The organism is Arthrobacter sp. NPDC097144 (assembly GCF_044762205.1).
In the GTDB taxonomy this organism is placed as follows: domain Bacteria; phylum Actinomycetota; class Actinomycetes; order Actinomycetales; family Micrococcaceae; genus Arthrobacter_B.
Genome location: NZ_JBIWDW010000003.1, coordinates 108,080 through 221,380 on the forward strand (window position 1 = coordinate 108,080; position 113,301 = coordinate 221,380).

Consider the following 113,301-nt stretch of genomic DNA (forward strand, 5'->3'; position numbering starts at 1 on the left):
TGCAGCGGGTTGACGAACACGGACGCAACAACCACATTATTCTGTGCCCGGGCGGTGTCCAGCAGGGACCGGTGCCCCGAATGGAGGGCCCCCATAGTGGGAACCAAACCAAGACTTTGCACCGCATTCCCGCCGTGCCCGCTGCCGGCGGCAAGGGCTTCAGCGATGGCGTCTTTCAATTCAGCTGCGGTGCGCAGCACGCGGGGAGCGTTCACCGCGGTCCTTCCGCGTCGAGGGTCAGGGCATCGATGACGGCCTGGCCGCGCGCCTCGCTGAGCAGTCCCCGGTCCATGGCGCGCCGTGCAGTGGCCAAGGACAGGGCACGGTAGGTGTCCTGCAGATCGGCACTGTCCTGGCGGCCCAGCTCCTGCAGGTGTGCCGCCACAGTGCCGGCGTCGCCGCGGGCCACCGGACCGGTCAGTGCATGTTCGCCGGAGGCCAGGGCATTTTCCAGCGAGGCCCGCATCAGGGGACCCAGGAGCCGGTCGGGGTTCTCCACGCCAATATCCTTGAGCAGCTGGACTGACTGGGCCGTGATGGTGACGAGGTGGTTGGACGCGTGGGCCAGTGCCAGGTGGTAATTGACCCGGTCCGCCTCGTCGATGACCACCGGCTCGGCCCCCATTTCCACCACCAGCGCCTGGGCAATGGGCAGCACAGCGGTGGGGGCAGTTACCCCAAACGAGCAGTCGGCGAGCCTGGTCAGGTCGAGGCTCATACCGGTGAAGGTCATGGCTGGATGCAGTGCCAGCGGAATGGCGCCGGCGCGGCGGGCGGGTTCGAGGATGTCCGTGCCGAACCGTCCCGAGGTGTGGGCCACCAGCTGGCCGGCCTGCCAGGCATTGGTTTTCGCCAGCCCTGCCACGAGGGGACCCAGGGCGTCATCGGGCACCGCCAGCAGTACCAGTTCCGAGCGCTCCACGATTTCCGGAATGTCCAGGACCGGTACACCGGGCAGCAGGTTCGCTGCGCGCTCACGGCTTTCCTCGCTGACTGCCGAGACGCCAACGACGGCGTGCTCCGCGGCCCGCAGAGCCGCGCCGAGTACGGCGCCCACCCGTCCGGCACCAATCACGCCGATTCCCAGCCGGCCGCGCCTTCGCTTGTCGGCCGTGCTCGTCTCAGCGCTGTTCATGGGGAATCTCCTTGGAAAACGGATCAGTGGAGGTGGTTGGTGCGGGCGAGTTCCAGGAGCCGGTACGGTCCCGGCGCCGGGCCTCGCGTGCCCGGGCAGCCTGTTCCCGGAACAGGCGGCGGGCGGCGTCGTCGTCCATTTTGCGGACCCGCGGCCGCACCGGGCCGGGAGTGGAGTGCAGAACCAGGTCGCTGGTGGCGAAACGCCGGCGCAGCGGCCCCTGTTCCAGCGCCATTGACTGGGTGCGTTCATGCGGCACCACGGACAGCACCCGCCAGAGCGCGCCGCTGCGGATCAGCAGGGCTGTGTCCGTGAGGAGGAATCCGTTCCGGCGCCAGGCCAGCGGTGCGATCCAGCGGGCACGGCGGGGCGTGGTGGCAAAGCCGGCCGCGTTGTCCCGCCCGGTAATGCCGGCCGTGAACACGTCGATCGGACGGTCGGTGCCCGGCTCCGGCAGGACCAGGGCGAGGATGTCAAAGACTTCGGAAAGGGTTCCTGCCGGCAGGAGCTTGGTGCGGGCCTGCCCTGCGTTGTTGCTGCCGATCCCGTAACCGGCCACGTTCACGGATATCCGGTACCAGCCGGTGAGCCGCCACAGGGGCGGCTGCGTCACGGACACTGCCTGGATCCGGCCGGGGGGGACCGTCTGCGTGCGGGTGTCCAACAGTCCGTACCGGATCCGGATTCCGTCCCGGGACACCGAGGCGCGGAAGTTGAAGGAGGTGGAGAATTCGGTCCACATGCCGCCCCCTGCGCCGAACAGGAGGGGCAGCAGGATGGTCAGGCTGAGGGGTGCGCCGGTGACAACCGTGAGGATAATGACGGCTGCAACCCCGGCAATGAGGAACATCATGGTTCCGGAAAGCAGCGTGGCTGCAATAACCCTTCCGGGGGTCAGCGCCAGGATGGGCTGCTCGGGGGCTTCGGCAACACCCGGAGCTGGTCCGGTTTCTGCGCCGGGATCTGCTGTTTCGGCAGCTGCTGTCCCTGCGTCCCCCGTGGCGGAATCCGCCGTGGAGGTGAGGGCACCGGAAGCACGTCCCAGGATGAGGGCCCGCAGGGTCCTGGCGTCGTCGACTTTCAGATAAGCCAAGTGGACGGCGGATTCGCCGGCGTCGGCAACTTCGAACCGCAACTCGGCCAGCCCGAAGATCCGTGCCAGCAGCGGCTGGACGATGTCGATGGCCTGGACCCGGTCCAGGCGTGCCTGGCGCTGCTGGCGGAAGATCACTCCGGAGTGGACCCGGACGTGGTCCCCGGTGACCTGATAGCGGGTGAACCACCAGGACAGAAAGAACAGGAAGGCAAGGATCAGCAGGATTCCGGCGAGGACGGCCGCGGCGATCAACAAGGTGGTGCCGTCCGGCGGGCGGGCGGGGGCGCCGCCGTCGTCGCTGCCGGCGAAATCCTCCACCCAGTTCCGGCCGAGGATGAAGGCGAACGCGGCGAGCGCAATCCAGCCGCGTACCAGGGGTGAAACGGGGTGGACGCGGGTCCATTCCCCGCTGGGCGGGGTGCTCACAACCCTGCCAGCTGCGTTTCGCCGCGTTCGGAGAGGTGCTCCCTCAGCCGGGCGCCCTCTGATGCCGGCAGGCCGGGAACTGATGCGTTGGTACCGGGGGCGGCGGTGTGGAGTTTGAGGGAGCACAGTCCGAAGGCCCGCTCCAGCGGCCCAACCGTGACATCCACATACTGCATCCGGCCGTAGGGCACCACCAGGGTGCGCTGGAAAAAGATGCCGCGGCGCAGCAGGAAGTCCTCGTTGCGTTCGGCATAGCAGACCGCGCGCACCTGGCGCGGCAGCAGCACTCCCCGCCACAGGTAAGCGGCCGCTGCGACGGCGGGCAGTCCCCAGGCCAGCCAGGAGGGGATCCAGGCCCAGTCGGCGGCGCCGAGCATTATCAGCGGAAGGCAGCAGAGGGCCACGATCACCACCGCTTCCACTGCCCAGCCGATGAGGCGGACGGTCAGGTATTTGGGCGAGACGTGCTCCCAGGACAGACCGTCCGGGTCGATCGCTTTACTAGGCATATTCTCCGTCTCCCGGTTCTTCCCTGGTCTCCGGACGGGCTGCCGTTCCGCCGTGTCCGTTGGAGTCGTCCGGCGGCAGGCGGCAAAAACGTTCCACCAGGAGGCCGACGGAGATCATGAGGACTCCTCCGGCGATCATAGCCACTGATCCCCAGGTGGCGGCATGCCCCGGGCGCAGCGACCACAGCGGCAGCAGTTCAATGAAAATCCCGGCGTGCCAGCCGAGGAGCAGGGCGCCGGCATAAGCGGCGGCCTGGGCCAGGACCAGTGTGCGTGCCGCGGCGATCGGGTCCAGCTCGCGGGTTCGGTTGCCCTGCTGCCAGCGCCGCACGCGCAGGCCGAGGATCAGGGTGGCCCCGGATATCAGCAGCACGGTCAGGAGCCCGACGATGCTCAGGACGGGAGCGGGCAGGGAATTGCGGGCGGCCCAGTTATTGACCAGCCAGCCGGCCACACCGGATCCGGCGGCGATGAGGGCCAGCCAGCGGTAGCGGATGCTCCCCATGGCGGGTTAGTCCCCCTCGAAGATTTCCAGGCCGGGAAGGTCCTCTGCCCGGGCTGCGAGCTCGGCAACGGGAGTTCCCGAAAGGACGGCGTCCGGATCCATCCACGCCCAGGGCTGCAGCACAAAGGCACGGGTGTGCGCACGCGGATGCGGCAGGGTGAGGGTTTCATCCTCCATCCGGGTGTCCCCGTAGGTGATGATGTCGACGTCGAGCGTCCGCGGCCCCCAGCGCACCTCACGCGTGCGGTGATGGAGGGTTTCCACTGCCTGGCAGTGGGCCAGCAGCTCATGCGGAGCGAGGTCCGTCTCCACCGAAATCACCAGGTTCAGGTAATCGGGCTGATCCGGACCGCCCACCGGCCGGGTCCGCACCACGGGGGAAACCGCCTGCAGCCGCACGCCGGGATGGTCCGCCAGCTCAGCAACGGCACGCGAGAGGGTGTCCCGGCTTTCGCCGAGGTTGCTGCCCAGGGCCAGGACGGCGGTAACCGCACCCGGGGCGGTCATGAGCGGTCCCGGCGGATGGTGACTGATACGTCTCCGAACGGCACCGTGATGGGTGCCTGCGGCTTGTGCACAGTGACCTCCACGGCATCGACGCCGGCATAACCGGCGAGGACGGCGCCGGCAATGCGTTCCGCCAGGGCTTCGATCAGGTTCAGCGGTTCGCCTGCAATGATGGCGGCCACCTGCTCGGCAAGTTCGCCGTAGTGGGCTGTCTGCGCCAGGTCGTCACTGAGTCCGGCGGGGCGGAGGTCGGCATGCAGCACAACGTCCACCACGAACGGTTGCCCGTTGCGCCGCTCGTCTTCAAAGACGCCGTGGAATCCCTGCGCGGTGATGCCGGTCAGGGTAATGGTGTCGCGCAGGGGGCTGCGGGCGGGAGCCTCAGTGTTCAGGGTGTTCGCCCCTCCGGATGTGGTCATGGGTTAGCCCTTCCAGGCAGCAGTGGTTTTGACGGCAGCCGCGCTGGGGCTGACGTTGTGTACGCGAACGCACCAGGCATTGGAGAACGCGGCCAGGGCCGTGACCGCCGTTGTGGCGTCATCACGTTCCCGGGGCGGAACCGGGCGGCCTTCCGTGGCCAGCAGGGTGCCCAGGAAACGCTTCCGGGAGGCGCCGACCAATACCCGGTGGCCCAGTCCGTTGAGTTGATCCAGGGAGCGCAGCAGCTCCCAGTTGGCTTCCCCGTCCTTGGAAAACCCCAGGCCGGGATCGATAATGATCTGCTCGGGCGAGACCCCGGCGGCGTAGAACCCCTCCCGGATCCGGCTCAGTTCGGAGATGACCTCGTCCACCACGGATTCGTAGGATGCCTTCGGGTCCCTGCTGCGGACCGCGCCGCGGCTGTGCATCAGCACGTAGTGGACCCCCGTGCGGGCTATCAGTTCCGGCATCTGCGGATCCACGTCCATGCCGGACACATCGTTGATCAGGACGGCACCGGCAGCAATGGCTTTTTCCGCCGTGGAAGCGTTCATGGTGTCCACACTGACCAGGACCCCGGCCTTCACCAGCGCGCGGACCACGGGCAGGATTCGGGCTTGTTCCTCTTCGGGGCTCACCCGGACGGAGTCGGGACGAGTGGATTCGCCGCCCACATCGATGATGTCGGCGCCTTCGTAGTGCATCTTCAGCCCGGCGTCGACGGCGGCTCCGGTTTCTTCGAAACTGCCGCCGTCGCTAAAGGAATCGGGCGTCACGTTGAGGATTCCCATGACGAGCGTGCGGCCGTCCGGGAGTTCCTCGAACCGGCGGGGCGCCCGGACGGACCGCACCAGCCGAAGCGGCGAGGTGGCGGGGCCGGTTCCGGGAGCGGCGGCGAGTGAATCCATGGTGGTCAGGCTTCCTAACGTCCGAGTATCAGGCTCATTGCTTCCGCACGGGTGGCCGTCTCGCGGAGCTGTCCGCGGACCGCCGAGGTGACCGTTTTGGCTCCGGGCTTGCGCACGCCGCGCATGGACATGCACAGATGTTCGCACTCCAGAACAACTATGGCACCGCGCGGATCCAGGTTCTCCATGAGCGCTTCAACAATCTGGGTTGTGAGCCGCTCCTGGACCTGGGGGCGCCTGGCGTAGACCTCCACCAGCCGGGCCAGCTTGCTCAGGCCGGTGACCTTGCCGTCTTTGGAGGGAATGTAGCCGATGTGGGCGGTGCCGTGGAACGGAACCAGATGGTGTTCGCACGTGGAGAAGAATGCAATGTCCTTCACCAGCACCATTTCTTCATGCTCAATGGCAAAGGTGGTGGCCAGCAGGTCCGCCGGGTCCTGGTGGAGGCCGGCAAAGATCTCCGCATAGGACTTAGCCACCCGTTTGGGTGTGTCCTGCAGGCCTTCCCTGTCCGGATCCTCCCCGATGGCCAGGAGGATCTCGCGGACCGCCTTTTCGATTCGGGGCTGGTCCACGGGAGCCAGGGATGCGGAGAGATCCTCCGCGGTCAATTCATCGTCGAAATCCGTCACTGGTTGATCCTACCGTGGCTGGCCCCAACGACGGCGGCCCGGCACTTTCGTGCCGGGCCGCCGTTTGCGGTTACGGGTTGTTCTGTTCGGGGTTCTCCGTGCCGTCGGCACGGTTGGCTGTTCCGCCGGAACCGGGGTGCGACGGCCCGCTGCCTTCGGCCTGCGGCAGACCGTTGCTGGACACATCGAAGTCCTGCGGCAGGTCCGCGTCCGCAATCTGGTCCTGCGGTGACACAGTGTCCGGATCAGGCTGGCCGCCGGCCACTGCTTCCCGGCGTTCCTTGGCGGACACCACAGGCGGCAGGCTGTGCACCGGGCGGGTGGGCTTGGAAAGCCACACTTCGCGGACATCGCGTTTGCGGACGTCAGCAAACACCTCGGCGATTTCGGCCTGGTTGAGCGTTTCGCGTTCAAGCAGTTCCAGGGCCAGCCGGTCCAGGACGTCCCGGTTTTCGGTCAGGATCTGATAGGCCTCGTCATGGGCGTTGTCCAGCAGGCGCCGGACTTCCTCATCCACCACGTACGCAACCTGGTCGGAGTAGTTCCGCTCCTGGCTCATGTCCCGGCCGAGGAACGGCTCACCGCCGCCGGAGCCGAGCTTCACAGAGCCAATCCGCTCGCTCATGCCGTACTGGGTAACCATCTTCCGGGCCGTGGAGGTGGCCTTTTCGATGTCATTGGAGGCACCGGTCGAGGGATCGTGGAACACGATTTCCTCAGCCACGCGTCCGCCCATGGCGTAGGCCAGCTGGTCCAGCAGCTCATTGCGCGTGATGGAGTACTTGTCATCCTGGGGCAGCACCATGGTGTAACCCAGGGCCCGGCCGCGCGGCAGGATGGTCACCTTGGTCACCGGATCGGTATTGCGCAGTGCAGCCGCCACCAGGGCGTGGCCGCCTTCGTGGTACGCGGTGATCTTGCGCTCGAGCTCCTTCATGACGCGGCTGCGCTTCTGCGGGCCTGCGATGACGCGGTCAATGGCTTCGTCCAGGGCACGGTCGTCGATGAGCTGGGCATTGGAGCGCGCGGTCAGCAGAGCTGCCTCGTTCAGGACGTTGGCCAGATCCGCACCGGTGAAGCCCGGGGTCTTGCGGGCCACGGTCTCGAGGTCGACGCCGTCGGCCATCGGCTTGCCCTTGGCGTGGACCTTGAGGATCTGCAGGCGTCCCTGCATGTCGGGAGCCTCGACGCCGATCTGGCGGTCGAAGCGGCCCGGGCGCAGCAGTGCGGGGTCCAGTACGTCGGGGCGGTTGGTGGCGGCGATCAGGATGACATTGGTGTTGCCGTCAAAGCCGTCCATCTCCACCAGCAGCTGGTTCAGCGTCTGCTCGCGTTCGTCGTTTCCGCCGCCAACACCGGCACCGCGGTGGCGTCCAACGGCGTCGATCTCGTCCACGAAGATGATGGCCGGGGAGTTGGCCTTCGCCTGCTCGAACAGGTCGCGGACGCGGGAGGCACCCACACCAACGAACATTTCCACGAAGTCGGAACCGGAGATGGAGTAGAACGGCACTCCGGCCTCGCCTGCAACAGCACGGGCCAGCAGGGTCTTACCGGTGCCGGGAGGGCCGTACAGCAGCACACCCTTGGGGATCTTGGCCCCAACGGCCTGGAACTTGGCCGGGTCCTGCAGGAACTCCTTGATTTCGTGGAGCTCCTCCACCGCTTCGTCAGCTCCGGCAACGTCCGCAAAGGTTACCTGCGGCATGTCCTTGTTGGTCAGCTTGGCCTTGGACTTGCCGAACTTCATGACCTGGGATCCGCCGCCCTGCATGCGGGAGAGCAGGAACCAGAAGATCACGCCAAGAATGATGAAGGGCAGGAACAATCCGAGGAAGCTGGTAAACCAGTTGGTCTGCACCGGCTGATCGGTGAATCCGTTTGCGCCGGAGTCATTAACGGCGTCAACAATGTCCTCGCCGCGGGCAGAGCCGAAGTAGAACTCCACATTCTTGGCCGGCTTCGGGTCATCGCCGCGCAGCGTCAGGTCAACGCGCTGCTCACCGTCGTAAATCTTGGCCTGTTCCACTTGGCCGGATTTGAGCAGGTTCAGGCCTTCGCTCGTGTCCACCTTTGTTGCCCCGCTCGGGGAAAGGGTGGGAAGAATGAGCACAAGAAGGGCCAGTGCCAGGATTATCCAAATGCCCGGGCCCTTGAAGAAGTTCTTAGATTTCATTCGTCGTCAGGGCTGACGCCCCGTCCCTCCTGATCAACAACGCTGATAATGCGCGGAAATATACTCGAACAAGCTATACACCGTCCTCCGAAGGAACACGTCCGGAATACCGGGAAAGTTCCCTCAGGGCGTAGCAGCCGGCGTGATGCTGATCGCAGATGCGGCACCGGACGGCAGCCCGCTGGCCGCCGTCCGGTGCCGCATGGTGCGGATGGAGTCTACTCGTAGACGTGCGGCGCAAGGGTTCCGATGAAGTCCAGGTTGCGGTAGCGCTCCGCGAAGTCCAGGCCGTAGCCGACGACAAATTCGTTGGGAATCTCGTAGCCGACGTACTTGACGTCGATTTCAACCTTCGCCGCGGTGGGCTTGCGGAGCAGGGTGCAGATCTCGACGCTGGCCGGTCCGCGGGACTGCAGGTTGGTGCGCAGCCAGGACAAGGTCAGGCCCGAGTCGATGATGTCTTCGACGATCAGCACGTGCTTGCCCAGGAGATCAGTTTCGAGGTCCTTCAGGATGCGCACCACGCCGGAGGACTGCGTGCCGGAGCCGTAGGAGGAAACAGCCATCCAGTCCATGGTGACGTGGCTGTGCAGGGCGCGGGAAAGATCGGCCATGACCATCACAGCACCCTTGAGCACGCCTACCAGCAGGACATCACGCCCTGCGTAGTCACGGTCAATCTCGGCTGCGAGTTCGGCAACCCGTGTTTGGATCTGCTCTTTGGTGTAGAGAACGTGCTTGAGGTCTGACTGGACGTCGTGTGAATCCACGAATGGCTCCCGGGTGCGAGATGTTGCAGCTGGATTTTAGGTGCTGCTCTTTTTCCTAAAGACAAGATTGCCATAGCCGGAGGGGCCTTGGGGAACGGGCTGACCGCGCACCTGCCGGTACACGCTGACTTTTCCAACCAGTTCCACCGGCCCGGCCGAGCCGGTGCGGCGCAGCAGGGCTTCCACTGAACGAAGCCGCTCATAGCTGGGCTGGGCTCCGCCGAGTTCCACGGCGGCGAGCGCCAGCACGCGCTGGCGCACGGCGGGAGCCAGCTCACGCAACGGCTCTTCGGGCAGCAGGATGGTGTCCCCTTCCGCAGCGGACGCGTTCTCGGCGGCAGCCGGAGCAGTGCGCAGCCGGGCAAAGGTCTCCGCGCTGACGGCGTCCAGATAATCGGCGTCGTTGGCGAGGATACGTGAGGAACGGAACAACGCCTCGGCAATGCCCGGGCCCAGTTTTTCCTCCAGGAACGGCAGGACCTCGACTCGGACCCGTGAGCGGGCAAAGGCCGGATCCGTGTTGCTGGGGTCGTGCCACGGGTCCAGGCCGAGGCTTTCACAGATTTCCTCAGTCTCGCTCCGGCGCAGTCCCAGCAGTGGACGCAGGTACGCTCCGCGGACCGGCCGCATGCCGGCCAGGGACCGGGTTCCGGATCCGCGCGCGAGCCCGAGCAGTACCTGTTCAGCCTGGTCGTCGAGGGTGTGGCCCAGCAGGACGGCGTGGGCTCCGGTCTCCTCCACGGCAGCGTCCAGGGCCGTATAACGCACGGTCCGGGCTGCTGCCTCGGGACCCATCCCGGAGGCCGGCACCGACACGGTGCGGACCTGGACCGGTTCCAGTCCCATGCGGCCGAGTTTGGCTGCCGCCTCGGCGGCGACTTCGGCTGAGCCCGCCTGCAGGCCATGGTCCACGACGACGGCGCCCACCCGGTAGTCTCCGCGCCGGGCGAAAAAGGACGCGGCTTCGGCCAGGGCCAGGGAATCGGGTCCGCCGCTGCAGGCCACCAGCAGCAGGGGAGGCGGTGAAGATGCGGTTCCGCGGGGCTCCAGCCCGGCATCCCGGAGGGCGTCGCGCAGCATGTTGCGGGCCTTGCCCAGAGTCGGGTTCAGGCGCTTGCGCAGCCGGCCCGCCGGAGCGGGCTCGGAGCGTGGAACAGAGGTTTTCGAATCAGCTTGCTTAGGCACGTGCGGTTAAAGTCCCATCCGGGTCATCCACAGGGATGGATTATGGATTTCAGCTTCAGTGGGCAGGTTGTCCGGGCCCTCCCAGACCCGGTTGAATCCTTCCATTCCGGCCCGGTCAACTACGGAGCGGACAAATTTCGAGCCGTCCTTGTACTGGCGCATCTTTGCGTCCAGGCCCAGGATCTGCCGGAAGAAGCGGTCCAGCCAGCCGTGGCTCTTGCCGCGGGCATTGAACCGCTGGCGGATGGTCTTGACGCTGGGAACGATACTGGCATCCACGGCATCCATCACCACGTTGGCGTGTCCCTCCAGCAGCGACATCACTGCTGTCAGATGGGACATCCGGGCCTTGTCTTCGGGGTCCTGCAGCAGGGACATGAGGTCCAGCGGGCGCCGCGGCACGCCGTCGTCGTTATTCCGGCCGGTCAGGGCCTCACGGCCCTGGGCGGAAGCAAGGGTCTTGGCGGCAGAGCTCAGGCGCTCCGACAGCGTTTGGGCCTTGTCCATCAGGCCGTTCGTCAGCTGGCCCATCTGTTCCACCATGTGTCCGCGCAGCCAGGGGGCGGCGGCGAACTGCACCCGGTGGGTCTGTTCGTGCAGGCATACCCAGAGCCGGAAATCAGCCGGATCCACATTCAGCTCACGTTCCAGAGTGATGATGTTGGGTGCCACCAGCAGCAGCCGGCCGCCGGAGGGCCCGCCGGGGGTTTGGGCGGCGAAGGGATCATACTGTCCCAGCACCTTGGAGGAGAGGAAGGCCAGGACCGCACCGAGCTGGGCACCGGTCAGGGTGCCGCTGACGGCGGCGTTGGCGCCTTTCAGCTCCTCCGGATGCGTGCGGGCAAGGGTTTCCAGGGCCGGGTTCATCAGCGCGGCGAAACTGCGCGAATTGGCTTTTGCCCAGGACGCGCGGTCCACCACGAGCACCTCCGAGTCACGCAGGTCCCGAGCTGCCTCCAGCCCGGTGATCCGATGGACGTGGGTGACGGCTTCGTCAGCGCGGGCCCGCAGGTCAGCCACTGCTGCACGGATTTCGCGGGCCGGCATCTTGGGTCCCGGCGACACCAGGGTTGCAGCCGTTCCGGCGGCCAGGTCCCAATTCACCAAGTCGGCGGCGGCCGGGGGACGATGCTGCTCATAGCTCTCCATTGGTCCATCAGACCACACAGGTTCTCCAATTTCAGGAGGGTTCGCTGTACGCCGAACGCGTTTAGCTGCACCCGCATGCGGCCAGCGCCGCCGCAGCTGCATCCACCGCCGCGCGTGCTTCACCGGTGTTGGCCTCCAGGCCGTTGGCTACGAAGGCGAAGGCCAGCAGCCTGCCGTCCGCGTCAGTCACGAAGCCGCTGAGGGAGGTGGCGGCAAACAGGGTTCCGGTTTTGGCGCGGATGAGTCCGGCGGGCGGCGCCTGGCCTTCGGTTCCGGCCGCGGACCCGGCGCCGGTGAACCGGGATGCGAGGGTTCCGCTGAGGCCGGCGACGGGCAGCGAATAGGGCAGGTCCCTGACGCTTTTGTCAGCAGATGTCAGTGCCGCCTGGACGGTTCCGGCCAGCTGCCGGGCGCTGATGGCTGTTCCGCCGCCCAGCCCGGACACATCGGCCGGGTCCAGGCCCGCGGTGTCCACTCCCAGCTCGGAGACGGCGGAGACGACGGCGGCTGCGGCACCGTCAAAGGAGGCCTCGCCGCCGCGGGCGAGGGCAGTCATCCTGCCCAGTGCTTCGGCCAGATAGTTGTCCGAAGCCAGCAGCATCTGCTGCACCTGTTCCGACACCGGGGCCGAGGATGCGGACGCCAGGAGGCCGGCGGCGTCGTCGGCCGTTCCGCGCCGCACCCCGGGAGCCACGCCAAAGCCGTATTCCGCCGCGGCGGCTGCCAGGTGCCGGGCGAACGCTTCCCCGGCAGCAAGCGCCGCGTCACCGGCCCGGGGACCGGACTGCTGCCCCTCAACGGCCCACGCCGAATTGAGGGCCAGCGGATACAGGGGTGCGGCTTCTCCTGCTGCCACGTCCTCGGGGTTCCAGGACGGGGAGAGGGCGGGGCCGGTGAACAGGGTGTCATCGACGCGGACACTGACCGTGGTTCCGCGGCTGATGGGAGCCAGGGCCGCGGCGGTTTCTTCGGCCAGCGTCTGCAGCCCCGCGCGCCCCACCGTGGAATCCGGATCCGACGTCCCCGAGCCCAGGAGGACGTCTCCCCCGCCGGCGAGCACTACGGTGCCCGGCTCGGTGCCTTCGTGCACCGTGGTTTGGAACCGGGTGTCGGAGCCGAGGACGGAGAGCGCGGCGGCGGCAGTGAGAATTTTCAGGCTGGACGCGGGGGTCACGGGGGCGCCGCCGTCGAGGTCATAGAGGACCTCGCCTGTCAGCCCGTCCAGAACGGTGCCGGAGAAGGTTCCGCTGCCCGAAAGCACCAGCTCGGCGTCAAGCACGCCTGCCAGCTTGGCCGGATCCGGCGGAACCGAGCCCGGTCCGGCCGGGACGGGGAACTCGGTGCCGTCCGAAGTGAGGCGGGCGGGGGGCTGCTGATGCGCGGGAACCACCACCTGCCGGCGGGGCTGCTCGTGCCCCAGAGCCGCCAGCACCGGAGGTCCGGCATAAAAGCACAGGGGGACCACCAGGACTGCCAGTGCCAGGGTCAGCAGGAGGCCGAAAAATGTCCGTCCCATGGCCTCACCAATGCTTTCCACTAGCCGCTTTTCACTGCGGCAAAACAGTGATTACGGACCAAGACATATATGTTTAAGACTAGACCGGCGCCGCTGCCCGCACCGACGCGGACAAAGATGCGGATGTTGGCGCTTTATCAGCCTAGGTTTTCGGCACCGTTTTTGCAGACACCGCCGCGGCCTGTTCCGTTTTGTGGTGCCCTGCACCACACCCCAGAGGAGTATCCATGAAGCTCGACGTCACCATCGAGATCCCCAAGGGATCCCGGGTCAAGTACGAAATTGACCATGAAACCCATCGCCTGCGCCTGGACCGCATTCTTTTCACGTCCATGGCCTACCCCACCCACTACGGTTACTTCGAGAACACCCTGGGTGAAGACGGCGATCCCCTGGACGCCCTGGTGATGCTGCAGGACTTCGACCTGATGCCGGGCGTGCTGGTTGAGTCCCGCCCCATCGGTGTCTTCAACATGGTGGACGACGGCGGCGGAGACGCCAAGGTCCTCTGCGTTCCGGTCGATCCGCGCTTTGACCACATCCAGGACATCTCGGACGTTTCCGACTTCCTGCTGGATGAAATCAAGCACTTCTTCACCAAGTACAAGGACCTGGAGCCGGGCAAGTGGGTTGAAGCTGCAGACTGGGCCGGCCGTGAAGCAGCCGAGACCGAGGTTGAAGCCTCCCTGGAGCGTTTCAAGGCCATCGGCGAAGGCAGCGAAGAGGACGAGCCCCAGGGCCGCGACGTGGACGCCGATCCCAAGAACAACTAGCAGCATCCCCGGACTCCCCGCGGGTCCTGGTTGTGCAGCGCCGACGGCGGCTGTCCCCTGGGTGGGGGCGGCCGCCGTCGTCGTTTCCTCCGCGTGCCGCAACCGCAATTGGTTGTTTTAGCGAACAGGTCTGGCATGCTGATGCCATGCAGTTTGTGCTGACCATCAACCAGCGGGATTCCCGCGAATCGGGGGACCTGGTTCCGGAGCTCATCCGGTCGCTCCGCCATCTGCCCGCCGCCGTTCCCTTTCAGCGCTCGGTGGGCGATGAAGCGCAGGGCGTGCTGGCCGACGCTTCCACCGCAGTGGAGGCCGCGCTGGCCGCCGTCCGGCAGCGGCGCTGGAACGTGGGAATCGGCGTAGGCGAACTGCGCCTGCCGCTGAGTCAGGGCGTGCTGGACAACGACGGTTACGGACTGGTGTATGCCCGCCGCGCAGTGGAGCGGGCGCGGAAAGCCGGTGAACGCATTCCGCTCGCGGTGGACGGCCCCGACCCGGGCATTGCTGCCGAAGCGCAGGCCGTACTGCGGCTGCTGGGACAAATCGTGGCCAGCCGCACCGACGCCGAATGGAAGGTCCTGGACCTCATGACGCCGGGAGCGCGCGGGCAGCAAAAGTATGTGGCGGAGATTCTGGGCATCACCTCCCAAGCCGTCAGCAAGGCGGTGGTGCGATCCCACTGGCAGGAAGAATGGGCCACCCGGCCGGCCGCAGCACGCCTGCTGTCCCTGTGTGCCGGACCCGCGGCACCTGCGCCTGCCGTCCCGTCACCTGCACGTGCATCTGAACCGGCCATGCAGGATGCCTGAGCGCTACCCGGCGGCGAGGCTGCGCAGCACCGTGGCGGCGCCGTCTTCATAGACGGTTCCCGTCACTTCCGTGGCCGCTTCCAGCACTTCCTGCGGAGCCTGCCCCATAGCCACGCCGCGGGCGGCCCAGCCGAGCATTTCAATGTCATTGCGGCCGTCGCCCATGGCAACCGTGTATTTCCGGTCAATGCCGAGGCTGCTGCGCACCTTTTCCAGGGCGCTGGCCTTGGTGACGCCCTCGGCGGCGATGTCCAGCCAAGCCGTCCATCCTACGGAGTAGGTCACGCCGTGCAGGCCGATTGCCCGGACCGCTTCGCCGAACTCTTCGGCGGTGGAGTCGACGCTGAAGACCACCACGCGCACAGCCTCGGCGCTGCGCAGCCGTTCAAAGTCCACTGCCTGAGCCTCCACACCGAAGCTGGCGTCCTGGAAGCGCTCGGTGGAAAGGAAGTTTCCGGAGGAATCTTCGAGCGCGAACTTGGCGGTGGGCAGCTTGATCCGCAGCGCGTCAAGTGCCGGCTTGGGATCAAAAACCACTCGGTCCAGCACTTCGTAACCGTCGGGCAGCGAGGTGTCTACGCGCAGGGTGACGCCGCCGTTGGAGGCCACGCAGTACCCCTTGGTGATGCCCAGGCGCTCCAGGACGGGAAGTGCCGCGCCGTAGGACCGGCCGGTGGCAATCACCAGCTGGTGCCCGGCGGCAATTGCCGCCTCTGCGGATTCGCGGACACCCGGGGACATGTGTCCGTCGTGGTCCACCAGGGTGCCGTCCACATCCAGTGCCACGAGGTGAACGTTTCGGTCAGGATTCTGCCGGTCTTCGATGCCGGTGCTCGTCAAAATAGTCATCGCCTCATTTAAACAGATGGCCGCAGATCCGGAAAGGACGCGGCTCACATATGTGTACAGGTGTGGAGCAAAAGCAGGCCCTGTTCCGACTTTCAGGAACAGGGCCTGCCCGGCACCGGCGGCTTACAGGACGGGAAGAACTTCAAGACCGCCGAGGTAGGGCCGCAGCGCAGCCGGAACGTTGACGGAGCCGTCCGGGTTCTGGTGATGCTCAAGGATGGCAACAATCCACCGGGTGGTGGCCAGGGTGCCGTTGAGGGTGGCGACGGCACGGGTGCCTTTGCCCTCACCCTCCTGACGTTCGCGGATGTTCAGGCGCCGGGCCTGGAACGTGGTGCAGTTGGAGGTGGAGGTGAGCTCGCGGTAAGCGTTCTGGGTGGGAACCCAGGCTTCGCAGTCGAACTTCCGGGCGGCGGACATGCCCAGATCGCCGGCAGCGGTGTCAATCACCCGGTATGGCAGCTCCACCTTCGCCAGCATTTCCTCTTCCCAGGCCAGCAGGCGCTGATGCTCGGCAGCAGCATCTTCGGGCTTGGTGTAGATGAACATTTCCACTTTGTTGAACTGGTGGACGCGGATGATTCCGCGGGTGTCCTTGCCGTGTGAACCGGCTTCACGGCGGTAGCAGGATGACCAGCCGGCGTAGCGGACCGGCCCGCCGTTCAGGTCCAGGATCTCGTCGGCATGGTAGCCGGCCAGCGGCACCTCGGAGGTGCCCACCAGATACAGGTCATCCTCGGCCAGACGGTAGATCTCGGCGTCGTGCGCCACGTCAAAGCCGGTGCCCTGCATCGTTTCGGGGCGGACCAGCGTGGGAGTAATCATGGGCACAAACCCGGCCTGGACAGCCTGGTCCATCGCCATGTTCAGCAGGGCCAGCTCCAGGCGGGCACCCACGCCGCGCAGGAAGTAGAACCGTGAGCCGGAAACCTTGGCGCCGCGTTCCATGTCGATGGCGCCGAGGAGCTCACCGATTTCCAGGTGGTCGCGGGGAGTGAAGCCTTCGGCCTCGAAGTTCCGCGGCGTGCCGACTGTCTTGACGACCTCGAAGTCATCTTCTCCGCCGGCGGGAACACCGTCGGAAATCAGATTGGGGATCCGGCGCAGCAGCGCATCGGATTCGGCCTGGGCAGCATCGGCCTCTGCACCGGCTGCCTTCACGGCACCGGCGAGTTCCTTGACCTCGGCCAGGAGTGCCTGCTTTTCCTCACCCTTGGCTTTGGCGACGCGCTTGCCGAAGGCGTTCTGCTCGGCGCGCAGGTTTTCAAACCTGGTGCGTGCATCACGGCGCGCAGCGTCGGCAGCAATGATCGCATCCACCAGGGACTCGTCCGCCTGACGGGCGCGCTGGGAGGCTCGGAATTTATTCGGGTTTTCGCGGAGCTCATTTACATCGATCACGATTCAAGAGTACCCAAAAGCCGGACAGGGGCAGGCACCGGCCGGGGTTAGGCTGGGAACCACTATGTCTACGCCCCTGATCATCCTTCTGGCACTGCTGGCCGCGGCCCTGGTTGCCCTGTCAGTTTGGGCCTGGCTGCAGCGGCGCCGGCGTCTTGCCGCCGGGCGCGTCATCGTCAAGACACTTGCCCCCGGACACCAGCGGGTGGCCATGGTGATCAACCCCGTCAAGGTGCAGGCACCGGCAGCGCGCGCACTGCTCGCCGAGGCGTGTGAAATGGCGGGGTGGGATCCGCCCCTAATTCTGGAGACCACCCGCCGGTCCCCCGGTTACGAACAGGCGCGGCTGGCAGTGGAGCAGGGAGCCGACGTCGTACTGGCCGGCGGCGGCGACGGAACCGTCCGTGAGGTGGCACGTGCCCTGGCCAACACTGAGGCGGCGCTCGGACTGCTGCCGCTGGGAACGGGAAACCTCCTTGCGCGCAACCTGGGGCTGCCGGTGGCTGACCTTCCGGCGTCAATCCGCACGGCGCTGCACGGAGACCAGCGGCGCATCGACATGGGCACCATCAGTTTTGATAACTCGGTCAGCGGCGAGCACAGCAGCAGTGCGTTTCTGGTGATGGGCGGAATCGGCCTTGATGCCGAGGTTATTGCCGCCACCCGGGATGATTTGAAGAAGCGGGTGGGCTGGCTGGCCTACAGCGAAGCGGGTGTGCGGCTGCTGCCCGGGCGCCGGACCCGCATGAGTATTTCAGTGGACGGCGAACCGCCGGTGTTCCGCAAGGTCCGCAGCGTCCTGTTCGCGAATCTTGGCCGACTGCCTGCCGGGATCGATTTCATCCCGGAAGCCAAGATGGACGACGGACTGCTGGACGTGGTGGTCATGTCACCGCGGAGTCTGGCCGGATGGCTCTGGGTGGCCGGCAAGGTGGTCACCAAGAATCCCCGGAAGATCCCGGTGATCGATTACCGCCGGGCCCGGACGGTGGAGATCCGCGTCGCGCAGCCTACGCAGACCCAGCTGGACGGAGACCTGACCGGAGCCGCCACCACGGTGCGGGTGCAGGTGGATCCCCTGGCGCTGCTGGTCCGGGCACCTTCACCGGACCAGCAGCGGCCCCGGCCGCAGTTTGCGCACAGCAGTGCGCGTTCTCCGGGGCGGGCGAGCGGACGAAACTAGTCCTGGGTGCCCTCGGCGTCCGTGTAGCCGCCCTCGCTCTGGGAGGGCTTGACGCCGTCGGTGTCGTCGCGGTCCGTGTACTCACCCTCAGGCTGGGAGGGCTTGGCGGCGTCGGTGTCGTCGCGGTCCGTGTACTCGCCCTCAGGCTGGGAAGCCGGGACACTTTCCGCATCGTCACGGTCCGTGTACTCGCCGTCATTGTTGTGATCCAGCGAGGCGGGGGAAGCCTGTTCGCGGATCAAAGCCTCTTCTTCGGCAAACCTGATGTCGTTGCCCTGGTCGCCGGCATCTCCGCGCAGGTTGTCATCGCCGGTGGACTGGCCGCTGGGCTTCGGGTCGGTCAGCTGTTCTTCCTCATTAGGGTATTCAGACATTCGCTTTGCCTTCCTGAACATTGAGACAGGACCAGCTTTCAGTCCTGCACCTTGTGTACGGACAATCTCCGCACCTCTTCCATCAGCATACTGATGAATCCCGGAACCGGAAAAGTGCCTCCACCCACGGAAGGCCCGTGACCACAAAGCCGGCTCACTCGGTCAGCATCAGTCGAACAGCGGTTTCCGATGCTGAGAATCCTGCAACTTCTATGACTTCACCGTCGAAGAACCGGTCCACTACGCGTGGATCAATATAGGACTTCTTGGCGACGGCAGGCGTGTTTCCCAAATGCTCAGCCACCTTCCGGGCGGTGGCGGCCGCAGCTTTTTGCTTGTCCCGCTTTGTGGAAGCCAGGGGAAAGGCCCTGGCCAGGTGCATCGCGGCTACGACTGTTGCCTGCCAGGTCCGGAAATCCTTGGCAGTGAAGTCGCCGCCGGTCACTTCCTTGAGGAAGGAGTTCAGGGAAGATCCGGAAATGCTGTGCCAGCTGCCGTCTTCACCCTGATAAGCCAGCGCCGTATCGGGATTGGGGCGGTCCAGCATGGGCCTCAGGGCGGCCACCAGGTCCGGGTCCTTGATGAGAGTGTGCCATTCCTGTCCGCTCTTGCCCGGAAAGTCGAAGCGCACCTCGTCGCCCTGGATTGAGACGTGTTCAATCCGCAGGGTGGTGGTGCCATAGGAGCCGTTCACCGCCGCGTAGCGCTCTCCGCCGATACGCAGCGCACCGGCATCAACAACCCGCAGGGCAGCGGCATAGGCGCGCTGCGGCCCCGTCCCCTCCGCGCGCAGGTGCTTGGTGATCAGCCGCCGGGCAGCCGGCAGGGACTGGGCAAAGGCCAGGGACCGGTCAAACTTTTCCCGGTCCTTGAGCTCCCGCCAGTACGGATGGTAGATGTACTGCCGCCGCCCGGCACCGTCCGTGCCCGTGGCCTGGATGTGGCCGTTGGGATAGGGGCTGATCCATACGTCGGTCCAAGCCGGCGGAATCGCGAGCGACCGGATCCGGTCCAGGGCGGCACGGTCCGTCAGGACGTCCCCGCGCTGGCCGCGGTAGCTGAAGCCGCGGCCCCACTTCCGCCGGGAATACCCCGGATGCTCACAGTTACTGCGCCGCAACCGCACCATGCGTGTCTCTTTTCCGGTAGTGGCTTGTGCCGGTCATCCCTGGACGACCCCTGCGCAGAGATTAACCCCTGGTGAGCCCGGCAAGCCAGAGGTCGGCGGCCCGGAATGCTTCGTCCGTGTTGTGCCGCGGAACCACAGGTTCGCGCCGGTCCGCCCGAGGATAGGAGCCCAGGAACCTTAGGTCCGGGCTAATCCGGTGCAGTCCTTTCAGCGCATCCGCCATCCGCGCATCCTCGATGTGCCCTTCGGCATCGATGCTGAAGAAGTAATCCCCCAGGAACAATCCGGTGGGCCGGGACTCAATTCGGCTCAGGTTGACTCCGCGGGCGGAAAACTGGTCCAGGATTTCCATCAGCGCCCCCGGATGATCCTCCGGCAGCGGCACCACCAGGGTGGTCTTGTCAGCGCCCGTGGCTGCGGGCAGCGACGTGGGCAGGCTCAGCAGCACAAAACGGGTCACGGCATCGGCCACGTCACCGATGTTCTCCGCCACCACGGACAGGCCCAGCCGCTGGGCCACCAAAGGCGAGCAAATGGCGGCGTCGTAGGCCTGGTCCGGATCCTGCAGACCAACGGCAGCGGCCGCGGTGGAGGACGCCGGAAGATATTCCGCCTGCGGAATATGTGCATCCGCCCAGCCCCGGCACTGCGCCCACGCATGCGAGTGCGTGGAAACCGCACCGATGTCCGCCAGTTCCAGTCCCGGCCGGGCCGCCAGGACAAAGGTGATGGGCACCAGGATCTCGCGCAGGATGCGCAGCTGCTCCCCGGCGGAGATGGCATCAAGAGTGGCGCTTACCCCGCCCTCCACCGAGTTCTCGATGGGTACGACGGCGGCGTCGGCCCGTCCGCTGCGCACCATCTCCAATGCCGCATTGACGCTGGTGGCAGGAATCCGCGCGGCCCTGTCCGCGCCGGGAACCTGCAGCAGTGCGGCTTCAGTGAAGGTGCCTTCGGGGCCGAGGTAGGTGTACGTCATCTCCCCGGCGTTGGAGCTTCCGGCCGCCGGCATCCCGGCACTCATACGACGGTGGGCTCCTGCCCGTTGTCCGAAACCATCGGCTTTCCCGCTTCCAGCCAGGCTCCCATGCCTCCGTTCACGTTCACGGCCGTGTAGCCGTGGGACTCCAGCCACGCCGTGGCCCGGGCGCTGCGGCCTCCCGTGCGGCAGATGACGGCCAGGTCCTGGTCCGGGTCCAGATCATCAAGGCGCTCAGGGAGAGCGTCCAGGGGGATGTGGACGGCGCCGTCCACATGGCCCGCCTCCCATTCATAGTCTTCGCGCACATCCAGGATCTTGGCGTCCTTGCTGATGGCGTCTACAGATACACTTTCCATTTCCGGTTCCTGTCCCTTCGTCCGGGGTTCCGATTCAGTGCCCCGTGGTCAACTTCATCCCAGCCTATAGTGGGAGCCCTGACCGGAAAATAAACACCCGTCCCGGAGGTCACATGTCAGTCCAGCCGCAGTCCGCCCCGAGCCCGGATCTGCATGAAATGACTGCCCTTCAGCTGCGCAACCGGCTGGCCTCCGGAGAAATCAGCGCCCGTGAGGTCACGGCACATTTCCTGGGCCGCATCGAGGAGCTGAATCCGGCCCTGGGCGCGTTCCTGCTGGTGACTCCCGAAACTGCGCTGTTGGAAGCTGCAGCCGCGGATGATCGCTTTGCCCGCGGAGAAGCACTGGAGCTGCTGCATGGCATGCCGCTGGCACACAAGGACCTGGCAGACGTTGCCGGTGTTCCCACCACGCTCGGAACCGCGGCGCTGCCGCCGTACACCCCGGAGACCGACGGACCGCTTCCCGCCGTCCTGCGCCGGGCCGGCGCCATCAGCCTGGGCAAGACCCAGGTCCCCGAGTTTGGGCTCAGCAGCTACAGCGAGAACCTGGCGGGGCCGCCTGCCCGGAATCCCCTGAACCCGGACCTCAGCCCGGGCGGCTCCAGCGGCGGCAGTGCCGCCGCTGTGGCGGCAGGCATGCTGCCCTTCGCTCCGGGCACCGACGGCGGCGGGTCAGTGCGCATCCCGGCGGCAGCCACCGGTCTTGTGGGCCTCAAGCCGAACCGCGGCCGGGTGCCTTCGGGATCCGGGCAAACCGACCTGGGCCAGTTTGTGGTGGCCGGTCCTCTGGCCCGCACGGCTGCCGATGCCGCGCTGCTGCTGGACGCCATGGTGGCGGAACCCAACTGGCATGCCACCTCCGCCGCACCTGCACAGGGGAGTTTCCTGTCCGCCGCCCAGCGGGCCGAAGGCCGGTTCCGGATTGGCGTGAGCACCCTCTCGCCGTTTTCCTCCCGGATGGAGATCACCCTGGCACCGGAAGCCGTCCAGGCGCTGGAGGCCGGGGTGCAGGCCCTTCTGGGCGCCGGCCACGACGTTGTGCAGGCGCAGCTGGCCTATGACGAGCGGTACCCCGAAGCGTTCCAGACCGTGTGGACTGCCGGCCTGTCCACCCTGGAGTTGCCGGACGGCGGCGAAGAGCGGCTCGTTCCCCTCACGGCGGCTGTCCGCCGGCGCGCCCAGCGGCGTACCACGGCAGATCTGGTCACGGCAATGGAGATTCTCCGCCGATTCGAGGAAGACACCATCCGCGCCTACAGCGCCTATGACATGATCCTGACGCCGGTGCTGGGCATGACGCCCCGCCCCATCGGGTGGTACTGGGAGGAGAGCCTGGATGAAGATGCGCGCGGGATGGAAGACTATGAGCGGCAGTGCCGGTACTCGCCGTTCACTTCCATGGTGAATGTGTGCGGGCTTCCCGCCATTACCTTCCCCACCGCCCTCACCGAAGGCGGACTGCCCATGGGAATCCAGCTGATCGGGCGCCCCGGCGCCGAAGCACAGCTGCTCGCCGTCGCCGCCCAGCTGGGAAAGTGACCGCACAGTCTAACGCACCACGACCCGATGTTCCCGGCCGCTGCCCGTAACAGTGCGGGCCCCGGCCGAAACGCTAGTGACATTTAACACGGTCACTTCACGGCGTTCCGCCTAATTGCGCGAAAACTAACCTGCTGCCACTTCAACGCACACATATTCCGGTGGGAACATGCAATTGTGAGTTCTAATCCCAGCACCTCAGCCGCTCCGCCGGCCCGAAAGTCCTTCTTTGGCCATCCGCGCATGCTCGCGAACCTCTTCAGCGTCGAGCTGTGGGAACGGTTCTCGTTCTACGGCATGCAGGGCATCCTGCTGTACTACATGTACTACTCGGTCACCGACGGCGGCCTCGGCATCGACATTGCCGTTGCGACGTCGCTGGTTGGCGCGTACGGCGGTGGCGTGTACCTGTCCACGATCATTGGTGCGTGGCTCGCAGACCGGGTCCTCGGGTCCGAGCGCGTGCTCTTCTACTCCGCCGCGATCGTGGTTCTCGGACACATCTCCCTGGCCGTTCTCCCGGGCGCCGTGGGACTGGCCGCCGGCCTGATCCTGATTGCCCTCGGCTCAGGCGGCGTCAAGGCAAATGCCACGTCCCTGGTGGGAACCCTGTACTCGGAGAAAGACGAACGGCGCGACGCCGGGTTCTCGCTCTTCTACATGGGCATCAACCTCGGCGCCCTGGTTGGCCCCCTCCTCACCGGCCTCCTCCAGGTCCGCCTGGGCTTCCATTACGGCTTCGGCCTGGCCGCCATCGGCATGGCCATCGGCCTGGTCCAGTACGGCCTGACCCGCAAGTACCTGCCCGAGGCAGCCCACGAGGTGACCAACCCGCTGCCGCGCAGCAAGTACACCCTCATGGGCGGCGTTACCGCCGGCGCCGTGATCATCATTGCCCTGGCTGTGGTGTTCGGCCTGCTCAAGGCAGAGAACCTCGCCGTCGTCATGGCCACCGTGGCCATCGTCGCCTCGATCGCCTACTTCGTGATTATCCTGCGCAGCCCGAAGGTCAACCGGGTTGAGCGCCGGCGCGTGTACTCCTTCATGCCGCTGTTCATCGCCAGCGCTGCCTTCTGGGCCCTGTTCCAGCAGCAGTTCACCGTGGTGGCCCTGTACGCCGACACCTCCCTGGACCGCCGCATCTTCGGCTGGGAAATGCCGCCGAGCTGGGTGCAGTCGATCAACCCGATCTTCATCATCATTTTTGCGGCCGTCTTCGCGACCGTCTGGACCAAGATGGGCGACCGGCAGCCGTCCTCGCCGTTGAAGTTCTCCCTGGGCCTTGCCGTCATGGGCCTGGCCTTCCTGGCGTTCATTCCGTTCTCCGGCGGCGGCCCCAACAGCACCCCGCTGCTGGCGATCGTCGGCATCCTGCTCCTGTTCACCTTCGCGGAGCTGTTCATCTCACCGATCGGCCTGTCCGTGGCAACCAAGCTGGCGCCGGAAATTTTCCGGACCCAGATGGTGGCGCTGTTCTTCCTGTCGGTTTCGCTGGGCACCACGCTTGCCGGCTGGCTGGCACAGTTCTACGACCCCGAGACCGAGGTCAGCTACTTCCTGTTCAGCGGCATCACGGCCATTGTCATTGGCGTTGCCCTGGCCGCCGGCACCCCGGCCATCAAGAAGCTCATGGGCGGCGTGCGCTAAGCATCCGCTCCCCCTCGCGGGGATACGACGACGACGGCGGTTTTCCGCCGTCGTCGTCCTTTGTTAAAGGCCGCTGCGGCACTTCAATTGGCGGCCTTCTGCCGCCGCTTCTGCCGCGGCACGCATTTATTTGGCATGCTTAGGGGTATGTCTAACCGTGCCGGCACAGTTGCCCAACCCTCCGACCTTGTTGATCTGACCGCCCTCCTGGATGCCTATTACGACATCTCGCCGGACATGAACAACCCTGCCCAGCGCGTGGTTTTCGGGACATCGGGACACCGCGGATCCTCGCTCAACGGTGCGTTCAATGAGCCCCATATCGCAGCGATCACGCAGGCAATCGTGGAATACCGCAACGGCCAGGGAATCGCCGGTCCGCTGTTCATGGGCAAGGACACCCACGCGCTGTCCGAGCCCGCGCAGAACACCGCGCTGGAAGTGCTCGCCGGCAACGGAGTCAACGTTCTCATCGACTCCCGCAACGGCTTCACCCCCACACCGGCCCTGAGCCACGCCATCCTGAAGTACAACTCCGGCCGCACCGAGGAGTCCGACGGCATCATCATTACGCCCTCGCACAATCCCCCGGCCGACGGCGGCTTCAAGTACAACCCGCCCACAGGCGGGCCTGCCGGTTCCGAGGCGACCAACTGGATTGCCAACCGTGCCAATGAACTGCTGGAAAACGGCCTGCGGGGCGTCAAGCGCATTCCGCTCGGCGAGGCCCGGCTGGCCGACTCCGTGGGGACCTACGACTTCCTGCAGAACTACGTGGAGGACCTCCCCTCGGTCCTGAACCTGGACGCCATCCGCGAATCCGGCCTGCACATCGGCGCCGACCCGCTGGGCGGAGCCTCGGTGGATTACTGGGGCGCCATCGCCGAGCGGCACCAGCTGAACCTGACCGTGGTCAACCCCAACGTTGATCCGCAGTGGGCCTTCATGACGCTGGACTGGGATGAGAAGATCCGCATGGACTGCTCCTCCCCCTACGCCATGGCCTCGCTGATCGCGCGCGCCCACGAGTATGACATTGCCACCGGCAACGATGCCGACGCCGACCGCCACGGGATTGTCACGCCCGACGCGGGCCTGATGAACCCGAACCATTACCTCGCCGTCGCCATCGACTACCTGTACCGGAACCGGTCGGGCTGGCCGAAGGATGCCATGGTGGGCAAGACCCTGGTCTCCTCGTCCATGATCGACCGGGTCACCGGGGAACTGGGCCGCACCCTGATGGAGGTCCCGGTGGGCTTCAAGTGGTTTGTCCCGGGACTGCTCTCCGGGGACGCGGCCTTTGGCGGAGAAGAATCCGCCGGTGCGTCCTTCCTCCGCCTGGACGGCAAGCCCTGGACCACGGATAAGGACGGCATCCTGCTGGCCCTGCTGGCCTCGGAAATCACCGCTGTTACGGGGAAGACTCCGTCCCAGCGCTACCGCGAGCTGACCTCCCAGTTCGGTGATCCGGAGTACGCCCGCGTGGACGCCCCCGCAACCCGCGAGCAGAAGGCGGCGCTGGCCAAGCTCTCGCCTTCGGACGTCACTGCCACCACCCTGGCCGGCGAAGACATCACGGCGCGGCTGACCGAGGCGCCCGGCAACGGCGCACCCGTCGGCGGCCTGAAGGTGACCACGGAGAACGCCTGGTTTGCCGCGCGGCCTTCCGGCACCGAGGACGTGTACAAGATTTACGCGGAGTCCTTCAAGGGCCTGGAGCACCTGAAGCAGGTACAGGCCGAGGCCAAGGCCATTGTGGACGGCGTCATTTCCTAGCCTCCACCCCCTCGAAATAGCAGAAGCGGCAGTTCCCAGGGCTGGGAAGTGCCGCTTCTGCCATTTCGCGCGCCGGTGGGGGGACGGGTCAGAGCAGGCGGCGCAAGAGCCGGCGTTTGAGACCGTTGTACGGCGGGTACGCCACCTTCAGGGTGTCCAGGGCGGTGCCCTTGGTGAACACCGGCCGCAGCTGGCTGAACGTGTCGAACGTGTACCTGCCGTGATAGGCGCCGGTGCCGCTGGCTCCGGCCCCGCCGAACGGAAGGCCCGGAACAGCCAGCTGCACGGTGCTCACATTGTGGTTTACGCTGCCGGCCCGGACGCTGCGTTCAAAGGTCTTCCGGGCAGCAGCGGACTGGGTGTAGAGATAGGACGCCAGCGGCACGGGGCGGGCGTTGATGAAGGAAATGGCCTCGTCCAGGTCCTTCACGGTCAGCACCGGCAGGATCGGCCCGAAGATTTCCTCCTGCATCACGGGTGAATCCGGCGATACATCGGTGAGAATGGTCGGCTCCAGATAGAGCGAGTTCCGGTCCCCGCGGCCGCCGGCCAGGACGGTTCCGCTGTCCAGCAGGCCGTGCAGCCGGTCCCAGTGCTGTGTATTGATGATCCGGCCCAGGTCCGCGCTTTTCGCGGGGTCCTTGCCGAACAACTCGGCTACGGCCCGCACCAGGTGCCTGCGCAGCTTCGGTGCCGCTTCCTCCGTGACCAGGACATAGTCCGGCGCCACGCAGGTTTGGCCGGCGTTGAGCAGCTTGCCGTACACCAGACGGCGGGCAATGGCCCGGAAGTTGCCGTCCAGGACAACGGCCGGCGATTTCCCGCCCAGTTCCAGCGTGACCGGCGTCAGGTACTTTGCGGCCGCCTCCAGGACAATCCGGCCTACCCGCTCCCCGCCGGTAAAGAAAATGGAGTCGAAGCGCTCGGCCAGCAGCGCCGTACTGGCTTCCTGCCCGCCTTCCACCACGACGACGGCGTCCGGGTCCAGATACTGCGGCAGCAGCTTGGCCATGGCCCGGGAAGTGGCCGGAGCCAGCTCTGACGGCTTGAGCACGGCTGCGTTGCCTGCGGCGAGCGCCCCGATGAGCGGAGCCAGCAGCAGCTGCACCGGATAGTTCCACGGCGCGATGATCAGCACCACGCCCAGCGGCTGCGGCTCAGTCTTGGCAGAGGCGGGCATCAGTCCCAGCGGCACCGGAACACGGGCACTGCGGGTCCACTGTGCCAGGTGCTTAAGCGCATACTCCGCCTCTGCCCGGGTGATCGACAGCTCGGTCAGGTAACCCTCCAGCGGGTTCTTGCCCAAATCCTGCGCCAGGGCGGCGTTGAGCTCGTCCTCTCGTTCGGCCAGCAGGCGGATCAGGCCACGCAGCTGGTTCCGGCGCCACTCCAGGGGGCGGGTCCGGGCGGAGTCGTACGTCTGCCGCACCGCTGCCACCACTGCGGCAACGGAGGCGCCGGGGACTTGTCCCGCGGTCCGCTCCGCGGCTGCGGCGCTCATCGGTTGCCTTCCCGGACCGGCTCAGCAGTTTCGGGGGTGCCCGCAGAAGCGGCGGGGCGGCCGGTGAAGTGGTCCATGGACTGGTAGACCTTGAACACGCGGCCGGCCACCACGTCCCACAGCGGCTGCGGCAGGAGTCCGCGAAGCGCACTGCCCAGGGGAACGGTCCAGGGCAGCTGGATCCGCGCCTTGCCGTCCATCAGGGCGGACCAGGCACGGTCCACCACGTACTGCGGTTCCATCAGCGGCGTCATCAGGGGTCCGCGGGCGCCGGCAAACATGCCGGTCTTGATGTAGCTCGGAATCAGGGTGGTCACCTGCACGTGTCCGTTGCCGGATTCATTCAGCTCCAGACGCAGCGAATCGCTCCACCCGATGACTGCCCATTTGGAGGCGGTGTACACGCTCATCTTGGGCACGGAAAGAGTGCCGGAGGCGGACGCGACGTTAAGGATCCGCACCGGCGTGCGGCGGGCGATCATATCGGGCAGGAAGGCACGGGTGATTTGCATGGGCGCCAGCGTGTTCACGTCCATGACCGCGTCGATGTCTGCGGGGGTGTGCTCCCAAAAGTACTTTCCGCGCACAATCCCGGCATTGTTGATCAGCACGTCGGGGATTCGTCCGTCCGCCCGGACACGCTCCGCGGCCGCAGTCACTTCCGCCAGGGAGCTGACATCCAGGGCGTGGAGGTGGACTGCGCTGCTGCCCAGGGACCGCAGGTCCGCAGCCGTTGCTGCCAGGGCTTCGGCGTTGCGGTCCCACAGGATGACGTGGGCGGCACCTTCGCGCACGGCACGTTCGGCGTAGAGCCGGCCCATGCCCATGGCAGCGCCGGTGATGAGGACCGTGCGCCCTGCTGCTGATATGCCCATGCTGTTCCGTCCGTTCGCGGGGTGTGGCTAAGCGGGCAGGAGTGTGTCCGCCCGGCGGGTCTGACGTAAAATTTCTGCGGTGCAAGATAACATCCCGGCAACCTCATGCCCGGTACTATTCTGCACGAACCATCCCCGGGTCCTCGAAAGGCACACCCATGAGCAAATTTGGTACCGCCTGGACGATTCACGGCGACGGCAAGACCATCAAGCCCGGAGAATATGTCGCCCCGGATGAGCGGCTGAGCTGGCCGCGCACCATTGGGATTGGCTCCCAGCACGTGGTGGCCATGTTCGGCGCAACCTTCCTGGTTCCCCTGCTGACCGGCTTCCCGCCGGCCACCACCCTGCTGTTCTCCGGCATCGGAACCATTCTGTTCCTGATTATCACGGCAGGGCGCGTGCCGAGCTACCTCGGATCCAGCTTCGCGTTTATTGCCCCCATTACGGCCGCCACCAGCCAACACGGCCCCGGCGGCGCACTTGGCGGCATCATCATGGCCGGCGCCGCCCTCTTCCTGATCGGACTGGCAGCCCAACTCGCCGGCACCAAATGGATTCAAATCCTGATGCCGCCCGTGGTCACCGGCACCATCGTGGCACTCATCGGCCTGAACCTGGCCGGCTCCGCACGGGACAACTTTGAGAAAGGCCCGCTGACCGCCACCGTCACAGTGGTGGTCATCCTGCTCGCTACAGTCCTCTTCAAGGGCTTCCTGGGCCGCCTGTCCATCCTGATGGGCGTGGTTGCCGGCTACATTGCCGCAGTTCTCCAGAATGAGGTGGACTTCCAAGCCATTCGGGACGCCGCCTGGTTCGGGCTCCCCGAATTCCAGTCCCCGACCTTCCACTTCTCCGTCATCGGGCTCTTTGTGCCCGTGGTCCTGGTGCTCGTGGCCGAGAATGTGGGGCATGTGAAGTCCGTGGCCGCCATGACCGGACGGGACCTGGACCCCTACGCGGGCCGCGCCCTGATGGCCGACGGCCTGGCAACGGTCCTGGCCGGTTCCGGCGGCGGTTCCGCCACCACAACGTACGCCGAGAACATCGGGGTCATGGCGGCATCGCGCGTCTACTCCACCGCCGCATACTGGGTGGCCGGCATCGTGGCGGTACTGCTGAGCCTGTTCCCCAAGTTCGGCGCCATGATCGCCACCGTTCCCGGCGGCGTGCTGGGCGGCGCCGGGGTCATCTTGTACGGCATGATCGGCATTTTGGGCGTCCGGATTTGGGTGGACAGCCGGGTGAACTTCTCCAATCCGATCAACCTTTCCACCGCGGGCCTGGGACTGATCATCGCCATCGCCAACTTCACCTGGGTTGTTGCCGGACTGGAATTCGGCGGCATTGCCCTGGGCACCGGCGTCACCCTGATTGCCTTCCACGGCATGAGTGCAATCGCCCGCTGGCGCGGCACCGACCCCGACGGCGCGGCGACGGAACCGGCTCCGGTTTCCGCCCCCGGTTCCAACCCCTAGGCCCGGTACAGCTAGGCGCCTTCGAGCGCCTGAACGGTGGCCCGGGTCAGCCAAAGCCCGGCCCGGGCCATCGCGTCCGCCGGATCCTGAACCAGGTCCAGGATGCTGACAGCCGATACGATTCCGTACTCGGCCAGGATATGCGGCGGCAGGGTAATGCGGCCGGCAAGGGCCACCACCGGAATGCCGGCGCTGCGGGCACGTTCCGCCACCGCCAGCGGCGCCTTGCCGTAGCAGGACTGCTCATCGAGGGAACCTTCGCCGGTCAGTACCAGATCCGCCGCGGCCAGCGCCCTGTCCAGTCCGGTGAGCCGGGAGAGCACTTCAAAGCCACCCTCCAGCGAAGCGTCCGTGAAGGCCAGGAACGCGGACGGAAAGCCGCCCGCCGCGCCGGCGCCTGAAATATCGACGTCGACGCCGGTGGTCTCGCGCAGCAGCGCCGCCCACCGCACCAGGGCCTCGTCCAACAGCAGCCGCGCAGTTGAATCCGCCCCCTTCTGCTCGCCGAACACATGCGCGGCTCCCTCCCTGCCGGTGAGCGGGTTGGTGACGTCCGCGGCAATCCGGACGCGCACGCCGGCGAGCCGGGGGTCCAGGCCGGAGACGTCAATGGCAGCGGCAAGCGACAAACCGGCTCCTCCGGGGGGCACCGGGTTCCCGGCGGCGTCGAGGATCCGCAGCCCCAGCGCCGCCAGGGCGCCGGAACCGCCGTCGGTCATTGCGGAGCCGCCGATGCCGAGCACAATCTCCGTGGCTCCCGCGTCCAGGGCTTCCCGAATCAGTTCTCCGCTGCCGTAACTGGTTGCCGCCAGGGAGGACTGTACCGAGGGTTCCACCAGCATCAGCCCGGAAGCGCGGGCGGTTTCGATCACGGCCGTGCTGCCGTCCAGGGCCCACAGTGCGGTGACGTTTCCGCCCAGCGGTCCGCGCACGCTGGCGGTCCGTTCCTGTGCCCCGGCGGCCAGCGCCGCTTCGAGGGTGCCCTCGCCGCCGTCGGCCACGGGAACAAGCGTCACGTCAGCCTCCGGATAGACGGCAAGCACGCCTTCTGCCATGGCGGCGGCGGCTTCCCCCGCGGACAGTGAGCCTTTGAACTTGTCCGGAGCTATGAGAACGCGCATGTCCCCATACTGCCATCCCTCCGGGCGCGGGGTCGGGAGCTCCCCGGTGGGCGGGGATTGCCCTCCGGTGTGGGAAATCCCTGCAGTTTTAATCCGGAGGGATCTCCCGCAGTGGACGATTTCCGGTTCGGGACACCTCAGGCATCCATTGCCTGCGTGCCCTGCTGCGGCCACACGCCCCGCCCGCCCAGGATCCCGGCAAGCAGGTCGGCCCGGTCCGAGACCAGCCCGTCCACGCCCATGTCCAGCAGCCGCACCATGTCAGCGGGCTCATTCACGGTCCAGACATGCACCTGCAGTCCGGCACGGTGGCAGCGGCGCAGGAACGACGGCGTGAGAACCGCCAGCTGTCCCTGCCGTTCGGGGACCTGCAGGCACTGGTAGCGTCCCAGCCGTGCCAGGACGCCGGCCAGGCCCAGCGGCGCCAGCAGCACGGTCAGGGCGGTGAACACAACGCCGGCCGAACTGGCGGCGGGCCGGGAGAGCCTGCGCAGGGCGGCGAGCCTCCTTCGGTCGGAGAAAGAGGTCACCAGCACGCGGTCGTGCGCCTGGTGCTTCTCCAGCAGCCGGGCGAGTTCCGCGGATCCGGCTGCATCCTTGATGTCCACGTTCAGGCGCGCACCGGGAAGCTGGGTCAGAAGTTCCTCGAACGTGGGAATCGGTTCACTGCCGCCAACCCGGACTTCACGGATCTGCCGGCTGCTGCGGCTGCCCACGGGGCCTCCGGAACCGGCAACCCGGTCCAGCGACGCGTCATGAACGGCCAGGAGCACGCCGTCGCGGGTGGTGCGCACGTCAGTTTCCAGATACCCGAATCCCAGCGCCGCGGCGTCGCGGAAAGCCTTCATGGTGTTCTCAAAACCGTCGCGGGAAAAGCCGCGGTGGGCAAATCCCAGCGGTCCCGGCGTCTCAAAGTAGGGGTGGCTCACCTGCGTACTTTATCCACGAAGCGGGCCGATCGCGCTCCGTTATGCTTTTCCGGTCCCCTGCGTCCTAGACTTGCAACACCCGGCGGGCCGGACCTTGGCCTCCGAAGAACGCCGTGCCGTGCGGAGGGACCTTGCTTGGCAACTACATCCCCCACTAACTCTGTAGCCGGGCCTGTCCGGACGGGCGTCGGCCGGACGCTGCGGTGGCCGGTGGAATGGCTTCGCGGAAGTGTTCGCCGCGCTCCGGTAACGCTGGGATACCTCGCTGTCTTCTGGATCGCAGGCGCTGCCACCGGGAGCCTTCGCTCCGGCCCGGAGGGGTCCGTGGAGGACTGGGTGGTCCTGTCCGCAGGTTCGCTTCCAGACCATTGGCCTGCCGTGCTGCTCTCGGCGTTCTGGGCCTCCGGCTTGCCCGGCTACATCACCGGCACCCTGCTGGTCCTGGTAGCCGGGCTGGCCTGCGAGCGGGTAATGGGATCGGCAAAATTCGCCCTGGTGGCCGGCGGAACCCACATCATCGGTGCGCTGCTGGCCATCGGATTCTCCCATGCGGCCCTCGCCCTGTCGGTGGACTGGTCGCGTGCCCTGGACTCCGAATCCTTTGTGGGCCCGGTGGCCTTTGTCTGCGGTGCCGCAACAGCAGTGAGCGCACGCCTTTCAACCCTGTGGCGGCGCCGCCTGAGGGTGGGCCTGCTGACCCTGCTGGTGCTCCTGGCGCTGTACGGCGGTTCCTTTGACAGCATCTGCGTCCTGGGAGCCGCTGCGGCGGGCACCGTTGGCGGGCCCCTGGTGTTCGGGCGCCGGCCCGCCCTGAATACCGGCCGGCCGTTCACCAGCCGCCGTGAAGCCCGCGTCCTGGTGGCCCTGGTGGTTGCCGCCTCCGCCGTCGGGCCGGTTATTTCAGCCCTCAGCTCGCAGGCGGTGGGTCCGCTGGCCGTGCTGCGGTATCTCTTCACCTACGTGGATGCCACCGATCCACAGACCGTCGCCCAAATGTGTGCCGATCCTGCGCAGGCGGCGGACTGCCACGCTACCAAGCTGCAGCTGCGGGCAGGTCCGGCCGGATTCTTCCTCGCCACCCTGCCGCAGGTGCTGCTGGTCGTGTTCTCCGACGGCCTTCGGCGGGGTCGGCGGTTTGCCTGGCTCGCTGCACTGATCCTCCAGGCACTGATGACGGTCCTGGCAGGCATTCGGGTGCTGCGCTACCTGGGCGGTGCAGACCGCGGCGGCCATTACGAGCTGGGAACCGCACAGAATGCCCTGGCCCTGGGCCTGCCGATGATCGTGCCGCTGCTGGTCCTTGTGCTTCTGGCCGCCACGCGCAGCCTGTTCACCGTGTCCGCGCCGCGGGGCACCTACCGCCGGCTCGCCGTCTGGGTGGCAGGGGCCGCAGCCCTGTTCAGTGCTGTCTATGTCCTCGGCGGGCTGCTGGACCGGGACGGTTTCACGCCGGAGGCAACGGCCGGTGCCCTGATCGCCGATCTTCCCCAGCGGTTCCTCCCGGTGCATGAACTGTCAACGGGGATTCCCGGGTTGCAGCCCGTGTCGGGGTTCGCCTATCTGCTCTACGAATGGGTGGGTGTTCTCTTCTGGGTTTTCACCTGCGTGGCGCTGCTGCTCTCCTTCCTGAAGCCTGCCCACGGCCGCCAGGCCAGGGACGATGACCGGGCCCGGAAACTGCTCAAGGCGCATGGCGGGGGGACCATGGCGTGGATGACGCTCTGGCCGGGCAACACCTACTGGTTTGCGCCGGGAGGCAACTCCTACGTGGCCTACCGCCTCAACCTGGGCGTGGCATTGACCGTGGGCGCACCGGTGGGGCCGGAGGAGGAACTGCGCAGCACCGTGGAAGGCTTCCTGGCCTTCTGCACCTCCAACGGGCTGGTGCCCTGCTTCTATTCAGTTGCCGCCGATGTGGAGGACATCACCGCGGATCTGGGCTATGCCCGGCTCCAAGTGGCGGAAGAAACCGTGCTGCCGCTGGGCAGCCTGGAATTCAAGGGCAAAAAGTTCCAGGACGTCCGTACCGCCATGAACCATGCCCGCAAGGCGGGGATCGAGGCCCGCTGGATTGACTATCCCACCGCTCCGCTGGCCCTGCTGGATCAGCTCCACACCATTTCGGAAGAGTGGGTGGCGGACAAGAAAATGCCCGAAATGGGTTTCACCCTCGGCGGGCTGGATGAGATCAACGATCCCGATGTCCGCTGCCTGCTGGCTATTGACCGTGACGGCACCGTTCATGGGGTTACCTCCTGGCTGCCGATCTACCGGGACGGCAGGGTGGTGGGCTGGACGCTGGATTTCATGCGTCGCCGCAGCTCCGGATTCCGTCCGGTCATGGATTTCCTTATTGCATCGGCCGCCTCTCTGCTGCAGGAGGAAGGGTATGAACTGCTGAGTCTTTCCGGAGCGCCGCTGGCCCGTTCCAGGGGCAGTGGAAACAGCGAAGCTCCCCTTCTCGACCATGTCCTGGATCTGCTGGGCGCCACTTTGGAACCGGTCTACGGATTCCGGTCGCTGCTGGCGTTCAAGGCCAAGTTCCAGCCGCGGTATGTTCCGCTGTATCTGGTTTATCTCGACAGCGCTTCCCTGCCCGCCATCGGCAACGCCGTGGCCCGCGCCTACCTCCCCGAGGTGTCGCTCAGCCAGAGTCTCACCCTGGTGAGGCGCCTCATGGACGGTGTGCGGTGAGTTCGCTTTCCCTGGTGTCCGGTGTGCTGCCGGCAGCACTGCTTATCCTGGGCGGACTGTCCCTGTTGTGGCTGGCAGCCGGCCGAACACGCCATCTCCTGGTCGTGGTCCCCGCAGCCGCGGCGGCTGCCGGGACGCTGACACTGCTCCTCTGGTATCTGGCCGAGTCCGTGTTCCACTGGTGGGATGCCTCCCTTCCGCGTCTGCTGTACATATATGCCGGATTGGGAATATTCGCGGTAATCCTTGCGGTCCTGCGGATCAAAGGCTCAGAAGGGATCTCCGGCAGGGTCCTGCCGCTGACGGCTGCCGCTCTGGCCCTGCTGGCCGTCTCCGTCACCGTCAACGCCAGCTATGCCCAATACCCAACGGTGGCGTCCCTTTTCGATCCGGCCGGCCCGGTGTCCGGCAGCCTGCCGGAACGCGATCCGTCCTCCGCGGCCGGCCTGCCGGCAACCACCGAAGCCACTTGGGTTCCCCCTCAGGACCAGCCCGCCGCCGGCAGCGTCTATTCCGTGACCATTCCCGGCAGCGTGTCGGGATATAAGTCCAATCCTGCGCTCATCTACCTTCCCCCCGCATACCTGGCCAACCCTGCAGCGGTGAATCTGCCGGTCCTCGTCCTGATCCACGGCCAGCCCGGCGCCCCGAATGACTGGTTGGTGGGCGGACAGCTCAAGCAGATGATGGACACTTTCGCCGCCGGCCACAACGGACTTGCCCCCGTGGTGGTGATGCCCGATGCTTCCAATGCGGGCAATGCCAACTGGCCGCTGTGCGTGGATTCGGACATCAGCTCCTCAGGGACCTATCTGGCCGTTGATCTCCCCGCCTGGGTGCGCCAGCATCTGGCCTCCGGGTTGAACGGCGGCAGCCAGTGGGCGGTGGCAGGCTATTCCTACGGCGGAACCTGCGCCATGCAGCTGGCCACCAACTACCCGGACGCCTATCCCACCTTCATTGACATTTCAGGGGAGACCGGCCCCATGATCTCCTCCGGCCGGGGAAACCTCATCAAGACGTACTTTGGCGGGGACGAATCCCGGTTCAAGGCCCAGAACGCCCTGGACCGGCTCGCCTCCACATCCTTTCCGAATTCCGCCGGCATCGTGGCGGTGGGAACCGGAGATTCGATCTACGAGCCCCAGGGCAAGCAGGTCTATGCGGCGGCCAAAGCGGCGGGCATGGATGTGACCCTCCAGGAGCTGCCCGGCGGCCACTCCTGGCAGGTGTGGAAGGCCGGTCTCGGAAACAATCTGGACTGGCTCTGCCGCAGACTGGGCATACTTGGATCATGACCGACGCCGCCCCTCGGGATCCGAGCCCCGATTCACGCGACACTCCTCGCCGCACAAATCCGCCGACCACCGCGGACGTTGCCGGCCCGCCGGAGCCGGCCTGGCTGCCGGCGTGGCTGGCCGCGGCCCTGCACCGCCTGGTGGACTGGACCTCGCCCCGGGCGGCCCTGCTCATCACCCTGGCTGTGGGACTGATCCCCGCCCTTCTGCTCACTCTGGGCTCTGCTGAGGTCTACGACGCGGTGGCGGAGTCCGACGGCGTTGCACAGCTGGACCACCCGGTCCTGAAAGCCGCGCAGGCGGTACGGTCTCCGGAGCTGGACGCGGCAGTGACAGGATTCACGAACCTTGCCGGTCTCGTGGGGATGCCCATCCTGGCAGCTGCGGTGACACTGATCATGATGCTGCGGTGGAAGACCTGGACCCCGCTGCTGCTGATGGTCTGCGCGGCGGCCGGATCACTGCTGATGACCGTGGCGGGCAAGGACCTGATCGGACGGGACCGGCCTCCGCTGGCCGACGCCATTCCGCCGTATGAATATTCCGCATCGTTTCCCAGCGGTCATTCCCTGAACTCGGTGGTGATGGCCGGAATGGCCGCCTATCTGATAATCCTGCATCTGCACACCCGCCGCGCCAAGATGCTGACCCTTGCTGTCGCGGTGTTGTTCGCCGCAGCTGTCGGGCTGAGCCGCGTGTATCTGGGCCATCACTGGTTCACCGACGTCCTGGTGGCGTGGACGCTGGGACTGGCCTGGCTGGCGGTGGTGATTACCGCGCACCGGCTGCTGCACTCGCGCCGGATCGCGGAAAGGGATGCCAACGCCACCGTCTGACAACCGGGGCTGCGGATGCCCCGCCGGTTTCGCCCCAGCCATCTTCCCCGGCGACTACAACGTGCGCAGCAGTGACTCCAAAACCTGGGCGACGCCGTCGTCCGCGAAGGCCGGCGCCACTTTGTCTGCCGCCGCCCGCGCTTCGGGGTGGCCGGAGGCCATGGCGTAACCGCAGCCGGCCCACTGCAGCATCTGTATGTCATTGGGCATGTCACCGAAGGCCACCACGTCCGCGGAGTCAATGTCCCGGGACGCAGCATAGTCGGCCAGCGTGACCGCCTTGTTCAGGCCCTGCAGGGACATTTCCAGCAGGGCGACGGCGGGGGCGGAGTGGGTGGTGGACACCAGATGCGCCACCGCAGGGCGGACCCGCTGCAGGAAATCATCCGGCGAGGTCCCGTCCACCCGCGCCAGGAATTTCACCACGGTGTCCGCGTCGGTGAGGCTGGATTCCAGCGGAGCCGGGGTGGCAGTTCCCGGCAGTTCTTCGGAACCGGCTTCCAGGAACCCCGGGCCCAGATGGAAGCCGTCCACGGTCTCGGCGGCGAACCGGACAGACGGGTACAGTTCCCGGATGATGGCCGCGGCGGAAAAGAGGTCCGGCAGGGACATGGCCTGGGCTTTGATCAGCCGGTCCGCGCCCAGGTCATAGGTGATGGCTCCGTTGGAGCAGATGACGGTGCCCGCGTGGCCAAGGGCCTCCGAGAGGGGTTTCAGCCAGCGCGGCGGCCGTCCGGTGACGAAAACGATGTCGATTCCCGCGTCCGCGCAGTCCCGGAAGGCACGCACGGTCCGGTCACTGATCTTGTTGTCCGGACCGACGATGGTTCCGTCCAGGTCACTTGCCACCAGACGCACCCGGCACCTCGTTCATTCGCTGTGGTTTTGCGCACTTGCGCAGGCTTCCAGCCTATCCGCACCGGAAGACCGGGTGCGGCACCGGCTCAGGCCGCGGCCACCTCGGCCAGTCCCACGATGCGGGCCCGCGCCAGGGTGTGGGTAAACAGGTTGAAGCCCAGGTAGGCGGGGGCGGCGTCCGCGGGGACATCGAGGGTCTCCACGTCGACGGCGTGCACCACCACAAAGTAACGGTGCGGTCCGTGGCCGGGGGGCGGTGCCGCACCCACGAAACCGGCAAAACCGGCGTCGTTCCGCAGCTGCACGGTGCCCTGGGGCAGTTCATCCGCGTTGGCGGCGTTGCCGGGCAGCGACGTGGTGGAGGCCGGAATGTTGAAGGCCGCCCAGTGCCAGAAGCCGCTGGCCGTGGGCGCGTCCGGATCAAACATGGTCACGGCGAAGCTCTTGGTGCCCTCCGGAGCGCCGGACCAGCTCAGCTGCGGAGAGGCGTCTTTTCCACCGGGAATGCCCATCTTGCCGCTGTACTGTGCCGCGGCAAACGGTTCCATGTTGCCAAAGTCCGCACTGGTTACGGTGAAGGCCGGCACGGAGGGAAGTGCTTCGTACGGATCGTAATCCTGCATGATGATCTCCTCTGAAGTGGAAGGGCGCCCGGACTCAGGAAAGCTCGGCGCGGGACGGTGGGTTGGCGCCGGCCCGGGAGACCGTGACGGCGGAGGCGCGGACAGCGAAATTCAGCACTGCGTCCAGATCTGCGGCACCAATGCGGGCCAGTTCGGGCCGGCGGGCACCGCCGTCGAGTTCCAGATCCATCAGCGAAACGAGCAGGGCGGACATAAACGAATCCCCGGCTCCCACGGTGTCCACGACAGTAACGGGCGGAACTGACGCGGAGGCTTCACCGGCGGCGGTCACCGCCCAGGCCCCCTTGGAGCCGCTGGTGACGGCAACGATTGCCGGTCCCATGGCGAGCCAGCGCCGCGCGGCGTCCTGCGGGCTGTCCTGGGGATACAGCCAGGCGAGGTCCTCGTCGGAGGCCTTGACCACGTCCGCCAGCGCCACGAACTTCTCCGCCTGCTCCCTGGCATAGACCACATCGGTGATAATCGAGGGCCGGCAGTTGGGGTCGTAGGTAATGGTGGCCGTGGGCCGCGCCCGCTCCACCGCGTGCAGCACGGCGTCCGCGCCGGGGCTGAGCATGGCGGCAATGGAACCGGTGTGCAGCAGGGTGGTGCCGTCCAGCAGCTGCGGGAGCGCCTCGGCCAGGGAGGGCAGCTGCCACTGGAGGTCGAAGGTGTAGCGGGCACCTCCGGCAGGATCCAGGACGGCGGTGGCCACGCTGGTGGGCAGATCGTCCTGCGGCAGCGGGGTCAGCACGGAGTTGGCGCGCAGGTGTTCCTGGATCAGCATTCCGTACTCGTCCGTGCCGTAGCGGCCCACAAACTGGACCGGACGGCCCAGCCGGGCAACGCCTACTGCCACGTTGAGCGGGCTGCCGCCGGGGTGGGATCGTTTGGGGGTGGTATCGCTGAGAACCTCGTCCACGAGGGCTTCGCCAATTACTGTGAGCACAGCCTCAACCTAACAGAGCAGCGGCCGGGTTTCCTTAAGGCAGCGGCACTTCGGCCGCCTCAGCCACCGCTTCGACGACGGCGGCCCAGGCCGGGGTGCCCGGCGTGATCAGGGCGAAGTGGTCGCCGGAAACCATCCGCAGCTCGGCGGCCGATCCGCTGTCTTTGGCGGCCTGTACAAACCCTGCGGACTGGCTCAGCGGAACGTGGGCGTCAGCGTCGCCGTGCAGGGCAATGACCGGAACCGGCAGCGGAAGCCGGCACATCGGATCCGCGCTGCGGTACCGGTGCGGGTCTTCTTCCGGGGAGGACCCAAGGAAGTTCCGCACCGCGCCGTCGCTGAGATTCAGATCCCGCGCTTCGGCCAGATTCAGCACGCCGGCCTGGCTTACGACGGCGGTGACGGGGACCGCGGCACCGCTGCGGCCCGCGGCCCAAACGGCCAGATGCCCACCGGCGGAATGCCCGAGCACGGTGACGCGGGACAGGTCCAGGCCGTGCTCCCGGGCTGCCGGTCCCAGCGCATCGATGCCGGCGCTGATGTCCTCGAAGGTCTCCGGCCATCCGCCGCCGTTGCCGGCCCGCCGGTATTCCAGGTTCCAGCAGGTGAAGCCGAGGGCAGCGAGGACCTCGGCTTCGGGGCGGCCCAGCTCCGCGGTGTACCGGGAGCGCCAGTAACCGCCGTGGATGATGACCACCACGCCGTCGTGCCCGGGGTCCTGCGGCAGCGTGAGTTCGGCATACTGCTCCGGGTCCGGGCCGTAGGGAATGCGGAGCGTAGTACACGGCATCGGAAGCTCTCCTTGATCTGGCCTAATGTGGTAGTGAGCCTAGCGTCCGGCGCACCGGACGGCAGTGCGGCACATCCAAACGTTGGGGAATGAGGTTTTTTGTATGGGCGCGTGGGACAGCCTTGATGATCGGCTGCGGCCGGTGGTCCAGGCGAGCACGGACGAGTATGCGCGGGTTCGCCCTGCCTTGGAACAGCTCACCAGGGAGATGGAGGAGAGCCTGCGGAACATCTTCACGGACAGTCCCGTCCGCCCGCTGTTCGTGGCCTCGCGGACCAAAACGGTGGAGTCCTTCCGGGACAAGGCCTCCCGGACCCTGCCGTCGGAGAACCCCGACGAGCTGCCCGCCCTGCTGTTCCCGGATCCGCTGCGAAACCTTATCGATCTGGTGGGTCTGCGCGTCATTGTGACTCTGCCCCACGAGGTGGATGAAGCCGCCAACCTGATCAAACGCCAGCGTGCCGAATTTGACTGCCGCGGGGACCGGGAAAAGGACATCGGATCAATCGAATCCGGCACCTACGGCTACTCCAGCCGCCATCTGGTGCTCCGGACCATCCAGAATGACACGGTTCGGGAATACCACAAGCTGCTGGACCCGGAGCAGCGGCCCAACGGGAGCTACCAGTTCGAGGTGCAGATCCGCACCGTGCTGGCTCATGCCTGGTCCGAGATCGAGCATGACATCCGGTTCAAGGCCGGCGATCCGCGGGCCTGGAGCCCGTACTTTGACCGCCAGTTCACCGCCACGGCGGCGATGCTGGAAACCGTGGAAACCGCCTTCGCCGAACTGCATGAGCGCTACGAAACGGTAACCGGATTCTGGGACGAGGACGGGGAAGGCAGCGCCCCGCTGACACCGAACCGGATTCGGGACGTGTGGATGACCCTGCTCCCCCATGTGAACCGCAAGGCCGGGGATGACTGGGGCTGGGCCGCCGAGCTTCTGGCCGCCCACGGCATGAAAACCACCATGGACCTGGCCGGACTGCTGCAGGCGGACATCATCACCAAGGTCCGCAAGGCCCTGGACCACCGGTACTCCCCCGGGCCGGACCGGCTGCTCGATGACCTGCTGCTGTGGCGCTTCGGCAAGGAGCACATCGATCTGACGGCGGAGCCCGAGGACGCCCCGGTCAAGCCCCGGCGCGAGTCCCTGGGCCGGCGCTACCGGCAGATGCAGCTCTTCCGGGCGCGGGAAGAGAACGCTTAACCGGGCGTTCCGGGAAATCCCGGACGTCCTGGGAAATCCCGGACGTCCTGGGAAATCCCGGACGGAGCGGACCGGGCGGGATTTCCCAATGTGACCGGGTTTTCCCAATCCCACCGGAACGGAGTCCGGCCTTGCCGCAGCACGCGGTCCCGCTTACGGTGACGGAATGGTTCTCCAACTCAGCGCCGAGGAAGCACGGCGGATGCGGTGGCACGCCCAGCTGCTGGGCGGCTCCGATCTGCCGCCGGCCGACGTCGTGGACCGCGCCGTCGCGCTCCAGGGTCAGGATCTGCCGGCGGTCCTGCGGGCCATTGCGCTTCGATCCGGTCCGGGCACCACGCTCCAGGACGTCCGCGCTGCCTTCGACAACGGGTCCCTGGTGCGGGGGTGGCCGATGCGGGGCACACTGTTTGCCACCACCCCGGAGCACCTGGCAGCACTGCTGTTCTTCACTGCAGAGCGCATTCACCGGGCGACGACCCGGCGCCGGGAAGAACTCGGCCTCGATGACCGCATGATTGCCCGTGCCCGCGACGTGCTGCTGACCGCACTGGAGGAACGTCCGCTGCACAGGGCTGAGGCGCTTGCCCTGTGGGAAGCCGCCGGCATCCCCACCACCGGCGGACCGGGATATCACCTGCTTATGCATCTCTCAGTGGCTGGTGACGCGCACTGGGGTTCATTCGCCCCGGAGGGCACCGAACAGCTCCTCACCCTCTCTCCGCTGCTGCCGCCCGCAGATCCCGAGGCTGCCCTGACCGGGATCGTGCGGAGTTTTGTCAGAGCCCGGGGCCCGGTGACCGAGGCGGACCTGGCATGGTGGACCAAGCTCCCCCGTGCGGTGCTGCGGCGAGCGCTCCCCGGAGTGGAGGACCTCACTGAAGTGGAAGTCCAGGGGCGGCCCGCCTGGACTATCGGCGAACCGCCGGAGGTGCAGGACGGGGAAGGAACGGGAGTGGTGCTGGTTCCGGGTTTCGATGAGTGGATCCTCGGCTATGCGGACCGCTCCCTGGTTGCCAGCGACGCGATGCTCGACGCGCTGGTGCCCGGCCGGAACGGAGTCTTCCGCCCCGCGGTGCTGGTGGACGGCATCGTGGTGGGAAGCTGGCGGCTTTCCCGGACTTCCGGCACCCGCACGGAACCGGTGATCGAGCTGGTGGAGCAGGTGCCCGCGGCTACCCGGCGTGCCATTGAGCAGGCGGTCGCCGATTGGCCTTACCGCTGACGCGGCCCCGGCTTAGGCCGAGGCACGCCGGATCAGGCTGACCGGCGGGAGCGTAGTGGATTCTGCCGGCCCGTCAGCCGGGGCGGCACTGTTTCCGCCACCGTGGCGGATCCCGCCGTCGTCGACCGTTTGGACCAGCACCATCCGGGCGAAGCGCTCCCCCAGTGTGGCCGAGTCCACCCGAACGGTGGTTAGCGGGGGTACGGCGAGTGAGGCCAGCGGAACGTCTTCGGCGCCAATAACGGCGAGGTCCCGCGGCGCATGCCGGCCGTGCACCGCCAGTCCGGCCAGCAGCGCGAAGGCATGGTCATCATCGAAGGCACAGGCCGCGGTAACCGGCGCGGGTCCGTCCAGCCAGCGGCCGACGGCGGCAGCAGCCTCCTGAGCGTCCAGCCGCAGGTACTCAATCACCGGAGGCGGCAGCCGAAGCCGGGCACACGCATCCGTGATGGCCGCCAGCCGGATCTGCACACGCCACGCGTAGCCCGCCTCCGGCGGGACTGCCACGCCGATGCGCTGATGCCCCGCCGCGGCCAAATGCTGCACCTGCAGTGCGCCGATGCCCAGGTCCGGATCGAGCGGATTCGCCAGCGTTTCCTGCAGCGATGCGACCGGCAGGCCGCTGGAGCGCAGGGCCGCCAGCTCAGCCTCCTCCAGCGGGGTAGTGAGGATCAGGCCGGCCGGGGTGAGCGATTGCACCAGGGACACGGCTCCGCCCTGCGGGGGCAGCCGGTGTGCGATCAGCCGCAGCCCGTGGCGTTCCAGCTGCTCGGAGGCGGCATCAAGGATCATGGCCAGCGCCCGGCCCAGCGGCTCGGGCGGCAGCAGCATCAGCACCAGGTCGCTGCGGCCGCGGCGCAGGGTGCGGGCGGCGGTGGACGGGGTGTAGCCCAGAGTGCGGGCCGCGGCCAGGACCCGCCCCCGGGTGGCAGCGGAAATGCTCTGGCCCGTATTGCCGTTCAGCACGTAGCTGACCGTGGCGCGGGAAACTCCCGCTGCCTGCGCGACGTCGCTCGACGTAACCCTGCGATCCACCCGCTGAGCACCTTTCGCCGTCGGATTTCCCTGCTGCCCTGCCCTCATTTTCCGGGGCTTATGTCCTCCGGATTTCTCCGGTATTCTGACGATACAGGCAACTTACACGTGTAACCTGCACGAGACAGCTGCCAGCGAACCAGCGGCCGCAGATCCGCGGCCGCCCTTCCCACCGAAAGGACCGGCTCGTGGCCAACCAGCCAATCACCGCCCAGAACACCGTCCAGCAATGGCTCGACCACCCGGCAGGGGGCCCCGCAATCCGCGGCATGCTGGCACAGGCCGGCAGTGACGAGTCCACATTGGGCCCGGCACTGACCCTGAAGCTGCAGCAGCTCGTGGACCTGAGCCAGGGGCAGTTCCCGCAGGCCGCCGTGGATGAGCTCGTGAAGGCCGCCAACGGCGGGGTAATGCCCGAGACCGCCGAGACCGTCCTGCCCACCGTTCCGGGCCGCTTCGAGGGCCGCACCGTGATTGTCACCGGCGCGGGTTCGGGCATTGGCCGCGCCACCGCCGGCCGGATCGTCCGTGAAGGCGGACGGGTCATCGCCGTCGACATTGCCGAGGGCCGGATCAACACCCTGGCCGAAGAACTTGGCGAGTCAGTGGTTCCCGTGGCAGCCGACCTCACCGATCTCTCCGCCGTGGACCGCATTGTGGCCGCCGCGGGCGAGAGCGTCGACGGCCTGGCCAACGTGGCGGGCATCAACGATGACTTCTCCCCGCTGCACGAGGTTTCCGACGCCATGTGGCAGAAGATCTTCGCGGTCAACGTGGACGGCCTGGTGCGCCTGACCCGCGCCGTGCTGCCGGGCATGCTTGCCGCCGGCAAGGGCTCGATCGTGAACGTCACTTCCGAGGCGGGCCTGCGCGGCTCAGCTTCCGGCGTTGCCTACACCGCCTCCAAGCACGCCGTTGTGGGCATTACCCGCAGCACCGCGTTCATGTATGCCCGCGAAGGCATACGAGTCAACGCTGTGGCTCCGGGCGGTGTCGCCACCGGCATCCCGATGGGCGGCAAGGTCAGCGAGTACGGCGAGGCGCGGCTTTCCCCCGCGCGCGTGAACATTCCGGGCCTGGCCTCGGCGGAGGACCTCGCGGCGTCCATCACGTTCCTGCTCAGCGACGACGGCGTGAACATCAACGGCGCCATCCTGCCCTCCGACGGCGGCTGGTCCGCGGTCTAAAAAGTCCGCAGGACACGCGCCCGCAGGAATACGACGGCGGCCAGCTCCCTTCTCCGTGAAGGGAACCGGCCGCCGTCGTTCTGCGGTGAAACGAACTAGGCTCCGGAAACTCCGGCAGCCAGCATGTTTAGGGACTGCTCCAGCTCGTCCTTGGACACCATCGGGAAGGACACCTGCTTGAGGGTCTCCTTGTCGGTGACGTGGGACCAGTCGTAGGTCAGCGTGACCTCGGTGGAGTCCGCACCCTGCGGCTCGAGTTCCCAGACCCACTGCCAGCCCTTGGGCTCGGTGCCGGCCGGAGCCGTCTGCCAGGCCAGGAGCTTGTTGTGGTCATACCCGGTGACGTGGTTTTCCGTCTGGTAGTCGCCCATTTTTTCATTGTTCATGTTCATGGTGAAAACCTGGCCGGAGGCGGTGATGCGGTCGGTCTTCTCATCCGAAACCACCATGCCGGAACCGTCCAGCTCGTGGTGGCGCTCAGGGTTGGACAGCAGGTTGAAGATGTCTGCGGCTGAAGCGTCGATGATTCGCGAGACAACAATGCTCGTCTGATCAGTGGTCAATGAACTCTCCTTCGATAGATGGATCGTACGTACCCGCAGGCTCAGTCAGCGGTTTGCTCCGAGGCTTCCTGCAGCTCCCAGCCCGTAATGTACGGCGGATCCTGCCCTTCGTCCCGGGTGTACTGCCGGCAGCGGGCCCGTTCGTCCTGGAGCCACTGCCGGAAACCGGCCTGCGTTGATCCCAGTGACGCTACCCGGTCCAGCACGTCCATGGCCAACTGGAAACGGTCAATCTGGTTGAGCATCGCCATGTCGAACGGCGTGGTGGTGGTGCCCTCTTCCTTGTATCCGCGCACGTGCAGGTTGGAGTGGTTGGTCCGCCGGTAGGTGAGCCGGTGGATCAGCCACGGATAGCCGTGGTACGCGAAAATGACGGGCCGGTCCCGAGTGAAAAGAGTGTCAAAATCCCTGTCAGAGAGCCCGTGCGGGTGCTCTCCGGGGTCCTGGAGGCGCATCAGGTCCACCACGTTCACCACCCGGATTTTCAGCTCCGGCAGCTGCTTCTTCAGCAGTCCGGCGGCGGCCACAGTTTCCAGGGTGGGCACGTCACCGGCGCAGGCCATGACGACGTCGGGATCGGCCTTTTCGCCGGGCCCGGCGGTTTCGCTGCCGGCGAAGTCCCAGATGCCCACGCCGCGTTCAACATGCAGCAGTGCGTCCTGCGGATTCAGCCACGCGGGTGTGGGCTGTTTTCCGGACACCACCACGTTCACCCGGTCCCGGGTGGTCAGGATGTGCCCGGTCACGGCGAGCATGGTGTTCACATCCGGGGGCAGGTAAACACGGATGACTTCGGCCTTCTTGTTCACCACGTGGTCAATGAAGCCGGGGTCCTGGTGCGAGAAACCGTTGTGGTCCTGCTGCCAGACATGGCTGGAGAGCAGGTAGTTCAGCGAGGCAATGGGCTGCCGCCAGGACAGGTTCCGGCTGACCTTCAGCCATTTGGCGTGCTGGTTGAACATGGAATCCACAATGTGGACAAAGGCTTCGTAGCAGTTGAAGACGCCGTGCCGTCCGGTGAGCAGGTAGCCCTCCAGCCAGCCTTCACACAGGTGCTCGGAGAGGACTTCGGCAACGCGGCCGCTGCGCGCCAAATGCTCGTCTATCTCGTCGATGCGCTGCTGCCAGGCCTTGTCCGTGACGTCATAGACGGCCTGCAGCCGGTTGGAGGCCGTCTCATCGGGGCCGAAAATGCGGAAGTTGGACGGGTTCAGTGAAATAACGTCCCGGAGGTACTCCCCGGCAGTGATCATGGGTGAGATCCGCTTGGTCCCGGGGTTTTCCACGTCCACGGCATGCTCCGCGTAGGCCGGAAGTTTGAGGTCCTGCAGCAGCCGGCCGCCGTTGGCGTACGGGGTGGCGCTCATGCGGGCGTTGCCCTCCGGGGCAAGGGCGGCGATTTCGGGACGCAGCCGGCCGGCGTCGTCGAACAGTTCTTCCGGGCGGTAGGAGCGCATCCATTCTTCCAGCTGCGCCAGATGCTCGGGGTTTTCATGGATGCCGGACAGCGGCACCTGGTGGGCGCGCCAGGTGCCCTCCACCTGCAGCCCGTCCACCACGGCCGGTCCGGTCCAGCCCTTGGGCGAGCGGAAGATGATCATGGGCCAGCGCGGAGCGTGCTCGTTCCGCGCTTCACGGGCGGCCGCCGCATCCGGGGCGTCGGCCGGCACGGCCACCCGTTCGCCGTTTCGGTACGGAGCCTGCATCTCATCGATTTCGGCCAGGCAGGCAGCAAGCACCTCGGCAAAATCAATGTGCGCCTGCGCCGTCGCAGCCGGATCCTCCACGGTCACCAGGTAGGGGTGGTAGCCGTAGCCTTCCATGAGCTTCACCAGCTGTTCCTCGGGCATGCGCGAGAGGATGGTGGGGTTCGCGATTTTATAGCCGTTCAGGTGCAGGATCGGCAGCACGGCACCGTCCACGGCCGGGTCCAGGAAGCTGTTGGAGTGCCAGCTGGCGGCCAGCGGACCGGTTTCCGCCTCACCGTCGCCGATCACCGTGGCGGCAATGAGGTTCGGATTGTCGAACACGGCGCCGTAGGCATGCGCCAGCGAATAGCCCAGCTCTCCGCCCTCATGGATGGAACCGGGGGTCTCGGGTGCCGCATGGCTGGGAATGCCGCCGGGGTAGGAGAACTGCTTGAACAGGGTCGCCAGCCCGTCCCCGTCCCGGCCCACATGGCTGTAAATCTCCGAGTAGGTGCCCTCCAGCCAGGCGTTGGCGACATTCGCGGGACCGCCGTGTCCGGGCCCGGTAATGAAGATGACCTCGCGCTGCTGCTCCTTGATGAGCCGGTTCAGGTGCGCATAAACAAAGTTCAGCCCGGGTGTGGTGCCCCAGTGGCCCAGCAGCCGCGCTTTGACGTCCCTGTTTTCCAGCGGGCGGCGCAGCAGCGGATTGTCCCGCAGATAGATCTGCCCGGCAGAGAGGTAGTTGGCGGCGCGCCACCAGGTGTCCACGTCCTGCAGGGTGTCGCTGAGCGGTTGGTCCGGTGCAACGGGTGCAGCAGTCATGCAGTGCCTCCTGGGCTGGGGAACGGGTTGCGGGGTCAGGATCGCTGACGTGAGGTGTCAGGCGGTTTCGACGACGACGTCGGAGGGTTTCTTGTCCGGGCGCAGTCCGCGCCAGGCAGGGTGGCGCAGCTTGCCGGTGGCCGTCCGCTCAGAGTAGGTCACCTCACCCACCAGGACAGGCCGAACCCACTGCGCATCCGAGGCGTCGGCGGACGGCACGCCCTCCAGCGGCGGGGTTTTGCGGGCCAGCTTCTTGAGCCTTCCGCCCACCAGGGCCAGGTCTTTTTCGCTCAGCCCGGAACCGACCCGGCCAATATAGGACAGGTCGTGTCCGTCCGGCACGGCCACCAGCAGCGAGCCGATCTTGGATGCACGGTTCCCCTTGCCGGGACGCCAGCCCACAATGACCACTTCCTGGGTGAAGGAGTTCTTGAGCTTGATCCAGCTCCTGGACCGCCGTCCGGGTGCATAGGTGCCGCTCCGGCGTTTGGCCATGACTCCTTCCAGGCCCAGTTCCCTGCTGGCCTCCACTGCCTGGTCCATGGACAGCTCCAGTACCGGCGGAACCTGGACGTGTCCTTTCTCCCCGGCGGGTTCTACTGCGGATTCCAGGATCTCCCGCCGCTGTGTGTAGGGCAGGTCCATCAGCGAGTTGCCGTCCAGCCACAGCAGGTCGAAGATCATCAGGTGCACGGGAGTGCGGGCCGCCGCGGCCTCGATGTCCCGCCTTTTGGTCATGTGCATTCGCGGCTGGAGCAGTCCAAAGTCCGGCCGCCCGGCCTTGTTGACCGCGACGATTTCCCCGTCCAGGACCGCACGTTCCCCGTTCAGGAGCGCTCCCACTTCCTGCAGTTCGGGATAGGCGGCGGTCATGTCGTTGCCGTTGCGGCTCACCACCCGGGTCCCTTCCGGCGTCACCTCCACGACCGCGCGCACGCCGTCCCACTTCATTTCGAAGGCCCATTCTTTATCATCGTTTTCCGCAGCGTCGTCATTTTCGGATGCGTCATCGTTTTCCGCAGCATCTTCGTCGATGTCCGCTCGGGTCCCCAGCGTGGCGAGCATCGGTTCCACCGACGGCATGCCGTGCTCCGCGGCATCCGCGGCCACGGCCTGGGAAACGCCGGCCGTTTCCGGCAGAGTCTTTGCCCCGGGAGCCGGCGCGGCAGCCGCGGCGGCTGTGGTTTCGACGGGCGATTCTTCCGCCCCGCCAGCAGCCGTGGCGTCCTTATGGCCGTTGTTAGCCTTCTTCGCCGAGGCCGCCGGACTCTCCCCTGCTTTGTCCCCCGGTGCACCCTCCCGCCCTTTGTCCCCCGCGTTCTCCCCAGTCTTATCCCCAGCCTTGTCGCTGGCCGAGGGCTGGTGCTTCATCAGGTGAATCAGCCAGTTGTTGGCGCCGCCTTTGCCGCCGGTGTGGATCAGGGCAAAGCGGCGGTCCGCGCTGCCCTCGGAGGCGAGGCCGCCGTCGGGCTGGCCGTGCAGCACCGCAATGACCTCCTTGCCGTCCCGCCATTTCTCCGGTTCGTAGGTTCCGTGGTCCCAGATCCGCACCTCGCCGGCACCGTATTCGCCTTTGGGGATGGTCCCTGCAAAGGTGCCGTAGTCCAGCGGATGATCCTCGGTCTGCACTGCCAGATGGTTTTGGTTCGGGGAATCCGGAGGCCCCTTGGGCAGCGCCCAGGAGACCAGGACGCCGTCGTGCTCCAGCCGGAAGTCCCAGTGCAGCCGCCGGGCATGGTGTTCCTGGATCACAAAGCTGTTGCCCTCCGACGGCAGAGCCGGCTCCGCCGGAACGGGCTCAGGGGTCTTGGCGGCGTCGCGCATGCTGCGGTACTTGCTGAGCCGGTCCGCTGTCCCCCCGGCAGTTCCGGCGCTGTCGGCAGCTTCCTCCAGCGCCGCCGCGTCCAGGTCCCCGCCGGCGGCCTCCATCCCGGCCAGCGGATCCCCGTCCTCGGCAAGCCGCTGCATCACCTGTTCATAATCCAGCTGCGCGAGATCCGGATCCTCCAGCTCCTCCCAGGTACGCGGGGCCGCCACCGTGGGCGTGAACCTGCCGCGCAGCGAGTAGGGGCAGATGGTGGTTTTATTACCGTTGTTCTGGCTCCAGTCCAGCAGCACCTTGCCGGTGCGCAGGGACTTCTTCATGTCGGACACAATCAGGTCCCGGTGGTCGGCTTCCAGTGCCCGGGCCAGTTCATGTGCGACGGCGCTGACCTCATCCGAGGTTTGCTTCCCGTCCAGCGCGGCGTACAGGTGGATGCCCTTGGAGCCGCTGGTGACCGGACGGGCGTCCAGGCCCATGTCCGCCAGGATATCCCTGGCCAGCCGGGCCACCTCGGCGCACTGGGCCAGGTCCACCCCCTCCCCCGGATCCAGGTCCAGCACCAGCCGGTCCGGATTGTTGATCTTGCCGCGCGGACCAAAGCGCCACTGCGGCACATGGATTTCCAGGGCCGCGCTCTGTGCCAGCCAGGTCAGGGTCGCCAGATCATTGACCAGCGGATAGATATTGGTGCCGCTCTTATGCTCAATCGGAAACCGCTTCACCCACGTGGGGGCGGAAGTCTCGATGTTCTTCTGGAAAAACACCTGCCCCGGATCCCCGGGTACCCCGACGCCGTGGACCCAGCGTTTGCGGGTGGCGGGACGGTCGCGGGAATGCGGCAGCAAAGCTTCCGCTACGGCCGCGTAATAGGACAGGACATCGGCCTTGGTGGTGCCGGTTTCCGGATACAGGACCTTGTCCAAGTTGGTCAGGCGCAGACGGTGGCCGTCCACATTCACGGTTTCCTGCTGCTTCAGACCCGCTCCGCTGCTCGCCATGGTCCCTAGTCTTACCGGGAGCGGCAGCCAAATTCCAGTATTCTCCGGACTGCTCTGCAGATTACGCCAAGGGCGTTCCGGCGCACCTGCTCAATGGGCAAAGAACTGTGTAAGTTGGAAAAATGACTGAGTCACAGCGGGTTTTGGTAACGGGCGCCACGGGTTACATTGGCGGGCGGCTGGTTCCGCTGCTGCTGCAGGACGGCCATAAGGTCCGTGTCCTGGTGCGTTCCCCGGAGAAACTGCACGACGTGCCGTGGCACGACGACGTCGAAATTGTCCAGGGCGACCTGACGGACAAGGACTCCGTAGCCGGGGCCATGCAGGGCATGGACACCGTGTACTTCCTGGTGCATTCCATGGCCTCGGGCAAGGGATTTGCGGACCAGGAGCAGCAGATCGCCCATCTGGTGGCGGATGCCGCCGCGGAGTCCGGCGTGCAGCGCATCGTGTATCTGGGCGGCCTGCATCCGGAGGGCGAACTGTCCCCCCATATGCGTTCGCGCACGGAGGTGGGGCGGATCCTCCTTGAGGGCAAGGTTCCCGCCGTCGTCTACCAGGCAGGCGTGGTGATCGGGTCCGGATCGGCGTCGTTCGAGATGATCCGCCACCTGACCGAAACCCTGCCGGTCATGCCGGCGCCGAGCTGGGTGCGCCGCCGGATCGAGCCCATCGCCATCCGGGACGTCCTGCACTACCTGGTCCGCGCCGTCGACCTCCCCGCGGAGGTGAACCGCACCTTCGACATTGGCTCGCGCGAGGTGTTGACCTATGCGGAGATCATGAACGGCTATGCCGAAGAAGCCGGGCTGCCGCGGCGGCGGATCTATGCGCTCCCGCTGCCCGCGCCCCGGCTGGCCGGTATGTGGGTGGCCCTGGTGACTCCGATTCCGCGGTCCATGTCGCTGCCGCTGGTGGAATCGCTGCAGCACGACGCCGTGTCCAAGGAACACGACATTGACCAGTACGTGCCGGAGCCCGACGGCGGCCTCACCGGCTACCACGCAGCCGTCAAGCGGGCGCTGGGCAAGGAAAAGCGCGGCGAAGTGGAAACCACCTGGGCGGGTGCCTCACCCTCGGCGGACGAGGCTTCGTCGCCGCTGCCCAGTGACCCGGATTGGGCCGGCCAGACCGTCTACGTGGATTCCCGCCAGCGCCGTTCCTCCGTTGCCCCCGAATATGTCTGGAAAGTGATCGAGGGAATCGGCGGAAAGAACGGCTGGTATTCGCTGCCGATGGCCTGGGCCATCCGCGGCGTGCTGGACAAGACCGTGGGCGGAGCCGGACTGACCCGCGGCCGCCGCAACCCCACCACTCTGTTCACCGGTGACGTGGTGGACTGGTGGCGGGTGGAAGTGCTGGAGCGCGGCAGCCTGCTGCGGCTGCGGGCGGAAATGCGCGTGCCGGGCAAAGCCTGGCTGGAGCTGCGGGTGGATCCCGACGGCGACGGCAGCCTGTACCGGCAACGCGCCATCTACTTCCCCAAGGGCCTGGGCGGGAAGCTGTACTGGTGGCTGATCGCCCCGTTCCACGGCCTGATCTTCCCGTCCATGGCCAAGAACATCATCAAGAACGCGGCGAAACTGGCGGAAGAGAACTAAGTCAGCCTTCCACGCGCAGACCGAGGTTGGCCGCAAGCAGCGGCGCTAGCATCATGAGCTGCCCGTCATCCACCGTGGCACCGCTCAGGCCGGGCAGATGCGTGACGGACCGGAACTCGGTGCTGCGCAGGTCAACGTCCTGCAGCACTGCGCCGGAGAGGTTCAGGGCGCCGATGCGGCAGTCGCGGAACGCAACGCGGACGGCATGGACACCGTCCAGGTCCAATTCCTCGATGGTGCAGCCGGTGAAGAGGACGTCCGTGAGCCGGGAACTGCGCAGGTTCACGTAGTCCAGCTTCCCGCCGTCCACATGGACGGAGTTCCAGGCGTTGTCATACAGCTCTGCGGAGCCGAGCCGGCTTCCTTCCAGGACCACGTCACGGAAAGTGGCCCGCGGCGCGCGGAACACCGGTGCATAAAGGCCGGCGGAAAGGCACTCCAGGAACCGGGCGCCGCGCAGTCCGGTGTCCGTCATGGACACCGCGCTGAACTCGCATTCCAGGAAAGTGCTGCCCTGCAGGTCGGTGCCGTCAAAGGAGACCCCGTCAAAATGCAGCCCCTCAAAGCTGCCGGGGCTCTCCGGTGCCTGCGCCTCTTCCAGCCCGCCCAGGCGGACCGGATCCAGCGCGGGGGCTCGGGTTTTCCCGGTTCCGGTTTTCCCGGCTCCGGCCCTGCGGCGGGGTGCTGCCGCCACGCCTACTTACGCCGGCCGAAGATGAAGTAGGACAGCGGGCCAATGAAGTTCACGGCGCAGGCAGCGGACCAGAGTGCACGCGAGCCGCGGACCTCAGCCGCGGGACGGCGCCAAATATCGGCCAGGGCCAGTCCGGCGAGCGCAAACTGCACGGTCGCGGAAACACCCACCATCTTCTTCTGCTGTGCGGTGAGGTCCGTGATTTTCTTGGCCATGGTGCTCTCATTTCTGTTGTGGTGCCGGATTGGGGGCCGGGTGAAGGTCCTTCTGAGGGTACCCGGCGGGTCCCCCTGTCTTCACCCGCTCCGATGCCGTGGTGATGGTGATGATTGTGCCGTGCCGGCGGCGAAAAATTCATACTCCCGGTGAGTTGATTCCTTGAAAGCCTCGCAGATGATCCTCCTGGCGCGGGCCGTGCTGCGGTCAAGCACGGTTTCCAGGATCCGCACCGCGGAAACCGTGGACTCCATAAAGACCCGGTCGCTGTACGTGGCCAGCCACCGGGCGTACGGGTGGCCGGAATGATTGGCCTCCGAAAGCCGGCAGCCCACGTCCGCATAGATCCAAAAACACGGGAGGACGGCACCGACCAGCCGCTCGTATTCATAATTCCCGCGGCTGCCCTCCGGACCGGCACCGCCGGGAAGCCCGAGCAAATGCTCCACATATCCGCTCGTCACGGGTCCCGGGGGAACTGCCCGCCCAGCCGCTCCTGTTTCGGTAAGCCACGAGGTGTGCAGGTCCATTTCCGATGCCAGCGCACCGTAGGCCGCCTCGGCCCAGAACATCTGTTCCGCGAGGTTGGGGGCCAATTCGCTGGCCCGCGACAGCGCGCGGGCGTAGCCGCGGAGGTACAGTGCGTCTTGGGTCAGGTAGGCATCGAAAACACTGCGGTCCAGATCCCCGCTTCCAAGGTCCCGCACGAAATCCAGCCCGTCGATGTCCGCCCGTGCCGCAGCTGTCTGTTCCCACAGCGCTGCCGTGTGCGGCCCGGCCGGTTCCACCCCAAGCACCGGTTCCAGCAGCGCGGCCTGCACCGGTTCCGGTGCCCGCTCCAGCGCCGCGGCGGGCTCCAGTCCCCGCGCCCACATCCCATGGAAGTGGTGCACCGGACCGTGACCGGCGCCGACGTCGAGCTCATCCGCATACGCCAGGGCCTCCTGCAGCCAGTCCTTGGTCGCCGTCAACGCCAGGTCCCACCGGCCGGTCCGCGCGTAATAGGTTGCCATGGCCGCCGACATTGAACAGCCGGTGCCGTGCGTATTGAAGGTGTCCACCCGGGGTGCCCGTACCTGCAGCACCAGGGGATGTGCCGCAGCGGCGTCCACCAGAGCATCGGGACAGCTGTCCCCCGCCAGATGACCGCCCTTGACCAGGACTTTGACTGCGTAGGCGGCGGAAAGCTGCTCGCCCTGCGCCAGTGCCCGCTCCCACGACTCAGCAACGGGCTCCTGTACGAGCACCGCCAGTTCGGGAAGGTTCGGCGTCACCAGATCCACCCGGTGCAACAGCTGCCGCAGTGCGGCCTCGGCTCCGGCATCCAGCAGCCGGTCACCGCTGGTGGCAATCATGACCGGATCCAGCACCACCGCAGGAACTTCCAGGGCAGCCAGCCAGTCGTCCACCGCCTGAATCACGTCCGCGCTGCCAAGCATGCCAATCTTGACGGCGTCGATCCCGACGTCGTCGCTCACTGCCTCCAGCTGTTCGCGCAGGAAAGCGACGGGAGGGGTGTGCACCGACCGCACGCCCCGGGTGTTCTGCGCGACCAGCGCGGTGACAACGGCCATGCCGTACCCGCCGGCGGCCGCGATGGACTTCAGGTCGGCCTGGATTCCGGCGCCGCCGGTGGGATCGGTGCCGGCGATGCTGAGAATCCGCGGGATCCTGCCGGCGCTCATGCCGGACTCCCCGCGTGCCAGGCGCGGACCAGCTCCGCGGCTGCAGCCTGCGGATCGGCGGCTGCGCAAATGGCCGATACCACGGCGGCTCCGGTGGCACCGGCCGCCCTTAACGCACCGACGTCCTCGCGCACGATGCCGCCAATGGCCACCACCGGCAGCGTTGCCCGCGCCGCGAACTCGGTGAATCCGCTGATTCCCAGCGGCTTCGGATGATTTGCTTTGGTGCGGGTGGGCCGGATGACCCCGGTTCCGAGGTAATCCACGGTTCCCGGCGGCAGCGCCGCGAGCGCTTCCAGATGCTCTGCGGTGTTGGCGGTCAGGCCGACGACGGCGTCCGGGCCCACGAGCGTGCGCACCAGTTCGGCGGGCAGGTCGCTTTGGCCCACGTGGACTCCGTGCACTCCGGCGCGGACGGCCCGGGCCGCCAGATAGATGTCCACCCGGTCATCCACCAGTACGGTGGCCCGGTCTCCTGCGGCTTCGGCAACAGCAAGGACCAGGGCGTAAAAATCGGCTGCCGAGGCATTCTTTTCCCGTACCTGGATTGTTTCCACGCCGCCTGCCACTGCGGCCCTGACGGTCTCGACGACGCCGCGCGGCCCGCAAAGAACCGTGTCCGTCACCAGGTAAATGCCGCTGCTTCGCACGCGCTCCCGGGACCGGGACACGTCAACTACTCCGGCCTTCATGCGCTCACCAGCCGCTGCTTCAGGTCCTGTTCTCCGAGGGCGGCCAGGGCATCAAGGAATCCGGCCGCAAAGCTTCCCGGCCCGGCGGCGGCTTCGGCTGCCGGTTCCGCAGCCACTGTGTACACGGCGGTGGCGGCGGCAACTGCCGCCAGCGCTCCGCCGTCGTCAGCCACGGCGAGGAAGGCGGCAGTGACCGCTCCCAACGCGCATCCGCCGCCGGTGACCCGTGTCAGCAGGGCATCGCCGTTGCTGACACGCACGGTCTGCACGCCGTCCGTGATCACATCAGTGGGGCCGGAGACAGCGACGACGGATCCGTGTTTTTCAGCCAGCAGGAGCGCTGCCGGAAGGGCGCTTTCCGGATCGTCGGTGGAGTCCACGCCGCGGCCGCCGGAACCCAGTCCCGCCAGCGCAATGATTTCGGAGGCGTTGCCGCGGATAGCGGTTGGCCGCAGTGCCAGCAGTTCCGCGGCCAAAGCCGTGCGCACCGGAAGGTTGCCCACGGCCACCGGGTCCAGCACCCAGGGCGTGCCGGCATCATTGGCTGCCGCGGCGGCCTCCAGCATTGCCCGGCGCTGTTCCTCATGCGGAGTGCCCAGGTTGATCAGCACACCGGAGGCCACCCGGGCGAACGGCCCGGCCTCTCCCGGAATGTCAGTCATGGCCGGCGCGGCGCCCAGGGCCAGCAAAACGTTCGCGGTGAAATTTGTCACCACGGCGTTGGTCAGGCACTGCACCAACGGCGGTTCGGCGCGCAGGCGCGCCAGGAGGGTGGAAACGGTTAACGGTGTCAGGCGAATAGTCATCCGCGACATCCCTTCGCTAGTTCGAACTAGATCAGGTTCAACGGGTTTCATCTCAGCCTGTCGGCACCCCGTGTCACTGCAGAAGACTCTATGCCAGCCGGCCGCCGGAAGCACACACCCCCCGCTCGGCGTGCCGGAAAGACGGAGGAGGAGGAAGTGCCCGGCCGGGTGCAGCGGCTCAGACTCCGGTCAGGAAGTCCTGAAGGACCTGCTGGCCTCCCTGCACGGCGGCAACCGGAATCCGTTCGTCCACTCCGTGGACGCCCTGGATGCTGCGCCCTTCCGGATCCGTGGCCAGGGGCGCGAACCCGTAGCAGTGGATTCCCAGCGGAGCAAAGGCCTTGGCATCCGTTCCGCCGCCCATGCACATGGGCACCACAACGGCCTGCGGATCGTGGCGGAGCAGTGCCCCGCGCATCGCCTCGAACCACGGGGAGTCGACCGGCGACTGCACCGGCGGCTGGTGCGAGAGGAAAGTGGTGCTTACCGTGTCCCCCAGCAGCTCCCGAACGGTGGCCAGGGTGTCCTCCTCGGTGCCGGGAAGGCAGCGGATATCGACGTCGGCTTCCGCCACTCCGGGGATCACGTTCACCTTGTAGCCGGCCCGCAGCACTGTGGGCGTGGAGGAGCAGCGGACCGTCACGCCGGCCACCGTTCCGGCCTCGCCCATGGCGTCGATGGCAGCTTCCACACCGGCGTCCGAGCCCAGGTCCGCAGAGAATCCCAGGGCCGCCGTCGTCTCCTCGATGTACCGGCGGACCACCGGGGTGAGGACCAGCGGCCAGGAATAGCTGCCCACACGCTGGAGGGCATTGATCAGGTTCTGTACGGCATTGACCGGAACGGGCCGGGATCCGTGGCCGGAAACTCCCTCCGCACGGACCCTGATGTGGAGGGTGCCCCGCTCACCGGCAGCAATCGGATAGAGCCGGACCTCAGAACCGTCCACTGCCTCCAGAAGGGTGGCGTGGCCCCCGGATTCCCCGATTGCGGCTTCCACGCCCGCGAAAAGTTCCGGATGCTCCGCGGCCAGCCAAAGAGCGCCGTAGTCGCCCTTGTCCTCCTCATCCGCCACGAAAGCCACAACGATGTCCCGCCTCGGACGGACCCCCGCCTCTGCCCAGTTCAGCAGCGTGGCCAGGGTCATGGCCACCATGTCCTTCATGTCTGCAGCGCCGCGGCCGTAGATGTAACCGTCCCGGACAGTGCCGGCGAAAGGGTCCATGCTCCATTGCTCGGGCTCGGCCGGCACCACGTCCAGGTGAGCGTGCACCAGCAGCCCGGGCAGGGAAGAATCCGTGCCCCAAACCCGCACCACCACTGAGCTGCGGTCCGGTTCGGGGCCCAGCAGCACGGCATCGTAACCAGCCTTGGTCAGCAGGTTCAGGATGTACTCCGCGGCGTCCCGTTCCCCGTTGCTCTTGCCCTCCCCGAAGTTCGAGGTGTCGAAACGGATGAGTTCTGCACAGAGCCGGGCGGGGTCTACGGGCACGGACACTCCTTAGGTTTTGGGGAAACGATAACGGTGAAGCAGTTCTTTCCGAAAGTGTTTTGCAACAGTTGGTATATCCCTGTTAGTTACTTACACTGTCCCCACAGGGTGCACCGGTGTGGTGCTGCTCACAAGGCGCAGGCCGTTCCGTCCGTAGTTTCTGCACCGGATCCCGTTATCGGTTCAGGGCAGCGGGCAGCGCTTTTGGATACCTGTCACTCCACAGCTGTATGAAGGGGACGCTATGCAGTTCAGACAGAAAAACCCTGCCGCCGGGGGACGCCCCCGGGGATCCCGCCCACTGTTGCGCCACGCGGCAGCAGCCGGAATCCTCTGCGCCGCCATGACCGGTTCATTTGCCCTCACCACGGGTCCGGTCGCCGCACCGGCAGCCTATGCGGCGGAGGAATCCAGCGGCTCCACACTCAAACTGGCCCTGACCGGAGACATTGACACGCTCAACCCGTTCCTCGCCATCCTCGCGACCAGTTCCAACATCCTGGCCCTGCAGTACCAGAACCTGGTGGCTTACGGCCCGGACCAGAACGAAGAGATTCCCGGGATGGCCGAAAGCTGGGAGACCTCGGAGGACGGCACCGTCTGGACCTTCAAGATCCCCTCGGACCGCAAATGGTCCGACGGCGAGCCCATCACCGCCAACGACGCCGCCTGGACCTTCGGTGCCATCCAGGACAACGATGCGCTCAAGCAGGCCAACGGCGCCCTCCTGACCAGCGTGTCCCAGGTGGTGGCCGAGGATGACGAAACCCTGGTCATCACCCTCACCGCGCCGCAGGCCTCCAACCCCGGCACGCAGCTGCCGATCATGCCCGAGCACATTTGGTCCGAGGTGGGCGATCCTGCTGCTTTCGAGAATGACAAGGATGCCGTTGGCTCCGGCCCGTTCACGGTGGTCAGCTATGACAAGGCCGCAGGGGTCACCATGAAGGCCAACCCCAACTACTGGCAGGGCAAGGCCAAGGTGGACGGCATCACCTGGGTTCCCTACAAGAACAGCGACGCCGCCGTGCAGGCCCTGAAGACCGGGGAAATCGACGTCGTCAGCGGACTCACCCCGGTCCAGTACGAGGCGCTGCAGAACCAGCCGGGAATTACCACCAACGCCGGAACCGGCCGCCGCTACCAGGCCATCGCCATCAACCCCGGCACCACCACGGTGGAGAACGAAGTGCTCGGGGACGGCAATCCGGCGCTGCAGGATCCGGAACTGCGCCGGGCCATTGCCATGGGCATTGACAGCAACACGCTGCTGGAAAAGGTCCTGCAGGGTCTGGGCCAGGAAGCCACGGGTGAAATTCCCATGACCTACCCGCTCTATCACTGGGACACGGACGAGCTTCCCCTGGCCTACAACCCCGAGGAAGCCAACAAGGTCCTGGACGAGGCCGGTTACGCCATGGGCCCCGACGGCATCCGCCTGGACAAGGAGGGCAAGCCCCTCAAGCTCCGCCTGATGGGGCGAAACTCCGATCCCACACACCAGCAGATGGCTGATTACATCGGTCCGTGGATGAAGGCCATCGGCATCGAGATCAACACCGAGATGAAGGCTCCGGCCCAGGTCAATGATGATTCGACCTTCGGCAACTTCGACATGTACTTCACCGGCTGGGGCATTGGCCCGGATCCTGACTATCAGCTGTCCATCAACCAGTGCAGCTCCCGTCCCAACGCGGACGGCACCGGTGCCACGTCGGAGAACAGCCTGTGCGATCCGGAATTCGACAAGCTCTACCTCGCCCAGCACGCCGAGCTGGACCAGGACAAGCGCAGCGAACTGGTACAGCAGGCCCAGGAAATCATCTACAACTCCGCCGTCAATAAGGTGCTCTTCTACGCCAACAGCCTTGAGGCCTACCGCTCGGACAAGTGGGAACCGTTCACCACGCAGCCGTCGGAGGGCGGCGTGATCACCTCCCAGAACGGGCCGTGGGGCTACTACAGCGCCACCCCCATCGGTGCCGATGTTGCCGAAGCAGGCACCAGCGAGGAGAGCGGAACCAACACCGCCCTCATCGTCTCGATCGCCGTCGTCGTGATCCTGGGAATTGCCGTGATCGTCTTTCTCCGCCGCCGCGGCAGCAACGCGGAAGACCGCGCCTAACCATGGCTGAGGCACTCAGCGAGAGCGACGTCGTTCCCGCCCGCCTGGATATCGATGAACCGCGCCGGGGCTCCTCCTGGCTCTACTACATCGGCATGAAGGCGGGCGGGTCCGTCGTTTCCCTGATCATGGTCATTGTCCTGGGGTTCTTCGCCTTCCGGATCCTGCCCGGGGATCCAGTGCGGTCCCTGGCTGACGGACGTCAGGTGACCGCAGAACAGATGGATATCCTGCGCCGCCAGTACGGGCTGGACCAGCCGTTGCTGGGACAGTTCTGGCGTTACCTGACCGACCTGTTCCAGGGGAAGCTGGGCGCTTCCTACACGTACAACCGGCCGGTCATGGAGCTGATCGGGGACCGCATCGGCCCCACCCTGCTCCTGACCGGCACCGCCGCCCTGCTGTCCGTTGTGCTGGGCCTGTGGCTGGGCCAGCGGGCGGCATGGCGGCGGGGTTCAGCCTTCGACAAGACCCAGACCGGGCTGGCCCTGTTTTTCTGGTCCGTGCCCACCTTCTGGCTGGGGCTGCTGATGCTGCTGGTGTTCGCCGGCGGCCTGCGCTGGTTCCCCACCGGCGGCATGGTCACGGCCGGCAGCACGGATACCGGCCTGGCAATGATCGTAGATGTGGGCCGGCACATGGTGCTTCCCGTCTTGACCATGGTTGCCGTGGTCTACGCGCAGTACCTGATGGTGATGCGGGCGTCACTGCTCGAGGAAATGTCCGCTGACTACCTCGTCACTGCACGGGCCAAGGGCCTGCGGGAAGACGAGGTGCGGCGCCGGCATGCGGTCCCCAACGCCATGCTGCCCACCGTGACCCTGATCTTCCTGACGCTGGGCGGGCTGGTGGGCGGAGCAGTCACGGTCGAAACCGTGTTTTCCTGGCCGGGTCTGGGCTACCTCACCTTCCAGGCCCTGTCCGCCCCGGACTTCCCGCTGCTGCAGGGCACCTTCGTGGTCTTCTCCTCGATCGTGATCATCATGAACTTCTTCGCGGACATCGTGTACCGCATCATCGATCCCAGGTTGCGTGCCTCATGAGCATCAAAGATCCACAAACCGCTCCCGATTCCCCGGTCCCCGCCGCCGGTCCGCCGCGGGGCGGCAGGCGGAACGTGGCCGCTGCCAGGCGTGCGGCCCAGGCCAAGGAAACCTGGAAGGAATTCAGCCGCAACAAGGCCGGCGTCACGGGTCTTGTGATCCTGCTGGCCGTGATTGCCCTGGCCCTGCTGGCGCCCGTCCTGGCTCCGGCGTCCACGCTGGACGTCACACAGCTGACCTCGCCGCAGAATGATCCGCCCTCCGCCGCCAATCCGCTGGGCACAGATCCCTCCGGTCGAAGTGTCCTGGCCCTGCTGATCTGGGGGGCGCGGGTGTCCCTGCTGGTCGGTTTTTCCGCCACGGCGGTATCCATGGTCATCGGTACTCTGATGGGCATGGCCGCCGGCCACTTCACCGGAGCTGCCCAGGCTGTCCTGATGCGCGTCATCGACTTCTTCCTGGTGGTTCCCGGGCTCGTTCTGGCAATTGTCCTGTCCAGCATCATCGGCGCCGGCGTCGCCACCATTGTGGTGGCCATCGGGATCACCTCCTGGGCCGGCACCGCCCGCGTGGTGCGGGCGCAGACCCTGACCGTGGAATCCCGTCCCTATATTGAACGGTCCTGGGCCCTGGGCGCCTCGGACGCGCACATCATCGGCAAGCATGTCCTGCCGGCCGTGATGCCGCTGGTGCTGGCGAACACCACGCTGACCGTCGGGTCCGCCATCATCGCCGAATCCACCCTGTCCTTCCTGGGCCTGGGCGATCCCAGCAGCATCTCCTGGGGTTCCATGCTCAAGACCGCCCTGGACACCGGCGCCGCCACGGGCGGTTTCTGGTGGTACGTGCTGCCCCCGGGCCTGGCCATTGTGGTGGTGGTGCTGTCCTTCACCCTGGTGGGACGCGCCGTCGAATCAGTCATCAATCCCACCCTGCGAGGACGCTAATGCCCAGACTCGAATTCTCCGATGTGCGGGTCACCTACACCACGCAGACGGATGGGGGCCCCAAGCCCATGGTCGCCGTCGACGGCGTGAACCTCACGGTGGAACCCGGTTCAACGGTGGGCCTGGCCGGAGAATCAGGGTGCGGCAAGTCCACCCTGGCCATGTCCGTCCTGCGCCTGCTGCCCGCCAACGCGAAAGTGGAGGGCAAAGTCCTGCTCGGCGGCCAGAGCGTTGCCGACCTCAGCTGGGGACGCCTGCGCGCGGTCCGCTGGACGGAGGCCTCCATTGTTTTCCAGGGCGCCATGCACTCCCTGAATCCGGTCCGCCGGGTTCAGGACCAGATTGCAGAGGCACTGATGATCCATGCCAAAGAGCTCAAGGGTTCCTACGGCACGGAGAAGCAGAGGCTGGCCCGGGTTGCCGAACTGCTTGAGCTCGTGGATCTGCCTGCGGCAAAGGGCGCTTCCTACCCGCATGAACTTTCCGGCGGGCAGAAACAGCGGGTCATGATCGCCATGGCCCTGGCCTGCGAACCGGAACTGATTATTGCCGATGAGCCCACCACCGCGCTGGACGTGGTGGTGCAGGCGCAGGTCCTGAACGTGCTGACCGGGCTGGTCCGCTCGCGCGGGCTCTCCCTGGTGATGATCAGCCATGATCTGTCCGTCCTGGCCGCCACCTGCGAGCGCATTGTGGTGATGCAGCGCGGGAAGATCGTGGAGGACGGCCCCTCCGCGGAGGTGATGCGCAGCCCGCAGCACCCCCACACCCGGGCCCTGGCGGCGGCGTTTCCCCTGATAGGGGATCTGTCCTCGCGGCTGCGGCTGCCCAAGTACACCGCACCGGATGCCCCCTCGGCCACGCAGGAGCAGCGTGCGGCCGGCGGAGCGGTGCGGGACCCGGAGGACGTGGTGCTGGAGGCCCGCAATTTGTCCGTCAGCTTTGCCGGCCGCGGCGCCGGTGCGGTCAGGGCCGTGGACAGCGTGAACCTGCGCTGCGGGCGCGGCGAAATCGTGGCCCTGGTGGGCCAGTCCGGTTCCGGCAAGACCACCCTGGCCCGGACCCTCCTGGGCCTGCAGAAACCCACCTCCGGCGAGGTACTGTTCGAAGGCAAACCGCTGGCTCATAACCGCAGGGCACTGAAGGCCTACCGGCGGTGCGTGCAGTTCGTCCTGCAGGACCCCACCGCCGCACTTAACCCCAAGCACAGCGTCTATGAGGCGGTCGCCGAAGGACCCCGCCTGCACAAGATGCCCGGCGACGAGCGTGACATCGTGGTGGAAGCCCTGCGGCGGGCCGAACTGTCCCCGCCTGACCGCTACCTCTCGGCCATCCCGCAGGAACTCTCCGGCGGCCAGCGCCAGCGCGTCGTCATCGCCGGCGCTTTGGCCCTGGATCCGGAGTTCCTGGTGGCCGATGAGCCCGTGGCCAGCCTGGACGCCTCCGTCCGGGCCGAAATCCTGGCCCTGCTCCTGCGCCTGCGCTGCGAACTCGGGCTGGGGGCCCTGGTCATCACCCACGATCTGGGCCTGGCCTGGAACATTGCCGACCGGGTTGTGGTCATGTACCAGGGCAAAATCGTGGAGGAGGGGCCCGTGGAGCAGGTCCTGCTCCACCCGCGGCACGAATACACCCGCCGGCTGCTCAGCGTGGTTCCCACCAATAACGTTCCCGCTGATGCCGCCGAGCCGGAGGCGCCGATCGGCAGCACCGCATGACCAGCGCAGCGGACTTCCCCGAACTCACCCCGCTGAAGCCCGGGGACCGCGTGGGACTGGTGGCTGTCTCCGGGCCTCCCCTGCCGGACTCCCTGGCTGAAGCAATTACCGTCCTGCAAGGCTGGGGGCTGGTTCCGGTTCCCGGCAAGCACCTGCAGGACCGGCATCCCCGTGCTGACTACCTGGCCGGAACGGATGCCCACCGCGCCGCAGATCTGCAGGACGCGTGGTGTGATGACTCGCTGTCCGCCGTCTTTGTGGCCCGCGGCGGCTACGGTGCCGTGCGCGTCCTGGACCTGCTCGACCCCGCGGCGCTGGCGGCCGCCCGGCCCAAAGCCCTGGTTGGTTCCTCGGATGTGACGGCGCTGCACGAATACTGGGCCGAACAGCTGGGACTGGCCACCTGGTTCACTCCCATGATTGCCACCAACGCCTTCCTTCGGGATGACGCTGCCCGCGCCGGCGTGCAGGAGGCACTCTTCACGCCCATTTCCGGCCGCGCCGTTACGTCGCCGGCGGCGGCAACGCTGGTGCCGGGCACCGCCTCCGGGCCCCTGGTGGGCGGAAACCTCTCCCTGCTGGCCATGACCATGGGCGCCCGGGGGCAGGCCAAGCCGTCCAACGCCGGCTGCATCGGCCTGCTGGAGGACGTCACCGAAGAGGTCTACAAGATTGACGGCATGCTGCAGACCCTCCTGCGGGCGGGCTGGTTTGAGGGGATGGCCGGGATTGCCCTGGGCTCCTGGAAGGACTGCGGCGATTATGCCCCCATCCGCGAACTCTGCCTCGAGGTCCTCGGTCCGCTGGACATCCCACTGGTGGAGGAACTGGGTTTTGGGCACTGCGACGCCGCAGCCAGCCTGCCGCTGGGCGTCACCGCCACCCTGGAGGCGGGGCCGGCCCCGCGGCTGGTCCTGAACTGACATGCCGCTTTCACCGGCGCAGGAACATGACCTGGTTCACCGGCTTCGGCACCTGTTGGATTCTGCCGTGGCAAACGGTGACATTCCCTCCGCTGTCTGCGCCGTCGCCGTCGACGGGAAGGCCCTGGAACCGGTGGCGGCCGGAGACAGCGTGAAGTACGGGAACGACGGCGGCCTGCTGGCTCCGTCAGCCCGCGTGGCCGCTGCTGCCGAAACCATGTACGACCTCGCCTCCATCACCAAGATTTTCACCGCACTGACCTGCCTGGTGCTGGTCCAGGGGGGTGTGCTGGACCTTGATGCTCCGGTTTCCCGCACGCTGGCGGCGTACCGGGGGAACCCGGACCGGGAGACGGTCACGCTCAGGCACCTGCTCACCCACACGTCCGGTCTGGCGCCCACCTGGTCCGGATGGCGCCGACGCCCCTTCCCGCAGGCTCCGCCCGACGTCCGCAGTCCCCGGCGCCGCGAGCTCCTTGATGATCTGCTGGCCGCCGGACTGCTCCACCGCCCCGGCCGCTCCTTTGCGTATTCCTGCGTGGGATACAACACCGCCATGGCCCTGGCTGAAGCGGCCGCCGGCACGCCCTGGCCGGATCTTCTCACTTCCCGGGTGCTGGATCCGCTGGCAATTCCGGACCTGACCTTCGCTCCGGGCCCGGACCGCTGCGCCGCCACCGAATTCTGCCCGGAGCTGGGCCGCGGCACCGTCCGCGGCCGGGTCCATGATGAAAGTGCGTTTGTGTTGGGCGGCGCCGCCGGAAACGCCGGACTGTTCGGCACGGCGTCCGCGCTGCTGGCCTTTGGGGAACGGCTGCGTGCGGGATTCCCGGAGCTGCTGCCTGCGGCGGCCGCAGAGCAGATGTGGACCAACCAGCTGCCGGAGCTCATGGGCACGGCAGCTGCCGCTGCTGCTCAGGAAGCCGGCGGCTACGGGCAGGGGCTGGGACTGCGGGTAGGGCAGACCGGCTGGATGGGCCGGTCCGCAGAGCAGGCCCGGGGCCATAACGGGTTTACCGGCACGAGTTTGCTCACGGACCGGGACCGGCGGGTCACAGTGGTTCTCCTGACAAACCGGGTGCACCCAAGCCGAACCTCCTCGGACATCGGCAGCCTGCGCCCGGCGGTCCATGAAACCGTTTATTCAGCCCTTCCGCCGGTTGACGGACCCCGACTTTTGACGCCCGAAGCCTGAAGCCTGAAGCCTGGAAAGGAACGCAGATGCCTGTTGTCTCGGATTACAGTGACGGGGTACCTTCCGTCTCATATGCCCTCAGCGGCATGGAGGGGAACCAGCTCGCAGGCTACCGCGAAGACGTGCGGTATTACTCGGCCAGCACCATCAAACTTCCGGTCCTGATTGCGGTTCTGCGCGCGGTGGACTCCGGGGACCTTTCCCTGGACCTGGTGCTGACCAGCCGAACAACCTTTACCAGTTCCATCCCCGGAGCCGGAGAATTCGGTTTCGAGCCCGACGAAGTGGATCCGGGCATGCCCGCCCCGGGGGAGGAAACAACGCTGCGCCGCGTCCTGGAGCGGATGATCGTTGTCAGCTCGAATGAAGCCACCAATCTGGCGGTGGAGCTGGTGGGGTTCGACGCCGTCAACGCGGTGCTCGCCGATTTGGGCGCCGATTCGTCCAAAATGGAACGTCTGATCGGCGACCTGGCTGCCTTGGAAGCGGGCCTGACCCAGGAGATCACTGCCGCAGACCTTGTCCGGGTGCTCCACGCGGTGGTGACGGGCAAAGCTGCCGGTCCCGAATCAACCGCTCTCATGCTGGATTTTCTCCAGGCCCAGGAATTCGGCAGGATCGGCCCTGCACTCGAAGCCGGCGGCTTTCGTCCGGTGTGGGGCAGCAAATCCGGGTGGGTCACCGGCATCACCCATGACGCCGCTTTTCTGGCGCCTCCCGGCACCCCGCTTTCCGCTCCGCTGCGCAGCGGGATCCTCCTGGCGGTGTGCACCCGCGGCTACGAACCGGACGCGGCCGCTGAGGTGATTGCCGCCGTCTCCACCCTCGCCTGGACGCTGACCGCCGGCGAGCGCGCCTAGGCCGCAGCCTCAGCTCCGGCTGGCGACCTGGGCGGCAAGTCCCCGGATTCCCAGTCCGGGTAGGTCGGGCAGGAGTATCTCCGCGCCGGCGTAAGCCGGTCCTCCGGTAACCGCCGGCTCCCGCAGCCACAGGCCCCCGTCAAGATCCTGTCCGCTGCTGCCCGGAAAGGTGCCGTTCAACCCGGCGGCCGCCGCCAGGGCCGCCGCGGAACCGATTCCCACGGTGCTCTCCAGCATGCAGCCCACGAGCACCCCGAGTCCGGCTGCCCTGGCCCGCAGCACCAGCTCAATGGCCGGATAGAGGCCGCCGGCCTTGGCCAGCTTCACGTTCACCAGGTCTGCGCTGCCGCAGGCCAGCAGGGCATCCAGATCAGAGCGGTCCCATACGGATTCATCCGCCATAATCGGCGTGGTGACGCGGGAGCGAACTTCGGCCAAAGCGGCCAGATCACCGGCAGGTACGGGCTGCTCCACCAATTCCAGCCCCACCCCGGCAGCTTCCATGCCCCGGATCGCCGCAATGGCCTCCTTCGCCGTGTACGCCTGGTTGGCATCCACCCGAAGCGCAATGCCGGGGCCGACGGCGTTCCGCACGGCCAGCAGCCGGCCGACGGGATCTCCATCGGCACTGAGTTTTACCTTCAGACACCGGAACCCGGTGTCCGCATAGCCGCGTGCGGCCGCAGCCAGCGCGGGTGCCTCATCAACGGAAAGTGTCATGTCGGTGAGCAGGCGTCCGGAACCGACGTGCTGCCCGGTTCCGCCGGAGAGGCCCGGATAGGAGCGCACCAGGAATTGTGCCAGGGGCAGTCCCGCCGCGGCCGCTGCTACGTCGTGCAGCGCACAGTCCGCTGCCATGCGGGCCGCCGCGGGGGCAGCACTTGCGGCGATGTCCCGGGCGGTCTCCCGGAAGGCGCCTGTTTTTGTTCCCAGCACCAGGGGCGCGAGCATCTCTTCCGCCGCGGCCAGCACCTGCGCGGTGCTGACTCCGGTAACCCGGCTGATCGGCGCCTCGCCCCAGCCGGTGCATCCGCCGTCGTCAACCAGCTCCAGCAGGACCGTTTCCAGCGTGTCCGCGCTGCGCACCGCCGTCGTAAACGGGCGCAGGAGCGGAACTTTGACGGGGTGGACGCGGAACTGGACAACGGAGGCCATGGCGATCCTTCGAGCGGGCGGGAGGACGGTGCCCCAAGCCTAGCCAGCAGGTCCAGCGCTGCCGGTGTTATGAGATGGCCGAGTCTCCGTTGAGGCGGTGATAGGTGCGGTTGTGATAAACCAGCGGCTCGGACGCGCTGCTGTCCCCGACGATTTCCAGCACGGAAGCGGCAATCAGCACCGAGCTGCCCACCGGGGTGCGGGAGAGGATGCGGCACCGCAGGGCCCGGGGAATGCCGGCGAGCAGCGGCTCGCCGGTGGGCAGGCGGCTCCATTGCAGGTCCTCCGTGAAGCGCTCCCGGCCCGGACGGGCAAACCGCGACGCCAGATCCGCATGTCCGGCGTCCAGCAGGTGGACCACCAAAGTATCGGCATGCGCCACCACGCCTGCGGATCCGATCTCGGACGCCAGGGAAAAGGCCAGGATGGGCGGCTGTGCGGAGACCGAGGAGACGGACGACGCCGTGAGGCCTGCGGGCGCGCCGTCGCCGTCACCGCCGGCGGCGGTAATGATGGCCACTCCGGCAGGGTGCGCGCGGAAGACGTTCTTGAACTGTTCCACAACGTCGTTTGTGGCAGGGAAAGTCATAGTCAAGGCACTGCTTCCTGTGCTGCGGCGGCTGCCGCCTCTGTCAGATCCGGGTGAATCCATTCCACGGTAAAACCTCAACATTGGTTGAGGTCAAATCCGTCAGGGTTCGAGGACCTTGGCTCCGGTGCCGCCGGCCGCGGAGGCATCATCAGGGTTCACGAAACGGCAGTCGGCCAGGGACAGGCAGCCGCAGCCGATGCAGCCGCCCAGCCGGTCCCGCAGGGCCGTGAGCTGGTGGATCCTGCGGTCCAGGTCCTGGCGCCAGGCACCGGAGAGCCGCTGCCAGTCGGCCTGGTCCGGCACCCCGTCCCTGGGCAGTTCCTCAAAGGCCTGGGCGATGGTGGCCAGCGGAATTCCCGCGTGCTGTGCTGCCCGGATCACGGCCACGCGGCGGAGCACCGAGCGGTCAAAGCGCCGCTGGTTTCCGGCGGTGCGCCGGCTGGAAATCAGCCCCTGCCGCTCGTAGAAGTGCAGGGCGGAAACGCTCACGCCGCTGCGCTCGGCCACTTGGCCCACTGTCAATTCGGGACCGCCCGGAACGTCCCCGCCGGTTGAATCCGCCCTGTCCACAGTCCTGTCCTTCGTCATCGGTTCCATTATCCGCTTGCCGGGTCCGCCGCTCACCATCTTTCGGCTCTGGCGGTCCGGGGCCAAAGATGTGAGAGTAGCGCCCTGATCATGCTTCAACTCCGCCCGGAGGCCGGGATCATGACCGTGCGTCCCGCCGAGTGCGGAGCTCACGCCCGAATGCGGCGGGGAAAGCGGCATCGCCGCGGCACTCGAGGCGGACAGCCCCGACGCCCGACACCCGATTGCACCAGGAAGGCCCTCATGTCCCCTGCAGATCCCCCCGGCACCGGAACCCTGGTTTTCCTGCAGGGCACCGGCGATCCGGACCCCGTGCCCGCGGAAACGATTCGTTCCATGCTGGCCCGGGACCCGGTGCTCTCACACTTCACCGTCCTGAATGTGGCCTGGGAAGCCGGCGGCACCCCGGACATCAGCGTGGTTCCGTCCCTGCCTCCCAGGTACCGGCAGGAAACGGCTGCCGTACCGCCGGAACCGGACACCGGGCGGGCGCTGGCACTGGCCGGATTGGATGTGCACTCGGCTCCGCCGCTGTATCTCCCCGCCGTGCCCGTCTCCCCGCCCGGAACCGGAACCGGCCCTGCGCCGGAAACCCCCGCCAATCCGCAGCACGGAGACACTGCTCCACGTGAAAAGACTCCCTCCCCGGATGCCATGGAGACCCTGCTGGGCAGCACCCTGGAGCGCCTGACCTTGAACCTGGTCACCGACGTAGCGGTGCGCCGCCGGGTCCCGCTCATGGCGGCGGCCTCGGATTTTTCCCGCAGCATTGTTTTCTACCTGCGCCGCGGAGCCGAAGCCCGCGCCGCCATCACTGAAGCAATGGGCACGGTGGACCGGAATGCCCCGGTTATTCTCTTCGGCCACAGCCTGGGTTCAGTGGCGGCCGTCGATCTGGTGAGCAGCCCCGAATGGCAGGCCGAGGGTCTTCGGGCGGATCTGCTAGTCACTGCCGGCTCCCAGAGTTCCTGGCTCTGCCTGCTCGGCGGACTCACCTATCTGGGCCCTGACGGGCAGGGAAGCATTCCGGTGCCCTGGCTGAACTTCTGGGATGAACGGGATCTTCTGTCCTTTTGCGCAGAGCGGGTGTTCGCCGGGCGCGGCGCTCGGATTGCAGACCGGGAAGTAGTGTCGGGGGAACCTTTTCCGGCCTCACACAGCGCTTATTTTTCCAACCCGGAGGTTTACGCCGCCATCCGCGAAGAACTGGCGGCCCTGAGCGGTTAGCAGCACTCTGGCCGGAGCACCCGGATTTAGTGTTCACTGGACTACATGAGAGCGATCTGGAAGGGAGCCATAGCTTTTGGGCTGGTCAATGTGCCGGTCAAAGTCTATGCCGCCACAGAGGACCACGACGTCAGCCTGCACCAGGTTCATGAGAAAGACGGCGGACGCATCCGCTATCAGCGCCGCTGCGAAATCTGCGGCGAGGTGGTGGAGTACAAGGACATCGCGAAGGCGTACGACGACGGCGAGCAGACCGTGGTCCTCACGGACGAGGATCTGGCATCCCTGCCGGTGGAGAAAAGCCGTGAAATCGACGTCGTTGAATTCGTCCCCAGCGATCAGGTGGATCCCATTCTTTTTGACCGGACCTATTACCTGGAACCGGACTCTAAATCGACCAAATCCTATGTGCTGCTGCGCCGTACCCTGGAGGACACCGACCGCACGGCCATTGTGCAGTTTTCGCTGCGGCAGAAGAGCAGGCTGGGTGCCCTGCGGGTCCGCGGCGATGTGATGACCCTTCAAACCCTGCTGTGGGAGGACGAAGTCCGGGAAGCGGCCTTCCCCTCACTGGATGAGAAGGTGCGCATCAGCGCCAAGGAACTGGAAATGTCCTCGGCTCTCGTGGAATCCTTCAGCTCCGATTTCAACCCGGCAGAGTTCACCGACGACTATCAGGAGCAGTTGAAAACGCTGATCGAGGCAAAGCTGGAAAAGGGCGAAGCCGTGGATACCGACGAGACGTTCGGTGTTGAAGACGAAGAGGAGGGCGGGAAGGTCCTGGACCTCATGGAAGCCCTCCGCCGCAGCGTGGAAAAGAACCGCGATAAAAAATCGGGCGGCTCAAAGTCCTCCGGCTCCGGAACACGGCCGTCATCGGGCACCAGGAGCGAAGAGGACAAGCCTGCGGAAAAGAAGCCCGCGGCGCGCAAGACCGCAACCAAAACCAGGAAGGGTGCCTAGACCATGGCGTTGACCAATTTTTTCCGGGACCGCAACGGACGCATCTGCATCGCCGAAGTCCCCAACCTGCCCATCCTCGCCTGGGCCGGGTTCGGCGCTGCCTCCATGATGGCGCTGACACCGAAATACCAGGAGGTCATGGGCACCCTGAGCAAGGGTTCCCTGCTGGTGTGGGCGCTGCTGGAAGCGGTGCGGGGCCACAGCCCCTTCCGGCGCGTCCTGGGCATGTCCACGCTTGCCCGCGAGGTCCTCCCCCGCAGCTAGGCCCGCTGTGCCTACTGGCGGTAGCCTTCGACTTCATCCACCGGCCGGACGCTCACGTCGTCGGGATTTTCGCCGGCATCAATCCGGGCCCGGCGCTGCCGCAGCAGGTCCCAGCACTGGTCCAGCTGTTCCTCCACCCGTTTCAGCTGCTCCAGGCGGTCTTCGGGGTGGTCCGCGGCTGAGGAGTCCCTGAGGGCCTGTTCCTTCTCCACGAGTTCTGAGATGCGGTGCTGAATGTCGGTAGCGTCCATTCCCCAACGCTAACCATCCTTTTCACCCGTGACCAGAACCCGCAGCGGGAAGTTGTGTTGAGGGAAGCCTGGATCAGGCGCCGAGCAGCTGGCGCAGGAACAGGGAAAAGCCAACAGGCGCCCGTCCGTCCCGGCGTCCGGACGTCGTCACCCGGATGTTGTCCGTGGCGGTCCACGGTGTCCCGCACGCCTTCAGCCGGGCGACCAGGTCCACGTCTTCGTGGGCAGGCAGCGGCGCAAAGCCCCCGGCCCGGTTGTACGCTTCCGCGGTGAAACCCAGGTTCGCGCCGTGGACGTGGGGATGGCCCTCCTCCAGGGCATGGAGGCTGTGCCATCGCGAGAGTTCCTCCGCTGTCAGATCTTCCGGATCCGGAACCGCAGTGCCCAAAACCAGGCCGTAGCCTGCAGCGGCAAGACGGTACTGGCCCAGGAGCCAGTCCCGGGGGACCACTGTGTCCGCATCAGTGGTGGAAATCCAAAGCCCGGGAGGCAGCGGCAGGGAAGCGATTCCGGCCGCGCGCGCCGCGCCCACTGTGCCGAAGGCCCCCTCCACTATCTGCAGCTGCAGCTCGGGCGCCCATCGGGCCTGCAGGTCTTCCACCGCCTCAGCGGTTCCGTCGGTGCAGGAATCCAGCACCACGGTAATCCCGGCGCGGACACCGCAGGCTTCGGTAAGGACCATGGCGGCAGCGGCAACCGAGGACAGAGCTGCGGGCAGCAGCTGTTCTTCGTTGCGGGCCGGAATGACTACGGCCAGATGTTCAGGCGCAGGCATGAATCAGAGTGCTGCCGTCCGGGCCAGGACATCAATCCGGAAATCTTCCTCGCAGTGTTCGGCAACCACCCGCAGTCCGTGCAGTGCCCGGAAGGCTTCATGCACCTGGTCGCCGGTCAGTTCCCAGCCCTCGTTGGGATGACGCCAGTGGCACAGCAGCACCACGCCGTCCTCCGTGAGCGATGCTTCGGTGCGCCGGACAAGTTCCTCCAGCTCGCTGTGCTGGAGGAAATAGCCGATCTCCGACACCACTATCAGGTCAAAGCAGCCCTCGGGCCAGTCGCGGGGCACGGCCCCCTGCGCCAGGCGCACCTGGTCCAGGCCCGACAGCCGGGTCCGGGCCAGCTCCAGTGCCCGCTCGCTGATGTCCGTTGCGGTCAGGGCATCGGCGCGGCCGGCCAGCTCCCGGGTGAATACGCCAATGGAACAGCCGGGTTCAAACACGGACGCGAACCGGGGGCGCGGAAGCATGGCCAGGCTCAGGGCACGCTTGCGGTGCTCGTAGAAGCTGTCCTCAAAGTCCCAGGGATCCGTCGAACTACCGTAGAGGTCCTCGAACACCTCCCGGGGCGGACGCGGCCGGGTCAGCACAAAGGACTCAAAATCCCGGTCAAAATGCGCCAGGACACCCGGGCTCAGCAGCGCCTCGTCCCCGGGCGCAGGTGACAGGGGCTTCACCTGGCTCACATGCGCCGCCATGGCACGGGCCTTGGCGGGTGCAGCATCGCCGAGGGAAAGCAGCATCAGGTCCGCCGGGACATCCTCGGGCTTGCCCCAGTGCCACAGCCAAATCGGATATTCCAGGAGCGGCAGCCCCAGGGTCCGGGCGAGTCCTGCGGCAGCCCTGCCGGCCGCATCGTGGTCGGTATGCCCATCGGTCCGCCAGGGGGCAACCAGCACAGTGTGTTCGGTGGTGGTGCCCACGACGGCGGCCAGGGCCGCGTCGAGTTTGCTCCGGTGCTCCTCAAGCGCGCCGTCGGGCAGATCCAGGAAGTGAACGGCCGCTCCGGGCGCCAGTTCCGCCACGGCAGCGGTCAGTTCTCTCCGGCGCACACGGGCCAGTTCCTCCGGGGTGAAGGTGGGCGAATCAGGATGGGACGCCTCCCCGGCCGTGGCCACCACAACGTCGACGGCAGCGCCGCGGGAAGCGAGGGTGGCAATGAGCCCGCCGGCACCAAGCGTCTCGTCATCGGGATGCGCGGCCAGGACCACCAGCCGCGAAGCCGTCTGGGGAAACAACCGGTCCAGGTCCAGGGGAGTGCGGCTGCCCAAAACGCGGATCCATTCTTCTTCCGGCACGGACCGGTCCAGGTGGCTGAAGGTCACCACGGGGCATCCCCGCCCTGCAGCAAGGCCCGGCCCAGGGCGGCAAAATCCCGCTCAGCATGATGCTGGCGCAGATAAATCCGCAGGTCCGCCGTGCGGCGGGCGTGGTCCTCTTCAAGCGCCAGCGGGCCGGGTCCCAGTCCGTGATCCGTCAGGGCAAGGATGTCTTCGGCGGCATCCGCCACGACACTGCGCACACGATGGGCCAATACCGCTCCGTCCACGCCTTCCGCCCGCCCGGCGTCGACCTCCCCGGCAGCGAAATCCAGAACCGCGCGGGCGGCCTGGAGCCGGGCGTCCGCCTTGCCCAGCAGCATCAGGGCAATCTGGTCCGGTTTTCGTTCAGCGGCGGAAGCGTAGAGGCGGCGTGCCACCCCTGCTGCCCCGCCGTACCAGCAGGCGGCAACCCCCATTCCTCCCCAGGCAAAACCGGGACGGTCCAGGTACCAGTTGTCCGCTCCGACCGGGCTGGCCGCTGCGCCGTGGAAATCCACCGGACCGCTGTCCACGTTCGCCAGCCCGCGGCTGACCCAGCGTCCCGGCAGCGGTTCCACTGCGGGCTGGCGCAGGTCTACGGCAAAGGCACGACGGCGGCCGTCGCCGGTGTGAGCGGTCACCACGGCGTGGTCAAGACCAGCCGCCAGCGAACACCAGGGCTTTCGGCCGGTGAGTTTCCAGCTGCCCGCAGACTGGTCGGCGTCCAGGGCCATGCCGGGGCCCTCGGCGGCGAAGACTCCCCAGCTTCCGGGCGACGCGGCAATTCCGGCCTGTTCAAGGATGGCGAGGGCGTCCAGATGCGGTTCGACGGATCGGGCGGCAGTCAGGTCAGCGGCAGCAACGGTGGCCAGAATGGACCACAGCTGTCCGGTCCGCCCCTGTCCGGGGAACGGAGCATCCTGCGAAAGTTCCTGCGCGAGTGCCAGTGAGTCTGCGGCGCTGCCCGCTGCGGCCGCCGCTTTCCGGTGCACGTCGGGCAGACCGGGCACGCCCCGCGCGCCGAACCCACGATTCGCGGAGGAAAAAGTTGTGCTGTCCACCGTGTCCTGTCCTCACTCCAGGATCGGTGCTGCCCGCCCGTGGTGCCGTGTTGGAAATCTTTGCCCCCAGTTTGCCAGCACTGCGGTCCTGATTCCTATTCCCGGCGCACGGACGCCGTACGGGCGCCGCCCTCCTGCAGGGCGGCCCTGCCACCGGGGACTGGCCCCGGGGACAAAGGAAAAGGACCGGATGATCCCGGTCCTTTTCCTTCCGCCCGGCATCCGGACAACCCGGTGCCTGCGGCCGGCGCCGTGCTGCCGGCCGGTCAGGCGGGAGAGGTGCGTCCTGTTGTCGCTGAACGTGTGCCGAACAGCAGGCCCAGCCCCACCATGACGACGCCCAGGATCAGGTGCAGCCAGTTGTCCGCAGTATTGACGGGAACAAAGTTTCCTGTGGAGTCATGGGGAACGACAAGGCCAAAGATGAACAGCAGCAGATAAATGATGCCGCCGCCGATGAGGTAGGTCCTGGCCGCACTGTGGGTCCGGGCCATGAGAAGCCCCAGGAAACCGAACAGCAGATGAACGACGTTGTGCAGGATGGAAACCTGGAAGACGCCGAGCAGGACCGCTTCGGATGTATGGCCGGAAAAATACAGGGCTTCATAGTTCCCCGTGATTCCCGGGACAAACCCCAGAACCCCGATCAGGAGAAAGACGAAACCGAAATAAAAGGAAGCTCTCTGGGCGTTGGTGCGGCGAAGGGACTTGCCGCTGATGGGATAGGACATTGGAAACTCCTTTGCCTGACCGGCTGCGGCCGCTGATACTCACGACAGATATTCCCCGCGGCGAATGGTTCTTCAACTGTTGCACAATCCCCTGAACATGGGAAGCATACTTAGCATCACCGTTTGACGGGACCCTGAAAGGAAATACAGCCATGGTTTTTACTCCGCGCACAGCAATAGTTACCGGCTCTGACTCCGGCATAGGCAAGGCCACGGCAGTTGCATTGGCTGCAGCCGGAATGGACGTTGGCATCACGTGGCATACCGATGAGGCAGGGGCCAAGGACACCGCGGAGGAGGTCCGGGCACAGGGCCGCAAGAGTTTTACCGCCCGTCTGGACACCACCGACCTCCCCGGCTGCGGAGAGGCCATCGACCAGCTGGCGGCAGAGCTGGGCGGATTGGATGTCTTCGTCAACAACTCTGGAACCGGAGACGGAAAACCCTTCCTGGACCTGGACTTCGCCACCTGGAAACAGACTCTGGACACCAATCTCAACGGAGCATTTGTGTGCCTCCAGCACGCCGCCAAAATCATGGTCGATGCCGGCAGGGAAGGCCGGCTCATTGCCGTCACCAGCGTTCATGAAACCCAGCCCCGGGTAGGTTCGGCGGCCTACACCGCCTCCAAGCACGGCCTGGGCGGGCTGATGAAAGTCATGGCCCTGGAATTGGGCCAATACGGCATCACGGTGAACTCCGTGGCGCCCGGAGAGATTGCGACCCCCATGACTGACCAGACCGACGAGGATCCGCATCAGGCATCCCGCCCGGGCATCCCCCTGGGCCGTCCGGGAGACGCCCGGGAAATTGCAGCGGTGGTGGCTTTCCTGGCCTCCCCGGCGGCCAGTTACGTAACCGGCGCCTCCTGGCCCGTGGACGGCGGGATGCTGCAGATGGGACCGCAGGGCGGTTCCCACATTGTCTCCACCGACTGGCTGGAGGCGTAACAGATGGAATCTCTCTGGCTCGCCACTGCTCCGCGCATTGCCACGGATGCATTTATTCCGGAGGCGGCATATGAAACGGTAGTGGTGGGCGGCGGGCTGACCGGGCTCACCACGGCGCTGCTCCTTGCCCGGCGCGGCCAGAAGGTTGCCGTCGTGGAAGCGCGGGAGGCCGGGGCCGTCACCTCCGGAAACACCACGGCAAAGGTGTCCCTGCTGCAGGGCCTTCAGCTTTCCAATATTCTGTCCCATCAGGGGGCGGACGCCGTCCGCGAGTATGCCCAGGCCAACCGGGCGGGCCAAGACTGGCTCCTCGGGTTCTGCCGGGAGCGGGGCGTGGACCATGAGTTCCGCACCGCCTACACCTATGCGATCAGCGACAAGGGACGGCAAAGCCTGGAGAAGGAACTGTCCGCCGCCACTGCTGCCGGCCTGTCCGTGCAGCAGACCCGGGACACGGAACTCCCCTTTGACGTCTCGGGCGCCCTCAAGATGACCGGCCAGGCCCAAATTCATCCGCTGCAGGCGCTGGGCGCCCTCGCTTCGGAGTTCCGTTCCTTGGGCGGGACCCTGATTCAGGGTGTTCGGGTCACCGGAGCCGGCACGGCGCCGGACAACCGGATCCGCGTCGCCACTTCTTTCGGCTCCGTGTCTGCGCGCCATTTGGTCCTGGCCACCGGAATACCCGTTTTGGACCGCGGCGGTTACTTTGCCCGGCTCCTGCCGCTGCGCTCCTACGCCATGGCCCATCCCGTTCAGGGCCAGGTTCCGCAGGGTATGTATCTGTCAGTGGATACACCCTCCAGGTCGTTGCGCACCGCCCGCGTGGACGGCACCGATTACCTCATTTCGGGCGGAAACGGACATGCGGTGGGCCGGCACCCTCATCCCCAGGCACTGGTGGATGACCTGGCCGAATGGACGGAACGGTACTTTCCGGTAGCCGGGCCTTCCCATATCTGGTCCGCCCAGGACTATGAGCCGGCTTCCGGCCTGCCGTATGTGGGAGAGGTGCCCTTCGGCGACGGCAGCATCTTTGCCGCTACCGGTTTCAACAAGTGGGGGATGACCAACGCCGTGGCTACAGCCTTGGCCCTGAGCCAGGCGATAGCGCCCGTGCAGGACGGGGGCGCGGACCGGAACTGGTATCAGCCCCGGCTCTCCCCGCGCGATGTCCTGACCGCGGTGCGGGACAATGCCGAAGTCGGCCTGGAAATGCTGGCCGGCTGGGCATCGTCGCTGGCCGCAGCGGACGAGTCCGCCCCGCCCGAGGGCCAGGGAAAAGTGGTCCGGCGCAATGTGAAACCCGTGGGCGTGTGCACCGTTCACGGTGAGACGTCAAAAGTCTCGGCGGTCTGTCCCCATCTGGGTGGGGTGCTTTCGTGGAATGACGCCGAGTCGTCCTGGGACTGTCCGCTGCACGGGTCCCGTTTTGCGGCGGACGGAACGCTCCTGGAAGGACCGGCCGTTCGGGGGCTGGAGACGGCCTGACACACCTGCCGTTCCAGCCCCTGCCGGTTCTCCCGTGCGGTGGGGGCTAGGCTCCCGCCCGTGGACCGCCCGATTCGGGGTCATCCGTGGCCGGATCCGTCTCCGGTGCTGCTCCCAGCCCTGAGGTGGAGGTGGCGGGCGCAGACGCTGCGTCCGCCGCCGTCGGCGGTGCATCGATATTGCCCCGCCAGGAGCCCGTGGCGCTCCCCTTGCTCTCAATGAATTCCTTGAACCGTTTGAGATCTGACTTGACCTGACGGTCGTCCGCCCCCACCACGGAACCCACCTTTTCAATAAAGGTTTCCGGATCCCAGTCCAGCTGCACGCTCACGCGGGTTTCCGCGTCGCCAAGCCGGTGGAAGGTCACCACTCCGGCATGGGATGTTCCGTCGGTACTCTTCCAGGCCACCCGCTCGTCCGGATGCTGTTCGGTGATTTCCGTGTCGAAAACGCGCTCGACGCCGCCAATTTTGGTCACCCAGTGGTTCTGGGTTTCCGAAGCCTGTGTGATGGATACAACTCCGCCCATAAACTGGGGAAACGACTCAAACTGTGTCCACTGGTTGTAAGCGGTGGACACGGGAACTGCAACATCTATGGATTCTTCTACGGTGGTCATGAAGGTCCCTCCGGTAGTCGGATCGTGCCTGGCGGAAGCCCTTGCTCTGCCTCCGGGCCCCTCACGTTACCCAACGGACCTGCGGACTTCAACCAGAAGGTAAGGTTGCTTAGGTTGGCGCTTGCCGCGGCTCCGGAAACGGAAATCCGCACCTTGCAGGCGTCTTGCGTCAACATATTTCGTCACTATTGGAGGAAACGTGAAGGCATCTAAAGAACTGACCACCAATCTTCAGGCCGTCCTGGTGGACCTCATTGAGCTGCATCTGCAGGGCAAGCAGGCGCATTGGAACGTTGTGGGCAAGAACTTCCGCGACCTTCACCTGCAGCTCGATGAAATCATCGAGGACGCCCGCGCGTTCGCCGATGAGCTGGCCGAGCGCATGCGCGCCCTGCAGGCCGTCCCCGACGGCCGGAGCATTGCAGTGGCCGAGGGCACCTCGCTGGCTCCGTTCCCCGCCGGACTGGTGGACACCAAGGACACCGTGACCCTGACCGTGGCCATGCTGAACGCAGCCGTGGGCACCATGCGCAAGGTCCACGATCAGGTGGATGAAGAAGACCCCACCACCGCGGATCTGCTGCACGGCTTCATCAGCAAGCTGGAGCAGTACGCCTGGATGGTGGATGCCGAGAACATCAAGGCCACGGCAGTTGTGGTCACCCCGGAGGACGCCAACACCGAGGCAACGGTCTAGCACCGCGGCTCCGCGGCCGGCTCATCCCTAGGGAGGAGCCGGCCGCAGTTGTGTCCGGGCACTAAACCATGGCCGCCCGGACTTCTTCCATCAGGATGGCCATCTCTTCCATGGCCACGCCGTCGTTGCCCTCGGCCACAGCCTGCGCAACGCGCTCGTGGCCCTGCAGCGCCACTTCACGCGGATGATCGGGCATCCTGCCCTGCCTGGTGCGCCCTGTGAGCACTGCAGCCACCACCTCGTCGAGAGAAGCAAACATTTCATTGCCGCTGGAGCGCAGCAGAAGCTTATGGAAGGCAATATCTGCGGCGAGGAAGTCATCGAGACTGCCCTGTTCGCCCAGTATCCGCATCCGTCCGGCAAGTTCCACCAGCGCCTTGCGCTCCTGGGCCCCGGCATACCGGGCGGCTCCGGCCGCCGCCATGGGTTCCACCGCCACCCGCAGCTCGGTGAGCGTCCTGAACTGGCTGTCGCGTCCCGGACCGTCCAGCCGCCAGCGGATAATGCGGGAATCAAAAACGCTCCACAGCGACGGGTCCTGCACCACAATTCCAACGCGCCGCTTGGAGTACACCAGGTTCATGGATTCCAGGATGCGCATGCAGTCCCGCACTACGGTGCGGGAAACACTGAATTCCTCCTGCAGGCCCTCCAGCGTCAGCCGGTCCCCGGGAAGCAGCTCACCGGCCACGATATCGGCCCCGATGGCGTCAATGATGGCTCCGTTCATGACGGTTGCTGCCGGTCTGGCCCCGTTGCTGTCCACGCTGTTCCTCTGACTTTCCCAAACGTGCAGTCCGCACCCGGCTGATAAAGACCGTCTTCCGCATCGGTGATGACCGAAATCTACAATCGACAAGCCTAGCGCGGCAATGGTGTTATCAATCACGCATATGGTGATACCTTTGTGCAGCAAGATCACTTCGGAGGAGGCTCAACGGCTTCCCGCGACAACGGCGTCCCAAGGAGAAACATGAGCCCCGTCCCCCAGCACCTCGTCATCATGGGTGTGTCCGGTTCCGGCAAAACCACCATCTCCACGCTGCTCTCAGAGCACCTGGGCTGGATAGCCGCTGAAGCCGATGAGTTCCATCCGGAGGCCAACATTGCCAAAATGTCCTCCGGCACACCGCTGACAGATGATGACCGGTGGCCGTGGCTGGACTCGATCAAGAACTGGATGGACACGCAGGCCGAAAACGGGCGGTCAACCATCGTCACGTGTTCCGCGCTGAAGCGGGTGTACCGGGATGTCCTGGGCGCAGCTGCCGGCCAGGTGCACTTTGTCCACCTCAACGGCAGCGCAGATGTGCTTCGGGAACGAATGAAGACCCGAAGCGGCCACTTCATGCCGCCGTCGCTGCTGCCCTCCCAGATCAATACCCTGGAACCGCTCGCCGACGACGAACCGGGCATCGTCGTCGACATCCTCCACTCCCCCGCGGAGCTTGCCGATGAAATCCTGAACCGGCTTCATCTGCCCGCCAACTAACCCCTCTTCCGGCACCCCGTGCCGCAGCCAGACATCTCAGTCACTCATTTAGTAACGGAGCTAAACCCATGACAATTGAAGGCTGGTCCCAAACCCTTGGTGCGGGTCCCCTCCTCCTGATCGCGGCAGGAGCCATTGCGCTGCTGCTGTTCCTGATCCTGAAACTACGCCTGCACGCGTTTGTCTCGCTGATCCTGGTCAGCCTGCTGACCGCTTTCGCCACCGGCATTCCCACGGCCAGCGTGGTTAGCGTGCTGACCACCAGCTTCGGCAACACGCTGGCAACGGTCGCCCTGCTCGTGGGTCTGGGCGCCATGCTCGGCCGCCTGGTGGAAACCAGCGGCGGTGCCAAGGTGCTCGCCGAAACCCTCATCCGGGTCTTCGGTGAAAAACGCGCTCCCTTCGCCCTCGGCGTTGCATCCCTGATCTTCGGCTTCCCCATCTTCTTTGACGCCGGCCTCGTGGTCATGCTGCCGGTGGTCTTCTCCGTAGCCCGGAGGCTCGGCGGAGGTGTGCTTCGCTACGGCCTTCCCGCCGCGGGCGCCTTCTCGGTCATGCACGTCTTTGTTCCGCCGCATCCGGGTCCGGTCACCGCTTCCGGGTTCTTTGACGCCAACATCGGCGTGGTCCTGATCCTGGGCCTCATCATTGCCCTGCCCACCTGGTACGTCACGTCGTACCTGTTTGGCCTGTGGACCGGAAAACGCTTTGTGCTGCCGGTTCCGGCCATCCTGGGCGAAATGAATGAAGACGACGTAAAGAACCCGCCAAAGTTCGGCACCGTAGTTGCCGTCCTGCTGCTGCCCCTGGTCCTCATCTTCCTGAACACCGGGCTCAACACGCTCTCTTCAGCCGGCGTTGTTTCCGAACAGGCCGCCGGGCAGCCCTGGTATGCCCTGCTGCGCACCCTGGGTGAAACACCGGTGGCTCTGCTGATCTCCCTCCTCGTGGCTGCTGTGGTTCTGGGCGCCCGGCGCGGAGAATCCAAGACAGCCATCGAGAAGGTGCTGGAGTCCGCCCTGGGCCCGGTGTGTTCGGTCATCCTGATCACCGGTGCCGGCGGCATGTTCGGCGGTGTCCTGCGCACCTCGGGAATCGGCGATGCCCTCGGAGACGTACTCAGCGACCTGGGCGTGCCCCTGATCCTGGCCGGCTTCCTGATCGCCGCCATCCTGCGCATCGCCCAGGGTTCGGCAACCGTTGCACTGACCACTGCGGCGGCCCTGATTGCTCCCGGGGTCCTGGAGTCGGGCTACAACACGGTGCAGATTGCCGCCATGGTGGTGGCTGTCGCCGCCGGTTCAGTGGTGGTCAGCCACGTGAACGACTCCGGTTTCTGGCTGGTGGGCCGTTTCATGGGCATGGACGTCAAAACCACCCTGAAAACGTGGACCGTGCTGGAAACGCTGATCGGTGTCATGGGCTTCGCCCTGGCGGCAGCGGCCTTCGGTTTGGCTTCGCTGGCCTAGCCGGCCTAACCAGCACACGACGACGGCGGGGCACCTTCGCGGGTGCCCCGCCGTCGTCGTGTCCGCAGTGTCAGAGGCGCATGAAAACATGAGAAGTTACGAAATTTTTCGGTGTGCTCCACCGCCCTAGGGAAGGACCCCACGCACCATGATGGGTGGTCATCACGCAGCATCAGGCGCCGCAGCCTGGATAGCTGTTGCTTCAACCGCACCGCACGCCCTTGGCTGGTATCCGGTAACCCCGCTGGGCGTGGTCACCGGCGCGCTGCTGACTGCCGGAGCTGCACTGCTGCCGGATCTAGACCACCACAGCGGGACGATCGCCCATTCGCTGCCGCCCATCACCAAAATCCTGGCCCGCATCACCGAACAAATCAGCGGAGGGCACCGCCGCGGAACCCACTCCCTGCTGGGCCTGGCCGTCTTTGTGGCACTGTCCACCGCCCTGGGAAAAGTCACCGCGGTGGTCCCTGTCTTCGGGTCCGTCGCCGTCGGGGCCGGCGTGCTGTCAGTCCTGCTCATGGGATTTGCCTTGAAGGCGCTGAAGATCGCGGGCGGACCCGGCCGCAGCTGGCTGCTGGCGCTGGCCCTGTCCGCTTTCATTGCCGTCTACGCACCGGAAAACAATGACTGGCTGCCCGTCGCCGTCGGACTTGGCGTGGCCGTGCACATCCTGGGGGATCTGCTGACCCATCAGGGCGTCATGATCCTGTGGCCGCTGCGGATCAAGCGTCCCCGGTCCCTGGTGGGCGTTCCCGTGGTGAACAAGCTCTGGCGCAGCAGCGGCAGCATGTCCATTCCACTGATCGGCGCTGCCGGTTCCTGGCGGGAATGGGCACTGATGGTGCCGGTCACGGTGTACGCCATCTACGGAGTGGTCTATGACTCCTTTATGACGCTGAGCCAATGGGCGTCCGCTTAGAGCTGACCCGCCGCGCCGACTTTCCAACCGTTCACTGCTGTGAACCATAATGGTCTCTGTGGAACTAGCCCTGTTTGCTGTCATCGGCGTGGCTGTTATCGTCACCGTCGCCGCGTTTTCCAAGAGGCTCGGCATTGCCGCGCCCCTGATCCTGGTGGTGGTGGGGCTCGGGCTGTCCTATTTACCAGGCCTGCCAACGTTCACCGTCCCGCATGAAGTGATCCTCATGGGTGTGCTGCCCCCGCTTCTCTACGCAGCCGCAGTGAACCTGCCCGTGGTGGACTTCCGCCGCAATCTGGGCGCCATTTCCAGCCTTTCCGTCTTCCTGGTCCTGTTTTCGGCTTTCGCCACCGGCCTGCTCCTGTATATCGTCCTGCCGGACCTGAACCTTGCGGCAGCCATTGCCCTGGGTGCCGTGGTGAGCCCGCCGGACGCCGTCGCCGCCACCTCCATCGGTAAGAAACTGGGGTTGCCGCCCCGCCTGGTGACAGTGCTGGAGGGTGAGGGCCTGGTCAATGACGCGACGGCACTGGTGCTGCTGCGCTCTGCCATCGCCGCCAGTGCCGGCGGCCTGGCAAGCATCTGGGACGGCGTGGCTGACTTCGGTTTCGCAGTGGTGGCCGCCGTCGCCGTCGGCCTGCTGGTCGGGTTCGCCACGGTCTACCTCCGCTCCAAACTCCACGACCCCGTTTTGGACACGGCTATTTCCATTGTGGTGCCGTTCGTGGCCTTCATTCCGGCCGAAGAGCTGGGCGCCTCCGGTGTGCTGGCTGTAGTGGTTGCCGGCCTCTACACAGGTCACCGCTCAGGCTCCGCCTTCAGTGCGCAGGCGCGCATTAATGACAGCGTCAATTGGCACACCATCCAGTTCCTGCTGGAAAACGGCGTGTTCCTGCTCATGGGACTGGAAATCCGCTATTTGGTGGAGAACATTGACCCCGAGCTGCTGACGGTGCGCGAATCCGTAGTGATCGGCTTGGGCGTCACCGCACTGCTGATTGCCGTCCGCTTCCTGTGGATGGGGCCCCTGATTCTGGTGCTGCGGGCAAAAGTGGAACACCAGGAGCGGCGCACCACCCGGTTCCGGGCTGCCCTGGACAGCCTGAAGGCGCAGGGGCTGCCCGACGAGCGTACCCAGCGACGCCATAAGCGCGGCGAGTCGATCTACCGGCGGCGGCGGGCGGACATCGCGCAGCTGCGCAAGGAAGGCCTGGACTGGCGCGGCGGTGTCGTCATCGGCTGGTCGGGCATGCGCGGCGTGGTGACGTTGGCTGCGGCGCAGTCCCTGCCCGAATCAACCCCCTACCGGGAACAGCTCGTCCTGATCGCTTTCACGGTGGCAGTGGTGACCCTCCTCCTGCAGGGTGGGACCCTGCCCTGGGTCATCAAGGCGCTCGGCGTCCGGGGCCGCAACGCCGCCGAGGACCAGCGCGACCTGGCAACGCTGCTGGACCAGATCAGCGATGCGGGCCTGATGGTTCTGGAAAACCCCGCCATCTGCCTGAACTCGGATGTGGATGTGGACCCGGACGTAGTGGAACGCGTGCGCCAAAGCACCTTCCTGCGCAGCGAACTGGCCTGGGAGCGGGTCAAGGCGCTGGGTATCGGCACCTCGGCCACCCCCCAGCTTCAGTACCGCGAACTGCGGCGTGCCGTCGTGGAAGCCGAACGGGAAGCTCTGCTGCTGGCCCGCCGGGAGGGGCGTTTCCCCTCCCGCACCCTCGCCGATGCCCAGCGCCTGCTGGATGTGGAGGAGACCCGGCTGCGGCCGCGCGTGGGCGAACGGTGACCGCGGTCCGCTCGGGCCTGCCCCTGGCCCGGAGAGTGCATCTCAGTCCTGGTGCAGCTGGATGTAGTTGCCGCAGCCGTCGTCGAACACTGCCCTGGTGCCCATCGCGTCGCTTTCCGGCGGCCCGGTAAAACGGACGCCGAGGGCGCCGAGCCGCTCCGTTTCAGCTACAACGTCGTCCACACCCAGGACGAGGGCGGGCAGGCCGAGGTCATAGACTCCGCTGCGGTAGGCCTCGGCCACAGGATTGTCGCTGGGCTCCAGCAACAATCCCGGGCCGGCCGGAATCCCGGGCGCCTGGACAACAAAGAGGTTGTACTCGGGCATCACCATCAGTGGTTCAAAGCCCAGCGTGCCGGTGTAAAAGTCAAAGGCCGCTGCCGGATCCGTCACATGGATGCTGCTCATTTTTACGCGCATGCGCGAAAGGCTACCGCGTTGTCCGCGCGGCGTGACCGTCGATCCGAATATTAACGGCTCCGGCGCGGCTTGCCGCTCTTGCCGGTTCCCTTACTGCCCGGGCCTGCCTTTCCAGACGACCCTTTGGTGCCCGAGGTCCCCTTGGCGCCGGCACCGCCCTTGGCGCCGCCGCGTCCGCCGGATCTGCCCGCAGTACCGGGCTTTTCTCCGCTCCTGCCCTGGCGTTCCTTGGTCCGCTGCCGGGCCGTGGTCTTTTGCTCGGCCTGGACCGAGGGCTGCCGGGAACTGTTGGCAGTGCGCCCACGCACAATGCCCACAAACTCCTCAATACCCTCGTCTTCGGATCCCTCCAGCCAGGCAACGGCAATACGGGTAGCCGGGACCCCCGTCAGCGGGCGGGAAACGACGTCGCGCCGGGAATACAGCTTGGCCACGGACATCGGCAGGATGAGCAGGCCAGCTCCGGAGGCCACCACTTCCATTCCGACGTCGGTGCCTCCCATCTCCTTTAAGTCCAGCACGTTCTCACCGGCCAGATCCGACACATCCAGCTCGTCAAAAGCTGCGACGGCGGAATCCTTGGCCGCGGCCACCACGGGCCGTTCCTCATAGAGGGGAATAACGCTCAGGTCCGCGGGCCGGATGAACCCTTCTTCCGGAAGGCGCACAAACACCAGGTCCGCCCGGCCGGCGCGCAGGTCATCCCAGACGGCGTCTTCGCCGCACTGATAGGCGTGGACCTCGCGGTCCTTCCGCTCCGTCCACCGGCCGATCCATTTTCCGGGCGTCACTCCGGGAACATAGCCCAGCGTCAGCGGACGAGCTGCAGGGGCCTGGCGGGGGGAGAAGTCTGTTGGCACCTTTTCAGATTAGCCCAGCACACTCCCACCGGTTTTCAGCCCCACTCTCCTCCATATACCCCCGGCGCCCGCACGGTTGCCCGTGCCGGATATCCTTGGAAGATGACTTCCGAGAAATCCCAATCCATGAAACCTGCCACGGCAGCCAAGAAACTGGGCATTTATCTGCCCGCAGCGCCGCAGGAGTTCCAGGACGGGCCCATTTCCCGCGCCCAGTTCGACGAACTTCAGGCCAATCCTCCCGAATGGCTCGTTGAACTGCGCCGCAACGGCCCCCACCCGCGCCCCGTGGTGGCCCAGAAGCTCAACATCTCCATCAGCGGCCTGACCCGTTCAGGGATTACGGACGCCCTGACCACCGCGCAGATCACCGAGCTGCTGGCCGCGCCGCCGGCCTGGCTCGTGGAAGAGCGGGCCAGCTTTGCCGCTGTCCGCGAGGAAGCCAAGCGCGTGAAGGAAGCTGACGCAAAGAAGGCGCGCAAGGCTGCACAGGCGGAGCAGCAGGCCAACAAGCAGGCCTAACCGTACTTAGCTTTAACTGCAGCAGGCCCGCCGGTGACCGGCGGGCCTGCTGCAGTTAAAGCCAAATGCGCCGCGTTCTGGTGTGTCCGGCCGCTGCGGTCCCCTCCCGTGAAGACCCGCCGGCCGAATAGTGGCCAGGGCATAAAAAAATCACCCCGGTTTATTCAACCGGGGTGATTCTTTTTGTGCGCGAGGGGGGATTTGAACCCCCACGCCCTTTCGGACACTGGCACCTGAAGCCAGCGCGTCTGCCGTTCCGCCACTCGCGCTAAATGGTTTCCCGCGGAAAGTGTGCGTTCAGTCTCACGACCGTCTGCGTCTCGATTCCTCGGGAACAGCAGAATCAAGCATACCCACATTTTGGCCAAACACCTAAACGGGGCATCAAGTGCACCTAAATCCCCGTCCTGACAAGGATTTTCTCTCCCACGGCGACCCCAGTGCCCGCCGTCGGGCACCTCGACAGGGGCCAGCCCGAGACGGATTCGCCGTGGGACAACGCCGTGCGGCCGTTAGGCACTTTATCGGGAGGGGACAGTACTATCGAAGTGGACCTGTATATCTTTGGCCTGCCCTGGTGCGCGTCACACAGGGCCACACGCTACCGCCGGAAAATCCGGACAGAATCCTAGGGAAGGAGGCGATCATGGGCTTGCTCGATAACGTTGAACGCGGAATCGAAAAGGTTGTGCGGGGTGCCTTCTCTACGGGCTCCTCCGGGCGGGTTGAACCCCTTGAACTTGCCATCGCACTGCGGCGGGAACTGGACGAGCGCTGTTTCACAGTAGGCCAGGGCCGCACTCTTGCCCCCAATGTCTTCACGGCCCGCCTGTCCGACTCCGACTTTAAGCGTGCCCAGGAATGGGGCGCCCCACTGGCGGAAGAACTGTGCGACGTCGTCATCAAGCATGCACGAAGCCAGTCCTACACTCTGCAGGGACCCGTACGGGTGTCCTTCACCCGCGACTCCGCACTGAAAGCCGGCGTGCTTGAAGTGGACTCCGCCACGGAGAAGGCCGGAACTCCGGCGCCGTCAGCGCACCAGGCGGCCCCTCCAACGCCCCGGCAGGTACCGGCACGCATGCAGCCTGTCCTGGACATTGACGGGCAGCGGTATTCACTGAATGCTCCTGCCGTTGTGCTTGGACGGTCCTCCGAGGCCGATATCCTCGTAGATGACACCGGCGTGTCCCGCCGGCATCTTGAAATCCGCACCGAAAACGGTGTCAGCCGCGCCATCGACCTCGGTTCCACGAACGGAAGCTTCGTCAACGGCCAGAGAGTACAAGGGGAAGCAGATCTTACGGATGGCTCAACTATTGCCATGGGTCGCACCCGCATCACCTTCCGGCTCCTTCCCGCACGTTCCGGGGGGCGCTAATGGAAGGTGAATTGATTGTGACCCTGCTCCGGTACGGGTTCCTGCTTCTGCTCTGGCTGATGGTGATCAGCGTTGTCGGCGCTATCCGCCGTGACCTGGTGGTTGGCAGCCGCAACCGCACCGGAACGCCCACCGCCCGGCAGATCCGAAAGAACCCCGAACTGGAAAAGCAGGCTCCGGCGCCTGCCCGAGTTGCCGCCCGCCAGGTTGTCGTCACCGAAGGGCCGCTGCGCGGGACCACCCTTGAGCTGGCCTCCAGCCCCATCCTCCTCGGCCGCGCCCAGGAAGCAACCCTCGTGCTGGAAGACGACTATGCTTCCGGACGCCACGCCCGCCTGTTCCCCCAGGGCAGCCGCTGGTTCATCGAGGACCTCGGTTCCACCAACGGCACCTTCCTCGGCGGCAGCCAGCTGACGCGCGCGCTGCCGGTGGAGCCCGGCGTTCCCATCCGCATCGGCAAGACGGTCCTTGAGTTGAGGCCTTAGCAGTGGCTCTGGTTCTCAATTACGCGGCACGGTCCGACGTAGGCATGGTTCGTCTGAAAAACGACGACTCGGCCTATGTCGGCCGCTACTTGGCCGTAGTAGCCGACGGCATGGGAGGCCATGCCGGCGGTAACGTCGCCTCTGCCTCCACTGTGCTCGATCTGGTTCACCTGGACCGTGAAGACCACGACGGCGAGGCACTCACCGTTCTCGCGGATGAGATCCAGGCGGCGAATTCGCTGCTTTCCGAGTTGGTCACCACCAGCCCCCAGCTGTCCGGCATGGGAACCACAGTCACCGCCCTGCTGCTGCACGATTCCACTTTTGCTTTGGCCCATATCGGCGATTCCCGCGCCTACCGGCTGAAGAACGGAGTCTTCGAGCAGATCAGCATTGACCACACATTCGTGCAGCGCCTGATCGACGAGGGCCGGCTGCGCCCCGAAGAAGCCGAAGTCCATCCGCACAAGAACGTCCTTATGCGGGTCCTCGGTGATGTCGACGCGAGCCCCGAACTGGACCTGGCAACCTTCAAGGTGGAACCGGGCGAGAGGTGGCTGCTCTGCTCCGACGGCCTTACTGCAGTGCTCCGGGACTCGGACATTGAAAGCGTGCTCCGGAACACGAAGGACATCCAGCGCTGCGTGGACATCCTGGTTGAGCTGACCCTTTCCGGCGGATCACCGGACAACGTGACGGTAGTCGTCCTGGAAATCGCCGAGGCGCCGGATGACTCGACGCTCCCCGCGGAGGCTGACACCGCACGCGTTCCGATCATCGGCAGTGCCGCTGACCCCTCCCGCGTCAGTGAACCGACTGCCGTTCCGCGCAGCTCTTCCCAGCCTGAGGACCCTGAAACCGGCGACGACGAACCGGCCCGGGCCGAACTGATCCGCCAGGACCTTTCCCAGCGTCCGCATGTACTTGTGGGGGCAGCCTCCCTGGCCACCGAAACCGGGCAGATTCCCATCGTCACCAAGCGCTCTGCGGAACGCCGTTCAGCGCGTCTGCTCACGCACAAGGCCGCTCCCGAAGTCGAGGCTCCTGCGCAAACGGAGCCTGCGCAGCGTCGCCGCTGGCTGGTACCCGCCTTCCTGGCGCTGATGACGGTATTGCTGGCAGCTGTCCTCTGGGTGGGTTACACCTGGACCCAAACCCGTTACTACGTCGGCGCCAGTGACAATAACGTCGCCATCTACAACGGTGTGTCCCAGTCACTCGGGCCCATTCGGCTTTCCTCCGTCACCGAAACCACCGACATTCCCGTCGACAGCCTCCCGGAATACCAGCGCAACCGGGTAGAAGGAACCATCCCGGCAAAGGACCTCCTGCACGCCGAGCAAATCGTCGAAGACCTCAGGGGAACAGCGCGCACGAGCAGCAGCTGTGCTCCTTCCGCGCCGGGAACGCCGGTCCAGGCGACACCCAGCCCGGCCCCGAGCCCCTCCGGCAATGCGGCACCCCAACCTTCGGCCTCTGCCACCCCGTCAGCCGCCGCCTCGCCTGCCGCTGATCCGGATAACTGTGGAGGACGGAAGTAATGTCCGATGTACTGACCCCGCCCAAATCGCGCCGCAATATTGAGGCTGCGCTGCTGCTGCTGGCCCTGCTGGTGGGCATCGGCGCCAACATGGTGGTTGGCCTGGACCAGGACCGGGCCTTTGACTCGGACTTCTGGACCCAGGGTGCAACACTTGTGGGCCTGGTCCTGGTCTTCCATCTCGTTCTGCGCTTCCGCGCAAAATATGCCGATCCGGTAATACTTCCGATCGTGACCGCCCTCAACGGTATTGGCCTGGCGATGATCCACCGTCTGGACATCGCTGAGGGAACCGATGCCGCCGACCGCCAGCTGCTGTGGAGTGCGGTTGCGGTAGCTGCGGCCATCGCCGTCCTTTTCCTCATCAAGGACCACCGGATCCTGCGCCGCTACACCTACATTTCACTCATCGTCAGCGGCATCCTGCTGCTGCTGCCCCTGACGCCGCTCGGCCTGGAACTCAACGGCGCACGGATCTGGATCCAGGTGCCGGGCATCGGCACGTTCCAGCCCGGTGAAATCGCCAAAATCACCCTGGCCATATTCTTTGCGGGGTATCTCTCCGCCAACCGCGACCTCATCCTGTTGGCCGGGCGCAAAGTGGGCCCGCTCCAGCTTCCGCGCCTTAAGGACCTTGGGCCCATGATGGCCGCCTGGATCGTCAGTATCGGCGTGCTGGTCTTCCAACGGGACCTCGGCTCATCAATCCTGTTCTTCGGCCTGTTCATGGCCATGATCTACGTAGCCACCAGCCGGGTCAGCTGGGTCCTGATCGGGGTTGCCCTGCTGACCGCCGGCGGATTGGCCGCCACACAGCTGTTCAGCCATGTTGCGCTGCGGATCGACGGCTGGCTCAATGCATTCGACCCGGAGGTCATCGACCGCCAGGGCGGCAGCTGGCAGGTGGTCCAGGGGCTGTTCGGCCTCGCCAGCGGCGGCCTCGCAGGCACCGGCCTGGGGCAGGGCAGGCCGGACCTCGTCACCTATGCCAACTCCGACATGATCATTGCCGCCCTGGGCGAAGAGCTCGGACTCATCGGCATCTTCGCGATCGTGCTGATGTACGTCCTGCTGGTTTCCCGCGGTTTCCGTGCGGCTCTTGGAACCCGTGACGGATTCGGAAAACTGCTGGCCTGCGGATTGTCCTTCACCATTGCGCTGCAGTGTTTCGTGGTGATCGGCGGGGTGACCCGCCTGATCCCGCTGACGGGGCTGACCACGCCGTTCATGTCCGCCGGCGGATCATCGCTGCTGGCCAACTGGATCATTGTTGCTCTGCTGCTGCTGATCTCCGAAGCCGCCCGGCGTCCGGCCGCCATGGGCCCGATGACCGGCCCCATGGTTCCGGCGCTGCCCAAATCCACAGCGGGGACGGCCCGCAAACGCACACTGAGGGAAGAGGAGGTACGCGGCTCATGAATCAAGCCATTCGGAACAGCTGGATTGTGGCCTTGTCCATGTTTATCCTCATTCTCGGTTCACTGACCTACGTCCAGTTCTTTGCGGCGGAGGACCTCAGCACCAACCCGAACAACAACCGCACCATTTACCAGGACTTCGGCCGGAACCGCGGCTCCATCCTTGTGGACGGAGTACCCATCGCCGAATCCGTGCCCTCGGGAGACCAGTTCAACTTCCAGCGGGTCTATCACCAGCCGGAGCTCTACTCCCAGCTCACCGGTTACTTTTCGCTCGTCAGCGGAGTGACCCAGCTGGAAAGCGTGATGAATGATGAGCTCACCGGTACCAGCGACCAGCAGTTCCTCGACCGTCTGGTACAGCTCGTGTCCGGCAACCAGCCGCAGGGGGCATCGGTTGAGCTGACCATCGACCCCGACCTGCAGCAAATGGCATATGACCTCATTCCGGACGGCCAAAAGGGTTCCATCGTGATGATGGAACCCAAAACCGGCAACATCCTGGCCATGGTTTCCAAACCCAGCTATGACACCAACCTGCTGGCCGGGCACGATACCAAAGTGGTGGAACAGAACATGCAGGAACTGCTGACGGTGGAAGGGCTGTCCCCCTACACGAATGCCGCCACGCAGTCGCTGCTGGCTCCCGGCTCCGTATTCAAGCTGGTCGACGCCGCTGCCGCCTTGGAATCAGGCGAATATGATGCGGATTCCGAGATCGACAACCCCAATGAGCTTCCCCTGCCGGGAACCAACGTCGCCCTGCCGAACTACACCAATGGAAACTGCGGCCTCCGCTCCCAGGCCACCATCGGCTTTGCCCTCGAGCAGTCCTGCAACACCGTGTTTGCCCAGATCGCCTGGAAACTCGGTGAAGACGCGATTGTCTCGCAGGCGGAAAAGTTCGGCTGGAACACGCCGCTCCATCTTCCGGACCGCGGCATTGACCGGGTCGTGGCCAGCGGCTTCCCCACAGAGATGGACCAGGCCCAGCTGGCACAGGCCGCCATCGGCCAGTACAGCGTCACGGCCACTCCGCTGGAGATCGCCATGATGACCTCGGCCATTGCCAACAACGGTGTCCAGATGACCCCCAACCTGATTCGGAACGTCCGGGCAGCCGACCTGTCGATCATCGACGAACCGGAACCCGATGTCCTGAATACCTCCATCAGCCCGGACACGGCACGCCAGCTCACCGACTGGATGGTGGGTGTCGTGGACAACGGCACTGCCTCCGCGGCGCAGATTCCCGGCGTGAAGGTGGCCGGAAAAACCGGAACCGCCGAGGTCCAGGACCGGGGAGACAATGCCTGGTTCACGGGCTTTGCTCCGGCTGATGACCCCGAAGTGGTGATCTCCGTCGTCATGGAAGACGTGGACCTGACTACCGGTGCCCAATTGACCACTCCAAGCGCGCAGAAACTCCTAGAGGCGGTGTTGAATAAGTGAGGCCTTCATCGGGTATCACCTTAGGCGGCAGATTCCAGCTCACCGACCGTATTGCCATCGGCGGTATGGGCGAAGTCTGGAAGGCACGGGACCTTGTCCTGGGCCGAATTGTTGCCATTAAGATCCTCAAGGAGGAGTACACCGGGGATCCCGGGTTCCTCAACAGATTCCGGGCCGAGGCACGCCACACTGCGCTGCTGAACCACGAAGGCATCGCCAACGTCTTCGATTACGGGGAAGAGGAGGGGTCCGCCTACCTGGTCATGGAACTGGTCCCCGGACTTCCGCTGTCCTCCATCATCGAACGGGACAAGAGCCTCACTCCGGACCGTACGCTCTCCATCATTGGGCAGACTGCCACTGCGCTGGCCGCTGCCCACAAGCAGGGACTGGTCCACCGGGATGTCAAGCCCGGAAACCTGCTGATCCTGCCGGACGGCAGGGTCAAAATCACTGACTTCGGCATTGCCCGGCTCGCCGACCAGGTGCCGCTGACGGCCACCGGCCAGGTCATGGGCACGGCCCAGTATTTGGCGCCCGAGCAGGCCACCGGCCAGCAGGCCACCGGTTCCAGTGACATCTACGCGCTTGGTGTCATTGGGTACGAGCTGTTGGCGGGGACCCGTCCCTTCTCCGGAGAATCGCAGATCGCGATTGCCCTGGCCCAGGTCAATGACACCCCTCCGCCGCTGCCTGAGACCATTCCGCTGCCGGTCCGTGCCTTGGTCATGTCCATGCTGGCCAAGGATCCGGCGGACCGCCCGGCAGACGCCGAGGCACTGGCCCGAGCGGTTGCCGCCATCCGCCGCGGAGACATCACCGCTGCAGAAGCTGCGGTCCCCGGAATGCTGCTGTTCGGAGGCGGCGGAGCCACAGCCGTCAACGACGCCGTGACCCAGCCCGTGCCCACGGCAGGCACCTCCGCCACCCGCGTGGTGAACACGGCTCCCTCCACCTCGGCGCTTCCCACCGTTGCCGGAGCAGCAGTGGGTGCGGACAGCGCTGCCACCGGTGAACTGGCCGCGTCCCGGGAATGGACGGACGAAGAAGTCGACGACGTCGACGGTGCCGGCAGCGACGGAACCGTCGACGACGCCAATACCACGCCCACGGCCAAGCGCCGCAGCCCGTGGACCCTTCCCCTCATTGCCCTGCTTGTGCTGCTGATCGGTGCCGGAATCGCGGCCTTCCTGCTGAGCGGGGACAGGGACAGGGATCCCGCTCCTGCCCCGACCTCCACCACCACTCAGGCGAGCCCCAGTGCAACGCCTTCGCGGAGCGCGAGCCCCAGTCAGACTCCCTCTGAGGATGCCGATGAAATCACCGTCGATCCTGCCGATTTCATAGGTCTTCCTTACGCCCAGGTCCAGTCCCTGCTGAGCGCACTGGGGCTGTCCGTCACCGGCAACCCGGTGGAATCCGCGGACGATCCCGAGGGCCAGGTTTTTGACATTGATCCTGTGGGAGTGCTCTCCCGCGGCGACCGCGTCACGGTCAGCTACTACTCCGCTCCCGCTTCTCCCTCGCCGGAACCGTCCACCTCCTCTGAGTCGCCCTCTTCCTCTGCCCCATCCATGACCACCGTGCCCGGCGGCCTCACCGGGCAGGCCAGCAGCGCGGCGGACCAGCAGATCAGCGCCGCCGGGCTGGTACCGGTCAACGGAGGAACCCGGCCTTCCGACCAGCCTGCCGGAACCGTGGTTGCCGTCAATCCGTCCGAGGGAGCGCCGGTTCCCCAGGGCTCCACCGTCACCTATTTCACCTCGGCAGGACCACAGCAGCCCGCACCTGCAGATCCCACTCCCGCACCAACACAGGTACCCACGGCTCAGTCAGAACCCACCGCTGCCTCCGTCCCGGAGCAGCCCAACAACATTGTGCCTTCGGCCGGTTAAGCGGTTATGAGCGCAGAATTCCTCAAAGGACACCCTCCACTGAATACTGAACGGGTGCTCAACGGCCGGTACGAGATCGGCGAGCTGATTGGACGCGGCGGGATGGCTGACGTCTATCTCGGCCGCGACCTCAGGCTCGGCCGTACCGTTGCCATCAAGGTTCTGCGTCCTGATCTCGCCCGCGACCCTCTTTTCCAGTCGAGGTTTCGACGTGAGGCCCAGGCTGTTGCGGGGTTGAACCATCCGTCGGTGGTCAGCGTCTACGACACCGGCAACCAGGAGTCACCGGGGTCTTCCACCGAGGATGTACGCCTGCCGTTCATCGTGATGGAGTATGTCCACGGCCGCACCCTGCGGGACCTGGTCAAAGCCAAAGAAATTAGCGTCGAAAAAGCGGTTGACTACACCCTGGGCGTCCTTTCAGCGCTCGAATACAGCCACCGCTCAGGCATCGTCCACCGGGACATCAAGCCCGCCAATGTGATGGTCACTGACGAGGGCGGCGTGAAGGTCATGGACTTCGGGATTGCCCGGGCCATGGCTGATTCGGCGGCCACCATGACCCAGACCCAGGCCGTGATCGGCACTGCGCAGTACCTCTCCCCGGAACAGGCACGCGGCGAAACCGTGGATGCCCGCAGCGACCTCTATTCAGCAGCGTGCCTGTTGTTCGAAATGCTCGCGGGACGGCCTCCGTTCATCGGTGACAGCCCGGTGTCCGTGGCGTATCAGCATGTCCGGGAAACGCCGCCGAAGGCCAGCAGCTTCAATCCGGAGATCCCTTCCTCGCTTGACGCAGTGCTGGAACGCGGACTGGCCAAGGACCGCGGAGACCGCTATCAGGATGCCCATGCCTTCCGGGAGGCGCTGTTGCGTGCCCGAAGCGGAGCCGCCGCCGAGTCGCACCCTCGCACCGAACCCACCGAAGCGCTGACGGTCTCGCCGCCCAAACGTGCCGCCGTTGAAGTCAGCCGGATTGAGGACGATCCCCGGACGCGTGCCATGGCACGGATCCTGCCGGGCCAGGAGGTTCCCCATCAGGTCCCGGAGGACCGGGACCACGACGAGGACGACGACGACGACGTTCCGGTGGCTCTTGCCATTGGCAACACCGGAGAGCGTGACCCGGACCAAAGGGCGCGCCGCCGCGCCTGGATCACCACCCTGATCATTGTGCTGGTTCTCCTGTTCGGTGCCGGTGTTGTCTTTGCCTACAACATGATGAACCCCAAGGAAACTGCCCCCGTCACGGCAACCATGCCCAGCGTCCAGTCGAAAACACAGACCGAAGCGCTGAACATCATCCTGAACGCCGGGTTCGGTGTACCGACCATTGAGCAGCACTACAGTGAAACGGTAAAACCGGGTCTGGCGATTGGTACGGAGCCCGAAGGCGGCACAGACACTCCGCTGGACCGGAAGGTCGTCCTGTACATATCCCTGGGGCCGGCCACGGTAACTGTTCCGGATAATCTCGCCGGCATGACGGAGCCCGAAGCACGCGATACCCTGCGGCGCCTGAATCTCCAGGGCGGAAGCACTGACGTAGCCAACAGTGCCACGGTTGCCCTCGGCCGGGTTCTGTACAGCACCCCCGCCGCCGGAGAGTCCGTCCCGGTGGGCACCACAGTGGATTTGGTACTGTCCACCGGCAACGTCACGGTTCCGGATGTCGTGGGCCTGCCCTTGGACACGGCGAAAGCCACGCTCGCAGCTCCTGAGTACCTGCTGACCGCAACGGTCAATGAGGTGGAAAGCTCCCTCGTGGAGCCGGGCATCGTGATGGACCAGAGCATTGGCGGCGGAATGAATGCCGAGCAGGGCAGCACCATTTCCCTAACGGTTGCCAAGGCCCCTGTCCCTCCCGCCGCTCCTACGGAAGAACCGTCGCCGAGCGCCAGTGCCTCCCCGGAGCCGACGACGACGCCATCCCCGTCGCCGTCGACGTCACCGGCTAAGAAGAAAAAGGACGACGACTAGCCCTCTCCTAGCGCGGAAGGGACTGCGCCTCCGTGGACATCAAGGGGCTCAGGGTTGCGGCATGCGCTGCGGCTCCGGCCAGGCCGAGCCCCTCCAGCCAGTTCCCCAGCATCTGATATCCGCCTTCGGTCAGCACTGACTCAGGGTGGAACTGGACACCGGACAGGGGGGCCGCGGAATGCCGGAGGCCCATGATGATTCCGCTCTCCGTCCGCGCGGTGACCTCGAGTTCTGCGGGAATGGTGTCGGCCACCGCTGCAAGCGAGTGGTATCGGGTTGCCGTGACCGGGCTTTCCAGTCCCTGGAACACGTCAGTTCCGCCGTGGTGCACGCAGGAGGTCTTGCCGTGCATCAGTTCCGGTGCGTGGGTCACGGTTCCGCCGTAGGCTTCGGCCAGGGCCTGATGCCCCAGGCAGATTCCCAGCATCGGCTTGTTATTCTCTCCGCACCAGCGGATCAGATCGATGCAAACGCCTGCCTCTGCCGGTGCCCCGGGGCCGGGAGACACCAGTACGCCGTCACGGGCGGCGGCCAGGTCAATCGCCTCCGCCAAGGTGACGTCGTCGTTGCGCACCACGGTGGTTTCAGCGCCAAGCTGCTGAAGGTAGCCCACCAGTGTGTAGACAAAGCTGTCGTAGTTGTCGACCACCAGGATTCGGATACTGCTCATGGTTCTAGGTACCGCCAATCGTGGAATCTGTGAGGGGGCTGAGGAAACTGAATTCGGAAAACCAAGGGAAGACGTAGGTCATCAGCAGGAGCACCACGCCGATGATCAGCGCCAGGGCAATGAAGATGCGGACCCAGAGCGGGCCCGGCAGACTCCTAAAGATCCATCCGTACATTTAGCCTGCACCTTCCGCGTTGTGGGCAACCTGGGCTGCGATTTCGGCCGGCGGGCCGGCAGACAGCGGCTGCCAGGACTCCATCACCGAGTAGGCAATAATCCGTTCCTGTGCCCCGAACCGCGGATTGCAGCTGGTGAGGGTAAGGAAGCGTTCCGTCGGCACAGCTGCCGGCTCGGTTGGCACCGGTGCAATGACATCCACGCGGTCCGGCAGGACTATCTGGTTGTTGCGGTAGACGTAGGTGTAGTAGCCGTCCTTGGTCTGCACATAAATCTTATCCCCGGGCACGAGGGTATGAATGGCGTCCAGGACCTGCCCGTGGGTTTGCCGGTGTCCGGCCAGCGCGAAGTTGCCCACCTCTCCGGGCATGGCCGTGGAGGGATAGTGTCCCAGCCCCAGGGTATCCAGCACGGGAGTTCCCACGCCGCTCGTGACAGGGCGTGAATAGGTCTCTCCGAAGCGGGGGACGTAGACGACGGCGAAGGTCTGGCCTTCAGTTTCGATGGCGGGCAGGACAACGGGGTCCCCGTAATCGGGAGGGCCTGCAGGGGCCTCGGGGGCAGGAGCCACGGGCGCATCAAACTGCTCGAAGAGCTGTCCCACGGCTTGGTCCTGCTTGCGGTTCGCGTCAATGTTGGTCCACCAGAGTTCCCATGCCACGTACAGCACCAGCAGCAGTCCGAGCGTAATGAGCAGCTCGCCGAAGATCTGGACAACCAGCTGGCCGCGGCTGCGCGCGGGCCGGCGCCGTCGTCGGCCCTTGGGGTCTGCGGGCGCAGGGGGTGCCGTTCGGGAGGTAGCCAAGAGGCCCCTTTCTTTATGCAGCCTATGTCTGCGGCTGTTGCTCAGGCGACACGCAGGACTCCCGGCATTCGCTACGATGAGTACAAGGGAAACAGCCAGGTGCGGTGGCAGCCCACAGTCAGGATACAGCCGGGCCAGGGTCCGGCGAGGCACTACTGCACCGCGGCCCCGCCATGACCGTACATGCCGGCGTCTCGAGAGCCGGTTCCTAGGAGGATCCGTGCCTGAATCGAAATCCCGCAAGAAGCCCGCCGCCGCGTCTCCCGCGCCCAAGGCTTCCTCGGCACCAAAGCCCAACCCGGTTTGGTACAAGCCCGTCATGTTCAGCCTGATGATCATCGGTCTGCTGTGGATCATCGTCTTCTACATTTCCCAGGGTGAGTACCCGGTTCCGGCGCTGGGCGCCGGCAACATCCTCGTTGGCTTTGGTGTGGCCATCGTTGGCTTTCTCATGACCACCCGCTGGCGCTGAGGGGAGCTCCCCCACCACCCCCGCTCAGGCACACCCTCTGCGGTGTGCGGAGCCTCCGCTCTCCAGCTGGGTTGTGCACACACTGTGCACAGAGTTATCCACAGGTGTGTGTAACTTTGCGGACCAGCTTTGCAAAAACCCCGGAAACACGGGACCAACAGTTATCCACAGCTGTGGAATTACATGTGTGTAACTTGGTTTAGCCTCTGGATAACCTGTTCACAGCACTCCTGTCATCCTGTGGATAACTCCCGGCGGAAGGAAGACCAGTGGCTCTCCTGAGAACCGGGTGAACTCCGCTCGGGGACGGGCAGAGTCTTCCACCGGCGCGCCTGGACCCCTTAAGCGGCGCCGGTTTCGTCCCGAACCAGCGAGGCGGGCCGGAGACATCAGTTCCCCGGCCCGCCTAGTTATTAACACTGTGGGTATCCCTGTGGATAACACTTGCCGGCTCCGGGTGCCGCTGAAGGCGCGCGGAGCCGGATCAGACCAGCCTCACAGCAGGCCCTTAGCTGCAGCCAGAACTGCGGAAAAGACACACAGGAACACCACAATCGCCGCCAGGCCGGCGAACTGCACCAGCGAACGGTTCTTGCCTCTGGGCGCAAAGACCAGCACGGCTGCACAGGCAACCCCGGTGAGCAGTCCGCCCAGATGGGCCTGCCAGGCGATATTGGGGACAAAAAAGCCCAGCGCAAAGTTGACGGCCAGCAGGATCAGCACCGACCGGACGCTGGCCCGCCGCTGGAGCAGCACCACCAGCAGGGCGCCGAAGAGGCCGAAAATTGCCCCTGACGCCCCAACCACGGGCTGAACGATGGGATTGAGCAGCAGCACGCCCACCGACCCGCCCAGTGCGGAAATCAAGTACAGCAGGGCGAAGCGGAGCCGGCCCAGCTGCGGTTCAAGCCCCTGGCCCAGGAACCACAGGGCATACAAGTTGAAGGCAATGTGAAGTATTCCTCCGGGGGAATGGAGGAAAGCCGACGTCAGCATGCGCCACGGCTCAATACCCGTGTACACCGGCGCGTACCAGAGGGCGCGGGTGAAGGGCGGGTAGAGGAACTGCACCACGAAGAACGCACCGCAGATCACCATCAGGGTGATCGTGACTACGGGCTTTCCGGTGGCCGCCTTTCCGCCGTACGGCGTCCGGTAGGCCGGCGATTTCCGCTGGGTTTCCCGGAAACAGTCCACGCACTGGACTCCCACCGGCGCCGCATGCTGGCATTCCGGGCAGGCTGGCCGGCCGCAGCGCTGGCAGCGGATATAGCTGACCCGGTCGGGGTGGCGCGGACAGACGGGGACCTGTGAGGCCGGAGTTTCAGCAGGCACTCCATATGACATTGCGGTACTCCCAAGAAAATGAGGCCAGATGAACGAAAGGCCCCGGCCGGGTCATCCGGCCGGGGCATCGTCAAGGGGTTTAGAGCTGTTCGACAGTGATGCTGTTGATGACGACGTCCTCGGCCGGCTTGTCACGCATGTCGGTGGCGACGGCGTTCAGCTGGTCCACCAGCGCGCGGGACTCTTCATCGGCAACTTCGCCGAAGATGGTGTGCTTGCCCTGCAGCCAGGTGGTGGGGACGGAGGTGATGAAGAACTGGGATCCGTTGGTTCCCCGGCCCATCTGCACGCCTGCGTTGGCCATGGCCAGCTTGTACGGGGTGGAGAAGTCCAGGTCCGGGTTGATCTCGTCGTCGAACTGGTAACCCGGTCCGCCGGTGCCGCGGCCCAGGGGATCGCCGCCCTGGATCATGAAGTCCTTGATGATGCGGTGGAAGATGGTGCCGTCATACAGCGGCCGGCTGGTCTTCTCTCCCGTTGCCGGGTCGGTCCACTCAATTTCGCCGGTGGCCAGGCCAACAAAGTTCTTTACCGTCTTGGGCGCGTGGTTGCCGAAGAGGTTGACCTTGATGTCGCCCATGGACGTGTGGATGGTCGCAATTGCGGTAGGGATAGCAGTCATACGCTTCATTCTTCCATGGCAGCGCGGCTGGCGGGCGGAATTCGGCAGGTTCAGCGCACAGTGAAAAGTCCGCCCCGCCCAGCCAGTCAATAGCCCGCAGCAGCCAAGTCAACGTAGTGTAAGGATGAACCGTCACTATCCCGGGAGGTAGTTTTGAAGAAGAAGGACCGTATGTCGCGTGACTTTGAAGCCAATGTCACTGCAGGCGTAGAAACGGCACGTGACTGGGCAGCACCGAAGGTGGAGGCCGCACGTGACTGGGCAGTGCCCCGCATCGAAAAGGGCATTGAAACCGCTTCGCCCAAGATCCAGGAAGGCATCAAGCGAGCCGGCGACGGCGTCGCTGCCGGAGTAGCCACGGTTACTCCCCGCATCCAGGAGAGCCTGCAGAAGGTTGGGCCGAAGATCAGCCAGGCGGTGGATGAAGCCGCTCCCCGGATCCAGCACACGCTGGACCGCGCCACTCCGGTGATCACCGGCGCCCGGGACAAGGTCGTGGACGACTACATTCCCACCCTCTCCACCCGTATCGGCGACGCCTCCACCACGGTCACGCGTACGCTCGGCACCGCTTCCGTTCCGGTCCAGACGGCTGTTGCCAAGGCCACCGGTAACAAGAAGGCTCTGAAGAAGGCACAGAAGGCAGCCGCCCAGGCCGCCAAGGAAGCCCGCAAGAACCAGAAGGGCGGCGGCAAAGGCTGGCTGATCTTCGGCATCCTTGCAGCAGCCGTTGCCGCAGGTGTTGCCGCGTGGCGCGCTTCGCGTCCGGTTGAGGACCCCTGGAAGACCCCGGCGCCGGCGAAGCCCGAAACCATCAAGGTTCCGGAGCCGAAGCCCGCTTCGGCCCAGCCGGCTGCATCTGCGCCTGCTGCCCCTGCCGCACCCAAGGCAGCTGCAACCGCTCCCGCCGCCTCCACGCCTGAGACTCCGGCCGCCAAGGCTGCCTCCAACGGCAAGGAATCCGTCCAGGAATCCAAGGACACCGTGGCCAGCATCAAGGAAGCCGCTGAGCGCGCAGCAGCACGTTCCGGCGAAAAGGCTGCCGAAGCCGCCAAGCACAGCAAGGAAGCCGCTTCCAAGGCCTCCGATGCTGCCAAGACGTCAGGCACCGCCAAGAAGTCCGGCGCACACGCTGACAAGTCAACGGAAAAGTCCGCCGACTAACAGCCCTGCACCAAAGCAACACAGGCAACACTAAGGAAGGCCCCCGCTTTTGCGGGGGCCTTCCTTAGTGCATTGGAGCGGAGCGCTAGGCTTCGACGTCCCCGCCCAGGGCTGGCGGTGCCGGCGGCAAGGCCTCGGTCTTGACGGCACGGCGTCCCTGGCCGGTGACGACGACGGCGAGTCCAGCCAGGATCAGTGCCAGTCCGCCGTAGGTGCCGGCCGGCAGCTGCTCCTGCAGAAAAACAGCGGCCAGGATTGCCGCCCCGGGGATTTCCAACAGAATGATCATGGAGACCACCAGCGGCGAAATGACGGCCAGCAGGTGATTGAAGACGCTGTGGCCCAGCAGCTGGGCCACCACTGTAACTCCCAGTATTCCCAGCCAGGCGGCGGGCTCGAAGGACACCACCGGCTGGCGGAAAACGGCACACAGAAGCAGCAGGATCACTGCGCAGAGCCCGTAGCACAGGGAGGTATAGGTTCCGGTGCTCAGGGTGGCCCGGGCCTTGCCTCCGGCGATCGTGTAGAGCCCGGCCAGTGCACCGCCGGCCACCGCAAGCAGATCCCCGAGCAGGGCTTCGCGGGAAAGGGCAAGGTCGAATCCAGTGATGACGACGACGCCGACCAGCGCCGCCCCCAGCCCCGCCAGCACGCGGGGCGCCACCGGGATGCCGCGGAACAGGTTGAAGAGGGCTATCCACCCTGCCTGAAGGCATACCAGTGCTGTTGCGGCGGCCACCGAGGTGAGTTTCAAGGCCGTGATGAAGCAGGCAAAGTGCAGGGCAAGGGCTATGGAGGCGATCAGGATCCATTTCCGCTCGGCCCGGGTCAGCCGGGAGAATCCGCGGGGATTGCGCAGCACAGCCGGAGCGCCCATCACCACGGCTCCCAGGGCGTTGCGCCAGAACGCAATGGCCAGGGCCGGGGCGGCGGTTGCCGCCATGATGGGGCCGGATGCTGAAACACCAAGAACGCCGATCACGGCGAGGAAAACGGTCACCAGAGCAACAATAGAGGACCTGCGGGGCACCGGCTGCCACTCCTCCGGAGGACGCTGCGGAGGGCGGTTCCGGGATTGTGCCCGGGTCGGTTAACGCAGAAAGTCCCGGTCAGTGACCGGGACTTTCTTTCGGTGGAGGCACGGGGACTCGAACCCCGAACCCCCTGCTTGCAAAGCAGGTGCGCTACCAATTGCGCCATGCCCCCGAATGTGAACTCATCCAGTATAACCCACCCTGACCTGCGGTGGAACCAGACTAATTCGAAAGGAAATCATTCAACCTGATCAGTTGAAGACTTCCAAACGGATTTCTCCGCGGCAGTTTCCTGCCATTTTTTTAGCGCAAAGATTCCTGCGACTGCCGCTGCAGCTACTGCCAGCAACTTTTTCACAGTGCCTCCTTGCTTGGTGGCGCATCACTTTTCAGTGATGTTCCGTGGGCGCACCAGGACTTGAACCTGGGACCTCTTCGTTATCAGCGAAGCGCTCTAACCGCCTGAGCTATGCGCCCCGATACCTTCTCGGGCCGAGATAAAACTTTACCCCACCTCTGCCGGGATCCCAAATCGGAATCCAAATTTCTGTCCGGCCGGCTCTTTTTGAGGGCAGCGGCCGGACAAAAATCGGAAAATAATCCGCTTTTTAGTCGTCCGTCAGCGTCACGCCGATGCCGCCCACCAGGGTGGAGGCAATGTTGTAAAGCACGGAGGCGAGCATGGACAGGGCGGTCAGGAGCAGGACGTTGACCACGGCGATGATGGTCGCGAAGGAGACCACCTGTCCCAGGGATGCGAACTCCCGCAGGTCAAAGCCGCCGGATTCGCTGCCGGCGATCTCACCAAGGATGGTGTTCACCCGGTCAAAGATGCCGGTCAGGTCCAGCACAGTCCAGAGCACAATCGCGGCAACCACGGTCACCACGCCCAGTGCGACGGACAGGAGGAAGGACATTTTGAGCACCGACCACGGGTCAATCTTGCTGACCAGGAGGCGGGCCTTGCGTGCCTTGGCTTTAGGAGCGGGCTTTACGAGCGGCTGCCGGTTCGCAGGGGCGCCCTGACCACTTCCGGGGCGCTGGGCAGGACGTGCGGGTGTCTTCACCCGGGGTCCTGTGCTCGACGCCGACCTGGGATTTGAGTTGGTCGAGCTCACTCGTTACCTCCATCGTCTGTCGGCTGTGCATCCTGCTCAGCCGTTGTGTCTGTAGCCAACGGTACTTCATCGGCACTGGTGCCTACAGACGCTCCGTCCGCGGCCTGGCTGCCGTCGCCGGCATCTGGAACAGGCGTCCCGGCAGCTTCGTCGTCGTCGGTCTCATCGATGCCCAAATCACGCTCGGAGTTGCGGGCAACAGCGATGATCCGGTCGTTCTTGTCAGGCTTGGCGAAGATAACACCCATGGTGTCGCGGCCCTTGGCGGGAACCCCCGCCACAGAGGAACGGACAACCTTGCCGCCCTGCATGACCACCAGGACTTCATCTTCGTCCCGGACAATCATGGCACCGACCAGGTGTCCGCGGTCCTCGGCGAGCTTGGCCACCTTGATGCCCAGTCCGCCGCGGCCCTGGACGCGGTATTCGTCCACCGCGGTGCGCTTGGCATAGCCGCCCTCGGTGACAATGAACACGTAGGAGTCCTCCGTGACCACGTCGGCGGCCAGCAGCTCATCGTCCTCGCGGAACTTCATGCCGGTCACACCGGATGTGGCGCGGCCCATGGGGCGCAGCGCATCATCGGTGGCGGTGAAGCGCAGCGACTGGCCCTTGCGGGAGACCAGCATCAGGTCATCGGTTTCGGAAACCAGCTGGGCTGAAACCAGCTCGTCGCCGTCGCGCAGGTTGATGGCGATGACGCCGGCGGACCGGTTGGTGTCGTAATCTTCCAGGCGGGTCTTCTTCACCAGTCCCCGCTTGGTGGCGAGCACCAGGTACGGAGCGGCGTCGTAGCCGGGCAGGTCCAGGACCTGGGCAATGTGCTCATCCGGCTGGAAGGCCAGCAGGTTGGCCACGTGCTGGCCCTTGGCGTCCCGTCCGGCTTCGGCCAGTTCGTAGGCCTTGGCGCGGTAAACCCGGCCCAGGTTGGTGAAGAACAGCAGCCAGTGGTGGGTGGTGGTGACGAAGAAGTGCTCGACGACGTCGTCGCCGCGCAGCTGCGCCCCCTTGATTCCCTTGCCGCCCCGGGCCTGCTGACGGTAATTGTCGCTGCGGGTGCGCTTGACGTAGCCCCCGCGGGTGATGGTGACAACCATTTCCTCTTCGGGGATCAGGTCTTCCATGCTCATGTCGCCGTCGTAGCCCATCACGATGTGGGTCCGGCGGTCATCGCCGTACTTGTCCGCGATTTCGTGCAGTTCTTCGCTGACGATCTGCCGCTGGCGGGCTTCCGAGGCCAGGATGGAGTTGTACTCGGCAATCTCGAGCTGCAGCTTGGCGTGCTGGTCCTGGATCTTCTGGCGTTCCAAGGCAGCCAGTCGGCGCAGCTGCATGTCCAGGATGGCCTGGGCCTGCAGTTCGTCGATGTCCAGCAGGCCCATAAGGCCGTTGCGGGCCTCCTCGACCGTGGTGGAGCGGCGGATCAGCGCAATGACGTCGTCCAGGGCGTCCAGGGCCTTGAGCAGGCCGATGAGGATGTGCGCCACTTCTTCGGCCTTGCGCAGCCGGTAACGGGTGCGGCGGACAATAACTTCCAACTGGTGGGTGACCCAGTGGCGGATGAACGCGTCCAAGCTCAGGGTCCGCGGCACACCGTCTACGATCGCCAGCATGTTGGCGCCGAAGTTTTCCTGCAGCTGCGTGTGCTTGTAGAGGTTGTTCAGCACCACCTTGGCCACGGCGTCGCGCTTGAGCACGATCACCAGGCGCTGGCCGGTGCGGCCCGAGGTCTCGTCGCGCATGTCGGCGATGCCGGAGACCTTGCCGTCCTTGACCAGCTCGGCGATCTTGATGGCCAGGTTGTCCGGGTTGGCCTGGTAGGGCAGCTCGGTAACCACCAGGCAGGTGCGGCCCTGGAGTTCCTCCACATTGACAACGGCGCGCATGGTGATGGAGCCGCGGCCGGTGCGGTAGGCGTCTTCGATGCCCTTGTGTCCCAGGATGGTGGCGCCCGTGGGGAAGTCCGGGCCCTTGATGCGGCGGATCAGTTCCTCAAGCAGGACGTCGTTGGGTGCCTCGGGGTTTTCCAGGTACCACTGGACACCGTCGGCCACCTCGCGCAGGTTGTGAGGGGGAATGTTGGTGGCCATGCCCACGGCGATGCCGGAGGAACCATTAACCAGGAGGTTCGGGAAGCGCGCGGGCAGGATGGTGGGTTCCTGGTTGCGGCCGTCATAGTTGTCCATGAAATCGACGGTTTCCTCGTCGATGTCACGGACCATTTCCATGGCCAGCGGGGCCATCTTGGTTTCGGTGTACCGCGGTGCGGCTGCGCCGTCGTTGCCCGGGGAACCGAAGTTACCCTGGCCCAGGGCCAGCGGGTAGCGCATGGTCCAGTCCTGAATCAGGCGGACGAGGGCGTCGTAGATGGCCGAGTCGCCGTGCGGGTGGTACTGGCCCATGACTTCGCCGACCACGCGGGCGCACTTGTTGAACGAGCGCTCCGGGCGGTAACCGCCGTCGAACATGGCGTACAAGACACGGCGGTGGACGGGTTTCAGGCCGTCACGCACATCCGGGAGGGCACGCCCGACGATGACCGCCATGGCGTAGTCCAGGTAGGACCGCTGCATTTCTGTCTGCAGATCGATCTGTTCAACCCGGTCTGAGAGGGTCTCTTCACTCATTGGTTGTTCCGTTCTTCAAAAGCTCTGTGAATCCGCGGGCGCAGGGGTGGCGTGGTCCTAGATGTCCAGGAAGCGCACATCCTTGGCGTTCTGCTGGATGAAGTTGCGGCGGGATTCAACGTCCTCGCCCATCAGGACGGAGAAAATCTGGTCCACGGAGGCGGCGTCATCCATGGTGACCTGCTGCAGCGTGCGGTGGGCGGGATCCATGGTGGTGTCCCAGAGCTCGGTGTAGTCCATCTCACCCAGACCCTTGTAGCGCTGGATTCCGTTGTCCTTGGGCAGGCGCTGGTTGTTGGCCAGGCCGCGGGCCACCACTTCGTCGCGTTCGCGGTCGCTGTAGACGTAATCGTGGGCGTGGTTGGACCACTTGATCCGGTACAGCGGCGGCATGGCCAAGTAGACATAGCCGCTTTCGATGAGCGGGCGCATGTAGCGGAAGAGCAGCGTCAGCAGCAGCGTGGTGATGTGCTGGCCGTCCACGTCTGCATCGGCCATCAGCACGATCTTGTGATAGCGGGCCTTCTCCACATCGAAGTCCTCGCCGATGCCCGCTCCGAAGGCGGTGATCATGGACTGGACTTCGGCGTTGCCCAGCGCACGGTCAAGGCGGGCACGCTCCACATTCAGGATCTTGCCGCGCAGCGGCAGGATGGCCTGGGTCTCCGGGTTGCGGCCGCGGACGGCGGAACCGCCTGCGGAGTCACCCTCCACAATGTAGATTTCCGACTTGGACGGGTCCTTGGAGGAGCAGTCCTTGAGCTTGCCGGGCATTCCGCCGGATTCCAGCAGGCCCTTGCGGCGGGTGGATTCGCGGGCCTTGCGGGCCGCGAGGCGGGCCTGCGAAGCCTGGATGGACTTGCGGATGACGTCGCGTGCGGGGCCGGGGTTGCGCTCCAGCCAGTCGCCCAGCTGGTCGGTGACCACGCGCTGGACAAAGCCCTTGACCTCGGAGTTGCCGAGCTTGGTCTTGGTCTGGCCCTCAAACTGGGGTTCGGCCAGCTTCACGGAAATGACCGCGGTCAGGCCTTCGCGGATGTCATCACCGGTGAGGTTGTCATCCTTTTCCTTGATGATGTTCTTCTCGCGGGCGTACCGGTTGATCAGCGACGTCATGGCGGCACGGAAACCCTCTTCGTGGGTACCGCCCTCATGGGTGTTGATCGTGTTGGCGTAGGTGTGGACGCTCTCCGAGTAGGCAGTGGTCCACTGCAGGGCCATTTCCACGGCCATCTTCTTGTCATTGTCTTCGGTTTCGAAGGCGATGACGTCGTCGTGGATGGCTTCGTACTTCTTGGACGAGTTCAGGTACTTGACGTAGTCCAGCAGCCCGTCCTTGTACATGTAATCCACGACGCGGTGCTTGGGGCCGGTTTCGGTTCCCTCTTCGGAGGGGGACTCCGCGATTTCCTCGGCTTCTTCTTCAACGGTCCGCTCATCGGTCAGGATGATGCGCAGGCCCTTGTTCAGGAAGGCCATTTGCTGGAAGCGGGCCCGCAGTGTTTCAAAATCGAATTCGGTGGTTTCGAAGATTTCCGGATCGGGGTAGAACGTCTGGGTGGTGCCGGTTTCTTCGGTCGGCTCGCCCTTGCGCAGTCCGCCCACGGGATGTCCGCCGTTGGCGAAGGACTGGTTCCAGACAAAACCCTGCCGGCGGATCTCTGTTTCCACGCGGGCTGAGAGGGCGTTCACCACGGAGATACCCACACCGTGCAGGCCGCCGGACACCGCGTAACCGCCGCCGCCGAACTTTCCGCCGGCGTGCAGGATGGTCATGACCACCTGGACGGTGGGCATGTTTTCGGTGGGATGCATATCCACCGGAATGCCTCGGCCGTTGTCCTGGACACGGACGCCGCCGTCGGCCTGAAGCGTAATGTCGATGCGGTCGCAATAACCGGCCAGGGCTTCATCCACGGAGTTGTCCACAACCTCGTAAACCAGGTGGTGCAGACCGCGGGGCCCGGTGGAACCGATGTACATGCCCGGACGCTTCCGAACCGCTTCCAGTCCTTCGAGCACGGTAATTTCGTTTGCACCGTACTCGTGTTCCGTGGCCTGTTCAGCCTCGCCCTGGTTCTTCGGCGTTACCTCAGCGTTGTCCATCTCATTGTCGTTAGCCACAGGTGCTGTCGACTCCTCAGTGTGTTGGTCAGTTTTGGCGCCGCTCCCCAGAACAGGCGTCTCAACTTCCAATTCTACCGTGTTACGGGGTCAATCCGTCCCAAAACACCCCCTAAGCGGCCACTAAAGCAGGTTTTGAGCCCACTCCAGCCCCGTGTCTAAGTCCGGATATGACCGGAGGGGTCCCAGAGCCGCTGAACGGCGCTGGGCCAGTGCAGCCGCAGGCACCGGATTCTGCCGCGGATCAGTGATTTCCTACCCGTAGGTGTCGCGCGGACCGCGCCCCTTGACACTGCGCAGACCTTTGCGCCAGTTAGGCGCCGCCGGACCGATGACCTCGATCTTCGTGACGACGCCGGCGCCAAGTTCAGCGTCAAAGCGGCTGATGAGGGAAGTGCGCAGCAGCCGCAGCTGCGTGGCCCACGCCGTGGAATCGCAGCGCACCTGAACAGTGGTGTCCGAGAAAGACTCCGGTTTGCAGTGCGCGCTGACCTCGGGACCCACCAGTTCTTCCCAGCGGGAGATGACGGAGCCCACCGCCACCGGAGAATTCCAGCCGCGTTCGCTGACAAACCGGTTGAAGACCTTGCCCACGCCCTGCGGGTCACGTCCGGTGTACTCCCCGGGGACAAACGGCAAAGCCGCTTTTCGCTGCCCGGCCTTGCGCCGGCTCGGGGAAATCCGTGAGTTCCCCCGGGCCTGCGCGGCCTGGCGCATCCGGTTCAGCTGCGCCTGGGCGGCATCCTGGCGGATTTCTTCCGGCTCGCCGGATTCCCGTTTGTCAGAGGGCGGGAACACTGATGCCTCCGGGAACCACCGTGATCAATTCCCCGGCCAGGGCTTCCGGAATATCTCCGGCCACTGCCGCGGTGACCAGCACCTGCTCTGCCCCGGAAACGATTCCGGCGAGGCGCTTGCGGCGCTGGACGTCGAGCTCGGCAAACACGTCGTCCAGGATGAGGATGGGTCCGGCGCCCGGACTGTCGTCATCACTGAGGAGCAAATAGTACGTACCGAGGCGCAGCGCCAGGGCAAAGGACCATGTTTCGCCGTGGGAAGCGTAGCCCTTGGCCGGAGCCTGTCCCAAAACCAGCTCCAGATCATCCCGGTGCGGCCCCACCAAAGAGACGCCGCGTTCAATTTCACGGCGGCGGTTGACGGCAAACGCGGCCATGAACCGCTCTGCCAGTTCCGGTTCGGAGAGTCCGTACAGCTCTTCGGGGTCCGCATCGCCGACGACGGCGCCGTCGTCGTTCACTGCGCCCTGCAGCGTTGAGCGGTAGACGGCCCGGGCCGCCTTGCTGCCGTCCGTCAGGTCCTGATAGGCGCTTTGCATGTGGGGCTGCAGCCGCTGGAGCGCCTCAAGCCGGGCGGCAAGGAGGCTGGCACCGGCCGCCGCCATGTGCTGGTCCCAAACCTCAAGCGTGGCTTCATGGGACGAGGTGAACCGTCCGGCAGCACGGGCTGATTTCAGGAGCGCATTGCGCTGTTTCAGGACACGCTCATAGTCGCTGCGGGTAGCTGCATGCCGGGGAACCAGGGAAACAATCAGGTCGTCAATGAACCGGCGCCGGCTGGAAGGGTCCCCCTTGACGAGGGAAAGGTCCTCGGGAGCAAACAGAACGGTGCGGCACATGCCCAGAATGTCGCGGGCCCGCACGGGGTTTGCCCGGTTGATCCGGGCCCGGTTGGACCGTCCGGGATTGAGTTCCAATTCGATGCTGGTGCGCTGGGTTCCCCGCACCAGCCTGGCCCGGACCAGGGCCTGCTCAGCGTCAAAGGAGACCAGGGGTGCGTCGGTGCTGACGCGGTGGGAGGACAGGGAGGCCAGATAGCCGATCGCTTCGACAATATTGGTTTTGCCGGTCCCGTTGGGTCCTACAAAGACGGTTACCCCCGGCTTCAACTCCAGGTCCAGCTGGGCATAGCTGCGAAATCCGGTCAGGGAAAGGTAATCAATGTACAAGCCCGTCCACCTTTGTCCTGCCCTTCGCGTGCCTCGTGCGCTGTGCGTTTTCCTGTGCTTCCACCCTACTGCTGCGAACTACTCCGGGCTGCCGGTTCCGTCCACGGCCGCCGGCGGAGCGGCGGTGGCCGCCGGCACCGGCGGAACGCCGCTGGCCGCGGGCCGGACATCGTGCCCGCCAAACTGGTTCCGCAGCGCGGCCACCATCTTCATGGCCGGGGAATCGTCCTGCCGGGAAACGAACCTGGCGTAAAGCGCCGCAGTAATGACCGGAGCGGGAATTCCGCTGGCCACGGCTTCCTGGACCGTCCACCGGCCCTCGCCTGAATCCTCCGCGTATCCGGCGATACGGCTCAATTCCGGATCTTCGTCGAGGGCATTGACCATCAGGTCCAACAGCCAGGACCGAATAACCGTGCCGTCCTGCCAGGCCCGCATGATTCCGGGCACATTGGTGATGATGTCCTTGCCGCTGAGCAGCTCATAGCCCTCGGCGTAGGCCTGCATGAGGCCGTACTCAATTCCGTTATGGATCATCTTGGCGTAGTGGCCGGCACCCACCCCGCCGGCGTGGACAAAGCTGCGCTCCCGGTCACCTTCCGGACGCAGCGCGTCCAGGACAGGCATCGCCAGGGCAACGTCCTCATCGGCGCCGCCTGCCATCAGCCCGTAGCCGTTCTCCTGGCCCCAGACTCCGCCGGAAACGCCGCAGTCCATGAAGCGGATCCCCTTCAAAGCGAGTTTTTCCGCGTTGCGGATATCGGCGTCGTACCGGGAGTTGCCGCCGTCGATCACCAGATCGCCCCGGGACAGCACTTCGGTCAGCTCGCTGATTACCGCGTCGGTGACGTCGCCGGAGGGAACCATGACCCACACCACCCGGGGCGAGGGCAGGTCCGCCGCCAGTTCCGTCAGCGACATGACGTCGCTGGTGACCGGATTCCGGTCGAAGCCGGTGACGTCAATGCCGTTGCGGCGCAGGCGTTCGCGCATGTGAAAACCCATTTTGCCGAGTCCAATGAGGCCTATGTGCATGGCAGGTTCCTCTTTCTGTTCTCCGCGGCCGGGCTTCCGCGCCGCGCCCTACTGGTTGGGCAACCGGACCGGCATCAGCAGGTAACGGTAGTCTTCACGGTCATCGCCGGTGAGCTCTTCCTGAGCCGAAATTACAGCTGGCTTCGGCGGAGTCGTAAACGAAAAACGCACGTATTTGCTCGGGAAGGCGCCCAGGCCCTCACTGAGGTAGTGCGGGTTGAAGGCCACGGTGATGTCGTCGCCGATCAGGGATGCCTCCAGCGCCTCGGACGCCTGTGCGTCTTCGCCGGTACCGGCGTCAAGGGTGACCTGGCCGTCAGTGAAGGCAAGACGGACCGGAGTATTTCGCTCCGCCACCAGGGAGACGCGGCGCACCGCTTCCACCAGCGCGCTGGTTTCCACCGTTGCGTGGATGGGTGTGCTGTCCGGGAACAGGGAACGGATCTTGGGGTAATCCCCGTCCACCAGCAGCGAGGTGGTGCGGCGGCCGCCGCTCTCAAAGCCAATCAGCTCGCTGTCATCCGAGAAGGCAATGTTCAGGTCCCCGGCACCGCCGAGGGTCTTGGCTACTTCGTTGAGCGTTTTGGCCTTCACCAGCGCGCTGGTGGAGATTCCCGGCGTCGACGGCTTCCAGGAGAGTTCGCGCAGGGCAAGGCGGTAGCGGTCGGTGGCCAGAAAGGTGATGAGATCGTCTTCGATCTCCATCCGGACTCCGGTAAGGATGGGCAGGGTGTCATCCCGGCTGGCAGCGATGATGACCTGGGACACTGCCTGGGCAAAAGCATCGCCGTCGACGACGCCGCTGACCTCGGGCAGTGCCGGAAGTTCCGGATACTCGGCCACGGGCATGGTGGCCAGATTGAAGCGGCTGTTGCGGCAGGTCAGGGTGACCTTGGAACCGTCGGTCTCAACTTCCACCGGTGCAGAAGGCAGGCTGCGGCAGATTTCGGCCAGCAGACGGCCGGAAACCAGAATGGTGCCTTCTTCAGCAATGTCGGCTGCGATCTGGAGCCGCGCCGAGATCTCGTAATCGAAGCTGGCGATGCTCAGTGATCCGCTCTCCGCCTTGATCAGCAGGCCCGACAGAACCGGAACCGGAGGACGGGGCGAGAGGGAACGCGCTGTCCATGTAACCGCTTCGGCCAGGACATCCCGCTCAACTCTGAACTTCACAGCAGGGTGCCGCCTTTCACAACGTACTTTTCAGTACAACTGAATCTTCATGACAAGTGAGGGAGCATCGCCGGCGCTGCGGCGCCGCAGCTGCGCCGCATTCGGACACCGTCCTGGGGACGGGCCGCGAAGGACAACAATACTCTGTGCCAGCTTAGCGCCCGACCCGCCGTCGATGCACGGCGCAGCAGGTATCCCCGGCAGGTCCCTGCCGATCCTCGAAAAGACATCCGATGTTTTCTCCGAGGTCTTGGCGTGCTTGGTCCGGAAAGGTCAGATGTTATTTGGTGGAACCGAATTTCTTAAGGTTCGTAGTGTTAATAACTCCTGTGGATACTGTGGATAACCTAGCCGATCGCGGCGTCATGGCTTGTTTTGCCTGTGGATAACCTGTGGGTTCGCGCTGCAGCGTCC

General features: G+C 65.7%; 104 protein-coding genes, 3 tRNA genes, 1 pseudogene and 1 riboswitch (1 of these 109 running past the window's edge). Of the genes and pseudogenes, 41 read left to right on the plus strand and 67 right to left on the minus strand.

Annotated features, from left to right (window positions below; all coding sequences use genetic code 11):
• From panC to dacB, 14 genes are all read right to left on the minus strand, one after another.
• A protein-coding gene (panC, locus tag ACIQXM_RS07520; protein WP_400929886.1) for a pantoate--beta-alanine ligase crosses the window boundary here: on the minus strand, window positions 1-215 show its 5' end (the start). 715 nt of this gene lie to the left of the window's left edge; the window shows 215 of its 930 coding nt (coding positions 1-215); it begins with the start codon at window positions 213-215; its stop codon lies off the left edge, out of view.
• Window positions 212-1,135 carry a Rossmann-like and DUF2520 domain-containing protein gene (locus tag ACIQXM_RS07525; RefSeq protein ID WP_400929889.1) on the minus strand — a complete coding sequence of 308 codons (924 nt, stop codon included), beginning with the start codon at window positions 1,133-1,135 and terminating at the stop codon, window positions 212-214. Before ACIQXM_RS07525 ends, panC begins: the two co-directional genes overlap by 4 nt.
• A complete protein-coding gene (locus ACIQXM_RS07530; RefSeq protein ID WP_400929891.1) occupies window positions 1,122-2,657 on the minus strand; it encodes a PH domain-containing protein in 1,536 nt (511 codons plus the stop codon). The genes ACIQXM_RS07525 and ACIQXM_RS07530 overlap by 14 nt, the downstream gene beginning before the upstream one ends.
• On the minus strand, window positions 2,654-3,166 hold the full coding sequence (locus ACIQXM_RS07535) for a PH domain-containing protein (protein ID WP_400929894.1): 513 nt from the start codon (window positions 3,164-3,166) through the stop codon (window positions 2,654-2,656). Before ACIQXM_RS07535 ends, ACIQXM_RS07530 begins: the two co-directional genes overlap by 4 nt.
• Complete coding sequence (locus tag ACIQXM_RS07540; protein WP_400929897.1) at window positions 3,159-3,671, minus strand: DUF3180 domain-containing protein; 513 nt, start codon at window positions 3,669-3,671, stop codon at window positions 3,159-3,161. Before ACIQXM_RS07540 ends, ACIQXM_RS07535 begins: the two co-directional genes overlap by 8 nt.
• A gap of 6 nt (window positions 3,672-3,677) precedes the next feature.
• Window positions 3,678-4,178 (minus strand): 2-amino-4-hydroxy-6-hydroxymethyldihydropteridine diphosphokinase, encoded by a 501-nt coding sequence (gene folK / locus ACIQXM_RS07545; protein ID WP_400929899.1) that lies wholly within the window; start codon window positions 4,176-4,178, stop codon window positions 3,678-3,680.
• On the minus strand, window positions 4,175-4,597 hold the full coding sequence (gene folB, locus ACIQXM_RS07550) for a dihydroneopterin aldolase (protein ID WP_400929902.1): 423 nt from the start codon (window positions 4,595-4,597) through the stop codon (window positions 4,175-4,177). The genes folK and folB overlap by 4 nt, the downstream gene beginning before the upstream one ends.
• Window positions 4,598-4,600: 3 nt before the next feature.
• Window positions 4,601-5,506 (minus strand): dihydropteroate synthase, encoded by a 906-nt coding sequence (gene folP / locus ACIQXM_RS07555; protein ID WP_400929905.1) that lies wholly within the window; start codon window positions 5,504-5,506, stop codon window positions 4,601-4,603.
• A 14-nt stretch (window positions 5,507-5,520) separates the two neighbouring features.
• On the minus strand, window positions 5,521-6,138 hold the full coding sequence (folE, locus tag ACIQXM_RS07560) for a GTP cyclohydrolase I FolE (RefSeq protein ID WP_400929908.1): 618 nt from the start codon (window positions 6,136-6,138) through the stop codon (window positions 5,521-5,523).
• 70 nt (window positions 6,139-6,208) lie between these two features.
• The gene (gene ftsH, locus ACIQXM_RS07565) at window positions 6,209-8,314 is read right to left on the minus strand and encodes an ATP-dependent zinc metalloprotease FtsH (RefSeq protein WP_400929911.1); all 2,106 of its coding nucleotides are present in this window, start codon (window positions 8,312-8,314) and stop codon (window positions 6,209-6,211) included.
• Between the two features lie 218 nt (window positions 8,315-8,532).
• Window positions 8,533-9,084: a hypoxanthine phosphoribosyltransferase gene (gene hpt / locus ACIQXM_RS07570; RefSeq protein ID WP_229966552.1), complete on the minus strand. Its 552-nt coding sequence runs from the start codon at window positions 9,082-9,084 to the stop codon at window positions 8,533-8,535.
• A 36-nt stretch (window positions 9,085-9,120) separates the two neighbouring features.
• Entirely contained in the window at window positions 9,121-10,164 is a 1,044-nt protein-coding gene (gene tilS, locus ACIQXM_RS07575; RefSeq protein WP_400930918.1) for a tRNA lysidine(34) synthetase TilS, read from the minus strand.
• 111 nt (window positions 10,165-10,275) lie between these two features.
• The gene (locus ACIQXM_RS07580) at window positions 10,276-11,418 is read right to left on the minus strand and encodes a zinc-dependent metalloprotease (protein ID WP_400929915.1); all 1,143 of its coding nucleotides are present in this window, start codon (window positions 11,416-11,418) and stop codon (window positions 10,276-10,278) included.
• Window positions 11,419-11,479: 61 nt separating this feature from the next.
• The gene (dacB, locus tag ACIQXM_RS07585) at window positions 11,480-12,934 is read right to left on the minus strand and encodes a D-alanyl-D-alanine carboxypeptidase/D-alanyl-D-alanine-endopeptidase (RefSeq protein WP_400929917.1); all 1,455 of its coding nucleotides are present in this window, start codon (window positions 12,932-12,934) and stop codon (window positions 11,480-11,482) included.
• A gap of 227 nt (window positions 12,935-13,161) precedes the next feature.
• Here dacB and ACIQXM_RS07590 point away from each other — a divergent pair, with 227 nt between their 5' ends.
• Entirely contained in the window at window positions 13,162-13,707 is a 546-nt protein-coding gene (locus ACIQXM_RS07590) for an inorganic diphosphatase (RefSeq protein ID WP_400929920.1), read from the plus strand.
• Between the two features lie 146 nt (window positions 13,708-13,853).
• Window positions 13,854-14,516, plus strand: coding sequence for a hypothetical protein (locus ACIQXM_RS07595; RefSeq protein WP_400929923.1), 663 nt, complete (start codon window positions 13,854-13,856; stop codon window positions 14,514-14,516).
• Between the two features lie 3 nt (window positions 14,517-14,519).
• Here ACIQXM_RS07595 and ACIQXM_RS07600 read toward each other — a convergent pair whose 3' ends face one another.
• Window positions 14,520-15,365 carry an HAD family hydrolase gene (locus ACIQXM_RS07600; RefSeq protein ID WP_400929926.1) on the minus strand — a complete coding sequence of 282 codons (846 nt, stop codon included), beginning with the start codon at window positions 15,363-15,365 and terminating at the stop codon, window positions 14,520-14,522.
• 123 nt (window positions 15,366-15,488) lie between these two features.
• On the minus strand, window positions 15,489-16,766 hold the full coding sequence (gene serS, locus ACIQXM_RS07605; RefSeq protein WP_400929929.1) for a serine--tRNA ligase: 1,278 nt from the start codon (window positions 16,764-16,766) through the stop codon (window positions 15,489-15,491).
• Window positions 16,767-16,830: 64 nt separating this feature from the next.
• On the opposite strand from serS, the gene ACIQXM_RS07610 reads away from it, so the two are divergent.
• Complete coding sequence (locus ACIQXM_RS07610; RefSeq protein ID WP_400929932.1) at window positions 16,831-17,949, plus strand: diacylglycerol/lipid kinase family protein; 1,119 nt, start codon at window positions 16,831-16,833, stop codon at window positions 17,947-17,949.
• Here ACIQXM_RS07610 and ACIQXM_RS07615 read toward each other — a convergent pair.
• From ACIQXM_RS07615 to ACIQXM_RS07630, 4 genes are all read right to left on the minus strand, one after another.
• Window positions 17,946-18,323, minus strand: coding sequence for a hypothetical protein (locus ACIQXM_RS07615; protein ID WP_400929935.1), 378 nt, complete (start codon window positions 18,321-18,323; stop codon window positions 17,946-17,948). The genes ACIQXM_RS07610 and ACIQXM_RS07615 overlap by 4 nt on opposite strands.
• 154 nt (window positions 18,324-18,477) lie before the next feature.
• The gene (locus ACIQXM_RS07620) at window positions 18,478-19,452 is read right to left on the minus strand and encodes a DNA topoisomerase IB (protein WP_400929938.1); all 975 of its coding nucleotides are present in this window, start codon (window positions 19,450-19,452) and stop codon (window positions 18,478-18,480) included.
• Window positions 19,453-19,513: 61 nt separating this feature from the next.
• Window positions 19,514-20,476: a prephenate dehydratase gene (pheA, locus tag ACIQXM_RS07625; RefSeq protein WP_400929941.1), complete on the minus strand. Its 963-nt coding sequence runs from the start codon at window positions 20,474-20,476 to the stop codon at window positions 19,514-19,516.
• Window positions 20,473-20,790 (minus strand): rhodanese-like domain-containing protein, encoded by a 318-nt coding sequence (locus ACIQXM_RS07630; protein ID WP_400929944.1) that lies wholly within the window; start codon window positions 20,788-20,790, stop codon window positions 20,473-20,475. Before ACIQXM_RS07630 ends, pheA begins: the two co-directional genes overlap by 4 nt.
• 113 nt (window positions 20,791-20,903) lie before the next feature.
• Between ACIQXM_RS07630 and ACIQXM_RS07635 the strand changes: the two genes are divergently transcribed.
• From ACIQXM_RS07635 to pgm, 3 genes are all read left to right on the plus strand, one after another.
• Window positions 20,904-22,331: an amidase gene (locus ACIQXM_RS07635; RefSeq protein WP_400929946.1), complete on the plus strand. Its 1,428-nt coding sequence runs from the start codon at window positions 20,904-20,906 to the stop codon at window positions 22,329-22,331.
• Window positions 22,332-22,508: 177 nt separating this feature from the next.
• Window positions 22,509-23,978 (plus strand): peptide MFS transporter, encoded by a 1,470-nt coding sequence (locus ACIQXM_RS07640; RefSeq protein ID WP_400929949.1) that lies wholly within the window; start codon window positions 22,509-22,511, stop codon window positions 23,976-23,978.
• Window positions 23,979-24,125: 147 nt separating this feature from the next.
• On the plus strand, window positions 24,126-25,757 hold the full coding sequence (pgm, locus tag ACIQXM_RS07645) for a phosphoglucomutase (alpha-D-glucose-1,6-bisphosphate-dependent) (protein WP_400929951.1): 1,632 nt from the start codon (window positions 24,126-24,128) through the stop codon (window positions 25,755-25,757).
• 88 nt (window positions 25,758-25,845) lie between these two features.
• On the opposite strand, the gene ACIQXM_RS07650 is transcribed toward pgm, so the two are convergent.
• Window positions 25,846-27,258 carry an aldehyde dehydrogenase family protein gene (locus tag ACIQXM_RS07650; RefSeq protein ID WP_400929954.1) on the minus strand — a complete coding sequence of 471 codons (1,413 nt, stop codon included), beginning with the start codon at window positions 27,256-27,258 and terminating at the stop codon, window positions 25,846-25,848.
• The gene (locus ACIQXM_RS07655; RefSeq protein ID WP_400929957.1) at window positions 27,255-28,133 is read right to left on the minus strand and encodes an SDR family NAD(P)-dependent oxidoreductase; all 879 of its coding nucleotides are present in this window, start codon (window positions 28,131-28,133) and stop codon (window positions 27,255-27,257) included. Before ACIQXM_RS07655 ends, ACIQXM_RS07650 begins: the two co-directional genes overlap by 4 nt.
• Before the next feature lie 158 nt (window positions 28,134-28,291).
• Here ACIQXM_RS07655 and ACIQXM_RS07660 point away from each other — a divergent pair, with 158 nt between their 5' ends.
• Window positions 28,292-29,611: a uracil-xanthine permease family protein gene (locus ACIQXM_RS07660; RefSeq protein WP_400929960.1), complete on the plus strand. Its 1,320-nt coding sequence runs from the start codon at window positions 28,292-28,294 to the stop codon at window positions 29,609-29,611.
• A gap of 11 nt (window positions 29,612-29,622) precedes the next feature.
• Here the strand turns inward: ACIQXM_RS07660 and ACIQXM_RS07665 are convergent, their stop codons facing one another.
• Window positions 29,623-30,732 (minus strand): glycerate kinase, encoded by a 1,110-nt coding sequence (locus ACIQXM_RS07665; RefSeq protein WP_400929963.1) that lies wholly within the window; start codon window positions 30,730-30,732, stop codon window positions 29,623-29,625.
• A 137-nt stretch (window positions 30,733-30,869) separates the two neighbouring features.
• Entirely contained in the window at window positions 30,870-31,661 is a 792-nt protein-coding gene (locus ACIQXM_RS07670; RefSeq protein WP_400929966.1) for a glycerophosphodiester phosphodiesterase, read from the minus strand.
• Between the two features lie 135 nt (window positions 31,662-31,796).
• Here ACIQXM_RS07670 and ACIQXM_RS07675 point away from each other — a divergent pair, with 135 nt between their 5' ends.
• The 3 genes from ACIQXM_RS07675 to ACIQXM_RS07685 are packed head-to-tail and all read left to right on the plus strand — an operon-like array spanning window position 31,797 to window position 36,489.
• Window positions 31,797-34,355, plus strand: coding sequence for a bifunctional lysylphosphatidylglycerol flippase/synthetase MprF (locus tag ACIQXM_RS07675; protein WP_400929969.1), 2,559 nt, complete (start codon window positions 31,797-31,799; stop codon window positions 34,353-34,355).
• Entirely contained in the window at window positions 34,352-35,653 is a 1,302-nt protein-coding gene (locus ACIQXM_RS07680; RefSeq protein ID WP_400929972.1) for an alpha/beta hydrolase, read from the plus strand. The genes ACIQXM_RS07675 and ACIQXM_RS07680 overlap by 4 nt, the downstream gene beginning before the upstream one ends.
• On the plus strand, window positions 35,650-36,489 hold the full coding sequence (locus ACIQXM_RS07685; RefSeq protein ID WP_400929975.1) for a phosphatase PAP2 family protein: 840 nt from the start codon (window positions 35,650-35,652) through the stop codon (window positions 36,487-36,489). The genes ACIQXM_RS07680 and ACIQXM_RS07685 overlap by 4 nt, the downstream gene beginning before the upstream one ends.
• A 54-nt stretch (window positions 36,490-36,543) precedes the next feature.
• Here the strand turns inward: ACIQXM_RS07685 and ACIQXM_RS07690 are convergent, their stop codons facing one another.
• The 4 genes from ACIQXM_RS07690 to ACIQXM_RS07705 all read right to left on the minus strand — a co-directional run bounded on the left by ACIQXM_RS07690 (window position 36,544) and on the right by ACIQXM_RS07705 (window position 39,709).
• On the minus strand, window positions 36,544-37,347 hold the full coding sequence (locus tag ACIQXM_RS07690) for an HAD family hydrolase (protein WP_400929978.1): 804 nt from the start codon (window positions 37,345-37,347) through the stop codon (window positions 36,544-36,546).
• 86 nt (window positions 37,348-37,433) lie between these two features.
• A complete protein-coding gene (locus ACIQXM_RS07695) occupies window positions 37,434-37,970 on the minus strand; it encodes a YbhB/YbcL family Raf kinase inhibitor-like protein (RefSeq protein WP_400929981.1) in 537 nt (178 codons plus the stop codon).
• 34 nt (window positions 37,971-38,004) lie between these two features.
• Window positions 38,005-38,919 (minus strand): carbohydrate kinase, encoded by a 915-nt coding sequence (locus tag ACIQXM_RS07700; RefSeq protein ID WP_400929984.1) that lies wholly within the window; start codon window positions 38,917-38,919, stop codon window positions 38,005-38,007.
• A 34-nt stretch (window positions 38,920-38,953) separates the two neighbouring features.
• Window positions 38,954-39,709 carry an alpha/beta hydrolase family protein gene (locus ACIQXM_RS07705; protein WP_400929986.1) on the minus strand — a complete coding sequence of 252 codons (756 nt, stop codon included), beginning with the start codon at window positions 39,707-39,709 and terminating at the stop codon, window positions 38,954-38,956.
• A 103-nt stretch (window positions 39,710-39,812) separates the two neighbouring features.
• Between ACIQXM_RS07705 and ACIQXM_RS07710 the strand changes: the two genes are divergently transcribed.
• Together ACIQXM_RS07710 and ACIQXM_RS07715 are read left to right on the plus strand one after the other, a co-directional pair.
• Window positions 39,813-40,922: a GTP pyrophosphokinase family protein gene (locus tag ACIQXM_RS07710; protein WP_400929989.1), complete on the plus strand. Its 1,110-nt coding sequence runs from the start codon at window positions 39,813-39,815 to the stop codon at window positions 40,920-40,922.
• 166 nt (window positions 40,923-41,088) lie between these two features.
• Window positions 41,089-42,147 (plus strand): winged helix DNA-binding domain-containing protein, encoded by a 1,059-nt coding sequence (locus ACIQXM_RS07715; protein ID WP_400929991.1) that lies wholly within the window; start codon window positions 41,089-41,091, stop codon window positions 42,145-42,147.
• A 12-nt stretch (window positions 42,148-42,159) separates the two neighbouring features.
• On the opposite strand, the gene ACIQXM_RS07720 is transcribed toward ACIQXM_RS07715, so the two are convergent.
• Window positions 42,160-43,182 (minus strand): LacI family DNA-binding transcriptional regulator, encoded by a 1,023-nt coding sequence (locus ACIQXM_RS07720; protein WP_400929994.1) that lies wholly within the window; start codon window positions 43,180-43,182, stop codon window positions 42,160-42,162.
• Window positions 43,183-43,370: 188 nt separating this feature from the next.
• Here ACIQXM_RS07720 and ACIQXM_RS07725 point away from each other — a divergent pair, with 188 nt between their 5' ends.
• Window positions 43,371-44,369: an SDR family NAD(P)-dependent oxidoreductase gene (locus ACIQXM_RS07725; RefSeq protein WP_400929997.1), complete on the plus strand. Its 999-nt coding sequence runs from the start codon at window positions 43,371-43,373 to the stop codon at window positions 44,367-44,369.
• Window positions 44,370-44,464: 95 nt separating this feature from the next.
• Here ACIQXM_RS07725 and ACIQXM_RS07730 read toward each other — a convergent pair whose 3' ends face one another.
• The 3 genes from ACIQXM_RS07730 to ACIQXM_RS07740 are packed head-to-tail and all read right to left on the minus strand — an operon-like array spanning window position 44,465 to window position 50,268.
• Window positions 44,465-44,932 (minus strand): SRPBCC family protein, encoded by a 468-nt coding sequence (locus tag ACIQXM_RS07730; RefSeq protein WP_400930000.1) that lies wholly within the window; start codon window positions 44,930-44,932, stop codon window positions 44,465-44,467.
• Between the two features lie 41 nt (window positions 44,933-44,973).
• Entirely contained in the window at window positions 44,974-47,445 is a 2,472-nt protein-coding gene (locus ACIQXM_RS07735) for a phosphoketolase (RefSeq protein ID WP_400930003.1), read from the minus strand.
• Window positions 47,446-47,502: 57 nt separating this feature from the next.
• Window positions 47,503-50,268, minus strand: a complete 2,766-nt coding sequence (locus ACIQXM_RS07740; protein ID WP_400930006.1) for an ATP-dependent DNA ligase — start codon at window positions 50,266-50,268, stop codon at window positions 47,503-47,505.
• Between the two features lie 122 nt (window positions 50,269-50,390).
• Here ACIQXM_RS07740 and ACIQXM_RS07745 point away from each other — a divergent pair, with 122 nt between their 5' ends.
• Window positions 50,391-51,869, plus strand: coding sequence for an SDR family oxidoreductase (locus tag ACIQXM_RS07745; RefSeq protein ID WP_400930009.1), 1,479 nt, complete (start codon window positions 50,391-50,393; stop codon window positions 51,867-51,869).
• A 1-nt stretch (window position 51,870) separates the two neighbouring features.
• Here ACIQXM_RS07745 and ACIQXM_RS07750 read toward each other — a convergent pair whose 3' ends face one another.
• The 6 genes from ACIQXM_RS07750 to ACIQXM_RS07775 form a co-directional block, all read right to left on the minus strand.
• On the minus strand, window positions 51,871-52,563 hold the full coding sequence (locus ACIQXM_RS07750; RefSeq protein ID WP_400930012.1) for a pentapeptide repeat-containing protein: 693 nt from the start codon (window positions 52,561-52,563) through the stop codon (window positions 51,871-51,873).
• 2 nt (window positions 52,564-52,565) lie between these two features.
• A complete protein-coding gene (locus ACIQXM_RS07755) occupies window positions 52,566-52,778 on the minus strand; it encodes a PLDc N-terminal domain-containing protein (protein ID WP_400930015.1) in 213 nt (70 codons plus the stop codon).
• An 81-nt stretch (window positions 52,779-52,859) separates the two neighbouring features.
• On the minus strand, window positions 52,860-54,464 hold the full coding sequence (locus ACIQXM_RS07760) for a bifunctional hydroxymethylpyrimidine kinase/phosphomethylpyrimidine kinase (protein ID WP_400930017.1): 1,605 nt from the start codon (window positions 54,462-54,464) through the stop codon (window positions 52,860-52,862).
• On the minus strand, window positions 54,461-55,156 hold the full coding sequence (gene thiE / locus ACIQXM_RS07765) for a thiamine phosphate synthase (protein ID WP_400930020.1): 696 nt from the start codon (window positions 55,154-55,156) through the stop codon (window positions 54,461-54,463). Before thiE ends, ACIQXM_RS07760 begins: the two co-directional genes overlap by 4 nt.
• The gene (gene thiM, locus ACIQXM_RS07770; RefSeq protein ID WP_400930023.1) at window positions 55,153-55,971 is read right to left on the minus strand and encodes a hydroxyethylthiazole kinase; all 819 of its coding nucleotides are present in this window, start codon (window positions 55,969-55,971) and stop codon (window positions 55,153-55,155) included. Before thiM ends, thiE begins: the two co-directional genes overlap by 4 nt.
• A riboswitch (TPP riboswitch) is annotated at window positions 55,954-56,043 on the minus strand. Its footprint overlaps the gene before it by 18 nt.
• Window positions 56,044-56,140: 97 nt before the next feature.
• Window positions 56,141-57,454, minus strand: a complete 1,314-nt coding sequence (locus ACIQXM_RS07775; protein WP_400930026.1) for a M20/M25/M40 family metallo-hydrolase — start codon at window positions 57,452-57,454, stop codon at window positions 56,141-56,143.
• A gap of 244 nt (window positions 57,455-57,698) precedes the next feature.
• Between ACIQXM_RS07775 and ACIQXM_RS07780 the strand changes: the two genes are divergently transcribed.
• The 7 genes from ACIQXM_RS07780 to ACIQXM_RS07810 are packed head-to-tail and all read left to right on the plus strand — an operon-like array spanning window position 57,699 to window position 66,265.
• Window positions 57,699-59,579 (plus strand): ABC transporter substrate-binding protein, encoded by a 1,881-nt coding sequence (locus tag ACIQXM_RS07780; RefSeq protein WP_400930029.1) that lies wholly within the window; start codon window positions 57,699-57,701, stop codon window positions 59,577-59,579.
• 2 nt (window positions 59,580-59,581) lie between these two features.
• Entirely contained in the window at window positions 59,582-60,622 is a 1,041-nt protein-coding gene (locus tag ACIQXM_RS07785; protein ID WP_400930032.1) for an ABC transporter permease, read from the plus strand.
• Complete coding sequence (locus ACIQXM_RS07790) at window positions 60,619-61,569, plus strand: ABC transporter permease (RefSeq protein ID WP_400930035.1); 951 nt, start codon at window positions 60,619-60,621, stop codon at window positions 61,567-61,569. The genes ACIQXM_RS07785 and ACIQXM_RS07790 overlap by 4 nt, the downstream gene beginning before the upstream one ends.
• Entirely contained in the window at window positions 61,569-63,287 is a 1,719-nt protein-coding gene (nikE, locus tag ACIQXM_RS07795) for a nickel ABC transporter ATP-binding protein NikE (protein ID WP_400930038.1), read from the plus strand. The genes ACIQXM_RS07790 and nikE overlap by 1 nt, the downstream gene beginning before the upstream one ends.
• Window positions 63,284-64,210 carry an LD-carboxypeptidase gene (locus ACIQXM_RS07800; RefSeq protein ID WP_400930040.1) on the plus strand — a complete coding sequence of 309 codons (927 nt, stop codon included), beginning with the start codon at window positions 63,284-63,286 and terminating at the stop codon, window positions 64,208-64,210. The genes nikE and ACIQXM_RS07800 overlap by 4 nt, the downstream gene beginning before the upstream one ends.
• A 1-nt stretch (window position 64,211) precedes the next feature.
• Entirely contained in the window at window positions 64,212-65,405 is a 1,194-nt protein-coding gene (locus tag ACIQXM_RS07805; protein ID WP_400930043.1) for a serine hydrolase domain-containing protein, read from the plus strand.
• A gap of 26 nt (window positions 65,406-65,431) precedes the next feature.
• On the plus strand, window positions 65,432-66,265 hold the full coding sequence (locus tag ACIQXM_RS07810) for a serine hydrolase (protein ID WP_400930046.1): 834 nt from the start codon (window positions 65,432-65,434) through the stop codon (window positions 66,263-66,265).
• A gap of 9 nt (window positions 66,266-66,274) precedes the next feature.
• Here ACIQXM_RS07810 and ACIQXM_RS07815 read toward each other — a convergent pair whose 3' ends face one another.
• The 3 genes from ACIQXM_RS07815 to soxR all read right to left on the minus strand — a co-directional run bounded on the left by ACIQXM_RS07815 (window position 66,275) and on the right by soxR (window position 68,600).
• Window positions 66,275-67,420: a mandelate racemase/muconate lactonizing enzyme family protein gene (locus ACIQXM_RS07815; protein WP_400930049.1), complete on the minus strand. Its 1,146-nt coding sequence runs from the start codon at window positions 67,418-67,420 to the stop codon at window positions 66,275-66,277.
• A 67-nt stretch (window positions 67,421-67,487) separates the two neighbouring features.
• On the minus strand, window positions 67,488-68,009 hold the full coding sequence (locus ACIQXM_RS07820; protein WP_400930920.1) for a flavin reductase family protein: 522 nt from the start codon (window positions 68,007-68,009) through the stop codon (window positions 67,488-67,490).
• 102 nt (window positions 68,010-68,111) lie between these two features.
• A complete protein-coding gene (soxR, locus tag ACIQXM_RS07825; RefSeq protein WP_400930052.1) occupies window positions 68,112-68,600 on the minus strand; it encodes a redox-sensitive transcriptional activator SoxR in 489 nt (162 codons plus the stop codon).
• Window positions 68,601-68,843: 243 nt separating this feature from the next.
• Between soxR and ACIQXM_RS07830 the strand changes: the two genes are divergently transcribed.
• Genes ACIQXM_RS07830 through ACIQXM_RS07840 form a run of 3 tightly spaced genes read left to right on the plus strand, consistent with a single transcriptional unit; the run spans window position 68,844 to window position 71,054 of the window.
• The gene (locus ACIQXM_RS07830; RefSeq protein WP_400930054.1) at window positions 68,844-69,827 is read left to right on the plus strand and encodes a hypothetical protein; all 984 of its coding nucleotides are present in this window, start codon (window positions 68,844-68,846) and stop codon (window positions 69,825-69,827) included.
• 45 nt (window positions 69,828-69,872) lie between these two features.
• Window positions 69,873-70,790, plus strand: coding sequence for a Ku protein (locus tag ACIQXM_RS07835; RefSeq protein WP_400930057.1), 918 nt, complete (start codon window positions 69,873-69,875; stop codon window positions 70,788-70,790).
• Window positions 70,791-70,793: 3 nt separating this feature from the next.
• The gene (locus tag ACIQXM_RS07840) at window positions 70,794-71,054 is read left to right on the plus strand and encodes a hypothetical protein (protein WP_400930060.1); all 261 of its coding nucleotides are present in this window, start codon (window positions 70,794-70,796) and stop codon (window positions 71,052-71,054) included.
• Window positions 71,055-71,065: 11 nt separating this feature from the next.
• On the opposite strand, the gene ACIQXM_RS07845 is transcribed toward ACIQXM_RS07840, so the two are convergent.
• From ACIQXM_RS07845 to ACIQXM_RS07865, 5 genes are all read right to left on the minus strand, one after another.
• Window positions 71,066-71,305 carry a DUF2630 family protein gene (locus ACIQXM_RS07845; protein WP_400930063.1) on the minus strand — a complete coding sequence of 80 codons (240 nt, stop codon included), beginning with the start codon at window positions 71,303-71,305 and terminating at the stop codon, window positions 71,066-71,068.
• Between the two features lie 73 nt (window positions 71,306-71,378).
• Window positions 71,379-72,080, minus strand: coding sequence for a glycosyltransferase (locus ACIQXM_RS07850; RefSeq protein WP_400930065.1), 702 nt, complete (start codon window positions 72,078-72,080; stop codon window positions 71,379-71,381).
• A gap of 3 nt (window positions 72,081-72,083) precedes the next feature.
• Window positions 72,084-73,406, minus strand: a complete 1,323-nt coding sequence (locus ACIQXM_RS07855) for a PIG-L family deacetylase (RefSeq protein WP_400930068.1) — start codon at window positions 73,404-73,406, stop codon at window positions 72,084-72,086.
• Window positions 73,403-74,443, minus strand: a complete 1,041-nt coding sequence (locus ACIQXM_RS07860) for an acyl-CoA dehydrogenase (RefSeq protein ID WP_400930071.1) — start codon at window positions 74,441-74,443, stop codon at window positions 73,403-73,405. Before ACIQXM_RS07860 ends, ACIQXM_RS07855 begins: the two co-directional genes overlap by 4 nt.
• Before the next feature lie 266 nt (window positions 74,444-74,709).
• Window positions 74,710-75,174: a DUF4383 domain-containing protein gene (locus ACIQXM_RS07865; RefSeq protein WP_400930074.1), complete on the minus strand. Its 465-nt coding sequence runs from the start codon at window positions 75,172-75,174 to the stop codon at window positions 74,710-74,712.
• A 152-nt stretch (window positions 75,175-75,326) separates the two neighbouring features.
• On the opposite strand from ACIQXM_RS07865, the gene ACIQXM_RS07870 reads away from it, so the two are divergent.
• Window positions 75,327-76,124 (plus strand): SDR family oxidoreductase, encoded by a 798-nt coding sequence (locus tag ACIQXM_RS07870; protein WP_400930077.1) that lies wholly within the window; start codon window positions 75,327-75,329, stop codon window positions 76,122-76,124.
• Between the two features lie 3 nt (window positions 76,125-76,127).
• Window positions 76,128-77,612: an FAD-dependent oxidoreductase gene (locus ACIQXM_RS07875; protein WP_400930079.1), complete on the plus strand. Its 1,485-nt coding sequence runs from the start codon at window positions 76,128-76,130 to the stop codon at window positions 77,610-77,612.
• Window positions 77,613-77,781: 169 nt separating this feature from the next.
• On the opposite strand, the pseudogene ACIQXM_RS07880 reads toward ACIQXM_RS07875, so the two are convergent.
• Window positions 77,782-78,231, minus strand: a pseudogene (locus ACIQXM_RS07880) (SRPBCC family protein); the annotation flags it as partial.
• A gap of 199 nt (window positions 78,232-78,430) precedes the next feature.
• Here ACIQXM_RS07880 and ACIQXM_RS07885 point away from each other — a divergent pair.
• Window positions 78,431-78,928 carry a Dps family protein gene (locus tag ACIQXM_RS07885; RefSeq protein ID WP_400930082.1) on the plus strand — a complete coding sequence of 166 codons (498 nt, stop codon included), beginning with the start codon at window positions 78,431-78,433 and terminating at the stop codon, window positions 78,926-78,928.
• Window positions 78,929-78,989: 61 nt separating this feature from the next.
• Here ACIQXM_RS07885 and ACIQXM_RS07890 read toward each other — a convergent pair whose 3' ends face one another.
• Window positions 78,990-79,694 (minus strand): FadR/GntR family transcriptional regulator, encoded by a 705-nt coding sequence (locus tag ACIQXM_RS07890; RefSeq protein WP_400930085.1) that lies wholly within the window; start codon window positions 79,692-79,694, stop codon window positions 78,990-78,992.
• Between the two features lie 207 nt (window positions 79,695-79,901).
• On the opposite strand from ACIQXM_RS07890, the gene ACIQXM_RS07895 reads away from it, so the two are divergent.
• The 4 genes from ACIQXM_RS07895 (at window position 79,902) to ACIQXM_RS07910 (ending at window position 84,600) form a co-directional block, all read left to right on the plus strand.
• Complete coding sequence (locus ACIQXM_RS07895; protein ID WP_400930088.1) at window positions 79,902-80,420, plus strand: gluconokinase; 519 nt, start codon at window positions 79,902-79,904, stop codon at window positions 80,418-80,420.
• A 68-nt stretch (window positions 80,421-80,488) separates the two neighbouring features.
• Window positions 80,489-81,889 carry a GntP family permease gene (locus ACIQXM_RS07900; RefSeq protein WP_400930091.1) on the plus strand — a complete coding sequence of 467 codons (1,401 nt, stop codon included), beginning with the start codon at window positions 80,489-80,491 and terminating at the stop codon, window positions 81,887-81,889.
• 148 nt (window positions 81,890-82,037) lie between these two features.
• Window positions 82,038-82,811: a metal-dependent hydrolase gene (locus tag ACIQXM_RS07905; protein WP_400930094.1), complete on the plus strand. Its 774-nt coding sequence runs from the start codon at window positions 82,038-82,040 to the stop codon at window positions 82,809-82,811.
• Window positions 82,812-82,869: 58 nt separating this feature from the next.
• Window positions 82,870-84,600: a cation:proton antiporter gene (locus ACIQXM_RS07910; protein WP_400930097.1), complete on the plus strand. Its 1,731-nt coding sequence runs from the start codon at window positions 82,870-82,872 to the stop codon at window positions 84,598-84,600.
• Window positions 84,601-84,642: 42 nt separating this feature from the next.
• Here the strand turns inward: ACIQXM_RS07910 and ACIQXM_RS07915 are convergent, their stop codons facing one another.
• A complete protein-coding gene (locus tag ACIQXM_RS07915) occupies window positions 84,643-85,008 on the minus strand; it encodes a VOC family protein (protein WP_400930100.1) in 366 nt (121 codons plus the stop codon).
• 62 nt (window positions 85,009-85,070) lie between these two features.
• The gene (locus tag ACIQXM_RS07920) at window positions 85,071-85,880 is read right to left on the minus strand and encodes a LysR family transcriptional regulator substrate-binding protein (RefSeq protein ID WP_400930103.1); all 810 of its coding nucleotides are present in this window, start codon (window positions 85,878-85,880) and stop codon (window positions 85,071-85,073) included.
• Between the two features lie 102 nt (window positions 85,881-85,982).
• Here ACIQXM_RS07920 and ACIQXM_RS07925 point away from each other — a divergent pair, with 102 nt between their 5' ends.
• On the plus strand, window positions 85,983-86,402 hold the full coding sequence (locus tag ACIQXM_RS07925) for a DUF5997 family protein (RefSeq protein ID WP_400930106.1): 420 nt from the start codon (window positions 85,983-85,985) through the stop codon (window positions 86,400-86,402).
• A 186-nt stretch (window positions 86,403-86,588) separates the two neighbouring features.
• Here the strand turns inward: ACIQXM_RS07925 and ACIQXM_RS07930 are convergent.
• Window positions 86,589-86,671: transfer RNA gene (locus ACIQXM_RS07930), tRNA-Leu, on the minus strand.
• A gap of 377 nt (window positions 86,672-87,048) precedes the next feature.
• Between ACIQXM_RS07930 and ACIQXM_RS07935 the strand changes: the two genes are divergently transcribed.
• Genes ACIQXM_RS07935 through pknB form a run of 7 tightly spaced genes read left to right on the plus strand, consistent with a single transcriptional unit; the run spans window position 87,049 to window position 96,553 of the window.
• On the plus strand, window positions 87,049-87,783 hold the full coding sequence (locus ACIQXM_RS07935) for an FhaA domain-containing protein (protein ID WP_400930109.1): 735 nt from the start codon (window positions 87,049-87,051) through the stop codon (window positions 87,781-87,783).
• Entirely contained in the window at window positions 87,783-88,268 is a 486-nt protein-coding gene (locus tag ACIQXM_RS07940; RefSeq protein ID WP_400930112.1) for an FHA domain-containing protein, read from the plus strand. Before ACIQXM_RS07935 ends, ACIQXM_RS07940 begins: the two co-directional genes overlap by 1 nt.
• A gap of 44 nt (window positions 88,269-88,312) precedes the next feature.
• Complete coding sequence (locus tag ACIQXM_RS07945) at window positions 88,313-89,809, plus strand: PP2C family protein-serine/threonine phosphatase (protein WP_400930115.1); 1,497 nt, start codon at window positions 88,313-88,315, stop codon at window positions 89,807-89,809.
• A complete protein-coding gene (locus ACIQXM_RS07950; protein WP_400930118.1) occupies window positions 89,809-91,227 on the plus strand; it encodes an FtsW/RodA/SpoVE family cell cycle protein in 1,419 nt (472 codons plus the stop codon). Before ACIQXM_RS07945 ends, ACIQXM_RS07950 begins: the two co-directional genes overlap by 1 nt.
• Window positions 91,224-92,678, plus strand: a complete 1,455-nt coding sequence (locus ACIQXM_RS07955; RefSeq protein ID WP_400930121.1) for a peptidoglycan D,D-transpeptidase FtsI family protein — start codon at window positions 91,224-91,226, stop codon at window positions 92,676-92,678. Before ACIQXM_RS07950 ends, ACIQXM_RS07955 begins: the two co-directional genes overlap by 4 nt.
• Window positions 92,675-94,573 (plus strand): protein kinase, encoded by a 1,899-nt coding sequence (locus ACIQXM_RS07960; protein ID WP_400930124.1) that lies wholly within the window; start codon window positions 92,675-92,677, stop codon window positions 94,571-94,573. The genes ACIQXM_RS07955 and ACIQXM_RS07960 overlap by 4 nt, the downstream gene beginning before the upstream one ends.
• A gap of 6 nt (window positions 94,574-94,579) precedes the next feature.
• A complete protein-coding gene (gene pknB, locus ACIQXM_RS07965) occupies window positions 94,580-96,553 on the plus strand; it encodes a Stk1 family PASTA domain-containing Ser/Thr kinase (protein WP_400930127.1) in 1,974 nt (657 codons plus the stop codon).
• A gap of 7 nt (window positions 96,554-96,560) precedes the next feature.
• On the opposite strand, the gene ACIQXM_RS07970 is transcribed toward pknB, so the two are convergent.
• Genes ACIQXM_RS07970 through ACIQXM_RS07980 form a run of 3 tightly spaced genes read right to left on the minus strand, consistent with a single transcriptional unit; the run spans window position 96,561 to window position 98,205 of the window.
• Entirely contained in the window at window positions 96,561-97,223 is a 663-nt protein-coding gene (locus ACIQXM_RS07970; protein ID WP_400930130.1) for an aminodeoxychorismate/anthranilate synthase component II, read from the minus strand.
• 4 nt (window positions 97,224-97,227) lie between these two features.
• Window positions 97,228-97,398 (minus strand): hypothetical protein, encoded by a 171-nt coding sequence (locus tag ACIQXM_RS07975; protein ID WP_400930133.1) that lies wholly within the window; start codon window positions 97,396-97,398, stop codon window positions 97,228-97,230.
• The gene (locus ACIQXM_RS07980) at window positions 97,399-98,205 is read right to left on the minus strand and encodes a class E sortase (protein WP_400930136.1); all 807 of its coding nucleotides are present in this window, start codon (window positions 98,203-98,205) and stop codon (window positions 97,399-97,401) included.
• 220 nt (window positions 98,206-98,425) lie between these two features.
• Here ACIQXM_RS07980 and ACIQXM_RS07985 point away from each other — a divergent pair, with 220 nt between their 5' ends.
• Window positions 98,426-98,677, plus strand: a complete 252-nt coding sequence (locus ACIQXM_RS07985; protein WP_400930139.1) for a cell division protein CrgA — start codon at window positions 98,426-98,428, stop codon at window positions 98,675-98,677.
• Between the two features lie 495 nt (window positions 98,678-99,172).
• On the opposite strand, the gene ACIQXM_RS07990 is transcribed toward ACIQXM_RS07985, so the two are convergent.
• Both ACIQXM_RS07990 and ACIQXM_RS07995 read right to left on the minus strand, forming a co-directional pair.
• Entirely contained in the window at window positions 99,173-99,874 is a 702-nt protein-coding gene (locus ACIQXM_RS07990; RefSeq protein ID WP_400930142.1) for a rhomboid family intramembrane serine protease, read from the minus strand.
• A 229-nt stretch (window positions 99,875-100,103) separates the two neighbouring features.
• A complete protein-coding gene (locus ACIQXM_RS07995; protein WP_400930145.1) occupies window positions 100,104-100,646 on the minus strand; it encodes a peptidylprolyl isomerase in 543 nt (180 codons plus the stop codon).
• A gap of 171 nt (window positions 100,647-100,817) precedes the next feature.
• Between ACIQXM_RS07995 and ACIQXM_RS08000 the strand changes: the two genes are divergently transcribed.
• Window positions 100,818-101,810 (plus strand): hypothetical protein, encoded by a 993-nt coding sequence (locus tag ACIQXM_RS08000; protein WP_400930148.1) that lies wholly within the window; start codon window positions 100,818-100,820, stop codon window positions 101,808-101,810.
• Window positions 101,811-101,895: 85 nt separating this feature from the next.
• Here ACIQXM_RS08000 and ACIQXM_RS08005 read toward each other — a convergent pair whose 3' ends face one another.
• From ACIQXM_RS08005 to dnaN, 11 genes are all read right to left on the minus strand, one after another.
• Window positions 101,896-102,810 (minus strand): DMT family transporter, encoded by a 915-nt coding sequence (locus ACIQXM_RS08005; protein ID WP_400930922.1) that lies wholly within the window; start codon window positions 102,808-102,810, stop codon window positions 101,896-101,898.
• A 133-nt stretch (window positions 102,811-102,943) separates the two neighbouring features.
• Window positions 102,944-103,016 (minus strand) — tRNA-Ala (locus ACIQXM_RS08010).
• Window positions 103,017-103,082: 66 nt separating this feature from the next.
• Window positions 103,083-103,202: a DLW-39 family protein gene (locus ACIQXM_RS08015; RefSeq protein ID WP_400930151.1), complete on the minus strand. Its 120-nt coding sequence runs from the start codon at window positions 103,200-103,202 to the stop codon at window positions 103,083-103,085.
• Window positions 103,203-103,247: 45 nt separating this feature from the next.
• Window positions 103,248-103,321, minus strand: a tRNA-Ile gene (locus tag ACIQXM_RS08020).
• A 131-nt stretch (window positions 103,322-103,452) separates the two neighbouring features.
• Complete coding sequence (locus tag ACIQXM_RS08025; RefSeq protein ID WP_400930153.1) at window positions 103,453-103,962, minus strand: DUF3566 domain-containing protein; 510 nt, start codon at window positions 103,960-103,962, stop codon at window positions 103,453-103,455.
• Window positions 103,959-106,589, minus strand: coding sequence for a DNA gyrase subunit A (gene gyrA / locus ACIQXM_RS08030; RefSeq protein WP_400930156.1), 2,631 nt, complete (start codon window positions 106,587-106,589; stop codon window positions 103,959-103,961). Before gyrA ends, ACIQXM_RS08025 begins: the two co-directional genes overlap by 4 nt.
• A gap of 57 nt (window positions 106,590-106,646) precedes the next feature.
• Window positions 106,647-108,695, minus strand: a complete 2,049-nt coding sequence (gene gyrB / locus ACIQXM_RS08035) for a DNA topoisomerase (ATP-hydrolyzing) subunit B (RefSeq protein WP_400930924.1) — start codon at window positions 108,693-108,695, stop codon at window positions 106,647-106,649.
• Between the two features lie 273 nt (window positions 108,696-108,968).
• Complete coding sequence (locus tag ACIQXM_RS08040) at window positions 108,969-109,511, minus strand: DUF721 domain-containing protein (protein ID WP_400930158.1); 543 nt, start codon at window positions 109,509-109,511, stop codon at window positions 108,969-108,971.
• Window positions 109,495-110,679, minus strand: a complete 1,185-nt coding sequence (gene recF / locus ACIQXM_RS08045; RefSeq protein ID WP_400930161.1) for a DNA replication/repair protein RecF — start codon at window positions 110,677-110,679, stop codon at window positions 109,495-109,497. Before recF ends, ACIQXM_RS08040 begins: the two co-directional genes overlap by 17 nt.
• Before the next feature lie 78 nt (window positions 110,680-110,757).
• Complete coding sequence (gene gnd, locus ACIQXM_RS08050; protein ID WP_400930164.1) at window positions 110,758-111,714, minus strand: phosphogluconate dehydrogenase (NAD(+)-dependent, decarboxylating); 957 nt, start codon at window positions 111,712-111,714, stop codon at window positions 110,758-110,760.
• Between the two features lie 48 nt (window positions 111,715-111,762).
• Complete coding sequence (gene dnaN / locus ACIQXM_RS08055; RefSeq protein WP_400930167.1) at window positions 111,763-112,887, minus strand: DNA polymerase III subunit beta; 1,125 nt, start codon at window positions 112,885-112,887, stop codon at window positions 111,763-111,765.
• Between the last annotated feature and the right edge of the window lie 414 nt (window positions 112,888-113,301).

Bases quoted from the DNA above. Each gene is read 5' to 3' on its own strand.
- ACIQXM_RS07525 (WP_400929889.1), bottom strand. From the start codon at position 1,135: ATGAACAGCGCTGAGACGAGCACGGCCGACAAGCGAAGGCGCGGCCGG.
- ACIQXM_RS07535 (WP_400929894.1), bottom strand. From the start codon at position 3,166: ATGCCTAGTAAAGCGATCGACCCGGACGGTCTGTCCTGGGAGCACGTC.
- ACIQXM_RS07540 (WP_400929897.1), bottom strand. From the start codon at position 3,671: ATGGGGAGCATCCGCTACCGCTGGCTGGCCCTCATCGCCGCCGGATCC.
- folK (WP_400929899.1), bottom strand. From the start codon at position 4,178: ATGACCGCCCCGGGTGCGGTTACCGCCGTCCTGGCCCTGGGCAGCAAC.
- folB (WP_400929902.1), bottom strand. From the start codon at position 4,597: ATGACCACATCCGGAGGGGCGAACACCCTGAACACTGAGGCTCCCGCC.
- folP (WP_400929905.1), bottom strand. From the start codon at position 5,506: ATGGATTCACTCGCCGCCGCTCCCGGAACCGGCCCCGCCACCTCGCCG.
- ftsH (WP_400929911.1), bottom strand. From the start codon at position 8,314: ATGAAATCTAAGAACTTCTTCAAGGGCCCGGGCATTTGGATAATCCTG.
- tilS (WP_400930918.1), bottom strand. From the start codon at position 10,164: ATGCTGCGCGACGCCCTCCGGGATGCCGGGCTGGAGCCCCGCGGAACC.
- ACIQXM_RS07580 (WP_400929915.1), bottom strand. From the start codon at position 11,418: ATGGAGAGCTATGAGCAGCATCGTCCCCCGGCCGCCGCCGACTTGGTG.
- dacB (WP_400929917.1), bottom strand. From the start codon at position 12,934: ATGGGACGGACATTTTTCGGCCTCCTGCTGACCCTGGCACTGGCAGTC.
- ACIQXM_RS07590 (WP_400929920.1), top strand. From the start codon at position 13,162: ATGAAGCTCGACGTCACCATCGAGATCCCCAAGGGATCCCGGGTCAAG.
- ACIQXM_RS07595 (WP_400929923.1), top strand. From the start codon at position 13,854: ATGCAGTTTGTGCTGACCATCAACCAGCGGGATTCCCGCGAATCGGGG.
- ACIQXM_RS07600 (WP_400929926.1), bottom strand. From the start codon at position 15,365: ATGACTATTTTGACGAGCACCGGCATCGAAGACCGGCAGAATCCTGAC.
- ACIQXM_RS07610 (WP_400929932.1), top strand. From the start codon at position 16,831: ATGTCTACGCCCCTGATCATCCTTCTGGCACTGCTGGCCGCGGCCCTG.
- ACIQXM_RS07615 (WP_400929935.1), bottom strand. From the start codon at position 18,323: ATGTCTGAATACCCTAATGAGGAAGAACAGCTGACCGACCCGAAGCCC.
- ACIQXM_RS07620 (WP_400929938.1), bottom strand. From the start codon at position 19,452: ATGGTGCGGTTGCGGCGCAGTAACTGTGAGCATCCGGGGTATTCCCGG.
- pheA (WP_400929941.1), bottom strand. From the start codon at position 20,476: ATGAGTGCCGGGATGCCGGCGGCCGGAAGCTCCAACGCCGGGGAGATG.
- ACIQXM_RS07630 (WP_400929944.1), bottom strand. From the start codon at position 20,790: ATGGAAAGTGTATCTGTAGACGCCATCAGCAAGGACGCCAAGATCCTG.
- ACIQXM_RS07635 (WP_400929946.1), top strand. From the start codon at position 20,904: ATGTCAGTCCAGCCGCAGTCCGCCCCGAGCCCGGATCTGCATGAAATG.
- pgm (WP_400929951.1), top strand. From the start codon at position 24,126: ATGTCTAACCGTGCCGGCACAGTTGCCCAACCCTCCGACCTTGTTGAT.
- ACIQXM_RS07650 (WP_400929954.1), bottom strand. From the start codon at position 27,258: ATGAGCGCCGCAGCCGCGGAGCGGACCGCGGGACAAGTCCCCGGCGCC.
- ACIQXM_RS07655 (WP_400929957.1), bottom strand. From the start codon at position 28,133: ATGGGCATATCAGCAGCAGGGCGCACGGTCCTCATCACCGGCGCTGCC.
- ACIQXM_RS07660 (WP_400929960.1), top strand. From the start codon at position 28,292: ATGAGCAAATTTGGTACCGCCTGGACGATTCACGGCGACGGCAAGACC.
- ACIQXM_RS07665 (WP_400929963.1), bottom strand. From the start codon at position 30,732: ATGCGCGTTCTCATAGCTCCGGACAAGTTCAAAGGCTCACTGTCCGCG.
- ACIQXM_RS07685 (WP_400929975.1), top strand. From the start codon at position 35,650: ATGACCGACGCCGCCCCTCGGGATCCGAGCCCCGATTCACGCGACACT.
- ACIQXM_RS07695 (WP_400929981.1), bottom strand. From the start codon at position 37,970: ATGCAGGATTACGATCCGTACGAAGCACTTCCCTCCGTGCCGGCCTTC.
- ACIQXM_RS07705 (WP_400929986.1), bottom strand. From the start codon at position 39,709: ATGCCGTGTACTACGCTCCGCATTCCCTACGGCCCGGACCCGGAGCAG.
- ACIQXM_RS07710 (WP_400929989.1), top strand. From the start codon at position 39,813: ATGGGCGCGTGGGACAGCCTTGATGATCGGCTGCGGCCGGTGGTCCAG.
- ACIQXM_RS07715 (WP_400929991.1), top strand. From the start codon at position 41,089: ATGGTTCTCCAACTCAGCGCCGAGGAAGCACGGCGGATGCGGTGGCAC.
- ACIQXM_RS07735 (WP_400930003.1), bottom strand. From the start codon at position 47,445: ATGACTGCTGCACCCGTTGCACCGGACCAACCGCTCAGCGACACCCTG.
- ACIQXM_RS07740 (WP_400930006.1), bottom strand. From the start codon at position 50,268: ATGGCGAGCAGCGGAGCGGGTCTGAAGCAGCAGGAAACCGTGAATGTG.
- ACIQXM_RS07745 (WP_400930009.1), top strand. From the start codon at position 50,391: ATGACTGAGTCACAGCGGGTTTTGGTAACGGGCGCCACGGGTTACATT.
- ACIQXM_RS07755 (WP_400930015.1), bottom strand. From the start codon at position 52,778: ATGGCCAAGAAAATCACGGACCTCACCGCACAGCAGAAGAAGATGGTG.
- ACIQXM_RS07760 (WP_400930017.1), bottom strand. From the start codon at position 54,464: ATGAGCGCCGGCAGGATCCCGCGGATTCTCAGCATCGCCGGCACCGAT.
- thiE (WP_400930020.1), bottom strand. From the start codon at position 55,156: ATGAAGGCCGGAGTAGTTGACGTGTCCCGGTCCCGGGAGCGCGTGCGA.
- thiM (WP_400930023.1), bottom strand. From the start codon at position 55,971: ATGTCGCGGATGACTATTCGCCTGACACCGTTAACCGTTTCCACCCTC.
- ACIQXM_RS07780 (WP_400930029.1), top strand. From the start codon at position 57,699: ATGCAGTTCAGACAGAAAAACCCTGCCGCCGGGGGACGCCCCCGGGGA.
- ACIQXM_RS07785 (WP_400930032.1), top strand. From the start codon at position 59,582: ATGGCTGAGGCACTCAGCGAGAGCGACGTCGTTCCCGCCCGCCTGGAT.
- ACIQXM_RS07790 (WP_400930035.1), top strand. From the start codon at position 60,619: ATGAGCATCAAAGATCCACAAACCGCTCCCGATTCCCCGGTCCCCGCC.
- nikE (WP_400930038.1), top strand. From the start codon at position 61,569: ATGCCCAGACTCGAATTCTCCGATGTGCGGGTCACCTACACCACGCAG.
- ACIQXM_RS07800 (WP_400930040.1), top strand. From the start codon at position 63,284: ATGACCAGCGCAGCGGACTTCCCCGAACTCACCCCGCTGAAGCCCGGG.
- ACIQXM_RS07805 (WP_400930043.1), top strand. From the start codon at position 64,212: ATGCCGCTTTCACCGGCGCAGGAACATGACCTGGTTCACCGGCTTCGG.
- ACIQXM_RS07810 (WP_400930046.1), top strand. From the start codon at position 65,432: ATGCCTGTTGTCTCGGATTACAGTGACGGGGTACCTTCCGTCTCATAT.
- ACIQXM_RS07815 (WP_400930049.1), bottom strand. From the start codon at position 67,420: ATGGCCTCCGTTGTCCAGTTCCGCGTCCACCCCGTCAAAGTTCCGCTC.
- ACIQXM_RS07820 (WP_400930920.1), bottom strand. From the start codon at position 68,009: ATGACTTTCCCTGCCACAAACGACGTTGTGGAACAGTTCAAGAACGTC.
- soxR (WP_400930052.1), bottom strand. From the start codon at position 68,600: ATGACGAAGGACAGGACTGTGGACAGGGCGGATTCAACCGGCGGGGAC.
- ACIQXM_RS07830 (WP_400930054.1), top strand. From the start codon at position 68,844: ATGTCCCCTGCAGATCCCCCCGGCACCGGAACCCTGGTTTTCCTGCAG.
- ACIQXM_RS07835 (WP_400930057.1), top strand. From the start codon at position 69,873: ATGAGAGCGATCTGGAAGGGAGCCATAGCTTTTGGGCTGGTCAATGTG.
- ACIQXM_RS07840 (WP_400930060.1), top strand. From the start codon at position 70,794: ATGGCGTTGACCAATTTTTTCCGGGACCGCAACGGACGCATCTGCATC.
- ACIQXM_RS07845 (WP_400930063.1), bottom strand. From the start codon at position 71,305: ATGGACGCTACCGACATTCAGCACCGCATCTCAGAACTCGTGGAGAAG.
- ACIQXM_RS07850 (WP_400930065.1), bottom strand. From the start codon at position 72,080: ATGCCTGCGCCTGAACATCTGGCCGTAGTCATTCCGGCCCGCAACGAA.
- ACIQXM_RS07865 (WP_400930074.1), bottom strand. From the start codon at position 75,174: ATGTCCTATCCCATCAGCGGCAAGTCCCTTCGCCGCACCAACGCCCAG.
- ACIQXM_RS07870 (WP_400930077.1), top strand. From the start codon at position 75,327: ATGGTTTTTACTCCGCGCACAGCAATAGTTACCGGCTCTGACTCCGGC.
- ACIQXM_RS07875 (WP_400930079.1), top strand. From the start codon at position 76,128: ATGGAATCTCTCTGGCTCGCCACTGCTCCGCGCATTGCCACGGATGCA.
- ACIQXM_RS07895 (WP_400930088.1), top strand. From the start codon at position 79,902: ATGAGCCCCGTCCCCCAGCACCTCGTCATCATGGGTGTGTCCGGTTCC.
- ACIQXM_RS07900 (WP_400930091.1), top strand. From the start codon at position 80,489: ATGACAATTGAAGGCTGGTCCCAAACCCTTGGTGCGGGTCCCCTCCTC.
- ACIQXM_RS07905 (WP_400930094.1), top strand. From the start codon at position 82,038: ATGATGGGTGGTCATCACGCAGCATCAGGCGCCGCAGCCTGGATAGCT.
- ACIQXM_RS07915 (WP_400930100.1), bottom strand. From the start codon at position 85,008: ATGAGCAGCATCCATGTGACGGATCCGGCAGCGGCCTTTGACTTTTAC.
- ACIQXM_RS07925 (WP_400930106.1), top strand. From the start codon at position 85,983: ATGACTTCCGAGAAATCCCAATCCATGAAACCTGCCACGGCAGCCAAG.
- ACIQXM_RS07935 (WP_400930109.1), top strand. From the start codon at position 87,049: ATGGGCTTGCTCGATAACGTTGAACGCGGAATCGAAAAGGTTGTGCGG.
- ACIQXM_RS07940 (WP_400930112.1), top strand. From the start codon at position 87,783: ATGGAAGGTGAATTGATTGTGACCCTGCTCCGGTACGGGTTCCTGCTT.
- ACIQXM_RS07945 (WP_400930115.1), top strand. From the start codon at position 88,313: ATGGTTCGTCTGAAAAACGACGACTCGGCCTATGTCGGCCGCTACTTG.
- ACIQXM_RS07950 (WP_400930118.1), top strand. From the start codon at position 89,809: ATGTCCGATGTACTGACCCCGCCCAAATCGCGCCGCAATATTGAGGCT.
- ACIQXM_RS07955 (WP_400930121.1), top strand. From the start codon at position 91,224: ATGAATCAAGCCATTCGGAACAGCTGGATTGTGGCCTTGTCCATGTTT.
- pknB (WP_400930127.1), top strand. From the start codon at position 94,580: ATGAGCGCAGAATTCCTCAAAGGACACCCTCCACTGAATACTGAACGG.
- ACIQXM_RS07970 (WP_400930130.1), bottom strand. From the start codon at position 97,223: ATGAGCAGTATCCGAATCCTGGTGGTCGACAACTACGACAGCTTTGTC.
- ACIQXM_RS07975 (WP_400930133.1), bottom strand. From the start codon at position 97,398: ATGTACGGATGGATCTTTAGGAGTCTGCCGGGCCCGCTCTGGGTCCGC.
- ACIQXM_RS07995 (WP_400930145.1), bottom strand. From the start codon at position 100,646: ATGACTGCTATCCCTACCGCAATTGCGACCATCCACACGTCCATGGGC.
- ACIQXM_RS08000 (WP_400930148.1), top strand. From the start codon at position 100,818: ATGTCGCGTGACTTTGAAGCCAATGTCACTGCAGGCGTAGAAACGGCA.
- gyrA (WP_400930156.1), bottom strand. From the start codon at position 106,589: ATGAGTGAAGAGACCCTCTCAGACCGGGTTGAACAGATCGATCTGCAG.
- gyrB (WP_400930924.1), bottom strand. From the start codon at position 108,695: ATGGACAACGCTGAGGTAACGCCGAAGAACCAGGGCGAGGCTGAACAG.
- gnd (WP_400930164.1), bottom strand. From the start codon at position 111,714: ATGCACATAGGCCTCATTGGACTCGGCAAAATGGGTTTTCACATGCGC.